A 115,343-nucleotide genomic window follows, 5' to 3' on the forward strand; every position below is an offset into this window, starting at 1 on the left:
CCCAGGGAACGGCCGGTGACCAGCCGGGGCGCGTGGATCACGATGTTGTAGTGATTGGGCAGATGACAGCCGTCGAAGCCGAGCACCGCGCCCACCGGCTCCCCGCCGATCAGCACGGTGTCCCCCCGGTCGACGACACCGCCCCGCTCCAGCTCCACGAAGCCGAGGAAACCGACCCGGTCCACCCGGGCCCCCGGCACATCGGACCACTCGTCGGTGGTGAGCAGTTCGTGCACCTCGCCCCCGCGCACACAGCGCGCCGCGAACGGCTCCAGGGTCATGCCCCGGTCGGTCCGCTCGTGCAGCAGCACCTTGACCAGGGTCCCGCGCACCGCGCGCTTGGCCCCGTTCTCGTGCCGTCCGGCGTCCAGGGACGGCGAGGCGGCGGGCAGGACGGGCGAGAGGGTCATCGTGACTCCGGAAGGGGGGTGGGGTGCGGCTCCCGGGGCTGGGGGAAGCCGGGTACGGGGCTCGGGTCCCGGGGCGCGGGGAAGCCGGGGGTGGTCTCGGTCGCGTAGACGGCGGCGACGAGTTCCAGGGCGGCCAGACCGCCGTCGACGGCGCGGGCCGGGTCGGGCAGGCCGCGCAGCGCGGCGAAGTCGCCCAGGATGCCCTCGTACTCGTGCCACAGCGACTCCTTGAAGCCGGGGCGGCCGTCCAGCATGTCGGCGGCGAGTTCGGTGCCGTCGTCGAGCCGGACCAGGACGTCCTTGACCTCGCCGGGATACGACCAGTCCAGCTCGACCCGCGCCCGGCCGCCCGGTCCCGCGAGGTCGATCACGGCCTGCCGGTCGATGCCCGCCGCGTCCCGGGTCACCCGGGCCGCCACGACCTCCGAGGGGGTCTCGCCGAGGAGCAGCCGGACCAGGTCGAAGGCGTTGGGCCCGTTGTCGGCGACGCAGCCGCCGCCGCAGCGGGCCGGGTCCAGGTACCAGGTGTCCGCGCCGATGTGCTCCTCGATCCGCTCCAGGTACCGCACCCGTACGGACTCCACCCGGACCGGCGAGTCCGGCGGGGGCAGCCGGTGGAGGAGGTCGAGGACCCGGTCGTTGGAGCGGCGGTGGAAGGCGGTGAACAGCGGGACGCCGTGCTCCCGGGAGAGCGCGGCGAGCCGTCGTCCGTCCGCCGGGTCCAGGGCGAGCGGCTTCTCCACGCAGACCGGGACGCCCGCGCGGAGCGCGTCCGCGCACACCTCGGCGTGGGCGTGGTTGGGCACGGCCACGACCAGGGCGTCCAGCGCCCCGGCGGCGAGCATCTCCCGGTGGTCGGTGTGGCAGCCGATCCCGCCCCGGTCCCGGTGCGGGGCGAGGGCCTCCTCCCGCAGGTCGCAGACGGCGGCGACCTCCCACGCGGGCAGGCGTTCGGCGGCGGCCAGATAGAAGCGGGAGATGACGCCGAGCCCGGCGATGCCCAGGCGGAGAGGGGCCTCGGTCATCGGGCCGCCTCCCCGACGGCTCCCGCGGCTCCCCCAGCCCCGGCGGCTCCGGTGGCTCCCGCGGCTTCGAGTGCGGGGAGCCTCAGGCCGAGGGCGGTCAGTTCGGCGTGGAGGGCGGTGGGGAGGGGGACGCCCGAAGTGCGGCGGGTCTCGGCGCGTTCAGCCTCCGGGTGGCCGGGGTAGCGGACCGGCTCCCCGCCCGGCTGCGGGGGGCAGTCCAGGATCGTGCCGAACATCTCCCGGGCGTCCTCGTCGAAGCCGTCGCGCAGGGTGTCGGGGGCGATGGCCAGGACGAGGAAGCCGATGTCGTCGTCGCGTCCGCCCGGCCTGCCGTCGCCTTCGAGCGCCGCGGGTACGGGGCCGGTGGCCGCGCCGGGCAGCACGGCGGCCAGCAGTTCCACCGCGAGGCCCAGGCCGAAGCCCTTGAAGGCGCCGGTCGCGGGGGTGCCGCCGAGCCAGCCGAGCCAGGCCTCTCCCCGGTCGTAGGCGGCGGCGTCCCGTACCGGGTGTCCGGCGTCGTCGGTGAGCCAGCCCTCGGGGGCCTCCCGGCCGTCGCGGGCGGCGGTGCGGATCCGGCCGGTGGGGACGACGGTGGTGCTCATGTCGAGGACGAACGGGCGGCCGGGGAGCGCGGGGGCGGCCACGCTCAGGGGGTTGGTGCCGAGCAGGGCGGCGGCGCCGAGCGGCGGGCGGGCGATGCGCTGGCCTCCGCAGTTGGAGGCCACCAGGCCGATCATGCCTCGCTCCGCCGCGCGCCGGGCGTGGACGCCCGCGCAGCCGAAGTGGGTGGCGCCGCGCACCGAGACGAGCCCGATGCCGCAGCGGGCCGCGCGGTCGGCCGCGAGGTCCATCGCCTCCGAGGCGGCCCACAGCCCGAGGGCCCGCCGGTGGTCGAGGGCCACGCAGGGTCCCAGGTCGCGCAGGACGAGCGGTTCGGCGGCGGGGTCGGCGCGGCCGGATTCCAGGAGGGGACGGTAGAGCCGGTCCAGGTTGAACACGCCGTGCGAGTCCATGCCGGTGAGATCGCCGTAGCAGAGGGCCTCGGCGGCGAGCCGCGCCCTGCTCTCGGGAAGACCGAGTTTGGCGAGGTAGGCGGCGGTCTCGTCGAGCAGCGTCCCGTAGCGGACGAGGACCGGCGACTCCTCACCGGAGGCCGGACCGGGGGCCGGGGGTGCGGCACCTTCGGGCAGCGTGGACGTCATGCGGGTCCTGCTTTCTTGGTGGGGGTGGAGGTGGGGGTGGGGCCGGCTGCGGCCGGAGGCCGGAGGGCCTCGGCAGCCAAGGACAGGGGGTCGGCCGCCGTCCCGTGGGTGGTATCGGCGGTCGGGGCCGGGTGTCGGGTGGCCTGAGCCGTCGGGGTCGGGCCGGGGGGTGTCGGGGGCTCCGTGTTCTCGGGAGTCGCAGGGGGGCGGGCGGCCTCCGTGCGTCGGGTGTTCTCCGTCGTCGGGGACGGCCGGTCCGTCGGCGCGCTCCCCGTCTCCTCCGCGAAGACGGTGAGCAGTGCGGCCGTGCGGGACGCGAAGGTCTCCAGGTCGGCCAGGTCCACGTACTCGCCCGGTGCGTGGGCGTGGTTGGTGTCCAGGGAGCCGGGGCCGAGGACGGTGGTGTAGGTGTCCGGGGTGTCCGCGAGCCAGATCGCGTCGCAGGTGAAGCCCGGTTCGGTGTCCGGCCGGCGTTCGATGCCGGCCCGTGCCAGCAGGGCCTCGCCCCAGGCGGGGCCGGGGCCGAGGACGGGCAGGCCGCGTTTCTCCCAGGTCAGGCGGGTGATCCGGGCCGCGTCGGCGGCGGTCCTCGCGAAGAGGGGGAGGCCGGAGAAGCGGGCGGTGAACTCGCGTACGCTCTCGTCCAGGGCCCGGGTGAGGGCCTCTTCGGCGGCGGCGCCCGCCTCGGCGGTGGCGTACGGCAGGTTGAGCAGCAGCGCGCCCGTGCCGTGGACCTTGTTGTGCAGGGTGCCGGTGTGCAGCCCGGCCACGCAGACGGTCGGTGCGGGGCCTTCGGCGGGGGCGGCGCCGAGTGTGGCGGCGAGGTGCTGGGCGAGGAAGCCGAGCAGGACGGTGGCGTTGTGTCCGGCGCCCGGCCGGTCGTCGACGGCGTCCTCGCCCTCGACGGTGATCCGGGCGGTGGCGGCGGCGGTCGCGCGGGGCAGATGGCGCAGTCCGGTCGGCTCGCAGAAGACGTTGAGCCGTCCCACGTGTCCCGCCGTGACGAGCGGCCGGGTGCCGAAGGTGCCGAGCGCCCCGCCCTCCTCGCCCGCCACCGCCTGGACGAGGACGGTGACGTCCCGGCCGATCGCCGGGCAGAACGCGGCGGCCGAGGCGATCCCCGCGAGCAGCGCCACCGCCGGGCCCTTCGCGTCCACCGCGCCCCGGCCGTACACGCGGGTCCCGTCGCAGGTGGGGGGTGCGCCGCCCGCGACGGTGTCCAGGTGCACGTTGAACATCACCGTGCGTTCCCTGGGGAGTTCGGGTCCGAGGCGGAGCAGCAGGCTGGGCTGGGAGGCCAGGAAGGCGGGGTCGGCGGCGACCGCGCGCCGGACGGGCCGCGGGGTGTCGTCGCGCAGTACCTCGGCGGGGTCGGGGGCGCGCAGGGAGACCGTCTCGAAGCCGATCCGGGCGGCGGCCGTCGCGTAGGAGCGGAGGGCGGCGGTGAGCAGGTGCGGCGCGCCGGGGCCGGTTTCGAGGGGGCCCGCGGTGGGGGTGTGGAGCAGGTGCAGCAGCAGCCCTACGTCCACGGGGACGGGGGCAGGGATGGGGGCGGGGGCCCGGTGGGCGGCGGGTGTCGGGGTGGGAGATGCGGGCTGGGAGGTGGGAGGCAAGGGGTGGGGGGCGGGTGGTACCGGGAGGGTGGCCAGGCGGCGGGCGGCTTGGGCGAAGGGGGTGGCGGGGGCGGTGTCCTCGTCTCGGCGGCCCTCGTGCGGGACGACCGCGAGGTGGGGTTCGAGGGAGTAGGCGCCCCGGTAGCCGTGGTCTTCGAGGAGGCGTACGCACTCGGCGACGCGGGCGGTTCCGTCGCCGGGCAGGGTGTAGACGGCTTCGCCGGGGCGTTCGCCGGGGAGGGCGTCCTTGACGTGGACGTGGGCGACGTACGGGAGGAGGCGTTCGAGGAGTGCGTGGCCGTCGTATCCGTACGGCACGCCGTTTCCGGTGTCGAACAGGACGCGCAGGGCGGGGCTTTCGACCTCGGCGAGCATCCGGAGGGTGCGGGTGGCGTCGCTGCCCGCCCAGCCGGTGCAGTTCTCGTGGAGGAGTTCGACGCCGAGGCGTTCCGCGCGGCGGGCGAGGCGGCGCATGCGGTCGATGGCAAGGGTGGCCCACTGGTCCTCGGGGAGTCCGCCGTCGGTCCAGGACATGACGCGCAGGCTGCGGCAGCCGAGGGTCCTGCCGTGTTCGGCGAGCCGTTCCAGTTCCTCCAGGTCGGCGGAGAAGGGGCCGGTGACGGGGCGGGCCCAGTTGCCGATGCGGGAGGCGAGGCAGACCACGCCGAGACCGGCGGCGTGCAGTCGGTCGGCGGCTTCCCGTACGGCCGGTCCGGTCAGGTCGGCCAGGGCGGTGCCGTCGATCGTACGCAACTCCAGCGCGTTCCAGCCGAGTTCGCGGGCGACGGCGATCTGTCCGGCGAGGCCGGGGGCGGCTTCGTCGCCGATGCCGGTGATCCGGCCGGTCAGGTCGACGGTGGGCGGCGCGGCGGATGTCACGCCGGCCGTCGCGGCGGATGTCGTATCGGGCCTCGCGGGGTGCGGCGCGGGGTGTTTCACAGCGTGCCTCCGGTCGCCGTTCGCCGGGTGTCGGTCCTCGGCGGTTCGTCCGTCGAACGTTCGGGCGCGCAGCGGCTTCTGGCCTCGTCGAGGAGGCGGACCACGTCGGCGTGGAGGGCGAAGTCGGCGGCCCAGGAGGGGTCTTCGGCGGGGACGGTCGCGAAGCGGGTGTAGGCGTGGTGGAGGAAGGCGCTCAGCGCGTCGTCGCGGAAGACCTCGCGCCGTCCTTCGATGTCGAGCTGGACGTGGTCGTCGGCGTCGCTGGGGGCGAAGTGCCCTACGGCGGTGCCGTGTTCGAAGACGAGGACGGCCTTGCGTTCGCGTACGGGGGCGGTGAGGTCGGAGTCGATGCGGGTCCGTACCCCGCCCGCGTGGAGCAGTTCCAGGTGCGCGGAGCCCAGACCGGGGCGGACGGTGCCGTCGATCCGCAGATCGGTGAGGCGGGCGGTGGTGGTCTCGGCGGGGCCCGCGAGGGAGAGGACGAGGCCGAGGGAGTGGGGCAGTTCGACGTCGAAGGCGGTGGGGTGGCCGTCGTCGGGGCGCAGGGAGCGGGTGAAGCGGGGTTTGTGCTGGATGACGTCGATGCGCCGCAGCCGCCCGAGGGCGCCGGAGTGGATCAGGGCGCGCAGGCGGGCGGCGAGCCGGGAGGCGGGCCAGTGGGCGACGACGGCCAGGCGGGGTGCGTGGCGGGCGTGGAGGGCGGTGACGGCTTCGCGTTCGGCGGGGTCGACGGCGAGGGGTTTCTCCACGACGAGGTCGCGGTAGCCCGCGTCGAGCAGTTCGGTGAGGACGGCGAGCCGGGTGGTGGGCGGGGTGCAGACGTGGACGGCCGCACGGTCGGGAGGCAGGAGTTCCCGGGCCTGTCCGAGGGTGGGGACCACGGTGACGCCGTCCGGTACGGGTGCCCGGTCGCCGGGGCGGGGGTCGACGGCGACGACGGGTCCGCGCCAGAGTCCGGGGGTCCGGGCGAGGGCGGTGCGCAGGGCCGGTAAGTGCAGTCCGGCCCCGGAGCGGCCCAGTCCGACGATCAGCGGCTGTTTCATACAGTTGTTCCATTTCAGTGATGCGGGCGGGACGCAGCGAAGAATCTCGCCGCCCCGCGCGATGCCGGTCAAGGAAAACAGAGGCACCATCACCGAAAAGTATGAATTTCCTTCGAAGGCTCGTTCCGTCTTTCTCCCGGCTGTTACGTTCGCCGGGCAGTTTCGCCGGGGCGGCACACCCGCCCCGCCCTGCATCCCTCTCCGGCCGTACACCCGGCCTCAGTTGACGTCGGCTCGCCGCCGGCCGAGAAGAATTGCATCCGTGAAACCAACCACTATTCCCTTTTTCTCCCAGGCGAAGACGTTCGAAAAGATCTGGCCGGATCTCCGGACCGGAGTGGACGAGATTTTCGCCGACGGAAAATTCTCGCATTCCCGACAGGTCGGCCGGCTGGAAAAGGCCCTCGCCCAGTACACCGGGGCCCGCCACGTGGTCGGGGTGAACAGCGGGACCGACGCCCTGGTCCTGCTCCTCAAGGCCTGCGGACTGCGCCCCGGCGACCGGGTCCTGGTCCCCGCCTACTCCTTCGTCGCCACCGCCAGCTCCGTCGTCCTGGCCGGCGGGCGGCCCGTCTTCACCGACGTCGACCCGGACACGTACGCCATGTGCCCCGAGGGCATAGGCGAGGGGGCGGCGGACGGCGCCCGGTTCATGCTGCCGGTGCACCTCTTCTCCCGGATGGCCGACATGGCCTCGCTCGCCGCCTTCGCCGCCGACCGGAGCATCACCCTCCTGGAGGACAGCGCCGAGGGCATCGGCATGCGGCAGGACGGCGTCCACGCCGGGCTCCACGGACGCGGCGGAGTGCTCTCCTTCTTCCCCAGCAAGACACTCGGCGCGATCGGCGACGCCGGGGCCGTCCTCACCGACGACCCGGACCTCGCCGACCACGTCGCCGCGCTGCGGCACCACGGACGGACCGGGCGCACCCTCGCCCACTTCCCCGGCATCTCCAACGAGACGGTGTACGTCGGCCACAACAGCAAGATGGACGACCTCCAAGCCGCCGTCCTGCTCGCCAAACTGGCCGTCCTCGACGAGGACATCCGCCACCGGGCCGTCCTCGCCCGCCGCTACGACGAAGGACTGCGGGACTCCCCCGGCATCACCCGGCTGCCCCGGATCACCGGCGCCCCCGACGAGGTCTTCTACGTCTATCTGATCGAGACCGAGCGCCGCGACGAACTCGCCGCCCACCTCCAGAAGGAAGGCATCGGAACCGAGACGTACTACCCCCGGCCCCTGCACCTCCAGCCCTGCTTCGGCGAACTCGGCCACCGGCCGGGCGACTTCCCCGTCGCCGAGGCCGCCTCCCGCCGCGCGCTCGCCCTGCCGCTCTACGCCGATCTCACCGAGGCCGAGGTGGACCGCGTCTGCGCGGCCATCCACGCCTTCCACACCGGGAGGGTGCCCGCATGACCACCACGAGCGACCGGGCCGCCGGGCCCGGCACCGGCCCCGGCGGCTCCGGCGAGCGCGTCCCCTTCTTCCCGCCCGACCTCTTCCACGAGGACCGCGAGACCCTGCTGCGGATCCTCTACGAGACCGGCACCGGAGCCGACCAGAAGTTCATCCTCGGCGACCACACCCGCCGCTTCGAGGACGCCCTGCGCGACCGGCTCGGCGCCACCGACGTCGTCACCTGCTCCAGCGGCACCTCCGCCCTCCACCTCGTCCTCACCGCCCTCGGCATCGGCCCCGGCGACGAGGTCGTGGTCCCCGCCTTCGGGTGCGCCCCGCTCGCCGCCGCCGTCCTGCACACCGGGGCCGTCCCGGTCTTCGGCGACATCGACCCCCGGACGCTCACCCTCGACCCGGCCGACGCACAGGCCCGGATCACCCCCAGGACCCGGGCCCTGCTGCCCGCCCACATGTTCTCCGTCATGGCGGACATGCCCCGCTTCACCACCCTCGCCGCCACCGAGGGGCTGCGGCTCGTCGAGGACTCCGCCGTCGCCCAGGGCGCCGTCCTCGACGGCACGCCCGCCGGGCTCTGGGGAGACGCCGGGCTCTACTCCTTCGTCCAGGTCAAGTCCTTCGGGATGCCCGGCGAGGGCGGCGCCGTCGTCACCCGGGACGCCGAGACCGGCCGACGCGTCCGGATGCTCCGCAACCACGGCCAGGACGGCGTCCGGCGCGGGCTGCACCACACCATCGGCGTCAACAGCCGCTTCGACGAGATCCAGGCCGCCTTCCAGCTGCACCGGCTCTCCGGACTCGCCGCCCGGCTCGACCGCAGGGCCCGGATCGCCGCCCACTACACCGAACGCCTCGCCGACCTGCCCGGCATCACCACCCCGCCCCCGGGCACCGACGGACGCTGCTACTACGTCTACACCCTGCTCGCCGACGACCGGGACGCCCTGCGCGACCAGCTGTCCGCCGAGGGCGTCGACACCCACGTCTACTACCCGAAGACCCTGCCCGACCAGGCCGCCTTCGCGCCCATCGCCGCCGGTTCCGGCCCCGACTGGCCGCACGCCAGGGAGGCCGCCCGCCGGCATCTGTCCCTGCCCGTCCACCACCGGCTCACCGACGCCCAGGTCGAGCACGTCGCCGACGCCGTCCGCAGCCACGCCCTGCGCGTCCGCCGATGAGCGTGTCCCTCCCCCGTGCGTCCACCGCCGAGCGTGGCCCCACCCCGTACGTACGCCGATGACCGCGGCCCGCCGTCACCCGACGAGCCGCGCGCATCCCCGCCCGCACAGACCCCCGCACGGACCCCCGCCGTCCCCGGACCCCCAAGCCGCCGTCGTCCCCGTCCCGCCCGGAGTGCCCTCGTATGACCCCTGATCTCGACATCGCCGTCGTCGGCTCCGGACTCGCCGGACTCGCCGCCGCCCACGAACTGCGCCGCAACGGCCACGAGGTACGCGTCTTCGAAACCGCCGACGCCCCCGGCGGCCGGATGCGCAGCCTGCGCCACGACGGCTACGTCGTCGACACCGGGGCCGAGCAGATCTCCGCCCAGGGCTACCGCGCCACCTGGCAGCTGATCCGCCGGGCCGGACTCGCCCCCGAGGACGTCCCCCGGATCGGCCGGCCCATGGCCGTCTGGCGCGACGGGCGGCCCCACAACGGCGTCGGCGAACCCCGCGCCGTCCTCACCGGCGCCGGACTCGTGCCCGCCGCCCGGCCCTCGCTCGCCCGGTTCCTCGGCTGGAGCGGACGCCACCGCGCCGCCCTCGACCACGACCACCCCGAGGACACCCCGCTCGGCGCCGACACCGTCGCCGACACCGCCCGCCGCTACCACCCCGGCCTCCACGACCAGCTGCTCCAGCCGCTGGCCTCCGCCTTCTTCGGCTGGGACGCCGAACGCAGCGCGGCCGCCCCCCTGGTCGGACTGCTCCTCGCCGTAGGACCCGTCTCCGCCTGGCGCACCTACCGGGGCGGCATGGACCTGCTCGCCCGCCGTCTCGCCACCGGACTCGACACCCGTTACGGCCACCACGTCGAGGAGGTCGCCGACCTCGGCGGGCACGCCCGGCTCACCGTCGACGGCGCCGCCCTCACCGCCCGCACGGTCGTCCTCGCCGTCCCCGCCCCCGTCGCGCTCCGGCTCACCGGCGGCGCCGACCCCGATGCCACCGGCTACCCCGCCGCCTCCACGTACCGGCCCATGTACAAGGTCAGCTGCGCCCTCGACCGGCCGCTCGCCCCGCGCGGCGGCGCCTACGCGCTCCTCACCCCCGCCGGCGAGGAAGCCCTGCTCTCCTGTGTCATCGCCGACCACCTCAAGTGCCCCGACCGGGCCCCCCGGGGACGCGGTCTGATCAGCCTGCTCGCCGCCCCGCACCGCATCCCCGAACTCGCCGAGGCGGGCGAGGACGAGGCCGCCCGGCTGCTCACCGCCGCCGCCGAACGGTACGTACCCGGGCTCGGCGCCGCCCTCACCGCCACCCATGTGCACCACTGGCCGCACGGCATGCCCGAGATCACCCCCCGCGCCCTCGCCCTGCGCGCCGCGTTCCTGCGCCGCCCGACCGGCTCCGTCGAGTACGCCGGGGACTGGGTCGCCGCCCGGCCCTCAAGCGAGGGCGCCGCCCGCTCCGGGGCGCTCGCCGCCTCCCGCGTCCTCACCCACCTCGCCACCCGGCCGCACCAGGGCCCCGCCCTCCCGTCCCTCCCGCAGGAGACCGCCGCATGATCCCCCACGACCTGGGCGTCCTCTTCGACGAACTCGCCGACGCCGGGACCGCCACCCGCTACCACCTGGACCGCCCCTTCGACCTGGCGCCGACGCCCGGCGGGCCCGGGGCGGGCGAGTGGACCGTACCGGAACTCGCCCGGCTCGTCCGGGAGACCGCCGGGGCGCTCGCCACCGCCGGAGCGGGACCCGGCCGCCGCGTCGCCATCGTCAAGGCCAACCACTGGGACTACGACCTCATCGCCTGCGCCGCCATCCGCACCGGCGCCGTCCCCGTGAAGCTCTCCGACCACCTCGCGCCCGGCGTCCTGCGCGTCCTCCTGGAACGCTGCGCCCCCCACGTCCTCGTCACCGACCTCGACGTGCTCGGCCGCGACCCGGCGGCCGGACTCGCCTCGGCCGCCCGCACCACCCTCGTCGTCGGACCCCCCGGCGACCTCCCGCCCGGCGTCACCCGCCTCGACGAACTGAGCGGACAGCCCGACCCCGGACCGCACCCCCGCGACACGGACGCCCCGCTGGTCGTCGTCCACACCAGCGGCACCACCGGCGTACCCAAGCTCGTCTCCCACACCACCCGCACCCTCGTCCACCACCTGGCCCGGTTCGAGACCCTGCCGATGCCCCGCATCGGTCTGCGCCGCGACGACAGCCTCTTCAACGCCAGCTCCTACGCCCACGGCCGCACCATCTGCTGGACCGCCGTCGCCCCCGTCCGCGCGCCCCGCCACATCACGCTCTCCTCCGGCGCCCGGCCCGAGACCGCCGACCTGCTGCTGCGCGCCCACCCGCCCACCGTCGTGGAGGCGCTGCCCTCCCACTACGTACGGCTGCGCCCGCTGACCCGGCGCCTGGACAACCCCTTCCGGGACGTACGGACCTACATCAGCACCTACGACGCCGTGCACCCCCCGGTCATCCGCTCCTACCTCCAGGCCAGCGCCCGGCGCCGCCCGATGTGGATGCAGGGCTGGGGGCAGAGCGAGACCGGGCCCCTGACCTTCGCCTTCCACACCCGGCGCTCCGTCGCCCGGCCCCCGGGCGGCGCCGCGACGACCGTCCGCGACCTGGGCCGGCCCATCCCCCTGAAGACCCGTCTGAAGGCCGTCGACCCCGAGACCTTCCGGCCGGTGCCCGCCGGGACCCCCGGTCTGATCCTCTGCCGCACCCGGGCGCTCGCCCCCGACTACGTGGGCGAGTCGGGGCGCTGGACGGCCAAGCGGCACGGCTCCTGGTGGAACACCGGGGACATCGCGGCCATCGGCCGCGACGGCAGCGTCCGCCTCCTGGACCGGGAGGTCGACCATCTGCCCGGGTTCAGCTGCCTGCGGGCCGAGGACATCCTGGAGGACCGGCTGCCCGAAGCCCTGGAGTGCGTCGTCCTCGCCCGCACCGGCGCCGACCCGCTGCCGGTGGTCGTCACCGAGGACGGCACCCTCGAACCGGCGAGCTGGAAACGGGCCGCGCGGGACGTCCCCGGACTGGCCGAACCCGTCGTGGTCGGCTGGGACGAGGTCCCCCGCACCGGCACGGGCAAGGTCCGGCGCGCCGCCCTCCTGGAGCGGCTGACGGGCAGCACGGAGACCTGCGGCACCGGCCGCTGGACATGAGGGCGGAGAGGACGCGGGGCCTGAGGCCGGACACGGCTCCGGGCAGGACATCGGATACGGCTCCGGGCACGGCGGCGGGCGCGACATCGGATACGGCTCCGGGCACGACATCGGACACGGCTCCGGGCACGACGTCGGCCATGGCCGGAAGCCAGCCCGCGCCGCACCCCGCCACTCCCACTCCCGCTCCCGCTCCCGCTCCCGCCCCGCGCGGCTACGCCTTCGACAACGACAGTCCGCACAGTGCCCGCCACCACGCCTCCCTCGAAGGGGCGCTCGACCCGCTGACCCTCGGGCACCTCCGGGCGGCGGGCACGGCCCCCGGAATGCGCTGTCTGGAGATCGGGGCCGGTGCGGGCAGCGTCTCGCGGGCCCTGCTCCGGCTGGTCTCCCCCGGCGGCACGGTCACCGCCACCGACCTCAAGCCGGGCCGGATCGCCCCGGAGCCGGGCCTGACCGTCCTCGCCCACGACGTCGTCGCCGACCCGCTGCCCGGAGGCCCGTACGACATCGTCGTGGCCCGGCTCGTCCTCCAGCACCTGCCCGAGCGGCAGGCGGTCCTGGCCCGGCTCGCCGAGGCGCTGGTGCCCGGCGGGCTCCTCCAGATCGACGAGTTCGACGCCGGACACGAACCCTGCCTCCTCGCGCCCTCCCCCGAGGACGCGCGGCTGTACGAGCGGTTCACCACGGCCAAGACGGCGCTCATGCGCGCGGGCGGCGGCGACCCCACCTGGGGCCGGAAGGTGCCGGAGGCGCTGCGCGCGGCGGGGCTCACCGGGCTGAGCGTCCGGCCCCACGTCCTGGTGCGCGCCGCCGGGACGCCCGCGCTCGGGCTGCAACTGCACCATCTGGCCCATCTCGCGCCCCGGCTCCTGGACTCCGGCTTCACCCCCGCCGAACTCGACCGGCTCGGCGCGGTGATGCGCGATCCGGAGTTCGCCGCCGCGACGGGCGTCCTCTACTCCGTGCAGGGCCGCCGCCCCCTCCGTACCCCCACCCCCGACAGCATCCCGAGTCCCGAGGCGACATGACCGACTCCACGCTCACGACGACCAGCGCCCCCGCCGAACGGCCCGCGCCCCCGCCGCCCGCCGAGGGCAGGCTCGCCACCTACGCGCGCCTGGGCAAGCTGGACGTCTACGACTACTACCTGGGCACCTTCATCGCCCTGTCCGCCGTCCTGCTGCCGCTCGGCACGCTCACCGGGCGGACCGCCGCGCTCTTCGGCGTCTTCCTCGTCGGGCAGGTCTTCCTGCTGATGGCGATGACCGCCTTCGACGACGTCACGGGCTTCCGCGACGGCAGCGACATCACCAACTACGGCCCCGACCACCCGCTGCGCAACGTACGGCGCAAGCCGCTGGTCGCGGGGGCGCTCACGGTGCCCGAGGCGCTGCGGTTCGCCTGGGGCAGCGCGGTCCTCGCGGTGCTGCTCTTCGGGGTGACCGCGGTCCTCGCCCCGCACCGCCCGGCGTGGACCGGGATCGGTCTCGTCGTGCTGTGGGTGGTGACGCTCCAGTACTCGTACGGCGTCAAGCTCAGCTACCACGGCTTCCAGGAGGTCTATCTGGTCGCCCTCGGCTTCGCCCTGGTGATCCTGCCGTACGGGATGACGACCGGGCGGGCCACCGGGTTCCTGCTGGTGCAGGCGGTGCTCTTCGGGTTCGGGCCGCTGATGTTCGGGGTGTACTCCAACACCAACGACGTGGAGGGCGACCGTTCGGTGGGCCGTCCGACCGTCGCCGCGCTGGTCTCGGAGCGCGGCAACGCCCGCTTCATCGGTGCTCTTTCGCTCGCCGAGTTCCTGACGATCGCGGGGGCGAGCGCGGTGGGCGTGGCCCCCTGGTGGTTCGTCCTGGTGATGCTGCCCGCGTCGCTGCTGCGGCTGCGGCAGTATCTGCTCGGCTTCCGCGCCGGGGACATCATGCGGGCGCGGCGCACCGGATTCGCGGTGCACCGGCTCGGGGTGGTGCTGATGATCGGGGCCAATCTGCTCGCGGCGGCGACCGGTTGAGCCCGGTCCCTCACGAGCGACGCCCGCCCCTGGGGATCTCCCGGGGCGGGCGTCTTTCACGTGAGCGGGATCAGATGCGGACCCAGAGGACGTAGACGTCCGGGCGGGAGGGGCTGAACGGCTCGCAGAAGAAGATCTGGCCCCAGAGCGGGGCACCCGCTACTCCTGCGGCCTGGCACTCGGCGTACGAGGAGTGGTGGCTGCGGGCGAAGAATCCGGGGCCCGCAGCCTCGGCGGTGGCGGTGGTGCCGAGAGCGACGGCTCCGGCGGCTGCCACGGTGGCGAGTGCGGCGACGGTGCGACGGTACATGGCATGTCCTCCTGAAAACGCCGGGGTGACCCGGCGGAGTTGCGCGACGATGCGATGTGGTGCGTTGCGGTGCGATGGTTTTCGGCTGCGCAGCCGAAAAGGAACGTACCGTCGCGGACAGGGACGCACAATAGGTCTAGGCCAATTCCGTCACCTGTGGATCATGCCGGGTCCGTATGCGGCCCACGCCGGGCCCGTGCACGGAAGCCGTCCGGCGGAGAACCGCCCCAAGGCGGCGTCAGGGGACGATCCCGTGCGGGTCGGGGACGACGGTGAGGAGCGCCGAGACGAGCACGATCGCGCCGAGGACGGCCACCTCCACCCGGGCGGGTGACCGGGCGTCGGCGCCGGACCGCATCCGGCCCCGGGCGGCGAGCGCGAGGAGGCTCGCCCCGCCGAACAGTGCGAGCTTCACGAGCAGGATCCGTCCGTAGGCGGTGTTCAGGACGGCGTCGAGGGGCAGTTTCCGCAGGGTCGAGACGGTGCCGGTGACGGCGAGGGCCGCGTAGACCCAGGCGGCCATCCGGGCGTACCGGACGAGGACGTCCCGGCCGCCGTCGCGCAGCCGCATGGTGCGCAGTACGTACAGCAGGGTGCCGGTCCACAGGCAGGCGGCGGTGAGGTGGACGAGGGTGAGGCAGGTCCCGAGGAGCGGGGCGGTCTCGGGGTGGGCGCGCATCGCCTCGGCGCCGACGGCGACGGCGAGCGGCAGGGCGGCGAGCCCGGGGCGGCGGGAGGCGGCGCAGAGGGCGGCGAGGACGCAGGCGTTGGCGGTGGCGAGCAGGAGGCGGCCCTCGCGCAGTCCGTAGACGACGACCGGGCTCAGTCCGCTGACGGCGGTGAAGAGCAGCAGGAGCGCGGCGGAGGCGGCCGCGGCGAGGAGGGCGGCGGGGGCGGCGAGGGCCCGGGGGCGGGGGCCTGCTCCGGCGAGGCGGCGGCCGGTGGTCTCGCCGATGGATACGGCCAGACCGGTGAGGACGAGGAGGCGGAGCAGGGTGGTGGTGCCGGACGCCGGTATCCGGAGTTCACCGGTGCCCGTCTGGGCGAGACCGGCGCCCAGCAGGGCGACGCCGAGGACGGCGACCGCGGCGATGACCGCCGCGGTCAGCCGGCTCGGGGTGCCGAAGGGTCCGGGAAGCGTCACCGGACGATCGTCACCGAGCCCCGGACGGGCGGCAACTCGCGTTGCGCCGCCCGTCGGGGCCGCCGGGTCAGGCCTTGCTCAGGTGGGACCAGAACTCGTCCCAGGAGAGCTTGCCGTCGCCGTTGTCGTCGCGCTGCTTGATGAGGGCCTCGGCGACGGACTCGGTGACGTGGAAGTCACCCAGCTGTGCCATGACGCTCTTGTATTCCGCAGCGGTGATGAAGCCGTCCCCGTCCACGTCGTACCGGTTGAATGCCGTGCGTGCCGACTCGATGTCCGCCACTGCTTCCGCCCCTTCTCGGTGCTTGTCTGACGGGGGTCAGATTAGCTGGCCCGGCAGGGCCGGATGAGGGGGGTGGGGCGGCGGCGGACGGGCCCGCGCGCGCGGTGGGAGGCGGTCAGCGGAAGACTCCGGTGTGGCCGAGCGAGTAGCGCCCCGGCTGGGGGTAGACGGCGAGGCCGTGGGGGCCGCTGCCGACCGGGATGCGGGCCAGTTGTCTGCCGGTCGTGGTGTCGATGGCGTACACCTCGGAGTCGTAGCGGCCGGAGAGCCAGAGGACCTTGCCGTCGGCGGAGACGCCGCCCATGTCGGGGGAGCCGCCGTCGGGCAGTCGCCATTTCCTGGTGAGCTTCCCGCGGGTGAAGTCGAAGACGGAGACGGTGCCCTCGCCCCGGTTGGAGACGTACATCTCGCGGGAGTCCCGGCCGACGTAGAGGCCGTGGCAGCCCTTGCCGGTGGGGAGCAGGGTGGGGGTGGCGAAGGTGTCGCCGTCGAGGATCCACATGCCGTTGGCCATCATGTCGGCGACGTAGAAGGTGCCGCCGTCCGGGGAGAGCTTGACGTCCTGGGGCATGGCGCCCTTGAAGGGGAGCTTCTGCTTGGCGACGACTTCCATGCGGGCGGTGTCGACCTTGAGCAGTTCGCCGGAGAACTCGCAGGAGACGATGAAGTAGCGCCCGTCGGCGGAGAAGTCGGCGTGGTTGACGCCGTAGCAGCTGACGGGGACGGTCTTCTTCCGTTCCATGGTGTGCGGATCGCGGAAGACGAGTTCGCGGTCCATGCTGGCCATCACGACGGCGTAGCGCCCGTCGGGGGTGAAGTAGAGGTTGTACGGGTCGTGGACCTCGACGGGTTTGCCCGCCTTGCCGGTGGCGGGGTCGATGGGGGTGAGGGTGTGGCCCCGGTCGTTGTTGACCCAGAGGGTCTTCAGGTCCCAGGAGGGCACGACGTGCTGGGGCTGCCGGCCGACGCGGATGGTCTCGACGACCTGGTAGGTGGCCGGGTCGATGACGGAGACGGTGTCGGAGTTGGTGTTGGGGACGTACACCCGGGAGGGGAAGTCCTTCACGACCGGGGAGAGCTTGTCGGGGCGGTCGGCGGCGTAGACGTCGCGCGGGTCGAGGAGGGGCGGCATGCCGGGAAGGCCCGCCGGGGTGACGGCCGGTCTGCGGGCGGCGGGGGCCTCGGCCTTCTTCACCGCGGCGCCGCCGGGATCCCCGGAGCCGCAGCCCGCGAGGGCGGCGAGGAGGGCGGCGGCGAGGAGGGTCCTGGTCCGCCGCGGGCGGCGGCTCTGCGCGGGTCGGGGCATCAGGTCAGCAGCTCCGTGGTGGTGACCGCGCGCAGTCCGCGGCGGTCGAGGGCGGCGAGGAGGAGGGGCAGCGCGGCGGCGGTGCCGGGGTAGCCGAGGTGCAGGCTGACGACGGAGCCGGGGCGGAGCGGTCCGGTGACGTTGCGGACGATGGCGTCGGCGCCGGGCGAGGTGTGGTCGAGGGAGTCGACGTCGTACGCGAGGACGTGCGGGTATCCGGCGCGGCGGGCGGCGCGCAGGACGGCGGGGGCGGCGTGCTGGGTGCGGGAGGGCCGGAACCAGGTGCCGATGGAGCCGGTGAGGCGGCGCAGGCGGGTGGCGCAGGCGTCGATCTCGGCGTATGCCTCGTCCTCGGTCAGGGCGTCGACGTCGATGTGGTGCTGGGTGTGGTTGCCGAGGTCGTGGCCGCCGTCGAGGACGCGGCGGGCCAGTTCGGGGTGGGCGTCGAGCCAGCTGCCGACGGCGAGGACGGTGACGCGGGCGCCCGCGTCCTCGGCGTGGGCGAGGACGGTGCGGGCGAGGGCGGGATCGCCTTGGCCGTGGAAGGTGAGGGCGACGCGGGGCCGGTCGCGGGGTCCGTGGTCGATCTCGGCGGGCTGTCCGGGGAAGCTGCGGGGCGCGGGGGCGGTGCCGGGGGCTTCGGGGGCGGGGCGCCGGGCGGGGGCGGCCGGGCGGGGGTCCGTGCCGCAGGCGGTGGCGAGGGCTCCCGCGAGGGCGGCGGCCGCGCCCGCCCGGAGGATTCCTCGGCGGTCGGTCGGCTTCACGCGACCATTTAAGTGTGGTAACGGACGTTTGGTGGAGATTAGGCCGTTTCAGGACGTTTGCCCGTCCGAAAAGGGCGTCCAGCATGCGGACAAGCCCGGGAATCAACCAGTCCACCGCATAGTCATTCATTGTTTGCAAGGCGGGTGCGGCAGGTCACCAACGATTCATTATGCAACTGTCACGGTATGACCCGATTTAGCCCGCTAAGGACTTTTGGCGGCAAGGCCACCTGTCTGCCATAGTCGGGGACACGACCCCCTTGACCCGGGCCAGGTCGACAGAGCGGCCGTGGATACACCCCCCTTTTCCACGGCGCACGCACGGAAGCCCCCACACCGCCCCACCACGGCGCACGGGGGCTTCCGTGCGTCCGGGGCGCTTCCCGGGGCCGGTTGGCGGTACGTGTCTCAGGGCGGTCGGCGGTACGGCGGGACCCGGCGGCGGTACGGCGGGACCCGTCGGCGGTACGTGTCTCAGGGCCGGTCCGCCACCCGCATCTCGAACCAGGTCGTCTTGCCGCGCGGCGCCAGGTCCACGCCCCAGCGGTCCGAGAGCTTGTCCACCAGGAAGAGCCCCCGACCGCTGGTGTCCAGCTCGTGCACCGGCATCAGACAGGGCAGCCCGCGCGAGGGGTCGCGCACCTCCACCCGGATCCAGCCGCGCCGGCGCTGGATCCGTAACGCGAAGGACCGGGCGCCCGTGTGCCGCACCGCGTTCCCCACCAGCTCCGAGACGAGCAGCACCGCGTACTCCGCGATCTGCGGGCCGAGACCCCACTCGCGGAGCAGGACGTGCTGGGTGAGCCTGCGGGCCACCCACGCGGACTCCGGCCGGGACGGCAGCCGCACGTCCCCCTCCGCCGGATTGCCGTGCGACTCCACTGCTTCGGCGGCCTGTTCCTCGTCGGCGGCCGGGGACCACCGCGCCGGGGCGGCGCCTGCGCGCTGCCATGGTTGTTCCCTACCCTCCAGGCCCGCCATGCCCCCATCATGGCCGCCCCGGCGCGTCCGCGGGGGCCGTTCCCGTGGAATCGGCCCCCGGAACGGGCCCGTCAGAGGAACTTGGCCTTGCCCGGCCCCTCTTCGACGAAGCTGCGCATCCCGCGCTCCCGGTCCTCCGTCGCGAACAGCGCCGCGAACCAGGTGCGCTCGATGGCCAGACCGGTGTCGACATCGGCTTCGAGGCCCTGGTCGACGGCCTCCTTCGCGGCCCTCAGCGCGACCGCCGGGCCCTGGGCGAGCCGGGCGGCCCAGGCGTGCGCCTGCTCGTACACCTCGGCCGCCGGGACGACCCGGTCGACCAGACCCAGCGTCAGCGCCTCGTCCGCCTTGACCATCCGGCCGGTGAAGATGAGGTCCTTCGCCCGGGAGGGGCCGATCAGCCGGGAGAGCCGCTGGGTGCCGCCCGCGCCCGGGATGAGGCCGAGCAGGATCTCCGGCTGGCCCAGCTTCGCGTTGTCGGCGGCGATCCGGTAGTCCGCGCAGAGCGCCAGCTCACAGCCGCCGCCCAGGGCGTAGCCGGTGACGGCGGCGACGACCGGCTTGGGGATGCGGGCCACGGCGGTGAACGCCTCCTGGAGACCCCGGGAGCGCTTGACCATGGCCACCTGGTCCATGTCCCGCATCTCCTTGATGTCCGCGCCCGCCGCGAACACCTTCTCCCCGCCGTACAGGACCACGGCCCGCACGTCGTCGCGGTCGGTCGCCTCCTGGGCGAGTACGCGCAGCCGGTCCTGGATCGCGATGTCCAGGGCGTTCATCGGGGGACGGTCGATGCGGATCGTGCCGACGCCTTCGGCGACTTCGAGGTTCACAGTCATGGAAGGAAGGTTAGTGGCCGTTAACGCCGGGGGGCCCGGTGCTGTTGCTCACAGCACCGGGCCCCGGGGTCCTCGGGAGATCTAGGCGATCCACTCCGACCACGGCATGTTCCAGCCGTTGAGGCCGTTGTCCGGCTTGATCACCTTGTCCTTGGAGTTCTTCACGACGACCACGTCACCGACGAGCGAGTGGTCGTAGAACCAGGCGGCGGGCTTGGAGCCGTCGCCCCCGCCCCGGGTGTCGTCGATGCCGACGCAGCCGTGGCTGACGTTGGTGTAGCCGAAGGTGCCCGGCTTGGCCCAGTAGTTGCCGTGGACGAAGGTGCCCGAGGTGGACAGGCGCATCGCGTGCGGCACGTCCTTGATGTCGTACTCGCCGCCGAAGCCGACCGTGGCCCCGTTCATCCGGGTCACGTCGTACTTCTCGCTGATGACCATCTGCCCGTTGTACGTGGTCGTCGACGGGGCGCCCGCGGTGATCGGGATCGTCTTGACGACCTTTCCGTCCCGCTCGACCTTCATCGTCTTGGTCTCGGCGTCGACCGTGGAGACCTGACGGCGCCCGATCGTGAACCGGATCGTCTTCTTCTGCTTGCCGTAGACGCCGGGGCGGCCCTCGACGCCGTCCAGGTTCAGCCGCACGGTCACCTTGGTGCCCGCCGCCCAGTACTTCTCGGGGCGGAAGTCCAGACGGTCGTTGCCGAACCAGTGGCCCTCGATCGGCACCGAGGGCTCGGCGGTCACCTCGATGGCCTTCTCGACCGCCTCCGGGTTGGTGATGCCCCGGCTGAAGTTGAGCGAGACCGGCATGCCGACGCCGACGGTCGAACCGTCCTCGGGCGTGTACTGGCCGATGAACGTGTTCTTCGGAACGAGGGTGGTGAAGGTGGTGTCCTTCGCCGACTCTCGGCCCTCGGCGTCCTTCGCGATGGCGTGGACCTTGTACAGGGTGGCGGCCGCCAGATGCGCGCTGGGCGACCAGCTGGTGCCGTCCGCCGCGATCCGGCCCTCGACCGCGGCGCCCTGGGAGTCGGCGACCGTGACCGTGGTCAGCTTGCCCTGCGCGGCGGTGACCTTGAGGATCCCGCTGGTGGCGACCGAGTCGGCGCCGTCCTTCGGGAGGACCGTCACGACCGCCTGGGAGGCGGTGTTCTCCTGCTTTCCGGCGCCGCCCTGGGCCCCCGGCGCCTGGTCCCCCGCGCCGCCGCCGCTCGTCTCTCCTCCGCCGCAGGCGGTGAGCACCAGGAGCAGCGCCCCCGCCGCCAGAGCCTGGAACCGGACGCCCCCGCGTCGGCCCCGCTTCGCCCCGGTCGCTGCCCCCGATATCGGCTGCCCGTTCACTGTGGTGTTCTCCCCTCGCATGACCCCGGCACGGCCGGAGCCCCTCCCCCGTGCACATCTACGCGCGCACACGGCGTTAGATAATCACACCGCAGGACACGAACGTTGCTCGCGATTGTCACCGTTCCGTCCCGATCGAACACCGCCGCGAACAGCCGCTCCTGAAGGGACGGAAGAGCCTGACGGGGGCGCGTTCAGGGGGAGTTCGACGCGATACGGAACCTGCCCTGCCAGGGGAGTCCGGTGCGATCCGGAACCCGTCCCTCCCAGGCGCGTTCACCGCAGCGCGGAGCCCGCCTTCCACGCGGCCCACGGCATGTTCCAGCCGCCCAGTCCGTTGTCGGGAGCGACCGTCCGGTCCCGCGAGTGGACCACCTCCACCACGTCGCCGACGAGCGTGCGGTCGAAGAACCAGCCCGCCGGGGCGTCCGCGCTGCCGCCCTTGTCGTCCCGGAGCCCCACACAGCCGTGACTGACGTTCTCCGCGCCGAACGTGTCCGGCGGGGCCCAGTAGTTGCCGTGCAGAAAGGTCCCCGAGTCGGTGAGCCGCATCGCGTGCGGCACGTCCTTGATGTCGTACTCGCCGCCGAAACCGACCGTGGCCCCGTTCATCCGGGTCACGTCGTACAACTCGGTGACCACCATCTTCCCGTTGTACGTGGTGGTGCCGGCCGCGCCCGCCGTGACCGGCAGGGTCGCCAGGACCTCCCCGTCACGCCGGATCTCCATGGTGTGCGCGGCGGCGTCGACCCGCGAGGTCTGGGAGCGGCCGACGGTGAACCCGACCTTCCTGCGCTGGACGCCGTAGACCCCGGGCGCTCCTTCGACGTCCCGCAGCGCCAGCTCGACGGTGACCTTGGTGCCGGGGCGCCAGTATCCGGCCGGGCGGAAGTCCAGCCGCTCCTTGCCGAACCAGTGGCCGACGATCTCCACCGGCGGGTCCGAGGTGATCCGTACGGCCCGCTCGACCCGCGCCCGGTTCTCGATCGGCGTGCTGAAGCCGAAGGAGACGATCATCCCGGTGCCGACCGTGGAGCGGTTCTCCGGGGCGAAGTAGCCGATGAACCGGTCCTCGGGCACCACCGTGGTGAAGGTGGTGTGCCGGGCGGAGCGGCGCCCGTGCGCGTCGAGCGCGACCGCGTCCACGCTGTACTTCGCCGCCGGGGCGAGCCGCACGCCGGTCCCGGGCCGCCAGCGCAGCCCGTCGGCGGAGACCTCCCCGGCGAGCGCGGTCCGCTGCCCGTCCTCGATCCGGGTCACCGTCACCCGTTCGAGCCGCCCGCTGTCCACCCGTACCTCCAGCGGCCCTTCCGGCGGTACGCCCCGGCCGCCGTCCGCCGGGCTCACCCGGATGACGTCACCGGGCGCCCCCGGCGGCCCGAAGCCGAAGCCGCCGTCCCGCGCCGTGCAGCCGCCGAGCCCGGCCGCCACCGCCATCACCGCCGCCACCGCGAGGAACCGCCCCGCCCGCTTCCCTGGAAGTGTCATGACCGGTCCATCGACGCGGCCCCCTCCGGGGGAAACGTCCGATCGGGTCATGTTGGGCGGGTGGCCGCGCGGGCAGAAAAAGGGGGAGGACCGCACGCGGGAACGGGGGCCGGGCGCCGCCGCTCCCCCGGAGAACGGGCCCGACGAGCCACGGGAGGCCGGGACGGTGACACACGCGGCGGAAGGGGACGCGCTCGGCGCCCACTGCCTGACCGGCCCCGGCGGGGTCCCCGGCACCCGGTTCGCGCTCTGGGCGGGCGGCGCGGAGGCGGTCGAGCTGTGTCTGTTCGAGGCGGACGGTTCGGAGCGGCGGCTGCCGCTGGCCGGGCCGGTCCACGGGGTCTGGCACGGCTTCGTGCCCGGCGTCGGCCCCGGGCAGCGGTACGGCTACCGGGTGCACGGCCGCTGGGACCCGTGGACGGGCGCCCGCTTCAACCCGGCGAAGCTGCTCCTCGACCCGTACGCGCGGGCCGTCGACGGCGAGTTCACCCTGCCGCCCGAGGTGTACGGACACGTCAGGGACTGGCCGCAGCAGCATGTCGCCGACACCGTCCGCGACGAGCGGGACTCGGCGCCGTACGTCCCCAAGGGCGTCGTGGTCCGGGACGAGCCGCCGGCGGACGTACGGCGGCCCGGGACGCCCTGGGCGGAGACCGTCCTCTACGAACTGCACGTCAAGGGCTTCACCCGGCTCCACCCGGGCGTTCCCGAGCCGTTGCGGGGCACCTACGCGGGGCTCGCCCACCCGGCGGCGGTCGCACATCTGCTGCGGCTCGGGGTGACAGCCGTGGAGCTGCTGCCCGTACAGCAGTTCGCGCACGAGGACCATCTGCTGCGGCGCGGGCTGCGCAACCACTGGGGATACAACCCGATCGGCTGGTTCGCCCCGCACGCGGGCTACTCCTCCTCCGGGACGGCGGGACAGCAGGTCGGCGAGTTCAAGGCGATGGTGCGGGCGCTGCACGAGGCCGGGATCGAGGTGGTCCTCGACGTCGTCTACAACCACACGGCGGAGGCGGGCGAGTTCGGCCCCACCCTCTCCCTCAAGGGCATCGACAACCGGGGCTACTACCGGCTCGGGGCCGACGCCCGCCGCTACACCGACCACACCGGCTGCGGCAACACCCCGCACCTGGTCCGCCCGCAGGCGCTCCGGCTCGTCGCCGACTCGCTGCGGTACTGGGTGACCGAGATGGGCGTGGACGGCTTCCGCTTCGATCTGGCGTCGGCCCTCGCCCGTACGGAGCACGGCGTCGACATGGACGCCCCCTTCCTCGCGGTCCTCGCCCAGGACCCGGTGCTCCGCCGGGTCAAACTGATCGCCGAGCCCTGGGACCTGGGCCCCGACGGGCACCGCACCGGGGCCTTCCCGCCGCCGTGGGCCGAGTGGAACGACCGCTACCGGGACGCCGTCCGGGACTTCTGGCGCGGCGCGCTGCCCGACGTGCGGGAGCTGGGCTACCGGCTCTCCGGCTCCAGCGACCTCTACGCCCCGGGCGGGCGCCGCCCGTACGCCTCCGTCAACTTCGTCACCGCGCACGACGGCTTCACCCTGCGGGACCTCGTCACGTACGAGCGCAAGCGCAACGAGGCCAACGGCGAGGGCAACCGCGACGGCACCCACGACAACCGCTCCTGGAACTGCGGGACCGAGGGCGAGACCGACGACCCCGGGATCAACGCGCTGCGCCTGCGCCAGCAGCGCAATCTGCTCGCCACCCTGCTGCTCTCCACCGGGGTCCCGATGCTCCTCGCCGGGGACGAGACGGGCCGCACCCAGGGCGGCAACAACAACGCCTACTGCCAGGACAACGAGACCGGCTGGCTCGACTGGACCCTCCCCGACGACCCCGGTCGGGCCGGGCTCCTCGCCCTCGTCCGGCGGCTCCTGGCGCTGCGCCGCCGCCATCCGGTGCTGCGCCGCTCCGTCTTCTTCTCCGGCCGCCCCCTGGAACCGGACGGGGTGCGGGACCTGACCTGGTTCACCGCCGGGGGCACCGAGATGACCGAGGCCGACTGGTACGCGCCCGCCGCCACCCTCGGCCTCCACCTCTCGGGCCGGGGCCTGCCGGAGCCGGACGAGCGGGGCCGGCCGGTCACCGACGACGGCTTCCTCGCCGTCCTCCACGCGGGCCCGCGCCCCCTGGACTTCCGGCTGCCGGGACCGCCGTGGGCGGCGGCGTACGAACTGCTCGTCGACACCGCGCGGGAGGACCAGACGCGGGCGCCGGGCACCCGTCACCGGGGCGGCGGCGGTCTCCTCGTGGGCGCGCGGTCGGTGGCGCTGCTGCGGGTGGTCGCCCCGCGTGATCCGGCGTGACCCGGCGCAGTCCGCCCTGATCCGGCGGGGTCCGACAGGGTCCGGCGGGGCGGGTGCTCCCCGTGTGGGCCGGGGCGCGGTCCACACGGACACCCCTGCCGCGGACCGCCTTGGACACCCCCGTGCGGCGGTTCCGCGTGCACACCAGTCTCGTGCGACACCGGGGCCTTGTCCTTGGCGTACGGCGCACGAGTCCTTGACTCTGCGCGCAAGGGTCCGGAGGCGCCGTACGCCCAGGCCGGGGTCCCGGTCAGGAGCGGCCCAGGATGCCCCGGTCGTATCCGGCGGCGACGGCGGCGGCCCGGTCCTTCACGCCCAGTTTGGCGTAGATATGGGTGAGATGGGTCTTGACGGTGGCCTCGCTGATGAACAGTTCGGCGGCGATGGCCCGGTTGGCGGTGCCCTTGGCGACGAGGGCGAGGATCTCGCCCTCGCGGGCGGAGAGCGGGGTGCGGCCGTCGACGGCCGCGGCGGGGGTGCGCACGGCGGTCACCAGGCGGGAGGCGACGGCCGGGGAGAGCACCGTCCGGCCCGCGGCGGCGGCTCGTACGGCCCCGAACAGTTCCTCGCGCGGGGCGTCCTTGAGGAGGTAGCCGGTGGCACCCGCCTCGATCGCGGGGAGGGTGTCGGTGTCCGTGTCGTACGTGGTGAGGACGAGGACCCGGGACCTGGCGCGGCGGCGGGTCAGCTCGGCGATGGCGTCGACGCCGTTGCCGCCCGGCATGCGCAGGTCCATGAGGACCACGTCCGGGTCGAGGGCCAGGGCGAGCGCGACGCCCTCGGTGCCGTCGGAGGCCTCGCCGAGGACCCGGAAGCCGGAGCCGGGCACGGCGAACATGCCGCGCAGTCCGTCCCGGACGACGGGGTGGTCGTCGACGATCAGCAGGGTGATGTCGGTCATGGTGTGGCCAACGGTACGCGGGCGGAGATCGCGGTCCCCTCGCCCGGGGCCGCCTCGACGGTGACGGAGCCGGTGAGCCGGGCGGCCCTGGCCCGCATGCCGTCGAGCCCGAACCCGCAGCCGACCCCGCCGCCGGTGCCGGTCCGCCCGGTGTGTGCCAGGGGGTCGAAACCGCGTCCGTCGTCCCGTACGTCCAGGGTGATCTCGTCGCCCATGTAGGAGAGGGTGACTCCGGCGCGGGCGGCGCCGGAGTGCCGGGCGGCGTTGGAGAGGGCCTCCTGCGCGATCCGCAGCAGGGTGGCGGCGACCTCCTCGCGCAGCGGGTGCTCGGTGCCGGTGACGGTGAACCGGGCGTCGACGCCGGTACGTTCGCCCCAGTCGGCGACGGTCTTGCGCAGGGCCTCGGGCAGGGCGTCGTGTTCCAGGGCGACCGGGCTCAGGTTCTGCACGGAGCGGCGGGCCTCGCCGAGGCTGTGCCGGGCGAGGTCGGCGGCGCGCCGCAGATGGACTTCGGAGCCCGCCGGGTCGGCGGTGGCCTGGGCCGCCTGGAGCTGGGTGACGACTCCGGTGAGGCCCTGGGCGATGGTGTCGTGGATCTCGGCGGCGAGCCTGCGCCGTTCGTCGGCGATCCCGGCTTCCCGGGCCTGGAGCAGAAGCTGGGCCTGGAGGGCGGCGTTCTCGGCGAGGGCCTGTTCGAGCCGCCCGTTGGCGAGGGCGAGTTCCTCGATGGCGGCGGCCCGCTCGGCGGCCTTCTCGTCCTCCTTCTCCCGGAGGTGGCCGAAGACCATGACGAGGCAGAGGTTGAGCGCGAACAGGCCCCCGAACCCCACCCACTGGGCCGGGGAACCGGGCGGAAGCCCGCCGGACTGGGAACCGGCCATGATCACGGCGGTCACGAGGAGCCCGGCCCTGGCCGCCCGGCGGGGCAGCAGGACGGCGGCGTCGAAGTAGCCGATGGAGGCGTAGACCGCGAAGAAGGGGTTGAACCAGGTGAGGACGAAGGCGAGGACGGTACGGAGGGCGTAGTAGACGGCGGAGCCGAGGGTGGGGGCGGGGACGGAGGCGGGGAGCGGGGTACGGGTGGGGGCGGGAGCGGGACCCGGGGTGCGGATGGGGCCCGGGGTACGGATGGGGGTGCCGAGGGCCGGGGGGTCGTCGGCCGCACCGTCCGTCGGCGGTGCCGTCCGGTGCGCGTGCAGGTCCCGGCTCCCCTGGAGCAGGAACGCCACGGCCACGAGGGGCCCGAGCACGGTGGGCCCCGGGCCGCCGGTCAGCGGGTCGGCCGCCAGGGCGATGCAGGTGGCGACGGTGAGCAGCCCGTACGGCCCCCAGCGGAAGAACACGCTCCAGGGCTCCACGGCAGTGGTCGGCATGGCGACTCCCCTCGTTACCGCTGTCATCGGCCGCCGTTCCCCGGGCTCCCCGGGCCCGGTCACTGCCAGCGGAACCAGCGCACGGCGGCGGCGGTCAGCAGCACCGTCCACGCCGACACCACGACGAGCACCAGGAGGCCGGGCCAGCGGCCCGAACCGGCCGCGTCCAGAGCCTCGGAGGCGGCGCCGTAAGGGCTGAACCGGACGATCTCCCGCAGCGTATCGGGCATGGCCTGGACCGGCACCCACACACCGGCCGTGAACATGGTGGGGAAGAAGACGACCGTGCCGACGGCGGTGGCCGACTTCTGCGTCCGGGAGACCGCGCACACGGCGGCGCCGAGCGCGAGCCCGACCGCCACGGCGAGGAGCAGCGCGAGGAGGTACCCGGCGGGGTTGCCGGGCAGGGCGACGCCGAAGGCGAGCCTGCCGACGCCGATCACCACGGCGGAGGAGACGAGGGCGGCGGCGCCGTGCAGCGCGAGCTGGGCGGTGAGAAGCGTCCCTGGGCGGACCGGGGTGGTGGACATCCGGCGCAGGATGCCGCGTTCCCGGTAGCCGGCGAGGACCGGGGGCATGGCCTGGATTCCGGCCATGACGAGGGCGAAGAGGACGGCGACGGGGACGTAGACGTCGATGGTCCTGCGTCCGTCGAGTGCGGGGACGGCCTCGCGGAAGGAGGGGATCAGGCCGAGGATCGTCAGGAGGATGGTCGGGGCGGCCATCACCCAGAACAGGGCGGCGGGTTCCCGGGCGAAGAGCCGGGTCTCGGTCCGCAGGACCGTGAGGGTGGCGGTACGGGAAGGGGTGCGGGTCCGGGTAGGCGCGGTGGCGGCGGTGCTCATCGGGGGTTCGTCTCCGTCAGGTCGAGGTAGGCGTCGTCGAGGCTGGCGTCGGCGACTCGGAGCTGCCCGGCGGTGACGCCCCGGCGGGCGAGGAGGGTCACGAAGGCGGAGACGGTCTCGTCGGTGCCGCTGAGGACGGTCCGGCCGTCGGCGGTCTCGACGGAGACGGCGCCGGGCAGGGCGCGCAGGGTCTCGGGGTCGAGCGGGGTGTCGGCGGCGAAGGAGATCGCCTTGGCGGCGGTGGCGCGTCCGATGAGTCCGCCGGGGGTGTCGAGGGCGGCGATCCGGCCCCCGTCGAGGAGGGCGATCCGGTCGCAGAGGCGCTGGGCCTCCTCCATGAAGTGGGTGACGAGGAGGACGGTGACGCCGTCGTCCCTGATCGACTCGACGAGTTCCCAGACCTCGCGGCGGGCGCGCGGGTCGAGCCCGGTGGTGAGTTCGTCGAGGACGACGACCCGGGGACCGCCGATGAGGGCGAGGGCGATGAAGAGCCGCTGCTTCTGGCCGCCGGAGAGCTGCTGGAACCGGGTGCCGAGGTGCGGGAGCAGCCCGAGGCGTTCGGCGAGGGAGTGCCGGTCGACGGGCACGGGATAGAAGGAGGCGTAGAGGTCGAGCGCCTCGCGGACGGTGAGCCGGGCCTGGAGTTCGCTCTCCTGGAGCTGGACGCCGAGGACCCGGGTGAGTTCGGCGCGCTGGACGGCGGGGTCGTATCCGCAGACCCGGACGAGCCCCGCGTCGGGGGTCCGCAGCCCTTCGACGCACTCCACGGTGGTGGTCTTGCCCGCCCCGTTGGGCCCGAGGATGCCGAAGACCTCCCCCTCCCCCACCTCGAACGACACCCCGTCGACGACCTTCCGGCCGCCGTACGCCTTGTGCAGTCCCCGTACCTCGATCACTGTCATGCCCCCAGGCTGCCGGGGGCACGTGATCGGGGGCATCGGCCATCGCGCTCGAATCGGGGTCAGCCGATTGGTTGATGGGGGTACGACTTTGGGGCGTGGGCAACGGAATCGGGCGGCCGGTTTGGGGCGGGGCCCGGACTCGGGCGGTCGGGGCCTCGGCGCGGTGTCGTCCGCGTCGAGGCCCCGGTTCGCTCTCGTCTCCCGGTGCGGATCAGGACTTGGCGGCGATTCTCACCCAGGCGGGATCCTGGCCGGGTTCGCCGGTGGTCCAGTAGGAGGCGCGCCAGTAGGAGCCGCTCCACCAGACGGTGGACGCGGTTGCCCCGTTCTCGTCGCCGTTCATGACGTGGACTCCCTGGCTGACATCGCCGACGGGGGTCTCGGCGACGACTCCGGTCATGGACTGTAGCCGGTAGGCCTTGCCGTGGGCCGGAGCCGCCGGTCCCGTACTGGCCCCGGTGGCCGGGTCGGTGGCCATGAGCTGCCAGGACTGGGCGTCGCTGGCGAAGTCGCAGGGTTTCAGCGTGGCTTCACCGGCGATGCCGCCGGAGGTCAGGCACTTGCCCTGGTTGGCGATGACGTATCCGCCCTTCGCCCCGACCTTGAGAACGCCCCATTTCTGGTTGTCGTTGTCCAGACCGGCCCACAGGCCGGGGGTGTCGGTGCCGGTGAAGTGGTCCAGGACGGTGGTCCCGGAGTTGTTCTGGACCTGGAAGAGGGAGTTGCCCTTGTCCCACAGGGTCCAGATGCGGCCGCCGTTGGGGCTGTAGGGGCGTGCCTTGTCGCCCTTGCGGCCGGAGTTCCACTGGGGTGCCTTGCAGGCCGTGCCGTTCCCGGCGGACGGTTCGACCGTGCTGGTGCCGCGGCGCTGGTCACCGGTGGTGCCGTACTCCTTCCCGTTGATCTTGATGATGGTGTTGGTGGGGCCGGTGATCGGAAGGTAGTACTTGACGGGGATGTCCAGACTCTTGCCGGGGGCGATGTCCTGGCAGTACTGGAGGGTGATCGTCAGCCGGTGGAAGTCCGCCTTCAGTCCGCCGGCGTTGGGGCCGAGGCGGCCGGGGGCGAGGCCGTCGAGCTTCTGCCAGGCAGCGTCCTTGACCAGCGGCGAGGTGGAGGTGGGCAGGTCGAAGGAGACTTGCGTGCCCTGCACGAGGGCGGTCTTGGTGTTGTTGGTGATCCTCAGCGTGGGCTGAATCGGCCACATGTTCGCGACGTCGGTGGGGAAGTCGACCAGTTCGGTCTTCACGTCGACCACCTGGTCCGGCAACCGTGTGACGCCGGTACGGTCGGCCTTCGCCCCGCCCGTGGAGCGCAGGGCGTTGTCGACACGGGTGGTGACGTCGTAGCCCATGCCGTACTGGCCGTCGACGCGCTTGGTGTAGTCGCCCGCCAGCTCCCACATCATGACACCGCCGATGCCGTTGTCCCTGACGTACTGGGTCTTGGCGTCGATGGAGGCGTCGTTCTCCGTCGAGAGGAACACCTTCTTCTCCGCGTTCCACAACCACGACGCCTTCAGTGTCGCGTCGTACTTCTCCACGTAGGTGCCCTTGAGCCGGCCGTCCGCCGTGGAGGGGTCCACGCCGTACGAGCCCAGATAGCCGGGGGTGATGTTGTTCTGGAGGTTCTTGGCGTGCCAGAGCGGGCTGGAGCCGGATGCGACTTCCTGGCCGGCACCGCCGAGGTCGTGCCAGATGTTGTCGATGCCGACCGCGCCGTTGCCGCACGCCTGCGCGTTGGCCGCGCCGGACTGGGGACCCGTACCCGGCTGGCACTGGTTCTGGTCCGCGAGGGCGGAGGTCCCCCACAGGCCGTCGGTGCCTCCGGTCACGTTCTGCCAGCCCCGGGTGTAGTAGGGGATGCCGAGGTTGATCCGGCTGGGCGGCAGGGCGGCTCGGTAGTAGTGGTACGCCCAGTCGACGTTGAAGTACCCGGTCTTGTCGAACTCGGGGTTCCTGGCCGTGTCGTAGATCCCCGCGGCCGAGAGTTCGTTGTCCTTCCCGTCGTCGTACAGGGGGGCTTGCGGGCCGACGAAGTTGTTCCACGATCCGTGCAGGTCGTACGACATCACGTTGACGAAGTCCTGGTACCGCAGGGCTTGTCCGGCGTCGTAGCCGCGCACCAGGTGTCCCGAGGCGGAGGCGGCGGAGGTGAGGAGGTAGTAGCGGCTCCGGTCGGTGCCGGCCTTGTCGAGTCTGGCGCGCAGCGTCTTCATCAGCGCGGTGTTCCCCGCCGCGAGCCCCTTGCGGCGTGCGTCGGAGACGTTCCAGTCCGAGGGGTTGCCCGTCTTCGGGAGGGCGGTGGGGTACTCGTAGTCGATGTCGATGCCGTCGAACGCGTCCTTGTAGCGGTCGAGGAAGCCGACCACCGAGTCCGCGAAGGTGTCGATGCCTGCCTGGTTGACCGAGCCGTCGGCGTTGGTGGCCATCGTGTAGAAGCCCTTGGTGTCGGCCCATCCGCCCACCGACATCAGTACCTTCACCTGCGGATGCCGCTTCTTGTACGTGGCCAGCTGGTTGAAGTGCCCCCGGTACGGCAGTGACGGATCCATTTCCGCACCCGTCACCCCGGTCCAGGTCATTCCGGTCGCCGGATTGCCGGAGTCCTCCGTGTTGCCTATGGAGATCTTGTTGTCGACGATTCCTGCGAACGCGTAGTTGACGTGGGTGACCTTCGACCAGGGAATGTTCTTCACCAGATAGCGGGGATCCCCCTTGGCGCCGGTGCGCCAGCCGGTGAAGTATCCGACCACGCGCTTGTCGTGTCCGGCGCCACCCAGCCACTCCCGGCCATCGGTGTCGTACACGTCGCAGTACCGCGCGTCCACTCCCGCCGTGACGGTCATGCCGTCGGGTCGGCACTGCGACTGCGCACCCTGCACCGCGGGCTTCGGCTTACGGTCGTCGACGGCGCTGTCGAACGGGTCCCCCGCGTCACCGGTGGTGTCGTCGTCCGGGTCGGCACAGACGGCAAGCCTCAGCTTCGCCCCGTTGCCCGAACCGGCCGGGTCCAGGCACAGCCCGTTGTACTTGCTGCTGAACTGGGCGTACTCGGAGATCCACCTCTGGTTGAGCCCGCCGTTGCAGTCCCACTGGGCGATCTCGCCCGTGGACCGGTTCAGGTCCACGCACTTGCCGCTGGCCTGGGAGACCAGCTCCATCGAGCCGTCGTCGACCGACTTCAACTGCCACAACTGGTTGGTGCCGCTGTGGCAGTCCCACTGGGTGATGCCGCCGGTGGACATGTTCAGATCCAGGCAGCCCCCGGTCGCCTGACTCTGGATCTGAGCCACCGGCCAGCCTGCGGACGGCATCGGCAGGGAGAGGTTGCGGATGCTCCACTGGGTCGTGCGGGGGTTCGAGGTTTTGGGACGCGCGAGAAGAGCCAGACGCAGTCCGATGCCGGTCCTGCTCCAGGGTCCCGTACGACCACCGATGGTTACGTCGTAGCCCTCGCCCCTACGGAACGCCTCCGACATATGACTCCAGGCACGAATAACCTTGGCCCACACCTGAGCCGACCATGACTGCCCGCTGGCCAGGGCGATCTCCATGGGCTGTTCGATGGCCCTGTTGCGGACTGCCTCCACGACGCCCACGATGATGGTCGCAAGGCTGCTGCCCAAGTAGTTGAGGACTTCACCTTCCCGGGCTTCGGCCAGGGTGGACACGGCCCCGGCCAGTCCGACTTCACTGACTGTTACATCCAGGGAGGTGAAACCCATACTGCGATATTGACTGCTGAAGGGGAGCCTCGTGATCGCCGGGCGAGTCTCGAAGAGCGAGAAATCGACCGGGGCGGAGTCATTGAAAGGAAAGTATCTATTCCGTTCGGGTTGATAGAATCCGAGCACATAGACATTCGACCTGTCGATGACCAACTCGACGTTCTCGTCACGGTACCCGAGCGTCCCGATGGGAACCCGTATCTGGCCGTCCGCGTACAGTTCTCTCGGCGCGTTGGAAGGACCCGCCTCGTTCTCGGAACCCTCGAAAGGGCCCGCGCTGAGGGCGTTGCGCATGTGCTGGACGACATGCTTGTACTTCGTCACGTAGTCGGAGTGCTCATTGGCCGCGTATGCCGGACGCTCCAGGGTCGCACCCAGGAGCAGCAGCGGCAGGGCGAGCGCGAGGACCCGGCACAGGGCGCGCCGGGCGGCGCGCGGCAGGGCTACCACGGCACCACGTACTCGATCGTCGCGGCAGGGCTGCCGGCACTTTCCTCCATGCCGTCGAGCCAGTAGGCGACGGTGTAGGTCTGGCCGGACCGCATGCCGTTGTCACCCGCGGGCACGGCGGCGGCACCGGCGGCGAGGCAGCGGGACTCCTCGTTCGGGCAGACCCAGTCCCAGTCGATCCGGTCGGACTTGTTCAGCTTCCCCTTCGGGTAGATCCCGATCCAGTCCTTCGTGCTGTAGGGGTTGCGCCCCTTGGGGGCGAGGTAGGTCACCACCAGCCCCGTGTCGACGGCTCCGACGACTCCCTTCTCGTGAATGTGCGCGGTGGTCCACTGGGCATCGAGGAGGTGGAAGTCGCCGGCGCCGGCGCCGAGCCCCGCGGGCTCGATGGCCCGAACGTCCGGGACCGGGTCGGGAGACGGCCCGCCGGCCGCCAGACTGGTCGCCAGCAGGGCGCAAACGGTCACTCCCAGGACCGTTCCCGCGATACGACCCAAAAGCCGCATCTTTTCAGATTTCATGGAACTCTCGCTTCAATAGGATATGACCTCAAAGTGCCGATCCGTGGCGGCGGAGCAGTGCACCGAGGGCGCCATTGTGTGCGAACCCGCCGGTGCGCGACGACAGACGAGAGTCGCGTTCCAGTTCGCAAACACGCAGGATCCCGAAAAGCGTCTACGGATTTCTCGTGATATCGAAGATATTCACGGAAAGGCGCCATTCGCGACGCCGATGACGACACCAGGGGCGCGGAGACAGAGAAAGGAGCCCCTTGTCGGGGATCCCGCCTCGATCGCACTCGAACCGTCCGGCGACCGGCGGCGAGCGGCGCTCGTCTCCACCGTGACGTCCGTGAGCGGCCTGGGGCTCGGGTCCGTACTGGCCCGGCTGCTCGCCGAGTACGCCCCGGCGCCCCGGGTCCTGCCCTTCGCGCTGGGGATCGCGCTGCTGGTACCGGCGGCGGCCCTCGCCCCGCCGGCCCTCGCGGGCACGGTCTCCTCGGGGGCGCTCCTGCTCGCCGCGACCGTCCTCGCAGGCGTAGGCCAGGGCCTGGTGTTCCTCGGCGGCCTCACGTCGGTCAAACAGGCGGCCCCGGCGGAGCGCCGCGCGGACGCCTTCTCCGGCTTCCATGTGATCGTCTGCCTGCGAGTCGGCCTCCCCCGTGATCGGCGTCGGCCTCCTCGCCGCGACGACCGGCCTGCTCACCGCCGTCCGCTCCTTCGCCTGCGCGGCCGCCTGCGCCTGCGCCTGCCTGCTCGTGCTGCTCGCCCGCGTACGGGAGACGTATCGGACCCGTACGGAAATGAGGTCAGCCCTCACGGGGCGCCGAGGGTTCCGCGCCAGTTCCCCCGGGAGAGGTGGACGACCCCGTCGGGGGTGACGAGGGCCCGCGCCCCGAGCAGTGGCAGCACGCCTTCCGCGTTGAGCCGGTGCCGGAGGCTTTCCAGCTTCGCCCAGAGACGCCGGGGGCCGCCCTGGTGGACCTCCGGCGGATCGGTCCACTCGGCAAAAGCGCGGGCCCACGACCCGTCGGGGTGTGCCAGCAAGGCGGTACGAGCACGCCCGTCGGCCTCGTAGGCGCACTCGACACCGGGCGAGACGACCTCCAGCAGGGAACGCAGCTCCCACGCCTCGGCCAGGTTCAGCACCGGGTAGCGGCCGGTGGTCCGCTCCTCCCCGTCCGCCGTGCGGGCATGGGCCAACAGCCTGGCGAGGGCGGGCGGGTAGTCGGCACCGGAGCGGGCGGGCATGAACCCGGCCATGTCCCGTTCGACGACACCCGACACCGCACCGTCCTTCAGCTTCCATCCGGTGACGATCAGGCAGGTCCGCCCGAGGGTGGTCGTCAGCCGCCCGCCGGGCTTCAGCGCGGCCACCACCGGGCGCAGCGCGGGACCGGCGGGGAGCCCGACCGTGGACACGATCCGGTCGTACGTTCCGGGGATGTGGCCGGTGGCGTCCGCCGTGACCATCCGAGGCGCGAGCCCCATCCGGGCGAGCCGCTCCCGCGCCGCCTCCACCAGATACGAGTCGACGTCCAGGCTCGTCACACAGCGCTCCCCGAGCCGTCGGCAGGCGTACGCGGTGAGCCCGCCCGCCCCGGTGCCCAGATCGAGCACGGAGAGGCCGTCGCCGAGCCGGGCGTGCCGCAGCATCCGTACGATCAGGCTCGGCATCGTCGCGGACGAGGTGGGCAGCCCCTCGGGCCGGTCGCCGGGCCTTGCGTGATCGGCGTGCAGGGGCCCGACGCGGGTGACCAACGACCGGTCGGAGTAGGCGGCTTCGGCCCAGCCGACCGGGTCGGCGGGCCCGTCCCGCAGCGCCCACCGCCCCTCGCCGTCGGCCTCCCACCAGCGGGGCACGAGCGCGTGCCGAGCGGTACGCGCCACCGGGGCGAACCACCGGGAGTCGGGGTCCGCGACCCGCTCCGCGTGCCGCTCGGCGTGCTCTTGCCAGGCGAATTCATTCATTCACAGCCTCCTTGGGCAGCCTGCCGCCTGGTGCGGTCAGCGCGGAATCGGAAAAGGGGATGCCCTGGTTCTCCATGAACACCAGGTCGCGGACGGTCTGGAACCGGCCGGGATCGGTGGGGGCGTTCAGATAGGCGGCGACGGAGGGCAGAACGGGGATCTCGCGCCGGTCGCACACCTCCCGCACGGTGCGCGGAAGATCGCATAGAGCGTCGGGGTCGTCGATTCCCAGGTGGCGGACGAGCCGGAGGGCGGCGGTCCGGGCCTTGGCGAGGTTGACGTACGGGGTCTCGTGAGTGGCCTTGGCCAGGTAGTAAGCGACGGGCTGGACGAGCCACGGCAGATGCGCGGCGGGGCGGGGCGCGGCAGGTCGCGGTGCGAGTCCGAGGCGCAGCGGGTCGACGAGGAAGGGGCGGCCCGCCATGCCGGTGACGTACCCGGCGCCGGGAGCGTTCCGGTACGCGGAGAGCAAGGTGATCGCGGCGGTGGCGTCGATCGCGAACCGCTCGGCGACGTCCCGGAGGACCGGGGCGATCCGTCGGCGAGCACCGGGAACGTCGGTGGCGCGGGCGACGACGGGGATGAGGTCGGAGACGATCGTTCCGTCCTCGTCGGTACGGAAGTCGCCACGCGCCAGGGAGCCGGACAGGGCGACGGACATGTCATCGGTCGCGGCGAACGCGACGCGCAGGTGAGCCAGGAGCGCGGGCAGGTCGGTGGCCTTCATACCGGTCCCGGGGCAGCTGCCGGTGACAGGGCTCTCGACGGGCACCGCGTCGTGCTCCCGGAGAAGGTGGTGCCACTCCTCGGCCCAGGTGGGGCTGACGGTCGACAGTTCGACGCACGCGGGGCGGTGGTCCGTGAGGACGGCGGCGACAGGGGGCCCCTCCCGGAAGGCCCGGCTGTGGACGTCGTCGGCGAAGCAGCCGACGATCACATCGGGCCGGGTCCGGTCGGCGTCGTCGGGACGGACGAGCGTGACCGAGGGGTGCGGGGAGACCGCGAGATGCCGGCTCGCGAGGGTGACGGCCGCGTCCGGCAGAGCGGCCAGGTGCGGCAGGATCCCGGAGGTCAGGGCGCCGTACCCGGCGACGAGGATCCTCGTCGCCGGAGATGCGCCCCGTAAGGGCGAAGGGGTCATGCGTCGCTTCCTTCGGTGAGGACGAGAGGGCGCCGGGCGTACCAGGCGAGGGAGTCGGAGATGCCCTGTTCGATGCCGAGGGCCGGTTCCCAGCCGAGGAGTTCCCTGGCGAGGGTGATGTCGGGGTAGGCGCCCGCGTTGTCGCCGGGGCGTCGTCCGGTGGTCTCGGTGGCGAGCGGCTTGCCGGTGACGTTCTCGAACGCCTTGATCAGTTCGAGCACGGTGGTTCCGGTGCCCGAGCCGAGGTTGACGGCGCGGTAGGGCGCGGGTCCTTCCGGGTCGTTCGAGGTGATGGTGTCGAAGCGGCGGACCGCCGCGATGTGGGCGCTGGCGAGGTCGTGGACGTGGACGTAGTCGCGGATGCCGGTGCCGTCCCTGGTCTCCCAGTCGGTGCCGGTGACCGGGAAGGGCCGCCCGGCGTGGAAGGCGTCGATCATGACGCCGAGGGCGTGGGTGGGGCGGGTGATCTGGAGTCCGGAGCGGAGCTTGGGATCACAGCCGATCGGATTGAAGTACCGGAGGGAGACCGCGCGCAGGGGGGTTCCTGTGGCGACGTCCTCCAGGGCGTTCTCGAAGTGCGCCTTCGTGCGGGCGTACGGACTCGTCGGGGCGAGCGGCGCCGACTCGGTGATGCCCTGTCCGGCCTGGTAGATCGCGGCGGAGGAGGAGAAGAGGAACCGCTCGCAGCCGTTGCGGATCAGGTGGCCGAGCAGTGCAAGGCCCTTGGAGACGTTCTCCGTGTAGTAGTACAGCGGTTGGGCGACGGACTCGGGGACGACGATCTTCGCGGCGCAGCCGATGGTGGCGTCGATGTCGGGGTGCTCGGTGAAGATCCGGTCGATCAGGTCGCCGTCGGCGATGTCGCCCCGGTACCAGGTGCGGCCCTCCACGAACTCGCTGCGGCCGGTCGCCAGATCGTCCAGGACGACGACGTCGATGCCGTCGTCGAGGCAGGCCGAGGCGATGGTCGAGCCGATGAATCCGGCGCCGCCGGTGATCAGAACCTTCATGGGGATGCTCCCGGAGTGGACGCGGACCCGGTACGCCGCTCGCGCGCCGGGGCTGTCAGGCGCCTGACGGTAGCAGCGGTTTGACATGGTTCGCGGGGGTTCATGGATGAGGTAACTCGCGCTGGGGAAAGGGTCGGTAGAGGATCCAGACCATGGACGGACGGAGCACTTCGCACACCGTCAGCGTCGGGTGACGCTCGACGACGTCCAGGGATCCGACACAGCTGTCCGCCATGCCGTCGACGACTCGCTGGACGGCGAGCGGCTTGGCGTCCACGTACTGGCGCTCCGCCTGAGGAGTGAACCGCTCGGTGAACACCTCCGTCGCCGGGTGGAGCGCGACCGACCGCGCGACCGACGGCGCGTTCGACGGCACGTCCGCCCGCGCGTCCGTGAGGCCGGAGAGGCTGGGGCCGGTGGCCACGCACATCGGCTTCGTCGGACTTTCCCACACGCCGACGATCCGCATGCGAGCGAGGTGCCGGAAGTGCAGGTTCACCCAGAGGTCGGTCACACGCTCACCGGACCGCTCGACGAAACCGGCCGCCACCAGCGCGTGGGTGCCGGTACGGAAGGCAGCCCGCATCGCGCTCTCGAAGGAGCCTTCAAGGAAAACCTCCGCGAAGTGACGCGCGGCCTCCGCCTGGGCGTCGGTGCCCGTCGGCCCCAGTGTCGTGACCTTGCCCCGAACGGGCTGCCCGTGAGAGCGGTTCACCGCTCCGGGGCCGTTCGCCCCGGCCGCAAGGTGGCCCGTACCGTCTTGCCGCCGCCTTCCAGGTCGGGGAACCAGGTGAGAGCGGCCCCGAGGCGCTTCACGTCCCACAGCCCGCCCCGCCCCTGACCGCGTTCGTCCGCCTCGCCGAAGCCGGGGAACTCCGGGTTCGGATCGGAGACTTCGATGAGCAGCCCCTCCGTTTCGGCGACCCGGAGGCGGACAGCGATCTCCTGGCCCTTCACTCCCGGCACGATCCCGTGTTCCAGGGCGTTGCGGACGAGGATGTGCGTCACGTCGGCGGTGGCGTCCAGGTCGCCGGGCCAGTCCCGCAGGGCGGGTCGCGTACGGTCCGCGAGGCGGCAGGGCTCCGGGGCGGCATCGCCGGACGGAAGCCGTAACGCCGCCTCGTGCCGGGCCTGCGGCGCGGTCGCCACAGGAGCGGGCTCCTCCTCCGAAGGAGCTTCGGCCAGGGAGAGATGGCACCAGGTCGTCGCGCGGACCCTTCCCCAGTCGTCGGCCAGGGCGTCGAGGAGGAACAGCCCTCGGCCGTCCTCCGCGTCGAGGGCCGCGCGCCGGGCAACGGGCGTCTTCTCGCCGGGGCAGCCGTCGTCCACTTCGATGCAGAGAAAACGGCCCTGACAGCGGACCCGTACGCCGATCCTCGGGGCGTTCGCATGCCGGAAGGCGTTGGTCAGCAGCTCGGTGGCGAGCAGTTCGGCGGTGTCCGCCAGATGAAGGCAGCCCCAGTACGTGAGGTGGGTGCGGAGGATCCGGCGGATCCGCGCCGGCCAGCGGGCGTCTTCCTTGGACATCCCTCCGGAGACGGGGCCCGGATGGTGGTCGATGAAAAGTTCGAGAGGCGTACGGCTGCCTGAGTCGGTCGAGCCCTGGGAAGGATCCGACCGACTCCACGACACGGGAGGACAGCACGTGGCGGCGCCCATCGGGCCGACAGTCCGAAGAATGCAACTCGGCAAGCAGCTCACCCAGGTACGCAAGGAGGTCCTCTTCGCCACCCACAAGCCCGTGGACGAGCTGACCACCGAGGACATCATGCAGGGCATCGAGCTGCGCATGGAGCGCCGCGAGATCCTGACCCGGGAGAGTCCGGTCGAGTTCCGTGTCGTGCTGGACGAGGCTGCTCTCCGTCGCGTCGTCGGCTCACGGGAGGTCATGCGCGAGCAGTACGAGGAGCTGATCAAGCTCCACTCCCTGGACCTCGCCCCCGCCGACGCCTGGTTCAAGTCCTCCTACAGCGGCGGCAACGGCAACAGCTGCGTCGAGGTCGCCCACCTCGCCCCGCACCACGCCGTCGCCACCCGTGACTCCAAGCAGGACAACGGCCCCGCCTTCCTCACCTCACACCACGCCTGGTCCGCCTTCGTCACCGGTGTGAGCACGGGCGCCTTCACCGTCTGACCGTACGGACGGCACCGTTCGCGCGGGCAGCCCGGCGGTCCAGCCCCCTTGCGTACGAGAAAGCGGGCCGGACCGCCGGGCGCCACCGTCCCCGGTCCGTCCCGCCCGGCCGGTAACATCCCGCCCGTGAGCGCTCTCGTGGCCCATCGGCCCCCGCCTCGTCCGCTGACCAAGCCCCCGGCGGGCCGCCCCACGACCGATCCGCCGACGCGGCCCGACAAGAACCCGCCGTTTCCGCCGAACGACCCGCGGAATCCCCGGAGCTGACCGGCCATGCGTGTCACCCCGCGCGCCTACGGGCAACTGCCCGACGCCGTACGGCGCGCCGTCGCCGAGCGGGTCGGGGAGGGCCGGTCCGTCGTCGACGTGACCCACGGGACCGGTTCGGGCTTCGCCGCCTTGCTGTCCGGGCCCGACGGCGGGAAGACCTTCGTCAAGGGGCTGCCCGAGGGCCACGAGCGGATGGCCGAACTGGACGTGGAGAGCGGGGTCGCGCCGTTCCTGCCCGGCTTCGCGCCCCGTCTGCTGTGGCGCACGGCGGTCGACGGCTGGACGGTCCTCGCCTTCGAGGGCATCGCCGTCACCTCGCCGTGGGCCGACTTCGACGCGGACGACAGCCCCCATCTGGAATCCGTCACCGACGTCCTACGGGAGCTGAGCACCACGCCCGCGCCACCCGGAGCCGGGCTGAAGGCGGCATGGGAACGGTGGCGGGACTACTGCGACCCCGCCGACGAACCGCTCCTCACCGGCGACCGGCTCGTGCACGGCGACCCCGCGGCCACCAACTTCCTGCCCGGCACCGGCAGGACCTGGCTCATCGACTGGGCCTGGGCGGCCCGGGGACCCGGCTGGGTGGACACCGTCCTGTGGGGCCAACGCCTCGTCCTGGACGGCGAGCAGACCCCCGAACAGGCCGCCCGCTGGTGCGCCCGCGTCCCCGCCTTCGCCCAGGCGCCCCGAGCGGCGGTGGCCGTCCTCGCCGAGGCCGACGCCCGCTCCTGGGAGGCCTGGCAGGCGTACGGCATGGACGGCCTGGACCGCACCGTGACGGCGGCCCGCGCCTGGGCCGACCACCTGCGGACGCCATAGGTCGGACGCCATCGGTCGGACACGTCATCGCCGGGTGGCGTGGCTGGACCTCGTGGCCGCACGTCGTGGCCGGGTGCCATGGCTGGACGTCATCGCCGGGTGCCGTAGCCGGGCGTCATCGCCGGACGCCAACTCCGGACGTCATCGCCGGACCTCGTGGCCGGGCGCCGTAGCCCGTGGCCTCCGGCGGTGGTGGTGGGGGGGGGCGAAACCCCCTCCCCCGCACGCGATGTGACCGAAATCCGGATGAGCCGTGTCAGGGGTGAACCGTAAGGTCGGGCCTGATGCCCGAGAAACCTGTCGCCCCAGAATCCACCGTCCCCGAGCCCCCTCCCGAGCCCCTTCCCGGCGCCTCCCCCGAGCCACGTCCGGCCCCCGGCGGGGAGCGGCGGTCGGCGGTCCGTGTGCTGCTGCGGCTCTGGCCGTACGTGCGGCCCGTACGGGCGCGTCTGTTCAGCGCCGCCGGGGTCGCGATCCTCGCCTCCTGTCTGTCCCTGGTCATCCCGCTCGTCCTGAAGTGGCTGGTCGACGGGCCCGTCGCCGACCGTGATCCGGGCGGGGTGTGGCTCGGCGCGCTGTATCTGCTGCTGCTCGGGACAGCCGAGGCGGTGCTCTTCGGCTTCCGGCGCTGGCTGGTGGCCCGCCCGCTCTCCGGCGTCGAGGCGCGCATGCGGGCCGACCTCTACGGCAGACTCCAGCGGATGCCCGTCGCCTTCCACGACCGGTGGGCCTCGGGTCAGCTCCTCTCGCGCGGCACCACCGATCTGATGCTGGTCCGGATGTTCCTGGCGTTCCCGCTGACCTTCCTCCTGGTCAACGGCGTGACGATCCTCGCGGGTTACGTCCTGCTGCTCGCCCAGGACTGGTCGCTCGGCCTGGTCCTGCTCACCCCCGTCATCCCGCTGGTGATCGCCTGCTCGCTCTTCGAGAGCCGATACGGCGTCGTCGCCCGGCGCGCCCAGGACCAGGTGGGCGATCTGACGACGGTCGTCGAGGAGAGCGTCCTCGGCATCCGGATCGTCAAGGGCTTCGGCCGCCACCGCAGCCAGGCGCGGGCCTTCCGCGACCTCGCGGAGCGGCTGCGCGGTACGGAACTGCTCAAGGCCCGGCTGCTCGCCCTGATCTGGGCGGTCATCGCCTTCCTGCCGGAGCTGGCGATCGGCGCGGCGCTCGTCCTCGGCACGGTGCGGGTCGCGGACGGCGAACTGTCGGCCGGCACCCTCGTCGCCTTCCTCTCCACCGCCCTCGCGCTGCGCTGGCCGGTGGAGTCGATCGGCTTCCTCCTCGCGATGAGCCAGGAGGCGGCGACCGCGACGGAACGCTACTTCGAGGTGATGGACGCCGAGCCGGAACCGGACACCATCGCGCCCGGCACTCCCTCCCCCTCCCCTTCCCCCTCTCCCGCCTCCGCCGAGGCGCCCGGCGGGGTCCGCTTCGAAGGCGTCTCCTTCCGCTACCCCGACGCCCCACCGGGCTCCCCGCCCGTCCTCGACGGCATCGACCTGCACATCCGCCCCGGCGAGACCCTGGCCCTCGTCGGCTCCACCGGCTCCGGCAAGACCACGCTCACCGCTCTCATACCCCGGCTCCACGAGGCCTCCGGCGGGCGCATCCTCCTCGACGGCGAGGACATCGCCCTGATGGCACGGGAACGGCTGCGGTCCCTGGTCTCGATGGCCTTCGAGGAACCCACCCTCTTCTCGGCCAGCGTCGGCGAGAACGTCCTGATGGGCGCCGCCGCCTCGGCGGGCGAGCCGGAGCTGCGCCGCGCCCTCGGCGTGGCCCAGGCCGACGGCTTCGTCGACCGGCTGCCCGAGGGCGCCGCCACCCAGGTCGGCGAACAGGGCCTGAGCCTCTCCGGCGGCCAGCGCCAGCGCCTCGCGCTTGCCCGCGCGGTCGTCGGGCGCCCCCGCTTCCTCGTCCTGGACGATCCCCTCTCCGCCCTCGACGTGCACACCGAGGCGCGGGTGGAGGCGGCCCTGCGGGAGGTCCTGCGGGAGACCACGGCGCTGGTCGTGGCCCACCGCCCCTCGACGGTGATGCTGGCCGACCGGGTGGCGCTCCTGTCCGGCGGCCGGATCACGGCCGTGGGCACCCATCAGGAACTGCTGCGGAGCAGCACGGAGTACGCCTGGCTGATGTCGGGCGAGAGCAAGACCGGTGGGATCGGGGCCGGTGCCGGTGCCGGTGGGAGTGGGGCCGGTGCCCATGCGAACGGTGACGGTGTGAACGGTGACGACGAGGCCCTGGAGGGCGAGGACCGATGACGGACACCGCACTCGGCGAGCCCCAGGACCCGGCGGCGGAGCCCGTAAAGCCCACCCCGGACACCTCCGCGACCACAGCCGCTCCCAGCACTCCCACCGCCCCCGGCACCCTCAACGCCCTCAACCCCCCGGCAACCTCAGCCGACCCCACGTACCCCACCGACCCCACCGACCCCACTGGCTCCACCACGCCCACCTCACCTACCTCGCCCACCACACCCACCACACCCCCCACCGACCCCTTCGATCAGGACGACCTTCCCGCCCCTCCTGGAGCGACCGGCGCGCTGCTGCGTTCGCTGCTCTCCGCGCACCGCGCCCGTGTCGTCGTCGCCGCGCTCGTCCTGCTCGTCAAGGAGGCGGCCGTACAGGCGGGGCCGCTGCTCGTCGCGTACGCCATCGACCGGGGTGTCCCGGCGTTCCGGGCGGGGGACCACGGGCCGGTGGTGGCGGTGGCGCTCGGCTATCTGCTGTGCGCGGCGCTCTCCGGAGTCCTTCAATACGTCTTCGTCCGCGCTGCCGCCCGGATCAACCAGGACGTGCTGCTCGATCTGCGCGGCCGGATCTTCCGGCACGCACAGGTGCTGAGCCTGGACTTCCACGAGCGGTACACCTCGGGCCGGTTGATCTCCCGTTCGACCACGGACGTCGAGTCGCTACGCGAGCTGCTCTCCGAGGGGCTCCAGGAACTGATCGGGGTGGTCCTGTCCTTCGTGTCGATCGCCCTGGTGCTGCTCTGGCTCGACCCGGGCATCGGGTCGGTGGCCGTCGGCTCGTTCCTGCCGCTCTTCCTCCTGGTGCGGCTCTACCGGCGCCGGGCCGGTGCGGTCTACGCCGAGCGTTCGACGGCGATCGCGGGGGTGATCGTGAAGTTCGCGGAGACGATGAACGGCATCCGTCCGGTACGGGCGTTCCGCCGGGAGCGGGCCAACGACGCCGAGTTCGCGGCGCTCAACCGGCGACACGAGCGGAGCAACGGCGACGCGCTCCTGGAGATGGCCCGCTATGTGGTCGGCTCCCGGCTGGTCGCGAACACGGCCGTCGCCGGGATGTGCCTGTGGGGCGCCTACCGGGTCGCGTCGGACTCCCTCGAACTGGGCGTGCTCGCGGCGGCGGTGCTGTACATGCGGCGCCTGTACGACCCGATCGACCGGCTCGGCATGTTCCTCAACTCGTACGAGTCGGCCGCCGCGTCCCTCGCGAAGATCGCGGGGCTGCTCGCGCAGGAGCCGGGCGTGCCGGAGGCGGCGGAGCCCCGGGAGCTGCCCGCCCGTACGGGCGCCCCGGGCCGCGCGGTGGTCTTCGGCGGCGTACGGTTCGCGTACCGCACGGGCGGCGAGGTGCTGCCCCGCTTCGACCTGACGGTTCCGGCGGGCCAGACGGTCGCCGTGGTGGGGGCGACGGGCGCGGGCAAGTCCACGCTCGCGAAGCTGCTCGCCCGGTTCTACGACCCGACGGAGGGGTCCGTCCGGCTCGACGGCGTGGACCTGCGCGACCTGGCGACGCCCGAGCTGCGGCGGGGCGTGGTGATGGTGACGCAGGAGGCGTTCCTCTTCTCCGGCACGGTCGCCGAGAACATCGCGATCGGGCGGCCGGACGCGACCCGGGCGCAGATCGAGGAGGCGGCGCGGGCGATCGGGGCGCACGCGTTCATCATGGGCCTGCCCGACGGCTACGACACGGACGTGCGCAAGCGGGGCGGGCGGATCTCGGCGGGCCAGCGCCAGTTGGTCGCCTTCGCTCGGGCGCTGCTCGCGGACCCGGCGGTGCTGATCCTGGACGAGGCGACGAGTTCCCTCGACGTGCCGGGCGAGCGGGCGGTGCAGCGGGCGATGGACACGGTCCTCGCGGGCCGTACGGCCGTGGTGATCGCCCATCGGCTCTCCACGGTCGAGGTGGCGGACCGGGTCCTCGTGATGGAGGCGGGCCGGATCGTCGAGGACGGTACCCCGTCGGATCTGGTGTCCGGCGAGGGCCGTTACGCGGGGCTGCACCGGGCGTGGCGGGAGAGCCTGGTGGGTTGAGCATGGCGGGAGAGCCTGGTGGGTTGAGTGTGACGGGAGAGCCTGGCCGGCTGGGCATGACAGGAGAGCCTGGTGGGCTGAGCGTGACGGGAGAGCTGGCCGGCCGGGCGTGACAGGAGAGCCTGGCCGGCTGGGCATCGCGCGAGATCCTGTTGGACTGGGCATCACGCGAGAGCCTGTTGGGCCGGGCATCGCGCAAAAGCCTGGCGGGCTGAGCGTGTCGGGCCGCGCGGCGGGCGCTGTGGCGAGGGGGTGGCGGGGAGGGATACTCCCCACCACCCCCTCCCCGGCACCCGCCCCCCTTCCGGTTCGGACCGGCGCGGGCGGAATCCGGGCATCTCCCGCACACTCCCGGGGAGAAACGTTTCAGCCAGGCGACGATGCGAACCCGTCACCCCGTCCCCACCCGAAACAGAGATCACCGAGGGCCGGAATGCCCCTCGGTCTCGCACTGTGGACAGGCTTCACGTCCTGGATCGGGCGAACGCCCGGCACCACCGCGCCCATGATCGATGAAACGTCCGGTTAACGAACGCAGCCGTACGGGCAGCGGACGATTTCTGGCCAACTTGTCGTCGCGGTCATGACAGGTCCCCGTCATCCCTGACACTCTCTCACCCTGCTCATCGCACCACCGTTCGCAGCTTCACCCGAACGGGTTCCGCGTCACAGGAACGTGCTCCACAGCTCTGCTTGCTCCGCCCGGACGGGCCGCCCCAGTCCGTCGGTACCCCCCTCGCAAGAAGGAGTCTGCGTGAGATCCACGCCCAGCCGTCGCGCCACCGCGACGGGCGCCCTGATCGCCGCCGCCGCCATGCTCTCCATGGGCATCCAGACGGGCGCCGCCACCGCGGCCGACGCCCCTCTCGGCATCGCCCCCAAGGCCCAGCAAGGCGGCCAGGCCAACCCCGGCAAGCTCCCCGCCGACCTCACCCCCGCCCAGCGCACCGCGCTGATCAAGGCGGCCGACGCCGACAAGGCGGCCACGGCCAAGAAGATCGGCCTCGGCGCCCAGGAGAAGCTGGTCGTCCGGGACGTCGTCCAGGACCAGGACGGCACCACCCACACGCGCTACGAGCGCACCTACGCGGGACTCCCCGTGCTCGGCGGTGACCTCATCGTCGCCGAGTCCAAGGCGGGCGCCACCACCGGTGTCGTCAAGTCCTCCCGCGCGGAACTGAAGAACATCGCCACCACGGCCACCGTGGCCCCCGCCGCCGCCGAGAAGCAGGCCTTCGGCCTCGCCAAGGCGGACGGCTCCGCCAAGATCGCGGCCGACCACGCCCCCCGCAAGGTCGTCTGGGCCGCCCAGGGCACCCCCGTCCTCGCCTACGAGACCGTCGTCGGCGGCCTCCAGGAGGACGGCACCCCGAACGAGCTGCACGTGGTGACCGACGCCAAGACGGGCGCCAAGCTCTTCGAGTGGCAGGGCGTCGAGACCGGCGTCGGCAACACGCAGTACAGCGGCACCGTCACCCTCGGCACGGCGCCCTCGTACACGCTGACCGACACCGGCCGCGGCAACCACAAGACGTACAACCTGAACAACGGTACGTCCGGCACCGGCACCCTCTTCAGCAACACCACGGACACCTGGGGCAACGGCCTCGCCTCCAACAAGGAGACGGCCGGCGCCGACGCGCACTACGGTGCCGCGCTCACCTGGGACTACTACAAGAACGTGCACGGCCGCACCGGCATCCGCGGTGACGGCGTCGGCGCGTACTCCCGGGTCCACTACAGCAACGCCTACGTCAACGCCTTCTGGCAGGACAGCTGCTTCTGCATGACGTACGGCGACGGCTCGGGCAACGCCAAGCCGCTCACGTCCATCGACGTGGCCGCGCACGAGATGACCCACGGCGTCACCGCCGCCACGGCCAACCTCACCTACAGCGGAGAGTCCGGCGGTCTCAACGAGGCCACCTCCGACATCTTCGCCGCCGCCGTCGAGTTCTACGCCAACAACGCCAGCGACAAGGGCGACTACCTCGTCGGCGAGAAGATCGACATCAACGGCAACGGCACCCCGCTGCGCTACATGGACAAGCCGAGCAAGGACGGCGCGTCCAAGGACGCGTGGTACTCCGGCATCGGTTCGGTCGACGTCCACTACTCCTCGGGCCCGGCCAACCACTTCTACTACCTGCTCTCCGAGGGCAGCGGCGCCAAGACCGTCAACGGGGTCAACTACGACTCGCCGACCTCCGACGGCCTGCCCGTCACCGGCATCGGCCGTGACAAGGCCTCGCTGATCTGGTTCAAGGCGCTCACCACCAAGTTCGGCTCCTCGACCAACTACGCCGGGGCCCGCACGGGCACCGTCGCGGCGGCCACCGAGCTGTACGGCGCGGGCAGCGCCGAGGTCACGGCCGTGGAGAACGCCTGGGCCGGCATCAACGTCGGCACCCGCCCCGGCGGCGGCACGCCGACCGGCAAGGTCTTCGAGAACAACGCCACCATCGCCATCCCGGACAACGGCGCCGCGGTGACCTCCTCGGTGACCGTCACCGGCATCACCGGCAACGCCCCGGCCAACCTCGCGGTCGGTGTGAACATCACCCACACCTGGATCGGCGACCTGATCGTCGACCTGATCGCGCCCGACGGCACGGTCTACAACCTGCACAACCGAGCGGGCGGCAGCGCGGACAACATCGTCCAGACCTTCACGGTCAACGCCTCCGCCAAGGTCGCCAACGGCGTCTGGCAGCTCCGCGCCCAGGACAAGGCCTCGGCCGACACCGGCTCCATCGCCGGATTCAAGCTGACCTTCCCGTAAGGGTCGGAACCGGCCTCAGGCCACGCACCGAGATCGTCCGACGGACGCCCCGGGGGAACCTTCCCCCGGGGCGTCCGCCCGTCTGCGTAGGGTTGCCCGCATGATCAAGGTGCTGCTTGCCGACGACGAGACGATGATCAGGGCCGGAGTGCGGGCCATCCTCGCCACCGACCCCGGGATCGAGGTGGTCGCCGAGGCCGGAGACGGCCACGAGGCCGTCGAACTGGCCCGGGAGCACCGGCCCGACGTCGCCCTCCTCGACATCCGGATGCCCCGGCTCGACGGACTCGACGCCGCCGAGGAAATGCGCCGGGTCGTGCCCGGCACCGCCGTCGTCATGCTCACCACCTTCTCCGAGGACGCCTACGTCGCCCGCGCCCTCGGCTGCGGCGTCAGCGGCTTCCTGCTCAAGTCCGGCGACCCGCGCGAACTGATCGCCGGGGTCCGCGCCGTCGCGGGCGGCGGCGCCGCCCTCTCCCCCAGCGTCGCCCGCCGGGTCATCGACACCCTCGGCGGCGAGCGGTTCACCCGCGCCGCCGAGGCCCGCGCCCGGCTCGCCCCGCTCACCGGCCGGGAACGCGAGGTCGTCGGACTGCTCGGCGCCGGGCTCTCCAACCAGGAGATCGCCGAACGCCTCCATGTCGTCGAAGGCACCGTCAAGGCCCATGTGTCCGCCGTCCTCGGCAGGCTCGGCCTGCGCAACCGGGTGCAGCTCGCGGTCCTCGCCTACGAGGCGGGCCTGGTGCCCGGTGCCTGAGGACCGGCGCGAACGGCTCCGCGAGCACCTCTTCGACCTGCTCCTGTGGCTGCTGCTCTGCGTCCCCGTCCTGCTCAGGTCCGACCCGGACGACGGCGGCAGCTGGATCCTCGTCGGCGTCGGCACGGCCGTCCTCGCCCTCTGCGTCGCGGTAAGCCGCCGATGGCCGCTGCTCGCCCTCGCCGTCACCGTGGCCCTGAGCCTCCCCGCCTCCCTCGAACTGTTCACCCCCTCCTACAGCCTCGCCCTGATCGCCTTCGGCTATCTCGCCGGACGGCGGCAGGAACACACCCGGGCCGCCCTGTGGCTGTTCGGCGCGGTCGCGGGCCTCGGACTCCTCCTCACCCGGCTCACCCACACCTCCCTCGGCCAGTGGTTCACCCTGCTGCTCGCCCTGGCGCTCGCCGTCGTGGCGCCCTGGCTGATCGGCCGGTACGTACGCCAGTACGACCACCTGGTGCGCAGCGGCTGGGAGCTGGCCGACCGGATGGAACGGGAACAGGCCGCCGTCGCCGACCGCGAGCGGCTGCGGGAGCGGTCCCGGATCGCCGGGGACATGCACGACTCCCTCGGCCACGACCTCGCCCTGATCGCCATCCGCGCGGGCGCGCTCGAAGTCTCCCCCGCGCTCGGGCCCGACGAGCAGCGGGCGGCGGGCGAGCTGCGCCGGGCGGCGGCCGACGCGACGGGCCGGCTGCGGGACATCATCGGCGTCCTGCGCGAGGAGGACCCCGAGGCCGCCGCCCCGACCACCCCGCCCGGCGAGACCGTCGAGGAGCTGACCGCCCGCGCCCGCGCCTCCGGACTCGACGTCACCCTCGACACCACCCCGGTGCCCACCCTGCCGGGCATGTCGGGCCTCGCCCTGCACCGGGTCGTACAGGAGGGGCTCACCAACGCGGCCAAGCACGCGCCGGGCGCGCCCGTCTCGGTCTCCGTCACCCAGGACCCGGCGAACGTCCGGGTCCGGGTGGTCAGCGGCCCCGGGCCCGCGCCGGAACCGGGCGCGGACGAGGAGAAGACCCCCAGCGGGCGGGGCGGGTCCGGCGGCACCGGGCTCGTCGGGCTCGACGAGCGGGTCAGGCTCGCGGGCGGCCGGATCGCGACCCGGGCCACCGAGGACGGCGGTTTCGCCCTGGAGGCCGTACTGCCCCGGCGGGCGCCCGCGCCGCTGCCCGCCGCGCCCACCTCGGCCCGGGAGCTGGACCGGGCCCGGCGCGAGGTCCGCAAGGGTCTGGTGCGGGCCGTCTGGATTCCGCTGGCGCTGCTCGCCGCCCTCGGGGTCCTGATGGCGGGGGTGGCGCTGTGGACGCAGGCGCAGTCGTATCTGGAGCCGGAGGACTTCGCGCGGATGCGGATCGGGATGACCCCGGCGGAGATCGCGAAGGTCTCCGACGACCTGCCCGAGCATCCGCTGGACGGGCCCCCGCAGGGGGCTCCGCCGGAGCCGCCCGGCATGCACGAGTGCCGGTACTACCGGTCCACGCTGCTCGCCGCGATCCCGGTGTACCGGCTGTGCTTCGTCGACGGGCATCTCGCCGACAAGGCCAAGGTGCCCTGATCCGGCCCGCTCCGAACGGCACGGCCTATCTCAGCAGCACCCCCGGCGCCTCGCCCGCCTTGGTCTCCGGCAGCGCCACCAGGCCCAGTTCCGCCGGGTGGGCGAGGAGCGGGTGGACCGGGCGGACCCGGACGGTGCAGCCGAAGGAGCCGGTGCGGTCGAGTTCCAGGGTGCCCGCGTACGGCTGCAAGCCCTCCAGGTCCGGGCCGCCCGCCGGTTTCAGCGGGACGGCGCGGGGGTCGGCGAGGGTGTCGGAGGCGTCGACCCGCCCGGTGACGGCCTGCACCTCGACGTCGGCCGGGTCGAGGGCGCCGAGGCGCACCCGGGCCCGGACGACGGGGGTCGCGCCCAGCTCGGCGTCCGCCGGGTCGTCGGCGAGCCCGTCGCCGACCTCGACATGGCCGACGCCGACCCCGGGCCAGGCGGCCCTGACCCGCGCCTTCCAGTCGGCGAGGGCCCGCGCCCGGTCCGGGGTGAGCGCCCGGTGGGCGGCGGCGGCGGGCGCGTAGAGCCGTTCGACGTACTCGCGGACCATCCGGTCGGCGAGCACCTTCGGGCCGAGGTCGGCGAGGGTGCGGCGGACCATGGCGGTCCAGCCCGCGGGGACGCCGTCGGGGCCCCGGTCGTAGAAGCGGGGTGCGACCCGCTGTTCGATCAGTTCGTAGAGGGCGGCGGCCTCCAGGTCGTCGCGGCGCTCCTCGTCGGCGGCTCCGTCGGCGGTGGGGATGGCCCAGCCGAAGTCCGGCTCGTACCACTCGTCCCACCAGCCGTCGAGTACGGAGAGGTTGAGGCAGCCGTTGAGCGCCGCCTTCATGCCGCTGGTGCCGCAGGCTTCGAGGGGGCGCAGGGGGTTGTTCAGCCAGACGTCGCAGCCCGGGTAGAGGCCGCGGGCCATCTCCATGCCGTAGTCGGGCAGGAAGACGATCCGGTGCCGCACCCTCGGGTCGTCGGCGAACCGGACCAGCTCCCGCACGAGCCGTTTCCCGCCGTCGTCGGCGGGGTGCGCCTTGCCCGCGACGACCAGCTGCACGGGCCGCTCGGGGTGGAGCAGCAGGGCGCGCAGCCGGTCGGGGTCCCGGAGCATCAGGGTGAGCCGCTTGTACGAGGGGACGCGGCGGGCGAAGCCGATGGTGAGGACGTCGGGGTCGAGGGCGGTGTCGGTCCAGCCGAGTTCGGCGGCGGCGGCCCCGCGCTGCCGCCAGGAGGCCCGCAGCCTTCTTCGTACGTCGGCGACGAGCCGTTCGCGCAGGGTGCGGCGGAGTTCCCACAGCTCGGTGTCGCTCGCGTCCGGGGCGAGCCGGCCGACCTCGGGGGCGACCCAGGTGGGGGCGTGGACTCCGTTGGTGACCGAGGTGATGGGCACCTCGTCGGTGTCGAAGCCGGGCCAGAGTCCGGCGAACATGGACCGGCTGACGGCCCCGTGGAGGGTGGAGACGCCGTTGGCGCGCTGGGCGAGGCGCAGTCCCATGGCGGCCATGTTGAAGACGCCGGTCTCGCCGCCCAGCGGGGTCTCGTCGCCGAGGGCGAGGACCCTTGCGGTGTCGACGCCGGGCAGGGCGCCGTCCTCGCCGAGGTGCCGGGCGATCAGGGCGCGGTCGAAGCGGTCGATGCCGGCGGGGACGGGGGTGTGGGTGGTGAAGACGGTTCCGGCGCGGACGGTCTCCAGGGCGCTGTCGAAGTCGAGTCCCTCTCCCTGGAGTTCGCGGATGCGTTCGAGCCCGAGGAAGCCGGCGTGGCCCTCGTTGGTGTGGAAGACCCCGGGGGCGGGGGTGCCGGTGAGCCGGCTGTAGGTACGGAGGGCGCGGACTCCGCCGATGCCGAGCAGCATCTCCTGGAGCAGCCGGTGCTCGCTGCCGCCGCCGTACAGGCGGTCGGTGACGCCCCGTTCGCCGGGGGCGTTCTCCTCGACGTCGGAGTCGAGCATGAGGAGGGGGACACGGCCGACCCGGGCGAGGTGCAGCCGCGCGTGGAGGCTGCGCCCGCCGGGCAGGGCGAGGGTGATCCGGGCGGGGGTGCCGTCGGGCTCGCGGAGCGGGGTGACGGGCAGCTCGTCGGGGTCGAGGACGGGGTAGTGCTCCTGCTGCCAGCCGTCGGCGCCGAGGGCCTGACGGAAGTAGCCGTGCCGGTAGAGCAGCCCGACACCGATCAGGGGGACGCCGAGGTCGCTGGCGGCCTTGAGGTGGTCGCCCGCGAGGATCCCGAGCCCGCCGGAGTACTGGGGCAGGGCGGCGGCCACGCCGAACTCGGGCGAGAAGTACGCGATGCGGGCGGGTCCCTCGCCGGTCCTGCGCTGGTACCAGCGGGGAGCCTCCAGATAGTCGGCGAGGTCGTCGGCGGCGGTCCGCAGCCGGGCCAGGAAGCCGGGATCGACGGCGAGCGCGGCGAGCCGGGACGCTTCGAGGGCCCCGAGGACCTGGACGGGGTCGGCGCCCGGGAGGCCGTCGGGGGCGAGGGAGTCGAAGAGGGAACGGGTGGGCTCGTGCCAGGACCAGCGCAGATTGTGCGCCAGCTCGGCGAGGGGCCGCAGGGGGTCGGGGAGGACGGGACGCACGGTGAACCGACGGATTGCCTTCACCCTCCCACCTTCGCAGGCGATCACGGAGCGGGACGGGTGCACCACGCTGGGTGTTCGGGGGGGGAGGGTGGGTGAGCGGGTCGGAGGGGTCGCACCCCGGGACGCCCACCCCGGGACGCCCTCCCGGCCGCGAGCCCCGACACCCCCGCGGCCCGGCACCCCGGCCCGGCCCGCTCGGGTGCCTGACGGAGCGGGCCGGGCGGGGCGGGGGCGAGCGTCGACCCGCCCGCGTGGGGGGCAGGCGCCCGGCCGGGACCGCCCACGCCCCGGGCTGAGCGTCACCCCGTCCGCATACGGGCATGCGCCCAGCCGAGACCTCCCGCACCCCGGGCCGAGCACCAACCCATCCGCACAGAGGCGCAGGCGCGCGACCTGGACCGCCCACGCCCCGGGCCCAAACGTCACCCCGTCCGCATACGGGCATGCGCCCAGTCGGGACCGCCGCGCCCCGGCCTCGGCGTCACCCCCCGCGTGCGCGCGCTCCCCCGGGCAGCCGTCCGCGCACGCGCCCGCGTGCCCGGGTGCGTACCCCGTCCGTGCTCCCGTATGCGCGCCCCGCGTGCGCCCAGTCCTCACAACCGGTCGAGGGTTTCGCGCCCTGATAGTTAACAAACCTCCTGGATTGCCCACCCGAGAAGGGTGGGAAGGCTCCCCTCCCGAGGCTCCCGAGCCTCCCGACCGCCGCCGCCTACCGCCCCCTGCCGCCCCCGCACGCCTCCCGGCCGACCCCCGCAACCCGTCTCCCCCGCGCCCCCGTTCATCCCTGTGAACCCGCCGTTCGAGTGAACGCGCCCGGTCGCGGCCATGCCCGCGACCCACCGGCCGTCGGCGCGGCTAGAAAGAGCGCACCACCACACTCACCCCCCGTAGACCCTCAGGTGATGCCGTGAAACCGCTCATCGGACGCATTCCCGTCCTGGACGTCCGCCCCCTCGTCGACTGCGGCAGGCGCCCCGCGAAGGCGGTGGTCGGCGAAGCCTTCGAGGTGACGGCGACCGTCTTCCGCGAGGGGCACGACGCCGTCGCCGCCAACGTCGTGCTCCGGGGGCCCTCGGGCCGGCCGGGTCCCTGGACGCCGATGCGCGAAGCGGCCGAGGGCACCGACCGGTGGGTGGCCGAGGTCGCCCCGGACGCCGAGGGCCTCTGGACGTACGCCGTCGAGGCGTGGAGCGATCCGCTGGCGACCTGGCGGCATGTGGCGGGGATCAAGATTCCGGCGGGGATCGATTCGGAACTGGTCCTCGCCGAGGGCGCGGAGCTGCACGAGCGGGCCGCGAAGGGCGTTCCGAAGAAGGGCGGCGGCCGGGAGTCGGTGCTCGCGGCGGCGGACGCGCTGCGGGACGGCTCGCGCCCGGCGGCGGCGCGGCTCGCGGCGGCGCTCGCCCCCCGGGTGACCGGTTTCCTGGACCGGTATCCGCTGCGCGAACTGCTCTCCTCCTCCCCGGCGTTGCCGCTGCGGGTCGAGCGCGAGCGGGCGCTCTACGGTTCCTGGTACGAGTTCTTCCCCCGCTCGGAGGGGGTGCGGAAGGTCCGGGGGCGTACGGTCCCCGGGAACTTCCGTACGGCCGCCGAGCGGCTTCCGGCGGTCGCGGCGATGGGCTTCGACGTGGTGTACCTGCCGCCGGTGCACCCGATCGGCGAGACCCACCGCAAGGGCCCGGACAACGCGCTTTCGGCGGCTCCGCACGATGTGGGCGTGCCGTGGGCGATCGGTTCCCCGGAGGGCGGGCACGACGCGCTCCACCCGGATCTGGGCACCTTCGAGGACTTCGACGCGTTCGTGGCGCGAGCCGGGGAACTGCGTCTTGAGGTCGCGCTCGACTTCGCGCTCCAGTGCTCGCCGGACCACCCGTGGGTGGAGAAGCACCCGGAGTGGTTCCACCGGCGTCCGGACGGTTCGATCGCGTACGCGGAGAACCCGCCGAAGAAGTACCAGGACATCTACCCGATCGCGTTCGACGGCCCCGGGGTGATGGACGAGATCGTCGCGGAGACCGTGCGGGTGCTGCGGTTCTGGATGGACCGGGGGGTGCGGATCTTCCGGGTGGACAATCCGCACACCAAGCCGGTGGTGTTCTGGGAGCGGGTGATCGGCGAGGTCAACGCGGCCGATCCGGACGTGGTGTTCCTGGCGGAGGCGTTCACCCGTCCGGCGATGCTGCGGACGCTCGGCGCGATCGGTTTCCAGCAGTCGTACACGTACTTCACCTGGCGCAACACCAAGGAGGAGCTGACCGCGTACCTGACGGAGCTGACCGGCGACTCGGCGGCGGTGGTGCGGCCGAACTTCTTCGTGAACACGCCGGACATCCTGCACGCGTACCTCCAGGAGGGCGGGCGGCCCGCGTTCGAGGCGCGGGCGGTGCTCGCGGCGACGCTTTCGCCCTCGTGGGGCATGTACGCCGGGTACGAGCTGTGCGAGAACACCCCGCTGAAGGACGGCAGCGAGGAGTACCTGCACTCGGAGAAGTACCAACTGCGTCCGCGTGACTGGGAGTCGGCGGAGCGGGCGGGGGCGACGATCACCCCGCTGATCACCGCCCTCAACCGGATCCGGCGCCGCCACCCGGCGCTGCGCCGCCTGCGGAACCTGACGTTCCACGACACGGACAACCCGCGGGTGATCGCGTACAGCAAGCACGCGGGCGCGGACACCGTCCTGGTGGTCGTCAACCTCGACCCGCACCACACCCAGGAGGCGACGCTCTCGTTGGACATGGCGGCGCTCGGCCTCGACCGGCACGAGACCGTGCCGGTGCGCGACGAGCTCACCGGCGAGACCTATCACTGGGGCAGGGCCAGCTATGTGCGCCTGGAACCGGGCGTCACGCCCGCGCACATCCTCGTCCTGCGACCGTCCCCGCAGACCGGAGGGTCACCCACCTCATGACTGTCAACGCTCCCGTCCCCGACACCTTCGAGGACACCCCCGCCAAGGACCGTGATCCGGACTGGTTCAAGCGGGCCGTCTTCTACGAGGTCCTCGTCCGTTCCTTCCAGGACAGCAACGGGGACGGCGTCGGCGACCTGAAGGGCATCACGTCCCGCCTCGACTACCTCCAGTGGCTGGGGGTCGACTGTCTCTGGCTGCCGCCCTTCTTCAAGTCACCGCTGAGGGACGGCGGTTACGACGTCGCCGACTACACCTCGGTGCTGCCCGACTTCGGCGACCTCGCCGACTTCGTGGAGTTCGTCGACGCGGCCCATCAGCGCGGGATGCGCGTGGTCATCGACTTCGTCATGAACCACACCAGCGACCAGCACGAGTGGTTCCAGGAGTCCCGGCGCGACCCGGAAGGGCCGTACGGCGACTACTACGTCTGGGCGGACGACGACAAGCAGTACCCGGACGCCCGGATCATCTTCGTCGACACCGAGTCCTCCAACTGGACCTTCGACCCGGTGCGCGGACAGTACTACTGGCACCGGTTCTTCTCCCACCAGCCCGACCTCAACTACGAGAACCCGGCGGTGCGCAAGGAGATCCTGTCCGCGCTGAAGTTCTGGCTGGACCTGGGCATCGACGGCTTCCGGCTCGACGCGGTGCCGTACCTGTACCAGCAGGAGGGCACCAACTGCGAGAACCTCCCCGCCACCCACGCCTTCCTCAAGGAGGTACGGGCGGAGATCGACGCCCACTACCCGGACACCGTGCTGCTCGCCGAGGCCAACCAGTGGCCGGAGGACGTCGTCGACTACTTCGGCGACTTCGCCTCGGGCGGCGACGAGTGCCACATGGCCTTCCACTTCCCGGTCATGCCGAGGATCTTCATGGCGGTGCGGCGCGAGTCCCGCCACCCGGTCTCCGAGATCCTGGCGAAGACCCCGGCCATCCCCTCCGGCTGCCAGTGGGGGATCTTCCTGCGCAACCACGACGAGCTGACCCTGGAGATGGTCACCGACGAGGAGCGCGACTACATGTACGCCGAGTACGCCAAGGACCCGCGCATGCGGGCCAACATCGGCATCCGGCGCCGTCTCGCCCCGCTCCTCGACAACGACCGCAAGCAGATGGAGCTGTTCACCGCGCTGCTCCTGTCGCTGCCCGGCTCGCCGGTGCTCTACTACGGCGACGAGATCGGCATGGGCGACAACATCTGGCTGGGCGACCGGGACGGGGTGCGGACGCCGATGCAGTGGACCCCCGACCGGAACGCGGGCTTCTCCTCCTGCGACCCGGGACGGCTCTACCTCCCGGCCATCATGGACCCCGTCCACGGCTATCAGGTGACCAACGTCGAGGCGGGCACGGCCTCCCCGTCCTCGCTGCTGCACTGGACGAAACGGATGATCGAGGTGCGCAAGCAGAACCGCGCCTTCGGCACCGGCACGTACACCGAACTCCCCGCCACCAACCCGGCGGTGCTCGCCTTCCTCCGCGAGGAGGGCGACGACCTCGTCCTCTGCGTGAACAACTTCTCGCGGTTCGCGCAGCCGACCGAGCTGGACCTGAGCCGCTACGACGGCGCCCAGCCGGTGGAACTGATCGGCGGGGTCACCTTCCCGGCCATCGGACGACTGCCCTACCTGCTGACCCTCGCGGGTCACGGCTTCTACTGGTTCCGCCTCAAGAAGAGCTGAGCCAGCGCCAGTTCCGCACCCGGCCGGCCCACGGCCGGTTCCGCCCGCACCGGGTGGGACGGTCACCCCGTCCCACCCGTGAGCGCCACGCACCCCGCCCCACCCGTGAGCGCCGCGCGTCGCCCGCCCCTCAGGTCCATCCGGGCCTTCTTGCCGGACCCATACGGATCTTCCCCCTCCGACACGTCCCGCACATCCGGACAGCCCCAGCCGCCATCCGGGACACTCTGCGCATTTGAACGCACACGACAGTCGACTGCGTGCCCCGGGGAAAGGACGCGATGCCATGACGGAGACCGCATCCACCACCCGGGCGCCGGACGCCCTCCTGCACTCCCTCGCCCCCCTGCTCCACGCCTGGCTGCCCAGGCAACGCTGGTTCGCGGGCAAGGGCCGCCGGGTCACCGGCTTCACCCTGGAAAGCGCCACCGAGCTGCTGCCCCTCGACGGCACGGGCCCCGGTCTGCTCCATCTCCTCCTCGGAGTCGACCAGCCGGGCCGCCCGGCGGGCTCGCCCCCCGACTGCTACCAACTCCTCCTGGGCGTCAGGAGCCAACTCCCGCCCCGGCTCGCCCCCGCCCTCATCGGACGGCTCCGGCAGGGCCCCCTCGCCGGCCGCGCCGTCTACGAGGGACTGCGCGATCCCCGGCTCGCCGGGCTCCTCTACGAGCGGCTGCGCGCCCCCGGCAGGACCGGCCCGCTGCGCTTCCACGCCACCACCGCCCTGCCCCCCGGACTCGCCCCCCGGATGCTCGACGCCGAACAGTCCAACTCCTCCCTGGTCTACGGGGACTCGTACATCCTGAAGATCTTCCGCCGGGTCAGCCCCGGGGCCAATCCCGACCTCGAACTCCCCCTCGCCCTCGCCCGCGCGGGCTGCGCCCGCGTCCCCGCCCCCGTCGCCTGGTTCGAGTCGGGGGCCGCGACCCTCGGCGTCCTCCAGCCCTATCTGCGCGGCTCCCGCGACGGCTGGCGGCTCGCCCTCGACGCCCTCGCCGACGGGCGCGAGTTCGGCGCCGAGGCACGCGCCCTCGGCCGGGCCACCGCCGAGGTCCACCTCGCCCTCGCGGACGCGCTGCCCGCCCGCCGCCTCCAGCGCGCCGAGACCCGGAGCCTGGCCGCCGCCATGGACCGCAGGCTCCACGCCGCCGCGCAGGCCGTCCCCGCGCTCCTGCCGTACGTGCCGGGGCTGCGGGCCGTCTTCGCGGCGGCGAGCGGCACCCACGGCGGCGGCACGCTCCAGCGCGTCCACGGCGATCTGCACCTGGGCCAGACCCTGCGGGGCTCCGACGGCGGCTGGGCCGTCATCGACTTCGAGGGCGAACCGGCGAAACCGATCGACGAGCGGCGCAGACCCCAGCCCACCGTCCGCGACGTCGCCGGGATGCTCCGCTCCTTCGACTACGCGGCCCGCACCCACCGCCCCTGGAACGCGGACTGGGCGACCCGCTGCCGGGCCGCCTACTGCACCGGATACGCCGAGGTCGCGGGCGCCGACCCGCGCACCGACCCGGCGCTGCTGCGCGCCTACGAGACGGACAAGGCCGTGTACGAGGTGGTGTACGAGGCCCGGCACCGCCCGGACTGGCTCCCGGTCCCGATGTCCGCGATCGAACGCCTCTCGGCCGCCCTGTGACCCCGCACCGGCCGGACCCGGCCGGCGGACCACCCCCGCACCCCGCATCCCGTACCCCTCCAGGAGGCACCCCGGTGACCGCCCGCCCCGCAGGCAAGTCGGCCCGCAACACCCCGTCCCCCGCCACGCCCCGGAAGGCGCCGCCGCTCGACCCGGGCGACCGGGCGCGGCTGCTCGCCGGGGAGCACCACGACCCGCACGGGGTCCTCGGCGCGCATCCGGTCAGGGGCGGGGTCGTCCTCCGGGCGCTGCGCCCGTGGGCGAAGGAGGTGACCGCCCTCGTCCGGGGCGGGCGCGTCCCGCTGCGCTCCGAGGGCGACGGGCTGTTCTCCGTGTTCCTGCCCCGGCTGCGGAAGGTGCCCGCGTACCGGCTCGCGGTCCGGTACGACGGGGCACCGGAGCTGGTCACGGAGGATCCGTACCGCTTCCTGCCCTCCCTCGGCGAGCTGGATCTGCATCTGATCGGCGAGGGGCGGCACGAGGAGCTGTGGACGGCGCTCGGCTCCCGGATCCTGACCCACGGCGGGGTCGCGGGGACGCGGTTCGCGGTGTGGGCGCCGAACGCCCGGGGGGTCCGCGTCACCGGCGACTTCACGCACTGGGACGGCACGGCCCTGCCGATGCGCTCGCTGGGCTCGACGGGCGTGTGGGAGCTGTTCGTGCCGGGCGTCGGGGAGGGCGCGCTCTACAAGTACGACATCGCCCGGCCGGACGGGACGCACACCGTCCGGGCCGATCCGATGGCCCGCCGCACCGAGTGCCCGCCGGACACGGCGTCGGTCGTCACCGCCTCCCACCACGCCTGGGAGGACGCGGAGTGGATGGCGAAGCGCGGCGCGCGCCCGCACCACGAGGCGCCGCTCTCGGTGTACGAGGTGCACCTGCCGTCCTGGCGGCCGGGGCTCGGCTACCGGGAGCTTGCGGAGCAACTCCCCGCGTACGTCAGGGATCTGGGCTTCACGCATGTGGAGCTGATGCCGGTGACCGAGCATCCGTTCGGCGGTTCCTGGGGCTATCAGGTGACCGGCTTCTACGCGCCGACGGCCCGGCTCGGCACCCCGGACGACTTCCGGTTCCTGGTGGACGCGCTGCACCGGGCGGGCATCGGGGTCCTGATGGACTGGGTCCCGGCGCACTTCCCCAAGGACGACTGGGCGCTCGCCGAGTTCGACGGGCGTCCGCTGTACGAGCACCCGGACCCGCGCCGCTCGCACCACCCGGACTGGGGGACCCTGGAGTTCGACTACGGGCGCACGGAGGTGCGGAACTTCCTGGTGGCCAACGCCGTGTACTGGTGCCAGGAGTTCCACATCGACGGCCTCCGGGTGGACGCGGTGGCGTCGATGCTCTACCTGGACTACTCGCGGGAGTACGGCGAGTGGACGCCGAACGAGCACGGCGGGCGGGAGAACCCGGACGCGGTGGCCTTCCTCCAGGAGATGAACGCGACCCTGTACCGGCGCTGCCCGGGAATCGTGACCTTCGCCGAGGAGTCCACCGCCTGGGACGGGGTGACCCGGGCGACCGACCAGGTGGGTCCTGGCGGCTTCGGCGGCCTCGGCTTCGGCATGAAGTGGAACATGGGGTGGATGCACGACTCCCTGGAGTACATGACGAAGGAGCCGGTGCACCGCAAGTACCACCACCACGAGATGACCTTCTCGATGGTGTACGCGTACAGCGAGAACTACATCCTGCCGATCTCCCACGACGAGGTGGTGCACGGCAAGCGGGCCCTGGTGTCGAAGATGCCGGGCGACTGGTGGCAGCGGCGGGCGAACCACCGCGCGTATCTCGGTTTCATGTGGGCCCACCCGGGCAAGCAGCTCCTCTACATGGGGCAGGAGTTCGCCCAGGGCTCGGAGTGGTCGGCGGACCACGGCCCCGACTGGTGGCTGCTCGACCCGGCGTACGGGGCGGAGGCCGACCACCGGGGGGTACGGGACCTGGTCCGCGACCTGAACACGGTGTACACGGCGGCGCCCGAGCTGTGGGAGCGCGACACCTCCCCGGAGGGCTTCCAGTGGGTGGCGGGTGACGCGGCGGAGGACAACGTCTTCGCGTTCCTGCGCTTCGACGCCGCCGGTGCGCCGCTGCTCGCCGTGTCGAACTTCTCGCCGGTGGTACGGCACGACTACCGGCTGGGGGTGCCGGAGGAGGTGGTGGCCTGGTCGGAGGTGCTGAACACGGACTCCGGCCGGTACGGCGGGAGCGACGTGGCGGGGCGGGACCCGGTGAAGGCGGAGTCCGTGCCGCACCACGGGCGGGCGGCCAGCATCCGGATGACGCTGCCGCCGCTCGCGACGGTGTGGCTGCGGCCCTGCTGAGCAGGACCTCCGCCGCCGGGCGGGGCCGCTCGCGCGGTCCCGCCCGGGGGTGGGCGGGGGTCAGTCGCGGGGCGCGCGGCGGATGATCCCGAGGCGCTGGGTGGCCCGGGTCAGCGCCACGTACAGGTCGTTGACGCCGTGCGCGGCGCCGTCGACGATGCCCTCCGGGTCGACCACCAGGACCGTGTCGAACTCCAGGCCCTTGGCCTGCCGGGGGTCGAGCAGCACCACCGGGCGGGTGAGGTCGGGGCCCGGTCCGTGCGCCGCGTCCGGCACGGCGGCGGCCAGGGCGGGGAGCAGCGCGGGCGGGGCGACGACGGCGGTCCGGCCCTCCTCGCGCCGTTCGGCCGCGACGGCGTCGGCGGTCTCCTTGACCGGGTCGTCGACAGTGCGGTCCCAGGGCTCGGTGCCGGTGGAGCGCACGGAGCGGGGCGGTTCGAAGCCGGGGTCCTGGGTCCGCCGGACCTCGGCGGCGACGGCCATGATCTCGGCGGGCGTGCGGTAGTTGACGCCGAGGCGGACCAGTTCCCAGCGGTCGTCGACGTAGGGGCCGAGGATGTCCTGCCAGGCGCCGACTCCGGCCGGGTCGCCGGTCTGGGCGGGGTCGCCGACCAGGGTCATCGAGCGGCTGGGGCTGCGGCGCATGAGGAGCCGCCAGGTCATCGCGGAGAGTTCCTGGGCCTCGTCGACGATGATGTGGCCGAAGGCCCAGGTGCGGTCGGCGGCGGCGCGCTCGGCGGCGGTGCGGTGGTCGGCCTCCTCGTGGCGCTCGGCGAAGCGTTCGGCGTCGATGATGTCGTGGGCGGAGAGGACCTCGGAGGCCTCCTCGTCCTGTTCCGTCTTGTCCTCGAACTCGTAGGTGCGCGAGGCGTAGGAGACGTCGAGGACGCCCTGCGCGTACTGGATCTGCTTCTGCCGCTCCGCCTCCTCGGCGGCGCGGGCGGCGGAGTCGTCCTCGCCGAGGAGTTCGGCGGCCTCGTCGAGCAGCGGTACGTCGGCGGGGGTCCAGGGTCCGCCGTCGCGCCGGATCACGGCCGCGTCCGCCTCGGGGAGGTGGGTGGGGTCGGTCAGGTAGTCGGCGAGGAACTCGCGCGGGGTGAGTTCGGGCCACAGGGTGTCGATGGCCGCGTGGACCTCGGGGTTGGCGGCGATGCCCTTGGCGAGCAGCGCGATGTCGTCGGGGCCGAGGAAGTTGGGGCCGCCGTAGGGGTCGGCGCCGATGCGGTCGGCGAGCTGCGCGGCGAGCGCGTCGAGGACGCGGAAGACGAAGTAGGGGCGGGCCAGGTTGTGCGGGAGGGCGGTCTCGCGGGCCTTGTGGCGGGCTTCGAGGGCCATGTCCCAGTCGATGAGGAGGTCGCCGTCCTCGTGCGGGACGACGAGCGGTGCGTCGCGCTCGGGTACCCGCTGGCGGTCCCGTACGGCGGCGGCGAGCGCTCCCGCCATGGCGAGGGAGCCCTTGACGGCGGCGGCGCGGGGGGTGTCGGTGCCGGTGGCGCGGACGCCGGGGAAGAGTTCGGCGGGGGTGGCGAGGAGGACGCCGGTCTCGCCGAGGGAGGGCAGCACGTTGCCGATGTAGCCGAGGAAGGCGGGGTTGGGGCCGACGATGAGGACGGCGCGGCGGGCCAGCTGCTCGCGGTGGGCGTAGAGGAGGTAGGCGGCCCGGTGCAGGGCGACGGCCGTCTTGCCGGTGCCGGGTCCGCCCTCGACGACGAGGACGCCCCGGTGCGGGGAGCGGATGATGGCGTCCTGCTCGGCCTGGATGGTCTGCACGATGTCGTGCATGCGTCCGGTGCGGGCCGCGTCGAGGGCGGCCAGCAGCACCTCGTCGGCGTCGCGGCTCTCGTGGCCGGTGCGGGTGGCGTCGGCGAGGTCGAGGACCTCGTCGTGGAGGGCGGTGACGGTACGGCCCCGGGTGGTGAGGTGCCGGCGGCGGGAGAGGCCCATCGGCTCGTGGCCGGTGGCGAGGTAGAAGGGGCGGGCGATCTCGGCGCGCCAGTCGACCACGAGCGGGGTGCGCTGCGGGTCGTCCTCGCGGATGCCGAGGCGGCCGATGTGGTGGTCTCGCCCGTCACGGAAGACGAGCCGTCCGAAGCAGAGTCCGCTCTCGCCCTCGTTGAGCGCGGTGAGCAGCCCGGACTGCTCGGCGACGAGCACGTCCCGTTCGAGCCTGCCCTGGGCGCTGCCGACCCCGGGGGTGCGCAGGGCACGCCCGACGGCGGCCTCGGCCTCGTCCCTCAGGTCGTCGAGCCGTGCGTAGAGATCGGTGATGAATTGCTGTTCTTTCCGAAATTCCTCGGTTGACAATTCGACTCCCGGCGCGATACAGTGTGTTTATTGAACTTCTCCGTGGCTGCGTCGTGTCCAGGCACGGAATCTCTCAATATACGCGAGGAAATACCCCGACTGTCAATTCTAGTCGGGGTATTTCCGTATGCCCTGGGGAAGTCGCCGTGCGGCTCGCCCGGCTAGTCGAGGGCGTCCGCCAGATCCTCCAGGAGGCGGCGCTTGGCTCGGCTGCCCACGAGGGACCGCACCGGCTCGCCCGCCCGGAACAGCAGCATCGTGGGCGCCGAGAGCACCCCGTAGCGCAGGGCCGTCTCCGGATTGTGGTCCAGGTCGATCTCCGCGACCCGCAGCCGGTCCGCCTCCTCCGCCGCGACCGCCCTGAGCACCGGCTTCATCTGCCGGCAGGGCCCGCACCAGTCGGCGGTGAACTCCACCAGGACCGGAAGCCCGGACTCCCGCACCACCGCGTCGAAGTCCGCGTCCGTGAGCTGGAGCACGCCTCCCGCGGCGGTCGCGGCCGTGTCCTCCGTCGTCCCTGTCGTCGTCCCTGTCGTCATCGCTGTCGTCATCGCTGTCGTCCTTCCGTCTCAGGGGCCCCTTCCGGGCCCGCCCCCACTCCGAGTTCGCACCGGGGCTCCGTACCGTGCGGCAGCTCCGCCTCGGCCCGCAGCAGCTGGGCGCCGACCTCCGCGCGTACGTCCCGGAGCCGGTCGATCAGACCGTCCAGCTCGGCGAGCTTGCGCCGGTAGACGGCGATCGACGCCGGGCAGGAGTCGCCCGCCGGGTGGCCCGCGCGCAGGCAGTCGACGAACGGCCGCGTCTCCTCCAGGTCGAACCCGAACGCCTGGAGGGTCCTGATCTCCTGGAGAAGCCGCAGGTCGGCGTCGTCGTAGGTGCGGTGCCCCCGCTCGGTACGGCGCGCGGTCAGCAGACCGCGGGACTCGTAGTACCGCAGAGTCCGGGTGGTGGTCCCGGCCCGCTCGGCCAGCTCTCCGATGCGCATGTCCCCGACCGTATGCCTTGACGTGGACGTCAAGGCAAGGGACGGATCGAGAGCCGGGGAGGCGGGCTGCGGGCTCGGGCTGCGGGGATACGGGCTGCGGGATACGGGCTCGGCCGGTGGGGATATGGATTCGGGCGGTGGGGTGTCAGCCTCGGGGCGGGGGCGGGAGGAGCGGTTTGCGGACCACCGGGGAGGACAGCACGATCGAGGTCGTCGTCCGGCCGAGGGCCGAGGTCCGCTCCAGCATCTCCTCCAGATGGCCGGTGTCGGTGACGGCGACCTTGAGGATCCAGCAGTCCTCCCCCACCACGTGGTGGACCTCCAGGACCTCGGGGCGCTCGGTCAGTTCGAGGGTGCGGGGGTGCTTCAGGGTGTAGCCGGCGTGCGGGTTCACCCGGATGAAGGCCTGGATGCCGTAGCCGAGCCGGGCGGGGGAGACATGGGCGCCGTAGCCGGTGACCGCGCCGCTCGCCTCCAGGCGCCGGACCCGCTCGGTGACGGCGGCGGGGCTGAGCCGGACGCGCCGCCCCAGCTCGCTCAGTCTGACCCGGCCGTCGCTCTGGAGGACGTCCAGGATCCGCCGGTCGACGGCGTCGAACGAGGCCGCCGTGTTTTCCTCGGCGGAAGGACGCGAAGGCCGTGGTTCTTTTGGCATGCCGTCCTGGACTCCCATGTTTCCCCCTTCAATCGGCGGTGATTCAACGTAACACTGGAATCAAGCCAAGGGAGTTGGGATTCATGGACATTCTGGTCATCGGCGGCAACCGCTATTTCGGCAAGCGGCTCATCGCCCTCTTGCGGAACTCCGGACACCGGGTCACGGTGCTCAACCGGGGCTCCTCGGGAATCCCCGGGGAAATCGAGCACGTCATCGCCGACCGCGATGACGAGAACGCCCTGGAATCCGCCCTCGCGGGCCGTTTCTTCGATGTCGTCGTGGACCAGGTCTGCTACACCCCGCACCAGGCGGAGATCGCCCGGCGCGTCTTCGCGGACCGTACCCGGCGCTATGTGATGACCTCCACGGTGATGGTGTACGAGCACCAGGACTCCCCGGATCCGGTCGCCGAGGACTCCCTGGACCTGTCGGCGGTCGCCGTCGACACCCGGCTCCCCTGGGGCGACCCCGGGTTCCGGGACGCCCACTACGGGGAGGGCAAGCGGCAGGCGGAGGCGGTCTTCGCGGCGGGCACGGACTTCGCGTGGACCTCGGTGCGGGTCGCCCATGTCCTCGGCGGGGACGACGACTTCACCGGCCGGCTCGACCATTATGTGCGGCGGGTCCGGGCGGGCGAGCCCATCGCCGTCCCCGCGGTCGACCACCCGGCGACCTACGTCCACGTGGAGGAGATCGCCGCTTTCCTCGCCTGGACCGCCGTCGCCGACTTCACCGGACCGGTCAACGCCCACTCCCACGGCCCCCTCACCGCCGCCGACCTCTGCGCCGAGATCGAACGGCAGGTCGGCGGCCGGACCGTCTTCCGCGCGGTGGAGTCCGGCGAGGTCTCGCCGTTCTCCTTCACCCGCTCGTACGGCATGGACAACTCCCGTGCCACCGCGCTGGGTTACTCCTTCAGTCACTCCTCCACCTGGCTGGCGCGGGCGGTCGCGGAGACGGTCGGGCAGGGGGCGGGACACCCGGGGTGAGGGGGTACGCGTACCGGCGTGCGGCCGGGTGCCGCGCGCCCCGGGCCGGTCAGACGCCCGCGCGGGCCCGTTCCTCGCCCTCGTCGGTCCGCCGGGCCGGGAGCCGGGCCGGGGCGTGGTCGTCGACGAGGGTCCGCTCGTCGAACGGGACCCGCCCGGCGAGGACGGCGGCGGCACGCGCCTTGTCGAACTCCTTCGTCCACGTGCCGACCAGCACCGTCGCCACCGCGTTGCCCGCGAAGTTGGTCAGGGCGCGCGCCTCGCTCATGAAACGGTCGACGCCCACGATGAGGCCCACCCCGTCGACCAGATCGGGCCGGTGCGACTGGAGACCGCCCGCGAGGGTCGCGAGACCGGCGCCGGTGACACCCGCCGCGCCCTTCGAGGCGATGACCATGAAGACCAGCAGGGAGATCTGCTCACGGACGGAGAGCGGGTCGCCCATCGCCTCGGCGACGAAGAGCGAGGACATCGTCAGATAGATCGCGGTCCCGTCGAGGTTGAAGGAGTAGCCCGTCGGCACGGTGATGCCGACGACCGGCCGGCTCACCCCCAGGTGCTCCATCTTCGCGATGAGCCGGGGCAGCGCCGACTCCGACGAGGAGGTGGAGAGGATCAGGAGGAACTCCCGGCCCAGGTACTTCAGGAGCGACCAGACGTTGACTCCGGCGATCAGCCGGAGCAGCGCGCCCAGCACCACGAAGACGAAGATCGCGCAGGTCAGATAGAAGCCGATCATGATGACGGCGAGGGACTTCAGGGCGTCGGCGCCGGTCGCACCGACCACCGCCGCGATCGCGCCGAACGCGCCGGCCGGGGCGGCCCACATGATCATGCCGAGGATACGGAAGACAAGCCGCTGGAGGTGCCCGATCCCGCGCAGCACCGGCTCGCCGGAGGCCCCCATCGCCTGGAGCGCGAAGCCCGTGAGCAGCGCGACCAGCAGGGTCTGGAGGACCTCGCCACCGGTGAAGGCGGAGACCATCGTCATGGGGATGATCCCGAGCAGGAAGTCGGCGGTGGACTCGCTCGCCCCCTCCGCCTGCCGGGCGCCCTCCTCGGCCAGCTCCTTGGTGAGGTGGAGACCGGAGCCGGGCTCCAGGAGGTTGCCGACGACCAGACCGATCGCGAGGGCGACCGTCGACATCACCAGGAAGTAGCCGAGCGCGAGCCCGCCGACGGCGCCGACCTTGGCGGCCTTGCGGACGGAACCGACGCCGAGCACGATCGTGCAGAAGATGATCGGCGAGATCAGCATCTTGATCAGATTGACGAAGCCGGTGCCCAGCGGCTTCAGCTCGACGGCGACGCCCGGCGCCAGGAACCCGACCGCGATACCGAGCAGGACGGCGCCGATGACGGCCGGATAGAGATAGCGGGTGCGGTCCCGGCGTGCTGCCACGGGGTCCTCCTCGTGCTGTGGGTGTCCACGCCCCGGTGGACTCCGCGACTATCCATCAGCCTGTGACCGGGGTCACGATTGCGTACGTTTCGTTCACGGCGGATCCGCCGGAGGGGGCGGGGGAGGCTCGTGCGGGGCGGGCCCGGACCCGTAGAGGGAGAAGCCCGGACCCGTACGGGCGGGACCGGACCCCGTACGGGGCGGGCCCAGGCCCCGTACGGCGGAGGCGCGCGGGGCGGAGCGGCGGGCGCGATTCGGGAACGCGACGCATCGGCGCAAATCCGGCCGTGCAGACTTACCGCATGCGTCTGCCCCTCCCCCGTCCCCGCAGTCTGGCCGGACAGCTCTTCGCGATGCAGGTCGTCCTCGTGGCCCTGGTCGTCGCGGGGTGCGCGGTCTTCGCGTACGTCACGGACCGGGCGCAGGCCGAGGAGACCGCGCGGCGGCAGGCTACGGCGACCGCGGCAGCCGTCGCCGACTCCCCGTCCGTGGTCGCGGCGGCCCGTTCCGCCGACCCCTCGGCGGTGCTCCAGCCGTACGCCGAGGCGCTCCGCCGGCACGCGGGGGTCGCCTTCGTGGTGATCATGGCGCCGGACGGCACCCGCTGGACCCACCCGGAGCCCGCGCAGATCGGCCACACCTATCTCGGGCACATCGCGGGGGCACGGGCCGGGCGGATCCACTCCGAGACCCATCGGGGGATACTCGGCCCCTCCGTGCGGACCGTGGCGCCCGTCCTGGACTGGGGCAGGGTCGTCGCCCTGGTCAGCGCGGGCATCACCATCGACAGGATCAGCGAGCAGGTACGGGGGCAGGTCACCGCGCTGCTGTGCATGGCGGGCGCGGCGCTCGCGCTCGGCGGCGCGGGCACGTATGTCGTCAACGCCCGGCTGCGCCGCCACACCCACGGCATGAACGCGACCGAGCTGAGCCGGATGCACGACTACCACGAGGCGGCGCTGCACGCGGTCCGCGAAGGGCTCGTGATGCTGGACGGGCGGCGGCGGATCGCGCTCGTCAACGACGGGGCGCGGGAACTGCTCGGCCTCGACGGGGCGTGCGTCGGGCGCCCGGCGGCCGGTCTGGGGCTGCCCGCGCCGCTGACGGGCGCGCTGCTCTCGGCCGAGCCGCGTGTCGACGAGACGCATCTGACGGCGGACCGGGTACTGCTCGTCAACACCCGCCCGGTGGTGGGCGGGGAGCGGCGCGGCACCGTCGTCACGCTCCGGGACCGCACCGAACTCCAGGCGCTCTCCGGGGAGCTGGACTCGGAGCGCGGCTTCACCGAGGCGCTGCGCTCCCAGGCCCACGAGGCGGCGAACCGGCTGCACACCGTCGTGTCGCTGATCGAACTGGGCCGGGTGGACGAGGCGGTGGAGTTCGCGACGGCGGAGCTGGAACTGGCACAGGCGCTGACCGACCGGGTCGTGGACGCGGTCGGCGAGCCGGTCCTCGCGGCGCTGCTGCTCGGCAAGGCGGCCCAGGCCAACGAGCGGGGCGTGGAGCTGACGCTCACCGAGGAGAGCCGTATCGACGACGGGCCGCTGCCCGCGTCCCTGCCCGCCCGTGACCTGGTGACGATCCTGGGAAATCTCGTCGACAACGCGGTGGAGGCGGCGGGCGGCACCCCGAGGGCGCGGGTGACGGTCACCGTCACGGCCCGCGCCGGGGACGGGGAACTGCTGCTGCGGGTCGGCGACAGCGGGCCGGGGGTGCGGCCCGCCGACCGGGACGCGGTCCTCGGCCGGGGCTGGACCACCCGGGGCCCCGGCCGGGGCCTCGGCCTCGCCCTGGTGGGCCAGGCGGTGACCAGGGCCCGGGGCACGCTGACGGTCGCGGACGCGGCGGAGGGCGGGGCGGAGTTCACCGTACGGCTGCCGCTGCGGGAGGAGGGAGACCGCCGCACGGTCACAGGACCGGCCGCGGAACCGGGGCCCGGCATCGCGTCCGGGCCGGTCCCCCTCGCGGCCCCGGGCCCCGGCTCCCGCGCGGGCTCCGCCCCGCACCCCGGTCGTCGCCCCGCTCCCCTCGCCGATGTCGACGGCGAGGTGCGGCGATGAGGGGCGGGGGAATCCGGGTGCTGGTCGTCGAGGACGATCCCGTCGCCGCCGACGCGCACGCGCTGTACGTGGGGCGGGTCGAGGGGTTCACCGTGGTCGGGATCGCCCACTCCCGTGCCGCCGCCGCGCGGGTGCTGGACCGGACCCCCGTCGATCTGATCCTGCTCGACCTCTATCTGCCGGACGGTCACGGTCTGCGGCTGCTGCGGGCGCTGCGCGCCGCCGGGCACTCGGCCGACGTCATCGCCGTGACCTCCGCCCGTGATCTGTCCGTCGTCCGGGAGGGCGTCTCCCTGGGCGTCGTCCAGTACGTCCTGAAGCCCTTCGCCTTCGCGACCCTCAGGGACCGGCTCGTCCGGTACGCGGCCTTCCGGGCGACGGCGGGCGAGGCCTCGGGGCAGGACGAGGTCGACCGGGCCCTGGCCACGCTCAGGACCCCGCACCCCGCCGCCCTCCCCAAGGGCCTGAGCGCGCCGACCCTGGAGGCCGTCACCCGGAGCCTGCGCGCCGCCCGTTCCGGCCTCACCGCCGCCGAGGCGGGGGCGGCGGTCGGGATCTCCCGGATCACCGCGCGCCGCTACCTGGAACATCTGGTCTCCGAGGGACGAGCGGGACGGGCCCCGAGGTACGGACAGATCGGGCGCCCCGAACTCCAGTACCGCTGGCTCGAAGACCCCACGCGGGGCCGGTGAGGAAGCGGCTGGAGGTGCTGGGGGAGCGGCCGGAGGTGCTGGGGGAGCGGCCGGAGGTGCTGAGGCTGCCGGAGCTGCTGAGGCCACTGGGGCTGTTGAGGCCACTGAGGCCGCTGAGACTGCCGGAGCCGCTGAGGCCACTGGGGGCCATCGGAACTGCTGCGGCCACTGAGGCTGCCGGGGCCACTGAGGCCACTGGGGGCCACCGGAACTGCTGCGGCCACTGAGGCTGCTGGGACTGTCGGGGCCGCTGGCGAAGCCGTCGGCGAGACCGTCGGCGAGACCCTGCACACCACCGCCGGTCCCAACCGCCCAACCGCTCACTCGCCTAACCGCTCACTCGCTCACCCACTCACCCACTCAGCTGGGCCCGTGCGGCAGGGGCGTGTCCGTTCTGGGCTTCCTGGGCGCGTTCCGCCAGCATCTTCGCCAGTGCTTCCAGGGTGGCCACCTGGAAATCGCTGTTGGAGCCTCGCTCCTCGACCGCGACGACCACCGTGCCGACTTGGACGTACGCCAGTCCCTTCCCGTCCGAGACCTGGAGGGCGGACGACTGATCGCCGAGGGCCGGTACCGACAGCGGCCTGCCCGTCGACGGCGCCCGGGTGAGCTTCTCGTAGAAGCGCTGGGCGGCACCGGGCGACTCGCAGGCCACCACCAGGAAGAAGGCCGACTGGTCGAAGGCGTTACGGAAGGACGACTGCGCCGTCGAGAGGATCCCTCCGCAGAGCGACACCTCCAACGCGGAACAGGCCTCCTCGCCCGAGGCGACGGCCGGCGCGGACTCGGCGGTCCACCCGGTCGGCATGCTGTGCAGATCGGGCGCGATCGCCTTCACCGTCGCGGCGTCCTTGAGCACGGCGACCCGGCGCCCGTCGGCCCCGCTCGACGCGTCGTCGCCGCCCAGGACGATCCTGGCCAGCCCGTACACGGCCAGGACCAGCACGAAGACCACCGCGACCACGGCCGCGAGCGCGGTGGGATCACCCTTGCGGATACGGGTGACCGTCTGGTCGCCGAGGACGAAGGTGCCCCGGGCCCGGCCGCCCCGGTCGATGACGACACTGCCCGTGTTGACGGGCGGCCCGGCCGGTCTCGGCGGGGCCAGGACGCTCGTCAGGTACGCGGCGAACGCCGGGTCCTGCGCCAGTACGGCCGCCAGCTTGCCCCGCAACAGGGCCCGCGCGTCGGGATCGTCCGGGGTCCGTTCGACCTCCGCCACGGCCTCCTCGCCCCGGTCCACACTCCGCAGCCTGCCGCGCACCAGGTCGACGACCCTGTCGCCGACCACTCCGCCCGCGGCGCCGACGGCGGCCCGCGCCACCGCCTCCACCACGGCCGTGGCCAGCTGCTCCCCGTTCATCCCGCTCCCCCGCTCATCCGGCTCCCCCGTGCATCGCGCTCATCGCGCTCTCTCGTCCGTCCCGCCGCCGTACATCCCGCTCATCCCGCTCCCTCGTCCATCCCGCCTCCGTCCTCCCGCGCCGTCGGCTCCGCGGGTCCCGCCCGGACCGACCGGGACCCGACCGGACCGACCGGGACCCGACCGGACCGACCGGGTCCCGTCCGGGCCTGTCCGCACCTGCTTCCTCCCACCGGACAGCGCCCGGCGGGAGGAAGCAGGTGTCCCCCCGTGGCGCCCAAGTGTCGGACCGGAACGGTTGTTGCGCAGGCCGTCGCGCGCGGTGAAACAATTCCGCTCTCCCCCACGGCGTGAATTCCCCTTGCGGACGGCGCGGTGGGGCGGTTGATTCGTAGGCCGCCGTGGGGAGGGCAGGACTGTCATGGGCCGAAACGAGAATCCGCTCGATCCCTCGGCGAGCCCGGTCGCCGAACTCGCCGACGCACTGCGCCGACTCCGCCGTGCCGCCGGCAGCCCCCCGTACCACCGGATGGCCCAGCGCTGCTCGTACTCGGTCGCCACCCTCTCCCGGGCCGCGGCCGGGAAGCAGCTGCCCACCCTCGCCGTGCTGCTCGCCTACGTCGAGGCGTGCGGCGGCGACCCCGGCGACTGGGAAGCGCGCTGGCACCGCACGGCGGAGGCCCTCGCCGTCCGGCACCCCGGCCTCGGGAGCCCCCCGTACAAGGGGCTGGCCCGGTTCGACCACACCGACCAGGCTCTCTACTTCGGCCGGGAGCGTCTCGTCGACGAGCTGTGGGCGCTGACCCGGGAGCGGCGGGTGTCCGCGCTGACCGGCCCGTCGGGGAGCGGGAAGTCCTCCCTGCTGCGGGCCGGGCTCGTGCCCCGGGCGCGCGGGTGGGAGGAGGGCCCTCGACGTCCTGCCGCGATCCGTCTCGTCACCCCGGGCGAGCACCCGTTCACCACCCACGGCCCGCTGCTGGCCCCGGCGGACGGGCGTCCTTCCGCCGTGCTCCTCGTCGTGGACCAGTTCGAGGAACTGTTCACGGTCTGTCATGACCCGGACGAACGTACGAAGTTCCTCAGGGCGCTTCTCGCGGACCGGGACCCGGCCGCCGGTCACCGCGTCGTGCTGGGCATCCGCTCGGACTTCGTCCCACGCTGTCTGGAACACCCCCGGCTCGCCCCGGTCCTCCGCGAGGCGAGCCTGCCCGTGACCCGGATGGACGCCGCCGAGGTACGCGAGGCGATCATCGGACCGGCACGGGCGCACGGGCTCGTCGTGGAACGCGCGCTGACGGTCCGGCTCACCGCCGACGCCGCCGAGGTCGGCTACGCCCTGCCCCTGCTGTCCCACGCCCTCCTCGAAACCTGGCGCCGCCGCCAGGGCCGTACGCTCACCCTGGAGGCGTACGAGCGGGCCGGTGGGCTGCGCGGGGCGATCGCCCAGAGCGCCGAGGGCGTCTACGCCCGCCTCGACGGCGAGCGGGCGCGCATCGCACGGCAGGTCCTGCTGCGGATGATCACCCCGGGGGCGGGCGGCGCCCCCGACACCCGCCGCTCCGTCACCCGGGCCGAACTCGAATCGCTCGGCGGAGGCCGGGAGACCCACGAGATCCTGGAAGCGCTGACCCGGGCCCGGCTGATCGTCTCGGACGGGACCCTCGTCACTCTGGCCCACGAGACCCTGATCGACGCCTGGCCGCGCCTCGGCGACTGGATCGGACAGGACCGCGAGGGGCTGCGCTTCCAGCGCTGGCTGACGGAAGCCGCCGACGCCTGGGACGCGGTCGGGCGGGAGCCCGGCGTACGGATCTCACCGGTCCGCCTCGCCCGGCTCGACGCGCACGTCCCCCACGCGGGCCGCACCGGACTCGCCTCCCTCAAGGGCCGCCGCCCCCTCGAAGGCCGCACCTCCCTCGAAGGCCTCACCCCTCTCGAAGCCGCCTTCCTCGCCGCCGGTCTGGCCACCCACCGCCGCACCCTCCGCGCCCGCCGCACGACCCGGACCCTGGCCTTCCTCCTCGCGGCCTCGACCACCGTCGCCGCCGCCGCCCTCCGAAGACAGCGGCGGCTGTTCCGGGAGCACGGGGGGCGGGCGTGACGTAGCGGGCCGCCGGGGATCGGCGCGAAAGCGGTGTCGAGGGAAGGCCGGGGCAGGCACACTGGGGCGACCGTTCCTGTCACGTCACGTCGGAGGCACGTCGTGACGCAGGACCGGGAAGCCGCACCCAACCAGGGGGAGACAGGCGTGCGTTCCGCTGCCGAGCTGTCCGGTACCGCCGTGACCGAGTCCATCGACCGTGCCGTCGGGTGCCTGCGCCAGACCTTCCGCACAGCCCCGGACGCGGCCGGCTGGTACCACTATCTCGACGATCCACACCCCGGCATCACCGCCTCCGCCGTCGGCCTCTTCACCTTCGGCCTTGCGGGGCTGCGCTTCGAGCGCTCCGCCGAGGTGGTCGCGTACCTCACCGCCGAGCAGCGCCTCTCGCCGGACGGCGGACAGGGCGGCTGGCCCGTGCGCACGACCAACGGCTTCCCGATAGGCGAGGCCACCGCCTGGGTGCTGCGAGCGCTCAGCCGGCCCGGCACGGCGCTGGGCTCCGGGGAGTCCTTACGACTGGGCGTCGAGTGGCTCCGGTCCCAGCAGAACGTCGACTCCGGCTGGGGCTCGTACCACGGTCAGCCCTCCCGGGTCTTCCTCACCGCCCTCAACATGCTCGCCCTGCACGAGGCCGGAGCGGAGGGCGAAGCCCTCACCAACGCCCAGCGCTGGCTGATCAGCGTGCAGAACCCGCAGACACCCGGCTGGGGGCCGATGCCCGGCACACAGCCGACCGTGGTGCACACCAGCATGGCCCTGATGGCGCTGTCCCGAATCCCCGGCGCCTTGAGCACCAACACCATGCGGCAGACGGCCGAGTGGCTCCTTGACCGGGTCGAGCCGGGGGTGCACGTCGAGCGCAGCACCACGGTCGAGGAGTACGACGTCCCCTACGACGACGCCGGGACGACCTCGGTCTTCCAGAACTCCCTGCCACACTTCGCCGGCCCGCTCGCGCTCTCCGCGATCTGCGCCACGGGCGTCGTCGACCCCCTCCAGCCCAAGGTGTTCAACCTGGTCACCGGCATCATCGAAACCCAGCAGGAGAATGGCTGCTGGGAGCTTCCCCGCAGCCCGATGCGGCCCTCGGTGTGGGCGATGTGGCCCTTCGTGTCGGCGCTGTCCGCAGTCCGGGGCGCCGTGCTCTCCACACCCCGCAGCCGGGCGGCACTGCTGTACCCGGGCTGCGCCATCATCCAGAGCGAGGACCAGCCCCAGGACCTGACCCGCAGGCTGCTGATCCGCAACGCTTTCGTCGACTGGCTGCGCGGCAAGTGGCTCACACTGGTGCTGTGGGCGGTCGCCCTGCTGACCACTGGCATCCCGGTCGCCCTCCTGGCGACAGGCCGCTTCTCCACGAAGGACTTCCTGACCGCGCTGATCCTGCCGGCCCTGCTGATGGTGTTCCAGTACGCGTGGGACCATCGCAGGCCGCCGACCCGGCCCCGGGGGAACCCGTGAGCGCTCCCGAGCGGACAACTCCGCCGCCCCTCAAGCCGCACCGGCGGTCGGCCGCCCCCGCACCCCCGGCCACCGTGTTCGTGGCACCGCCGGAGCAGTGCGAGATGTGCGAGGAGGTCCGGCTGGCCGGCGCCTTCGCCACCGGCGACCCGTACCCGCCCGGCGTTCCCGGCACCGGCTTCTCACGGCTGATCACCCGCACCGCCGCCATCGACGTGCTCTCCGGCCTGGGGTCCCTGCGCCCCGGCTACCTGCTGGTGGTGCCCCGTCGGCACACCGCCAGCTTGGGCGAGCTGCCACCGGCCGAGCTGGCAGAGGCCTTCGACCTGGCCTGGCGTTACGCCGACCGGGTGAGCCAGGAGCTGGGCAGCCCGACCGTCCTGGTCGAACACGGCTCATCCGGGGGCGCGGCGGCCGGTCACACCCCGGGCCAGCCCACGGAACACGCCCTGGCTCACTCCTCCGGGGGCTCCTGCATCATCCACTCCCACCTTCACGTCTTCCCGCTGTCGGACGAGTCCCGGGCCGAGTCGTTCGCCGCCCCCGGAAGTCGCCGGACCACAGGCCTTTCCGACCTGGTAGACACGGCGCACCGCAAGCGGAACTACTACTTCTGCACCTGGAAACGCGACGAGGGGTACCTGTTGTCCGATCCGAACCTCCCCTCCCAGTACGCACGCCGTGTCTGGGCGCGGACCCTCGACGAGCCCGACCTCTGGGACTGGGCCGCCTTCCCCTTTCTGACCCGCTGCCAGGAAACCGTCAACCGCCTCCGATGCACTGCCGACGACCAGGACGAGACCGAGCGCCGGCTACGCGAGACGCTGCTGGCGTACGGGGCCTCCGCCCGCAGCTACGCGGCCGGCACCCGGCGGTACGAGGCGGAGTCCGCCCTGCCCGGCGAAATCGCCGACCTGGCCGCCACCACGGACGGAACGGTCCTGGACGCCGGGGCCGGAGCCGGCCGGGACGCGCTCTGCTTCGCCCGCACCGGCCGCCGGGTGATCGCCCTGGACGCCTGCCTGCCGTTGCTGTCGATGATCCCGGAGGATCCCCGGGTCCACCGGGTCGCCGGGGACGTGCGCGCCGTGCCACTGGCGGCCGGGGCGGTGGGCGCGGTGTGGTGCTCGGCCGTGCTGCTCCACCTGCCGCCCGCCGAACTGCTCCGCGCTCTGGTCGAGTTCCACCGGGTGCTGGACAGCCAGGGCGCCCTGCACATCTCGGTGAAGGAAGGGGAAGGGTACGACTCGCTGCCGATGGGCGGCGAGAATCCTTTTCGCCGGCACTTCTTCTACTACCGGAACGAGGACCTGGTGCCGCTCGCCCACGAGGCCGGGTTCGAGGTGGAGCACAGTTGGACCACCGCGGAGCGGGACTCCTCCGGCGAACTCCAGCAGTGGAGAAAACTCCGACTCCGCCGCACGGCGTGAACGGCCCTCGGACTGCGGACAACCCCGCCGCGCGCGGCTGCGGCGCACCCGGGGACCCGGTCCGCCCCCATCTCCATCTCCACCTCGAACCCGAGGAGCGCAAGCGCCGGGAACTCGGCCTGGCACCACGCGATTTCAGCTCCAGGGATCGGTTCTTCGCGGCGCACCGCACCGACCGCGCGGACCGGCCCCGGACGAGCCCGGGAGACCTTGGGCGATACCTCGCCCAGGTACACGCCGAACAGCGCGCCCAGGGCGCGGACCTCGTGGAACTGCGGCTCTCGCCGCGTCGACTGCTGCTGGACGGGATGACCTGGGAAGATTTCACCAGCACCGCGCAGCGGGTGCTGGGTCCCCTGCGCGATCCGGTGGTCTCGGCGGTGTTGCTGGTGAACCGGAACAGCCCGGCCGACTTCGTCGGGGAGCTGACCGACCGGATCGGGGAGCTGCCACCGGTCTTCGTAGGCCTGGACGTCGCGGGGGACGAGCTGGCGCACCCGGATGTCCGGCCGTTCGTGCCGCTGGCCCGCGCGGCGGCCGACGCGGGGCTGGGGCGGACGGTGCACGCCGGGGAGTTCGGGCCCCCGGAGCACGTCTGGCGGGCCCTGGACCTGCTGGGCGCGGACCGGATCGGGCACGGCCTGTCCTGTGCCGCCAGTGCCGCGCTGCTGCGCAGGATGGCGACCGATGGGATCCTGGCCGAGGTGTCGCTGACCTCGAACCTGGCGTTGGGCGCGGTACCGGCGCCGGCATCCCATCCCCTGCCGGCGATCCTGGCGGCCGGTGTCCCGGTCTCCCTCAACACCGATGTGCCGCTGCACACGGGGCACACTCTGACGGATGAACTCGACCTGGCCACGCAGGTCCTGGACCTCTCACCCGGGGAGATCCGGGCACTCCAGACGCGCGCCGCCGCCGCCCGCTTCCCCCGCCGCCCGTCCGGCCCCGCCAACCCCTCGGCCGGCAGCACACCCCGGACGCCGACTTCGCCGCATACGAGCGGCTGGCTGGGGCCTGTCTGACGGTCGACCCTGCCGTTGGTGGTGGGCTCACGGTTGCGGAGCGGGAGCCGAACGACATGGGCTCGGAGGGTGCTGCGGCAGGCTGATCACCGAGGCCCGATTCGCCTGCGACCACCATGGTCTGCCCTTGGCCGTCCTCGTCCCGCCCGGCGGTGTCGACGATTCGGCCGCCGACACCGCCCTCGGCGCCTGTGAGGGCGCCCCGGACCGGCGTCGGCCGCCTGTCAGCACGCCCGACGCGGCCAGTTCGGACGCGGTCAGTGCGTCCCGGTCGATCCGCCGGGTTCACGCGGGCGCGGCATCCGAATAGTGCTCCTGGAGCGTGCTTGACCAGAAGGCCGCCCCCTTCCGACCGTGAGCCCGGCGAAGCCCGCGAGCCCCGCCTGGCCGGCGCCCGGCTCCCAGACCCCGAGGTCGGCTGCGCCGACACATCCACCCTCGGGACGGCGTGCGAGCGCCGCCGCCTCGCCGGCCGTCACCGCGCGAGATAACCGCCGTCGACCGGGAGGACCACGCCGGTGATGAAGGACGCCTCGTCGGAGGCGAGGAAGAGGACGGCGGCGGCCACCTCCGCCGGGGACCCGAGCCGTCGCATGGGGTGGAGCCGTTCGATGTCCGCGAGGTACTCGGGGCCGCCGGGCTCGTCGCGCAGACGGGCGACGCGTTCGGTGGTGATGGTGCCGGGGGCGACGGCGTTGACCCGGATGCCCCGGTCGGCCCACTCCACGGCGAGGTGCTTGGTGAGTCCGGAGGCGACGAACTTGGCGGGCCCGTAGACCGCCTGGCCCCGCTGTCCCGCGACGCCCGAGATGGACGAGACGCAGACGACGGAGCCGCCCCCGCCACCGCCGCCGTCCGCCACCGGGGCCATGACCTCGATCGCGTACTTGCAGGTGAGGAACATGCCCCGGCCGTCGACCGCCATCACCTGGTCCCAGTCGTCGGCTCCGGCCTCGGTGATCTCCGACAGCGGGATGACCCCCGCGTTGGCCACCAGGACGTCCAGCCGCCCGTGCCGCTCGACGGCGGCGGTGATCATCCGGCGGGCGTCCTCCTCCCGCGAGACGTCGCCGACCACCGTGGTGACGGCCCGGGGCAGCCGCTCGGCGAGGCGCCGCAGACCGTCCTCGTCGAGATCGGTGGCCACCACCATCGCGCCCTCGCGGGCGAAGAGTTCGGCGACGGCCCGGCCGATCCCGTTGGCCGCCCCGGTGACCACACAGACCTTCCCCGCGAGCCGCCCGCCGACCGCCCCCGCCCCGGGAGCACTCGTCGTGGACCCGTCGGCCGCGGCACTACTCGTCTCCGTCATGGCACCGGACTGTAAGGGGATCACGCCGGACGGTAAACAGCGCGGACCGCACCGACGACCGGGGGTCGTGACCGGCCTGATCCGAAAGGCACGGCCTACCGCCGTTCGAAGACGAAGAGCTGGCCCGAGGCGTCCGGAGCGCAGGGGGCCAGAGCGAGCCGGGCCCAGGCCGCCGTACGGTCGCCGGTCACGGTGACGCAGCCGACGGGGGTTCCCGGGCCGCCCGCCGGGACGATCCGGTGGCCTCGTAAGGACGTGCCGGACGGCTCCAGGGTGAAGGTCTCCACCCGGCCCGGGTCGCCGCACTCCGCGTCCCGGTACGCGGCCCCCGGCGTCCGGCCGCCGGACGGGAGCCCGGTGCAGCCCGCGCCCCGCTCCGGGTGGTCCGACACGATCCGCCACCGCCCCTCGCCCGCCTCCTCCAGGGAGTAGACCGGCACACCCGCCTCCTCGCACGGCAGCTGGTGGATCTGCCCGGTGCGGGTGCCGCGCCGCTCGCCGAGACAGAAACCGGTGCCGGACACACGGATGCGCACCTTCCCCACGGCGGGCCGGTCCCCCCGCCCCTCCGGGACCCGGGAGGAACGCCCGGCGAGTCCCACGCCGCCTTCCCGCAGGACGGTGACGACACTGACCCCGGCGAGCACGAGCCCGGCCACCGCGACCACCGCGACCACCGCCCGCCGTATCCGCCGCGCCCTGGGCGGCGGCGGGCCGTCCCACCGCCGGGTGTCGAGCTGATGACTGTCCAGGGGCCAGCGGGGCGAGTCTCCGGGTGAACCGGGGGAATCGTACGGAGCCGGGTCCGCGTACGGAGCCGGGTCGTCGTATGGAGCCGGGACCGCGTAGGGAACCGGGTCGTCGTACGGGGCCGGGTCCGCGTAGGGAGCCGGGACCGCGTACAGGGCCGGGGCGTCGTACGACTCGGGGTCGGCGTACGGCGCGGGGGCCGGGACCGCGTTGCCGTACGGCGCGGGGGCCGGGACCGCGTTGCCGTACGGCGCGGGGGCCGGGGCCCTGTCCTCGTACAGGGGTGTCCGTCCGGGTGTCTCCCTGGTCCCACACCCGTTCCCGGTCCCTGGCCCGTCGCCGGTCCCTGGTCCATCCCCGGTCCGACGCTCGTCCCTCGTCCCTGGTCCGTCCCCGGCCCCTGGCCCGTCCCCGGTCCGACGCTCGTCCCTCGTCCCTGGTCCGTCGCCGGTCCCACGCCCGTCCCCGGCCTCTGGACCGGAACCGGTCCGGGGTCCGGAACCGGCCCCCGCGCTCGTGTCCGCCTCCCCCGGCTCCGGGTCGGAGGCGTGCTCCCCCGGGCTCATCCGCGCCTCCCCTTTCCCCGGACGGATCCCGGTCCTCCCGGACGGATCCCGGGGACCAAGCCTTGTTGATCCCGCGTTCCCGCTCAAGAGGGGAATCCGGCATTTCCCCGGGGTGACCCTGGGCACACGCCCACGGTCCCGGCCGATCTCCGGGTCCGTCCGGAGCCCTCGGGCCGGGCCGGAGTCCCGGCGGAGAACCGGGACAGGTCGGGCCGGAGGTCCCTGCCCGGGGGCCGAATGGGCCGGTCGGCAAGGGCCCGGTCCGGCGGGGTACCCGGCCGTACGATCCCGGGCCTCACGGTCCCAAGCCGTACGGTCCCGGGCCGTGCAGTCCCCGTCCGTACGGTCCCAAGCCGCAAACTCCCAGCCCCAGCCCACAAAGCCCGGCCCACAAGCCCCCCGGCCCGCAAGTCCCCAGCCGCGACCCGGGCCCCAGCCGTGACCCGGGCCCTGGCCGCCCCCGGGACCAAGAAGACCCCGCCCCCTCCGCGTCGTGCGCGAAAGGGGGCGGGGTCTTTTCCCGTGCCGTCAGAAGACGGACTCCGCCTCCCGCATCCGGTCCTCCGGGACCGTCTTGAGGCGGGTCACGGCCTCGGCCAGCGGGACCATGTCGATGCTCGTGCCGCGCAGCGCCGTCATACGGCCGAAGTCGCCCCGGTGGGCCGCCTCCACCGCGTGCCAGCCGAAGCGGGTCGCGAGCACCCGGTCGTACGCGGTCGGGGTGCCGCCGCGCTGGACGTGGCCGAGGATGACCGGGCGGGCCTCCTTGCCGAGGCGCCGCTCCAGCTCGACGGCGAGCTGGTTGCCGATGCCCTGGAAACGCTCATGGCCGAACTGGTCGATCTCGCCCTTCTTGTACTCCATCGAACCCTCGGCCGGATGGGCGCCCTCGGCGACGCAGATGACGGCGAACTTCTTGCCCCGGGCGAAGCGCTCCTCGACCATCTTGACCAGGTCGTCGACCTCGAAGGGCCGCTCGGGCAGGCAGATGCCGTGCGCGCCGCCCGCCATGCCGGACTCCAGGGCGATCCAGCCGGCGTGGCGGCCCATCACCTCGACGACCATCACGCGCTGGTGGGATTCGGCCGTGGTCTTGAGCCGGTCCATGGCCTCGGTGGCGACGCCGACGGCGGTGTCGAAGCCGAAGGTGCGGTCCGTGGACGAGATGTCGTTGTCGATCGTCTTCGGTACGCCGACGACGGGCATGCCCGCGTCGGAGAGCATCCGGGCGGCGGTCAGGGTGCCTTCCCCGCCGATCGGGATGAGGACGTCGATGCCGTACTTGCGGGCCAGGTCGGGGGCGGACTCGGCGGCCTCGCGGAGCCGGTTCCGCTCCAGGCGTGCCGAGCCGAGAATGGTGCCGCCGCGGGCCAGGATGCCGCTGACCGCGTTGAGGTCGAGCGACCGGTAGTGGCCGTCGAGCAGCCCCTTGAACCCGTCCTCGAAGCCGATGACTTCGTCGTCGTGGCCGGTGAGCGCCCGGTGCACGACCGACCGGATCACTGCGTTCAGGCCAGGACAGTCGCCGCCTGCGGTGAGAACTCCGATACGCATCGTGCTGTGTCTCCTGCTCGGTCGCGTTCCGTTGTGAGCTACCACGATTCTCACACGACGCTCCGGAGGGCCGCGCTCGCCGTTGCTCCGCGCGGGCCGGGCACCCCCTTCGCGAGGGCCTTTCGGCCCGGTCTCCAGGGCCGTTCGTCCGGCGGGCGACTTGACCATTGGTGGGGGTACTGTCAAGGGGGTAATGCCGCCCTAACGGGGCTTTCTGAGCACAGTCGGTTGACGGCACGGCGGGACGGACGACGGACCCGCCGGGCCGAGGACCGGCGCACGGACCCCGAGCGTGCCCCGAGGCCCGCTCGCTCCGGGCTCCGGGCCCCGGTTCCCCGCAGGACTGGACAGGAGACCACGGCGTGACGCGCAGCGTGTACGTGACCGGGACCGACCGCGGTGACGGCCGCCAGGTCGTCGAGCTGGGAGTCATGGAACTCCTCACCCGTCAGGTGGACCGGGTGGGTGTGTTCCGGCCACTGGTGCACGACGGTCCCGACCGGCTCTTCGACCTGCTGCGCGCCCGCTACCGGCTCTCGCAGGACGCCTCCACCGTCTACGGCATGGACTACCACGAGGCCGCCGACCTCCAGGCCGAGCAGGGCACCGACGAACTGGTCTCCCGGCTCGTCGACCGCTTCCACGCGGTGGCCCGCGACTACGAGGTCGTCCTCGTCCTCGGCACCGACTTCGCCGCCACCCAGCTCCCCGACGAGCTGGCGCTCAACGCGCGGCTCGCCAACGAGTTCGGCGCCTCCGTCATCCCCGTCGTCGGCGGCAAGGGCCAGCCCGCCGAGTCCGTACGGGCCGAGGCGCGCAACGCCTTCCGGGCGTACGACGGACTCGGCTGCGACGTCCTCGCGCTGATCGTCAACCGGGTGGCCCCCGAGGACCGCGAGGTGATCCAGGAGCGGCTGGCCGCCCGGCTCCCGGTGCCCTGCTACGCCCTGCCGGACGATCCGACGCTCGCCGCGCCCACCGTCGCCCAGATCACCCACGCGCTCGGTGCCACCGTGGTCCTCGGCGACGAGGCGGGACTCGCCAGGGACGCCCTCGACTTCGTCTTCGGCGGCGCCATGCTGCCGAACTTCCTCCACGCGCTGACCCCGGGCTGTCTCGTCGTCACCCCCGGGGACCGGGCCGACCTGGTCGTCGGGGCGCTGGCCGCGCACTCGGCCGGCACCCCGCCGATCGCCGGGGTGCTGCTCACCCTGGACGAGCGGCCCGGCGAGGAGGTCCTGACCCTGGCGGCGCGGCTCGCGCCCGGCACGCCGGTGATCTCCGTCCCGGGCAACAGCTTCCCGACGGCGGGTGAACTCTTCGCCCTGGAGGGCCGGATGAACGCGGCCACCCCGCGCAAGGCGGAGACCGCGCTCGGCCTGTTCGAACGGCATGTGGACACGGCCGACCTGCTCAAGCGGGTCTCGGTGGCCCGCGGCAGCCGGGTCACCCCGATGATGTTCGAGCACGAGCTGATCGAGCAGGCGCGCGCCGACCGGCGCCGGGTGGTCCTGCCGGAGGGCACCGAGGAGCGGGTGCTGCGCGCGGCGGATGTGCTGATGCGCCGTGACGTCTGCGACCTGACGCTCCTCGGCGAGGTGGAGACCATCCGCAAGAAGGCCGCCGACCTCGGCGTATCGCTCGGGGACGCGGAGCTGATCGACCCGCAGACCTCGGAGCTGCGCGACCGGTTCGCGGAGAAGTACGCGGCGCTGCGGGCCCACAAGGGCGTGACGGTGGAGCTGGCGTACGACGTGGTGGCGGACGTCAACTACTTCGGCACCCTGATGGTGGAGGAGGGGCTCGCGGACGGCATGGTCTCCGGTTCGGTGCACTCCACGGCGGCGACGATCCGCCCCGCCTTCGAGATCATCAAGACCAAGCCCGGGGGGACCGCCCCGGGCGAAGCCTCCGGGGGAGCGTCCATCGTCTCCTCGGTCTTCTTCATGTGCCTCGCCGACAAGGTCCTGGTGTACGGCGACTGCGCGGTGAACCCGGACCCGGACGCCGAGCAGCTCGCGGACATCGCCGTCCAGTCGGCGGCCACCGCCGCCCGCTTCGGCGTCGATCCGAGGATCGCGATGCTCTCGTACTCCACCGGCACCTCGGGCTCCGGCGCCGACGTGGACAAGGTCAGGGAGGCGACCAAGCTGGTCCGGCAGAGCCGCCCGGAGCTGCGGATCGAGGGGCCCATCCAGTACGACGCGGCCGTCGAGCCCTCGGTGGCGGCGACGAAGCTGCCGGACTCGGAGGTGGCGGGCCAGGCGACCGTGCTGATCTTCCCCGACCTCAACACCGGCAACAACACCTACAAGGCCGTCCAGCGTTCGGCCGGCGCCGTGGCCGTCGGCCCGGTCCTCCAGGGGCTCCGCAAGCCCGTCAACGACCTCTCGCGCGGCGCGCTGGTCAGCGACATCGTCAACACGGTCGCCATCACGGCGATCCAGTCCCAGACCCCCGCGCAGGGTGAGGAGCCTTCCGCATGACGACCCCCACCCGCGTCCTGGTCCTGAACTCCGGCTCGTCGTCGGTGAAGTACCAGCTGCTCGACATGAACGACGGCCACCGGCTCGCCCAGGGCCTGGTGGAGCGCATCGGCGAGGAGACCTCGCGGCTCGTGCACACCCCGCTCCAGGGCGGCGGGAAGCGCGAGCGGACCGGGCCGATCGCCGACCACGCCGCCGCCCTGAAGGCGGTCGCGGAGGAGCTGGCGGCGGACGGGCTCGGCATGGACTCCCCGGAACTGGCCGCGATCGGGCACCGGGTGGTGCACGGCGGGCTGCGGTTCACGGAGCCTACGGTGATCGACGACGCCGTCCTGGCGGAGATCGAGCGGCTCGTCCCGGTGGCGCCGCTGCACAACCCGGCGAACCTCACCGGCATCCGTACGGCGATGGCGCTCCGTCCCGACCTGCCGCAGATCGCGGTCTTCGACACCGCGTTCCACTCGACGATGCCGGAGGCGGCGGCGCGGTACGCGATCGACGTGGAGACCGCCGACGCGCACCGCATCCGCCGGTACGGCTTCCACGGCACCTCGCACGCCTATGTGTCGCGCGAGGCGGCGCGGCTGCTGGGCAAGGAGCCGTCCGAGGTGAACATGATCGTGCTGCACCTGGGCAACGGCGCCTCCGCGTCGGCGGTGCGCGGCGGCCGGTGCGTGGACACCTCGATGGGTCTGACGCCGCTCGAAGGTCTGGTCATGGGCACCCGCTCGGGTGACATCGACCCGGCGGTCACCTTCCATCTGAAGCGGGTGGCGGGCATGTCGGCGGACGAGATCGACGTCCTGCTCAACAAGAAGTCCGGGCTCGTGGGGCTCTGCGGCGACAACGACATGCGGGAGATCCACCGCAGGATCGAGGAGGGCGACGAGCGGGCGGCGCTGGCCTTCGACATCTACGTGCACCGGCTGAAAAAGTACATCGGCGCCTACTACGCGGTGCTCGGCCGGGTGGACGCGGTGGTGTTCACGGCGGGGGTCGGCGAGAACGCGGCGCCGGTCCGGGCGGCGGCCCTCGCGGGTCTGGAGGGGCTGGGGATCGAGGTGGACGCGGACCTCAACGCGGTGCGTTCCGGGGAGGCGCGGCTGATATCGCCCGAGAAGGCGCGGGTGGCGGTCGCGGTGGTGCCGACGGACGAGGAACTGGAGATCGCCCGTCAGACTTTCGCGCTCGTCCGAAAGACAGTGTGATCGAACGAGTGATCGCTTGAGCGGGCCCACGCCCATTTGTACTTTCCGCCAGCCGGAATATTCCGCAGTGAAACAAACCGATAGGATCCGCCTTATGCGCCGTTCCAAAATCGTCTGCACGCTGGGCCCCGCCGTCGACTCGTATGAGCAGCTGAAGGCTCTCATCGAGGCCGGCATGAACGTGGCCCGATTCAACTTCAGCCACGGCTCCCAGGCGGAACACCAGGAGCGGTACGACCGCGTCCGGCAGGTCTCCGCGGACACCGGCCGCGCGGTCGGCGTCCTCGCCGACCTCCAGGGCCCCAAGATCCGCCTGGAGACCTTCGCCGAGGGCCCCGTCGAGCTGGTGCGCGGTGACGAGTTCACCATCACCACCGAGGACGTCCCCGGCGACAAGTCCATCTGCGGCACCACGTACAAGGGCCTGCCCGGCGACGTCTCCAAGGGCGACCAGGTCCTCATCAACGACGGCAACGTCGAGCTGCGTGTCGTCGAGGTCACCGGCCCCCGGGTCCGGACCATCGTCGTCGAGGGCGGTGTCATCTCCGACCACAAGGGCATCAACCTGCCCGGCGCGGCGGTGAACGTCCCGGCCCTCTCCGAGAAGGACGTCGAGGACCTCCGCTTCGCCCTCCGGATGGGCTGCGACATGGTCGCGCTCTCCTTCGTCCGCGACGCGAACGACGTCAAGGACGTGCACAAGGTGATGGACGAGGAGGGCCGCCGGGTCCCCGTCATCGCCAAGGTCGAGAAGCCGCAGGCCGTCGAGAACATGGAGGCCGTCGTCGCGGCCTTCGACGCGGTCATGGTGGCGCGCGGCGACCTCGCCGTCGAGTACCCGCTGGAGCGGGTGCCCATGGTGCAGAAGCGCCTCGTCGAGCTGTGCCGCCGCAACGCCAAGCCGGTCATCGTCGCCACCCAGATGATGGAGTCGATGATCACCAACTCGCGGCCGACCCGCGCCGAGGCCAGCGACGTCGCCAACGCGATCCTGGACGGTGCCGACGCGGTCATGCTGTCGGCCGAGTCCTCGGTCGGCGCGTACCCGGTCGAGACGGTGAAGACGATGTCGAAGATCGTCACCGCCGCCGAGGACGAGCTGCTCTCCAAGGGCCTCCAGCCCCTGGTGCCGGGCAAGAAGCCGCGCACCCAGGGCGGTTCCGTCGCCCGTGCCGCCTGCGAGATCGCCGACTTCCTCGACGGCAAGGCGCTGATCGCCTTCACCAAGTCCGGCGACACCGCCCGCCGCCTCTCGCGCTACCGCGCGAAGCAGCCGATCCTCGCCTTCACCACGGACGAGAACACCCGCAACCAGCTCACCCTGAGCTGGGGCGTCGAGTCCTTCGTCGTCCCGCACGTGGACAACACGGACGCGATGGTCGACCTCGTCGACGCCGAGCTGCTCAAGCTCCAGCGCTACAACGAGGGCGACACCATGATCATCACGGCCGGTTCGCCCCCCGGCGTCCCCGGCACCACCAACATGGTCCGCGTCCACCACCTGGGCGGCGAGCGCGGCTGACCCGCCGCTCCCCCGCCCCGGGACGCACGACGGAGCCCCCGCCCTCTCCGGGCGGGGGCTCCGTCGTACGCGCCCGGCACGGCGGTACGGGGATACGGGGATACGGGGATACGCGGCCGTACGGGGAACGCGGCCGTACGGGCGTCGGGTCACGCGGTGGTACGGGGGCACTCGGTCGTACGGGGGTCACGCGGTCGTACGGGGGTCAGCTCGGCTCGATCGTGTTGCGCAGGCCCGGGACCCGGAGGGTGCCGCCGAACTGGCCCGCCTGCTTCAGCTTCACGTCGGTGAAGAAGACCTCGGGGAGGTTCAGCGGCGGCGGGGACTCGGGGCCGAAGGTGACCGGGATGAGCCCGATCAGATTGCCCTTCAGCTCCTCGGTGTACATGGTCACCGTGGAGCCGGTGATGGTCGACTCCTTGCCCTTGTCCGAACGGACGTGGGTGGTCAGGCCCTTGGAGTGCTCCGTCAGCTGGTGCAGGTCCTTGATCCGCACCGCGCTCGCGGTGAACTTCAGGACCTTCTTGATCCTGCCGCCGCCGGTCTTCACCTCGACGATGCCGTGGTACTTGAGCCCGCTCAGGGTGAGCCGCGTGCTCTCAAGGCGCCACGGCTCGTCGGGCAGCAGCGGGATGCCCGGCTCGACCTCGGCCGCCGCGAGGGCGGCGGCGTCCCGCTCGGGGCACGGGAAGCGCGGCTTGGCGCCGTCGGGTATGGACTCGTCCTTCCTGGCGTCCAGCCCCTTGGCGTCCTCCGGCAGCTCCTGGACCTCCACCCCGGCTTCCTCGGCCGCCTTCTCGATCGCCGCCTTCGTCTTCCCGGCCTCGGGGTCGGGATCGGCGGTCGCCTCCGGAGCCCCGGACGTGGTGGTCGCGGGCGGTGCGGTGGCCGACGGCGGCGCCTCGTCGGGGGTGGCGGGCCGGGCGGCGGGGGCCGTCGCGGACGCCGTGGGCGTGGGTGCGGACGCCGTGGGTGCGGCCGCGGTCGTGGCCGTCGGCTTGGGGGCGAGGCCGTCGAAGAAGTCCTTCAGGGCCTCGCCGAGACCCAGCGGGTCGAGCGGGTTTCCCGAGGCCGTCGGGGTGGGCGTGACCGTCGGCGCCGAGGGCACGGTCGGTGCGACCGTCGTCCCGGCGGTGGCCTTCGCCCCCTCCCCCGTCTGCCGTACGGGTGCCTGGCCGGTCTCCGTCGCGGTCGGCGCCGGGGTCCCGGTGGAGGCCGGGGCGAGGGTGGTGGGGGCGGCGGTGGGCGTGGCCGTCGCGGGCGTCGAGGGCTTGCCGGTGGGCGCGGGGGTCTCCTCCTCGGTCACCGGCTCGTCGGAGCGGGTGACACAGGGGCCGGGCGCGTAGGGGAAGTCCTTGTCGTCGGCGAGGGCGAGCCGGGGCGTGAGGCCCATGCCCACGAAGACGGCGGTCGGCATGGCGGCGAGTGCCATCGCCTTGCCCGCCGGGCCCTGGATCCTGTTCAGCAGCGACTTGCGGGGGGCCGCGTGGCGCGGTCCGTCCTTCGCGAGCCCCGGCTGGGTCTCGTCATGCCGCACTGTTCCTCCCGCCGTCGGCGTCGATCGTCGTCTCGGTCGCGTGGTACTCCGTCCCGTACTGCTCGGGGACGGTCCCGGCGGATTCCTCCGGGTCCTCGTCGTACGGGGGGCCGAGGGCGTCCTCGACCGGTGGCGCGGGCGCCCAGGCGATGGACATGCCACCGCCGACGAGGGCGAACAGGAACCCGACGACGAGCCCGCCGAAGTTGGACACCGGGATGGAGACGAGTCCCAGGATGATCGTCGCGACGCCCGCGAAGACGCGGACGATGGGCTGGAACCACATCGTCAGGCCGAGCGTGACGAGCAGGACGCCGATGATCAGGGCGCCCGCTCCCGCGGTGGTCTTCATGGCGAGGGTGATGTTGCCGAGTCGCATGTCCCCGTACGGGAGATAGGCGATCGGCAGGCCGCCGATCACGGTGAACAGTCCCGCCCAGAAGGGCCGGGTCTGCCGCCAGACAGTGAACCGGTTCTGCCTGGGGACTTCGCGGGAGGCGGGGGTCTCGGCGCTCATGGAAAAGCTCCCTGGAAGCTGTGGTGCGGGGAGAGGGGGGTTCGGCCGGTGTCCGGTGGGGGTGCGGACCGCGTGGGCGGTCCGCACCCCCACCGCACGGGGTCAGTCCTTGAAGCACTCCGCCGAAGTGCCCCGGTGCAGGGACAGGTTGAGGTCGGGGAGCTTGAAGGTGCCGGCGGTGGTCGCCCACGCCTTCTGGCGGACGTTCGTCAGGGTGGCCGTCTCGGCGCGCTGCGAGAAGCCGAAGGGGTTGGCCTTCGTGTTGGGCTGGATGCCCGGCTTGCCGTCGACCTTCTTGCCGTTGAACGTGTCGAGCTGACCGGCGGCGACGCCGATGTCGATCTTCTTGAACTCGGCGTCGGCCTTCAGCGAGGAGACATCGAGGTAGATGCCCTCCGCGTAGACCTTGTCCTCGTCCTTGCCGGTCTTGACCGCGTCGGTACCGGCCTCCAGGCGGAGGGTGATGTCCATGTTGATGATCGGAATCTTCGGCGTCACGACCGACTGGCACATCTTGGTGATCTTGGCGGTGGAAAAGCCGGAGACCGCCACCGGGACATCGAGCGGATTGCCCGCGAGGTCACTGCCCGAGTCCACACTGCCGTACTGGACGAAGTCCGTACCTTCGAGACTGTCAGCCGTGACCTTGAACTCCTGGCCGGAGATGGCGAACGACGCGGCGAGCGCGCCCTGCGCCAGACCGACGCCGATCGCGGCCGTCGCGGCCACGCTCGGCACCATGACGACGGCGAAACGCTTCCATCTGGTCCCGCCACGAACCTGGGACTGCATGAGAATTCCTCCTTCTCGGACGTACATCTCCGGAAGGGCCGGGGGCCCGTCCCGGGATGGGAGAAGAGCTACGTCCTCGGGAAGAAGAGCACCGGGGCGTCGGTCGGCGCGTACGCGTCCCGACCACCGGCGATCACCCCCGAGCGACAACCACGGGCCGCGCGTCGGAGCACGGCCTGACCGGACAGGCCCCGTTCACACGAACGGGAACCCCCCTGTCCGCGACCGGCGCCGGAGCGCCGGTCCGCCCGGTGGGGAAACCTCCCCACGTCCCGGTTGGTTGCCGGGGGGATGCGGTTCGGACCGAGCGTCGCCGATCGTGGTCCATTCCGCGGTCCCGCACAAGGGGGGTCGTTACTGGCTAGTAACGGGTGGATAACCACGCCATGGCGGGAGGGGATCGATCGGGCACACAGGGTGGGCCCGCGCACCCGGGAATATCAGCAGAACGCCGAATGAACCAGGACAGAACGCCGGGTTCGATTTACTGCAAGTAACAGCGGCCGCGATTACCAAGTTTTGGTAAAGCGCGGCCGCCTTTTGTCACCCTCCTGCCAAATCGTCAGACGATCCGACTCACGGAAGGAATCAGAACAGCACCCTGGCGAGGGCCTGACGGGCCGCCGTGACCCGGGGGTCGTCGGCGCCGATCACCTCGAAGAGCTTCAGCAGGCGCAGCCGGACCGCGTCCCGGTCCTCGCCCGCCGTCCGGCGCACGGTCTCCACCAGGCGCCCGAACGCGTCCTGCACATGACCGCCCGCCAGATCGAGGTCGGCGGCGGCGAGCTGCGCGTCCACATCGGCGGGCGCGTCCGCCGCCGCCTTGCGGACGGCGGCCGGGTCCATGCCGCTCACCCGGGTGAGCAGTTCGGCCTGCGCGAGACCGAGCGCCGCCTCCGGGTGGGCCGGGTCGTCGGCGAGCACATTGCGGTACGCCTGCACGGCACCGGCCAGATCGCCCGCGTCGAGCGCGGACATGGCCGCCTCCAGGAGGGCGTCGTACGGACCGGCATGGTGCGCCGGGGCGGCCCCGCCTGCCTCGGCGTCCGGGTCCACGACGATGCCGGTGAGGCCGAAGCGCTCCTCGCCGATCTGGATCAACTGGTCGAGGGTCTCGCGGATCTGGGCCTCGGGCACCGCACCCTGGAAGAGCGGCAGTGCCTGACCGGCGACCACCGCGAAAACGGCCGGAATTCCCTGGATGCCGAACTGCTGCATCAGCATCTGGTTGGCGTCGACATCGATCTTCGCGAGCAGGAAGCGGCCGTTGTACTCGGCGGCGAGCCGCTCCAGGAGGGGGCCGAGCTGCTTGCAGGGCTCGCACCACTCGGCCCAGAAGTCGAGGACGACCGGGACCTCGGCGGAGCGCTGGAGCACCTCGCTCTCGAAGCCCGCCTCGTCGACGTCGATCACCAGGGCGGACGGGGACACGGCGGCGGGACCACCCTGCCGGGCGGCTTCGGCCCGCGCCTGCTCCGCCTTCGCCTTGGCCTCTCCGGCCGCCTTCACCGCGGCGAGGTCGACGACGCCGCTCATGGACATGTTTCGGGGCTGCATGGGTACATCCTCCCCCTTCCGCGTGCGTTACCGGTAAGCCATGGCCGAACCGTGCCGCCCCCACGCCTCCCGCCGGTGTGCGAGACGCGGGGACGACACGGTTCCTCGTCTTCGGTTTCGCACCGGGTCCCCACCCGGTGCCATGGTTGTCGCTGGGGCCGCTCAAGCCTTTCGCTACGGGTCGTAGCGTAACTGCCGGGGCCGAGCGGGCGGGAGGGCGCGTCCTCGATCCGCCCGGTGAACTGCCTCACACGCCGGGCCTCTGGCGCCGAACCTACCGGCGGGTATGGTCGGTCTCCATGTCGTCCCTGCCACCCCCTCCGCCCGGCTCCCCCGAGGGGTTCCCCGCCGGGCCCAAGAGCCTGCGCCCCGGCCGTCCGCGCTCCGCCGAGGCCGATACGGCCATCCTGGAGGCGACCCGCGCGGTCCTGGTCGAACTGGGCTGGTCCAAGCTGACGATGGGTGATGTCGCCGGGCGCGCGGGCGTCGCCAAGACCACGCTCTACCGCCGCTGGGCGAACAAGAACGAGCTGGTGGTGGACGCCGTCGCGGTCCTCTTCGACGAGCTGGAGCTGCCCGATCTGGGCTCCCTCCAGGCCGACATCGAGCATGTGGTGCTCCAGTTCGCGACCCTTCTCGAACGCCCCGAGACCAAGACGGCCCTGATGGCGGTGGTGGCCGAGTCGACCCGTGACGAGCCGCTGCGCGAGCGCATCCGGGACTCCATCGTCGACCGGCAGAAACGGCTGGTGCTCGCGGGGCGGGCGCGGGCGCAGCGGCGCGGCGAGCTTCCCGGGGAGCATCTGCTGGGCACGGTCGCCGCGCTCGACGATCTGATCTTCGACGTGGTGGCCGGGGCGGTGGTGCACCGGGCGCTGGTGAGCGCGGAGCCGGTGGACCGGCCCTGGGCCACCCGGCTCACCGCCCTGCTGCTCGGCGGGCTCGGTGCGGCGGCGGCGCACGGCTGACCCGGGACCGCCGGGCGGCGGCGGAGGCGCCCGGCCCACGGCGGGGCGCCTGGCCGACGGCGGAATGCGTCACGTCGTACGGACGAAGGGCCGGAACCGGTCGTACGAAAGGTCGGCGGCGGACGTACGAAGGGGCGGTACGGGAGCGTTCCCGTACCGCCCCTTCGTCCATGGGGGGAGAAGCCCGGGGTCCAGTGGGGTGGAAGCCGTCGGGCCGGGGTCTTCCGGGCGGGCCCGGCCCGACGGGAGGGGTCGGGCGGGCCCTGGGCGGGTCAGAAGCCCGGCGGCTCCGTGTAGGTGCCCCACTCGTCGCGCAGCGCGTCGCAGATCTCGCCGAGGGTGGCTTCGGCGCGGACGGCGTCGAGCATCGGGGCGATCATGTTCGAGCCGTCCCGGGCGGCGGTCAGCATGGCGTCGAGCGAGGCGCGGACCTTGGCGTCGTCACGGCGTCCCTTGCGCTCGCCGAGGACGCGGACCTGCTCCCACTCCACCTCGTGGCTGACCCGCAGGATCTCCAGGTCGCCGGTGACGGAGCCGTGGTGGACGTTGACGCCGACGACCCGCTTCTCGTCCTTCTCCAGGGCCTGCTGGTAGCGGAAGGCGGATTCGGCGATCTCGCCGGTGAACCAGCCGTCCTCGATGCCGCGCAGGATGCCGGAGGTGATCGGGCCGATCGGGTGCCTGCCGTCCGGGTGGGCCCGGCGACCGCGCTCCTTGATCTGGTCGAAGATCTTCTCGGCGTCGGCCTCGATGCGGTCGGTGAGCTGCTCGACGTACCAGGAGCCGCCCAGCGGGTCGGCGACGTTGGCGACGCCGGTCTCCTCCATCAGGACCTGCTGGGTGCGCAGCGCGATCTCGGCGGCCTGCTCGCTGGGGAGCGCGAGGGTCTCGTCGAGGGCGTTGGTGTGGAGGGAGTTGGTGCCGCCGAGGACGGCGGAGAGGGCTTCGACGGCGGTGCGGACGACGTTGTTGTACGGCTGCTGGGCGGTGAGGGAGACACCGGCGGTCTGGGTGTGGAAGCGCAGCCACTGGGCCTTGTCGGTCTTCGCCCCGTAGACCTCCTTCATCCAGCGGGCCCAGATGCGGCGGGCGGCACGGAACTTGGCGATCTCCTCGAAGAAGTCGAGGTGGGCGTCGAAGAAGAAGGAGAGGCCGGGGGCGAAGACGTCCACGTCCAGGCCTCGGCTGAGGCCCAGCTCGACGTAGCCGAAGCCGTCGGCGAGGGTGTACGCCAGCTCCTGCGCGGCCGTGGCCCCGGCCTCGCGGATGTGGTAGCCGGAGACGGAGAGCGGCTTGTACGCGGGGATGTTCTTCGCGCAGTGCTCCATGAGGTCGCCGATGAGACGCAGATGGGGCTCGGGCTCGAAGAGCCATTCCTTCTGCGCGATGTACTCCTTGAAGATGTCGGTCTGGAGCGTGCCGTTGAGGACGGCGGGGTCGACGCCCTGGCGTTCGGCGGCGACCAGGTACATGCAGAAGGCGGGGACGGCGGGGCCGGAGATCGTCATCGAGGTGGTGACGTCGCCGAGCGGGATGTCCTTGAAGAGGGCCTCCATGTCGGCGGCGGAGTCGATGGCGACACCGCAGTGGCCGACCTCGCCGAGGGAGCGGGGGTCGTCGGAGTCGCGGCCCATGAGGGTGGGCATGTCGAAGGCGACGGAGAGGCCGCCGCCGCCCGCGGCCAGGATCATCTTGTAGCGCTCGTTGGTCTGCTCGGCGTTGCCGAAGCCGGCGAACTGGCGGATGGTCCAGGTCCGGCCCCGGTAGCCGGTCGGGTGGAGTCCCCGGGTGAAGGGGTACTCGCCCGGCCAGCCGATGCGTTCGAACCCCTCGTAGGCGTCGCCGGGCCGGGGCCCGTAGACGGGCTCGACGGCGTCGCCGGAGAGCGTGGTGAAGTCGGCGTCCCGCTTGCGGGCCTTGTCGTAACGGGCCTGCCAGCGACGGCGGCCTTCCTCGATGGCGTCAGCGTCCATGCTTCGAATTTACTAGGACGTCCTAGTAAATGTCGATGACAAACCTCCGCACAGATGTACGGAGGTGTCGCGCGGGGGCGGTGTCAGGCCTTGACCGGCTCCGGGCTCGCGCCCTGGACCAGCGGAAGCGTCTCGCGGACGATCTTGCGCTCGACGAAGAAGGCGGCGAAGGGAATGGTCCCGGAGAGCAGCACCCAGAGCAGCTTCCCGAACGGCCACTTGGCCTTGGAGCCCAGGTCGAAGGCGAAGATCAGATAGATGATGTAGAGGACGCCGTGGAGCTGGGAGACCGCGAGGGTCAGGTCCTCGCCGGTGTCGAAGCCGTACTTGGCGACCATGCAGCCGCAGAGCACGAGCAGCATGACGGCAGTCACGTACGCCATGACGCGGTAGCGGGTCAGCACGCTGGATTTCATGCCGTCGAGCGTAACCGCACGTTCCGGGCGATCTTCCGCCGGGGCGGGCCGTCACGGCGTGGCGGGGCGCGGCGGGGCCGGACCCGTCACGGCGGGGCGGGGGCGGGCCGGGGAGCGGCGTCACCCTCCGTCGGGACGCGACGCCGGCGCGTGGCGGTACGGCTCGTCCTCCGCTCCGCCGAGGCGGCGCCCTACCGCTCCTCGAAGTCCTCCGCCGCGACCCGCAGGGGCCGGAGCATCGCGAAGATCTCGGCGCACTCCTCGGCGTCGTAGGCGCCGAGTCCGAACTCCATGCCCATCAGGTCCCGGGTGGCCGACTCGACCACCTCGCGGCCCTTCTCCGTGATGGTCGCCAGGGTGCCCCGGCCGTCGTTCGGGTTGGGGCGCTTGGCGACCAGACCGGACCTCACGAGGCGGTCCACCGTGTTGGTCACCGAGGTGGGGTGGACCATCAGCCGCTCGCCGATCTTGGACATCGGCAGCTCGCCCTGCTTGGAGAAGGTGAGCAGCACCAGCGCCTCGTACCGCGCGAAGGTCAGTTCGTACGGCTTGACGACGGCGTCGACCTCGGCGAGGAGGATCTGATGGGCCCGCATGATCGAGGTGATCGCGGCCATCGAGGGGACCGGACCCCAGCGCTTCTGCCAGAGCTCGTCGGCGCGGGCGATGGGATCGAAGGGGAGACTGAGCGGCTTCGGCACGCGTCGACCTTACCCACTGGTCATATGCCGGTCAGCTCCGTCTCGTCTTTCGGTCGCCCACAGCTCGAAGGCGGCACCGAGGAGACACAGCGTGCCGAGGACTCCGGTGCCCGCGACCACCGTGTGCACGGGCGCGAACTCGGCCGCGAGGCCCGCTCCCGCCATGCCCAGACCCTGGACGGTCATCATGCCCGCCGTCATCAGGGTCATGGCCCTCCCCCGCCACTCCTCGGGGACGGCGGCGACGAACCAGGCGTCGAGACCGAGGGTGTACGCGCCGGTGGCGCCCGCCAGGAACAGGGCGAGGGCGGCGAGCGCGACGCCGGGCCGCACCGCGTACAGGAGATAGGGCAGGACCCCGACGACGGCGAGCGGCAGCACGACGCGGGAGCGGGCCGCCGCGCTCAGGAAGGACCCGGCGAACAGTTCGCCCGCGATGGTGCCGACCGGCAGCGCGCACATCAGGAGGCCGAGGGCGGCGGTGGAGACGCCGATCTCGTCCGCGTACGGGGCGGCGAGCGCCTCCGGTACGACGGCGAAGAGCGGCGGCACCCAGAACATCAGCATCAGGGCGCGCGTCCTGCGGTCGCCCAGGACCGCCCGGGTCCCGGCGAGCCCGCCGAGGGCCGGTTTCCCGGCGGCGCGGGCGGGGCGGCGGGCGGTGCCGAGGCGCAGCAGCAGGGCGGAGAGGAGGAAGGTGGCGGCAGTGACGACGAGGGCGCCGCGCGGCGGGACGACGGTGAGGAGCACGCCACCGGCGGCGAAGCCGGTGAGGAGGGCGCTCTGCGACACGATCCGCAGCAGGGAACGGCCGAGGACGAAGAGGTCGCCCTCGCCGAGGATGTCGGCGAGGGTCGCCATCCGGGTGCCGTTGAAGACGGGCGAGACGAGGGCGATGGCGCAGCGCAGGGCGAGCAGGACGGCGACGGGGGTGGCGGGCACGGTCATCACGGCCACGCAGCCGGCGCAGACGAGGTCGCAGACGACGAGGATCCGGCGGGGCGGCAGCCGGTCGGTGAGCCCGGCGAGCAGGGTGCCGCCGACGAGGTAGGGCAGGAACCCGAGGGCGAAGGTGAGGGAGGAGAGCAGCGGGGAGCGGGTGAGGTCGTAGACGAGCACGGTGAGCGCCAGCTCGCTGACGACGACCCCGAGCAGCGAGCAGAGATGCGCCACGAAGACGAACCGGAACTCCCGCACCCGGAAGACGGCCCGGTAGCCGGGACTCGCGGAGCCCTCGCCGGACACGGGGGGCACGGGGGCGACGCCGGATACCGGGACCGCGCCGGACGCGGAGCCCTCGCCGGACGCGGGGGAAGCGGGCGGCGGGGTGGCGGGTCCGGGCCGCGCGGGGCCCGAGGGCACGGGCACGGGCACGGGCTGCCGACGCTCGGCGGCGTCGGTGGCGGCGGGCGCGAGGGGTGCGGGACTCGCAGGCCCCGGACCTGCGGGTTCCGGGTGCGCAGGCCCCGGGTGCGCAGGCCCGGCAGGCGTGTTCCGGTGGTGGTGTCCGGCAGGTGGGTTCCGGGGTGTGGTGTTCGGCATGCGGGCAGCCTGGAGGGTGGCGGGCGGTGGGCCTAGACTTTCGGGTCCAGGCGAATCTTGGGGAGCCATGCCGTACCACCTGCGTTTCGGTGAGACCGACCCGTTGCGCATCCGGTTCGCGCTCTCGCCGCTCTGGGAGACGCACTCCGCCGTGCGGGTGCTGGCCCGGCCCCGGCAGCAGGGCTATCACCTGCCGTGGCTGCGGCGGATCGCGGCGGCGGCGCGGGGGCTCGATCTGGCGCCGCTGCATCTGCTGATGCCTTCGCAGGGGCACAGCCCGGACTTCCTCTATCCGCCGCCGATCGGGCCCACCGCCGTCTTCGAGGACGAGATCGCCGCCGTACGGGCGACCGATCCGGCCCTGGTCGGGGACGACTTCGCGCGGGCGCTCGCCGGGACGCCGGGGGCGGCGGAGAGCGCGGAGGGGCGGCGGCTGCTGGCCGATCCCGCGGGGGCGGTGGACCGGCTCGCGGATCTACTGACGGCGGCGTGGGAGGCGCTGGTGGCGCCGGAGTGGCCCCGGCTGCGGGCGCTGCTGGAAGCGGACGTGGCGTACCACTCGCGGCGGCTCGCGGAGGGCGGTCTCGAACGGCTGCTGGACGAGCTGCATCCGTCGTTCGACTGGCTGGCGGAGACGGCCACGCTGCGGATCGCGTACCGGGGCGAGCACGTACGGCCGCTGGAGGGGCAGGGTCTCGTCCTGATGCCGTCCGTGTTCACCTGGCCGGACGTGGTGAGCGGTTTCGATCCGCCGTGGCAGCCGACGGTGGCGTATCCGGCGCGCGGGATCGGCGGGCTGTGGACGGAGCCCCGGGACCGCACGCCGGAGGCGCTGGGGCGGCTGCTCGGTCCGGTGCGGGCGGATGTGCTGTGCGCGCTGACGGAGCCGATGGGGACGACGGCGCTCGCGCATCTGCTCGACCGGGCGCCCTCCACGGTCTCCGCGCATCTGGCGGTCCTGCGGGACGCGGGCCTGCTGACCTCCCGGCGCTACGGCCACCAGGTGCTGTACGAGCGGACCCCGTTGGGCATCGCGGTGTCGCAGCCCGGCACCGACTGACCGATATGTCACGATAGCCCGGCTCGTCCCGTCGTCGTACGCGGCGCCGGGCCCGCCGAACCCGACCCTGGGGGCCGGATGTCCCGCCGTACCGTCACCGCCGTCGCCCTGGCCCTCGGCTCCGTGCTGTTCCTGACCGGCTGTGGTTCCGACGGGCCGCCGAAGGGCCCGGCGGGTCCGCCGTCCGCGTACGGCGAGGCGGCGGCTCCCGCGAGCGGCTCGCCGTTCTGGGTGGACCCGGAGAGCGACGCGGCCCGGCAGGTGCGCCGGTACGAGGAGCAGGGCAGGGCCGAGGACGCCCGGATCCTGCGGCGGATCGCGGACCGGCCGGTCGCCGAGTGGCCCGCCGCCGAGAATCCGGTGCCGGAGATCACCCGGGCGGTGCGGGGCGCGGCGGGGCAGGGCCGTACCGCCGTCTTCGTGGCGTACGACATCCCGCACCGGGACTGCGGGAAGTACTCGGCGGGCGGGGCGCACGACGCGCGGGCGTACCAGGGGTGGATCGACTCCTTCGCGACGGCGCTCGGGGAGTCCCCGGCGATCGTGGTCCTGGAGCCGGACGCGGTGCCGCACATGGTGGACGGCTGCACTCCGGCGGAGTACCACGACGAGCGGTACGCGATGCTCGCCGGGGCGATCGAGCGGCTGAAGCGGCAGCCGCGCACCCGGGTCTATCTGGACGCGGGCAACCCGGCGTGGATCGACGACCCGGGGAAGCTGGTGGAGCCGCTGCGGCGGGCGGGGGTGGCCCGTGCGGACGGCTTCGCCCTGAACGTCTCCAACTTCCAGACGAACGACGTGGTGCGCGGTTTCGGGGCGACGCTCTCGGGGCTGCTCGGCGGCACCCACTTCACGGTGGACACCAGCAGGAACGGCGACGGCCCCCTCCCGGGCGACCGGGAGGAGGCCTGGTGCAATCCGCCGGGCCGGGCCCTGGGCGTACCGCCGACGGACCGGACCGGGCACGCACTGATCGACGCGTATCTGTGGGTCAAGCGCCCCGGCGACTCGGACGGGCAGTGCCGGGGCGGCCCTTCGGCGGGGACCTGGTGGCCTGAGTACGCCTTGGGGCTCGCGCGCCGGGCGAAGTCCTAGGCCGTGCCTTTCGGATCAGGCCGGGTCAGCGCACCTGGACCCATGTCGCCTCGGAGGAGACGCCGTCGGCGTCGGTGACGAAGAGCATGTACCAGCCGGGCGGTACGAGGGTGCGGTCGTCGGGGACGTCGACGGTGACCGTGAGGCCGTCCCGGCTCTTCAGGAGGCCCAGTTCGATGGAGCGCTGTTCGACGTCGGTGGTGTGGGTGACGGCGCTGGGGCGCATCAGACGGGCCTTGGCGATGCGACCGGCGTCCTTGGTCTTGAAGGTGGCGCGGCCGTTCCGGTCGAGTTCCCCGGGGCCTTCGCCGAGGGCGGGCCGGTCGGTGCCGGCCCGGTGCAGGGACGGCGGGGTGAAGACCTCGACGCGCTGTTCGAAGGTGCCGAGCCTGGTGTTGTCCTTGTCGGCGTAGAGGGGGTCGGAGCCGAAGGTGGCGACCCGTCCGTCGGGCAGCAGCAGCGCCTCGGAGTGGTAGTTCCGGCCGACGGTGGGTTCGGCCGCCTCGGTGAAGGCGTTGGTCCTGGGGTCGTAGAACTGGGCCTTGAGGATGTCGCTGCCGCCGCGCCCCCGGTAGTCCTCGGATCCGCCGCTGGTGAAGACGGTGTCGTCGGGCATGAGGACGCTGCTGAGGTAGCGGGTGCCCTGCGGGAGGGAGGGGCCGTCGGTGAAGACGGGGCTGTCCTTGGAGACGTCGACGATGGAGGTACGGGCGGTGGACTTGTCCGATTCGCCGACTCCGCCGCCGCCGAGGACCATCACCTTCTGGTTCTGGGCGGGCGGGAGCAGCAGGGAGGCGGAGGTCTCCAGCTGGTCGGGGTCGGAGAGTCCGCCGAGTTTGGTGAAGGTGTTCTTCTCCAGGTCCCACAGGCCCGGTTCCCGGCCCTTCTCGGCGGGGCCGTATCCGGCGTTGGAGCCGGTGTAGAGGAGTTTGCCGCCCTTGGTGAGGAAGAGGGAGGGGTAGGTGGGGAAGTAGCGGAAGGGGCCCTTGGACCACTTCTTCGTCCCGGGGTCGTAGATCTCGTTGTCCCCGGGGACGACGTCGCCGACGTCGTTGAGCCCGGAGACGGCGAGGACCCGGCCGTCGTCGAGTCCGACGAGGGTGGGGTACCAGCGGGCGTCCTTCATGGGGGCGACGGGGACGTACTTCTCGGCCTTGGGGTCGAACTCGTAGGCCGCCTTGATGCCCTGGAAGTCCTGTTTCTCCGTGGTGAGCTTCTGGGCGATGCCGTAGACGTTGTCGGCGTCCTCGCCCTTGAGGCCGACGACCTCGTACTGGGCCGCCTCGGTGGTGAGGGCCCCCGGGCCCGCCGCGCGGGCTTCGACGAAGACCCGTGCCTCGGCCGCGGTGACCTTGGTCTTCCAGGGTTTCATCTGGCCGCTCTCGAAGTACGAGATCTCGAACTCGCGTTTGGCCTTGGGGACGGTGACGTCGGTCGTGGAGACGTACTCGACGCCGGACGGGGAACGGAAGACGGTGCCCTTCCTGAGGGTGACGGGCGCGTCGGGGTTCTCGTTCTTGACCCGCATGCCGCCGCCGGCCTTCTTGACCTCGCCGTCGAGGACCTCGTAGCGGGCGGTGCCTCCGGCGACGAGGAGCCGTCCGTCGGGGAGCTGGGCGTGGCCGGAACAGAAGAAGTCCACGGGGGTGGGGATCTTCTTGAACGTGTTCTTCACCGGGTCCCACAGGAGGGTCTCGAAGGTTCCGGCGTCGAAGTTCTTCTGGTTGTTGCCGGAGCCCGCGATGAGCAGGACCTTGCCGGTGTGGAGCAGGGCCGCGTGGATGGCGTTGACCCGGAGCCCGGCGGGGACGCGGACCTCGGCCCAGGAGCCGTAGCGGCGCTGGTAGTCGGGCTGGGCGATCTTGTAGGCGTGGTACTTCTCCTCGGCGAAGGAGACGGCGGCGGGTGCGTTGAGCGCCGCGAGGACGAGCACCGCGCAGGTGCCGAGCAGGGTCTTCCTGAACTGCCTGGACGGCCGGTAGGCCATGGCTCAGTTCCCTCCGGTCGTCGTGGGGGCGGGGGTGCTGGGGGCGGGGGCGGTGGCCGTGCGGACCTCGATCCCCTCGCGGGTGTCGACGGCCCCCCGGGTGCGCGCCCGGACCCGGACGGGGATACGGACCCGGGCCGGGACCCGGAGCCGTACGCCGGGCCCGAAGCGGGGGACGCGCCGGTCCCCGCGCACGGCGAGGGCCCACAGGGTGACGGGGGCGAGCGAGACCGCGAGGGCGAGGACCGCCCAGGTGCGCATGGCCGCGTGGGTGTGCCCGAGCACGAAGGACGCGACGAGCGAGGCGAGCAGGACGGCGGCCCAGAAGAGGTGGATGCGGAAGGTGAGGAGCCGGTCGGGGCTGGCCTCGCCGCCCTTGGGGGTGACGACGAAGCGGCCCCGGGTGCGGAGCACCGCCGAGCCGAGGGAGCGGAGGTAGACGGGGGCGCAGAGCGCGGACATCGCCATGCCGGCGAGTCCGCCGGATCCCTCGGGCTCGTGGGGCGAGACGTTGTGCCGCCGGTTCCAGAGGTAGAGGCCGATCTGGAGGGCGACGGCGTCGCTGTAGATCATCAGCCAGACGGAGGTGGAGACCTGGGTGCCGGAGGCGCCGAACCAGAGGTGGAGGACGCAGCTGAGGACGCCGAGGAGCCAGTTGACGGCCGTCATCGGGTAGTAGACGAGCATCAGGGTGTAGTTGAGGAGGCGGCCCGGCGGGGTCCTGAAGGGGGCCTTCCAGTACTGCTTGAAGAGCGTCTCGTAGGTGCCCCGGGACCAGCGGAGCTGCTGGGTGAAGAAGTCGGTCCAGGAGGCGGGTCCCTCGCCGACGGCGAGGACGTCGGGGGTGTAGACGGAGCGCCAGAAGTGCCCGGTGCGCGGGTTCTTCGTGCGGTGCAGTTCGAAGCCGGTGGCCATGTCCTCGGTGATGGAGTCGTAGAGACCGCCGATGCCCTTGAGGGCGCGGACGCGGACGACGTTGTTGGTGCCGACGAACATGGGCGCGTGGTAGCGGTTGCCCGCCCGCTGGATGAGGGCGTGGAAGAGGAACTGCTGGGACTCGGCCGCCTTGGTGACGAGTCCGGTGTAGTTGCCGTAGACCTGCGGTCCGACGACGAACGCGATGTCGGGGTCGCGGAAGTAGCCGAGCGTGCGCACCAGGAAGTCGGGGTGCGGGACGTGGTCGGTGTCGACGGAGGCGAAGTAGTCGTAGGAGTCGCCGTGCAGGGCGAGCCAGGCGTTGTAGTTGCCGTGCTTGGTGCGCGCCTTGTGGGGGCCCTTGGCCCTGTTCCACTCGGGGACCCCGGCGCGGGTGAAGTGGCGGACGCCCAGCTCGGCGCAGAGCGCCTTGGCCTCGGCGCTGTCGCCCTCGTCGAGGAGCCAGACGTCGAGGTGTCCTTCGTGGCGGAGCCGGGTGGCGCCCTCCAGGGTGCCCCGGACCATGGTGAGGGGTTCCTTGCCCGGCACGTAGGTGGTGAGGAAGGCGACCCGGCTGCCGGGCTCGGGGTGGACGGGGACCGGGTCGGTGGCGACGAGGGTGGCGTGGGCGATCGAGGTGACGTTCACCAGCATGAAGAGGCAGATGAGTCCGATCGACACGAGCATCACGGTGTCGAGGTGCACGAGCCAGGGTTCGCCGCCCTCGCGGACGGTCCAGTGGCTGGGCCAGACGAGGTAGGCCAGGAGCAGCGCCGAGAGGACCGGTGCGAGGCCCATGAGGAGGACGGCCCTTATTCGGCGCGGTTCCCTCGCGAGCAGACTTCGGTACCGCACGCGGTAGGCCGTCGGGTGCGGGTCCGTGAGGGGACCGGCGATCCGGCTGTGGGTGTCGTAGTCGTAGGCTCCGGGCCGCACGGTGCCTCCAGCGCTTGTCGAACGGGCCGATAACCCAACAAAAAGGGCAAATCATCGGCGTGTCGACTGGAGTCGTCCGAGTGGGCGGTACTCACACCCGCGAGCGCTCCGGCGCGGGCGGCCGGGGGCTCACCCGCCCGGCGGACACGACGAAGCCCCCGACCTGGAAGGGGTGTTCCGGGCGGGGGCTTCGGGAGGACCGAGGGGCCGTCAGGCGCTGTCAGGCACCGAGGTGCCGTTCGACCGTCTCGACCTTGGCGGTGAGGCCGTCGGTCACGCCCGGCCGGATGTCCGCCTTGATGATCACGGAGACGCGCGGGGCGCGTGCCTCGACGGCGGCGACGGCGCGCTTCACGACGTCCATCACCTCGTCCCACTCGCCCTCGATCGAGGTGAACATGGCGTCGGTGCGGTTCGGCAGCCCCGACTCGCGGACCACCCGTACGGCGTCGGCGACGTACTCGCCGACCTCCTCCCCCACGCCCAGCGGGGTCACCGAGAACGCGACGATCATGCCTTCACCTCGCCCTGGGCGGACTGGGCGGCCTGGGCCCGCGCGCGGGAGGCGACGACGGCGTCCTGGGCCTCGCGCTTCAGCCTGCGCTCGGCGTAGAAGCCGCCCAGCGGCAGCACCGAGAGGACGAAGTACAGCGCGCCGGTGCCGAAGCTCCACTTGGCGCGGTTCCAGGCGTCCAGCCAGAAGAGCACGTACAGGACGAAGAGGATGCCGTGGATCGCGCCCATGACCGGCACCGCGTTGAAGTCCGTCGTCCGCTTGAGCACCGAGCAGAGCAGCAGGAGCAGAAACGAGACGGCCTCGGGGGCGGAGACGAGCCGGAGCCGGTGGAGAGAGGAAGCGGTCTTGATGTCCACGGAGGGTGTCACCTTCGTTCGATCTTCTGAACGCGATCTTGTGAACGGATGCACAAGGGCCCGTCCATTGTGCACGGCGACTTTGCTGTTCCTTTAGCCGGGTCCCCAGTACCTTCTGCGCGTGGCGACCTTCCGACTCCAGGGCAGCAGGATCCTCGCGGTCTCGATGACCGGCGACTCCGTCAAGGCCAAAAACGGCTCCATGGTCGCGTACGACGGCCGGATGACGTTCAAGAAGACGACCGGCGGCGGCGAGGGGCTGCGGGGCATGGTGACCCGCAGACTCACCGGCGAGCAGATGGAGGTGATGGAGGTGCGCGGCGAGGGGACCTGCTGGTTCGCCGACCGGGCCGCCGAGATCAGCCTGGTCTCGCTGCACGGCGAGAAACTCTGGGTGGAGGCGAGCAATCTGCTCTGTACGGACGCGGGGCTGCGCACCGGCACCACCTTCACCGGGCTGCGCGGCGGGGCCGGCGGGAACGGCCTGTTCACCACGACCGTGGAGGGCACGGGGCAGGCGGCACTCCTGTCCGACGGCCCGGCGGTCGTGCTGCGGGTGACCCCGCAGTATCCGCTCCAGGTGGACCCGGGGGCGTATCTCGCGCACCAGGGCGATCTTCAGCGCCACCTCCAGGCCGGGGTGACGTTCCGCACCCTGATCGGCGAGGGCGGCGGCGAGGCCTTCCAGATCCGCTTCGAGGGGACCGGCCTCGTGTACGTACAGCCGAGCGAGCGGAACACGATCGGGGGCGAACTCTGATGCCGTTCCGCGAGGTCAACTCCAAGATGATCGAGGCGACGGTACGACCGGGCCAACGGCTGTTCAGCCAGCGTGGCGCGATGCTCGCGTACCGCGGGGACGTCGCTTTCACGCCGAACCTGACCGGCGGCCAGGGCGGGGTGATGTCGATGATCGGCCGCCGGGTGGCCGGTGAGTCCACCCCGCTGATGAGCGTCGAGGGCGACGGCACGGTGATGTTCGGACACGGCGGCCACCACGTCCAGGTGATCGAACTGTCCGGCGACACCCTCCACGTGGAGGCCGACCGGCTGCTGGCCTTCGACGGCACCCTGGAGCAGGGCACGATGTTCATGGGCTCGCAGGGCGGGGTCATGGGCCTGGTCCGGGGCCAGGTCACCGGCCAGGGCCTCTTCACCACCACCCTGAAGGGGCACGGCTCGGTGGCGGTGATGGCGCACGGCGGGGTGATCGAACTGCCGATCGCGCCGGGCCGCCCGGTCCATGTCGACCCCCAGGCGTACGTGGCCCACCACGGGGACGTACGGAACAAGCTGTCCACCGCGCTGGGCTGGCGCGACATGGTGGGGCGCGGCTCCGGCGAGGCCTTCCAGCTGGAGCTGAGCGGCAGCGGCGCGGTCTACGTACAGGCGTCGGAGGAGAAGCTGTGAACGGCCCGGTGATCTTCGATCCGACGACCCTGCCGACGGACGACAACGTGAACGCGTACACCTTCTGCGTGGAGCTGAAGGGCGCGCCCTGGTTCCTCCAGAGGGGCAAGATGATCGCCTACTACGGGCGGATCGAGTTCCAGGGCATTGGGCACGGGCGGCTCGACCGGCTGGTGCGGACGGCGTTCCACTCGCCGCTGCACGCGAGCGACTGGGTGGTGGCCGAGGGCAGCGGGAAGATGCTGCTCGCGGACCGGGCGTTCGACGTGAACTCGTACGACCTGGACGAGGGCAATCTGACGATCCGGTCGGGCAATCTGCTCGCGTACCAGCCGACGCTGGCGCTGAAGCAGTCGATCGTGCCGGGGTTCGTGACGCTCCTCGGCACGGGGAAGTTCGTGGCGGCGTCGAACGGGCCGGTGGTCTTCATGGAGCCGCCGCTGCGGGTGGACCCCCAGGCGCTCGTGGGGTGGGCGGACTGTCCTTCGCCCTGCCACCATTACGACCACGGCTATCTGACGGGCGTCCTCGGCGGCGTCCGGGCGATGACCGGCATCGGCGGAAGCTCGGGAGAGGAGCACCAGTTCGAGTTCATGGGGGCGGGCACGGTGCTGCTCCAGTCGACGGAGCTGCTGATGGCGGAGCGTTCGATCGGCGCACCGCCGGACCAACCGGGCGTTCCGGGAGGCCAGGGGTCGCATTCCGGCCAGAGCGCGCCCGGTTCCACACCGCGCCTTCCCGGCCAGCTGGGAGACCTCCAACGTCGCTTCGGGCTGTGAGCGGTACTCTGCGGAGTGTGACGCCCGCACACGGACGCTCCTCAGTTTCGTCAAGAATTCAACTTCTTAGGTAGAATCCACACATGGAGACCGAGACCGCCACCCCGTGGCTCACCGACGCCGAGCAGTGTGCGTGGCGCACCTTCCTGGATGTCCAGAGGATGCTGACGTACCAGCTGGAGCGGGACCTCCAGCCCTTCGGCCTGACGATGAACGACTACGAGATCCTCGTGAACCTCTCGGAGTCCGAGGAGCGGCGCCTGCGCATGAGCGATCTGGCCGCCGCCACCCTCCAGTCGAAGAGCCGGCTCTCGCACCAGATCACGCGGATGGAGAACGCCGGACTCGTCCGGCGCGAGAACTGCGAGTCCGACCGGCGCGGGCTCTACGCCGTCCTCACCGACGCGGGCATGGAGACCATGCACAAGGTCGCCCCGCACCACGTCGAGTCGGTGCGCAAGCACTTCATCGACCAGATCGGCACCGAGGCGCTGAGCGAGCTGCACACCTCGCTCAAGCCCGTGGCGGAGCAGCTGCGCGGCCGACGCGGCAAGCCGTAGCCCGCGCCTTTACGACGTGAAGGGCCTCCCCGGACGACCGGGGAGGCCCTTCACGCGCTCCGGGCGGCCCGGGGCTAGGCGCTCGTCAGACTCGCGACCAGTTCGTCCGAGGCCGCGTACGGGTCGAGTTCGCCCGCCACGATCCGCTCGGCCAGCGCGTCGAGGCGCCGGTCGCCGCTCAGATCGCCGATCCGCTCGCGCAGGGCCGTGACCGCGATGGTCTCCAGCTCGTGCGCCGCACGGGCCCGGCGGCGCTCCGCGAGCACCCCGTGCTCCTCCATCCACGCGCGGTGCTTCTCCAGCGCCTCCACGACCTCGTCGACGCCTTCGCCGCGCGCCGCCACCGTCTTGACGATCGGCGGCCGCCAGTCGCCGGGCGCCCGCGCCTCGCCGAGCCCCAGCATGTGGTTCAGCTCGCGCGCGGTGGCGTCCGCGCCGTCCCGGTCGGCCTTGTTCACCACGTACACGTCGCCGATCTCCAGGATGCCCGCCTTCGCGGCCTGGATGCCGTCGCCCATGCCCGGCGCGAGGAGGACGACGGAGGTGTCGGCCTGGGAGGCGATCTCCACCTCCGACTGCCCGACCCCGACCGTCTCCACCAGGATCACCTCGCAGCCGGCCGCGTCCAGGACGCGGATGGCCTGCGGAGCCGCCCAGGCGAGCCCGCCCAGATGCCCCCGGGTCGCCATCGACCGGATGTAGACGCCCGGGTCGGAGGCGTGCTCCGACATCCGGACCCGGTCGCCGAGCAGGGCTCCCCCGCTGAACGGCGACGACGGGTCGACGGCGAGCACGCCGACCCGCTTCCCCGCCCGGCGGTACGCGGAGACCAGCGCCGACGTCGACGTCGACTTGCCGACCCCGGGCGAGCCCGTCAGACCCACCACGTACGCGCCGCCGGTCAGCGGGGCCAGCGCCGCCATCACCTCGCGCAGCTGCGGGGACGCCCCCTCCACCAGGGAGATGAGCCGGGCCACGGCCCGCGGCCTGCCCTCGCGTGCCCGCGCGACGAGTTCGGGGACATCCACCATCTGCGCTGCTCCTCGGTTCGCTGGTTACTTGCCGGCCACGCGGATGATCAGCGCGTCGCCCTGACCGCCGCCGCCGCACAGGGCCGCCGCGCCGACACCGCCGCCGCGACGCTTCAGCTCCAGGGCCAGATGCAGCACCAGACGGGCGCCGGACATGCCGATGGGGTGGCCGAGGGCGATGGCGCCACCGTTGACGTTCACCTTGTCGGGGGTAACGCCGAGGTCCTTCATTGACTGGAAGGAGACGGCGGCGAAGGCCTCGTTGATCTCGATCAGATCGAGGTCCCCGACGGTCAGGCCCTCCTTCGACAGGGCGTGCTCGATCGCACGGGACGGCTGCGACTGGAGCGAGTTGTCCGGCCCCGCCACATTGCCGTGGGCGCCGATCTCGGCGATCCACTCAAGGCCCAGCTCCTCCGCCTTGGCCTTGCTCATCACGACCACGGCGGCGGCGCCGTCGGAGATCGGCGAGGAGGTGCCCGCGGTGATGGTGCCGTCCTTGGCGAAGGCCGGACGGAGCTTGCCGAGGGACTCGGCGGTGGTCTCCGCGCGGATGCCCTCGTCCTGGGCGAGGAGGACCGGGTCGCCCTTGCGCTGCGGGATCTCCACCGGGGTGATCTCCGCCTCGAAGACGCCGTTCTTCTGGGCGGCGGCGGCCCGCTGGTGCGACAGCGCGCCGATCTCGTCCTGCTCCCGGCGCCCGATGCCGAGCCGGGTGTTGTGCTTCTCGGTGGACTCGCCCATGGCGATGCCCTCGAAGGAGTCGGTGAGGCCGTCGTACGCCATGGAGTCGAGCATCTCGATCGCGCCGTACTTGAAGCCCGCGCGGGACTTCGGCAGCAGGTGCGGGGCGTTCGTCATGGACTCCTGGCCACCGGCCACCACGATGTCGAACTCACCCGCGCGGATCAGCTGATCGGCCAGGGCGATGGCGTCGAGACCCGAGAGACACACCTTGTTGACCGTGAGGGCGGGGACGCTCATCGGGATGCCCGCCTTGACGGCCGCCTGCCGGGCGGGAATCTGCCCGGCGCCCGCCTGGAGCACCTGCCCCATGATCACGTACTGCACCTGGTCGCCGCCGATGCCGGCCCGGTCGAGGGCGGCCTTGATCGCGAAGCCGCCGAGGTCCGCGCCCGAGAAGGAGGCGAGCGAGCCGAGGAGACGCCCCATGGGCGTACGGGCGCCCGCGACGATCACTGAGGTGGTACCGGTCGTTCCAGACATATGGCACGGCCCCTAGGGGTGAGAAGTGAACGAGGGTTTACCTCAATGTACTGAGGGCCGCCGCACCCGGTCACCGGGCAGCCGGTGTGACGGCGCGCACGTTGCGTAACCACTCCCGCGGCGCTGCACTGGAACCATGCTGACGCGTATCGACCACATCGGGATCGCCTGTTTCGACCTGGACAAGACCGTCGAGTTCTACCGTGCCACCTACGGTTTCGAGGTCCACCACTCCGAGGTCAACGAGGAGCAGGGCGTCCGCGAGGCCATGCTGAGGATCAACGGGACCTCCGACGGCGGCGCCTCCTACCTCCAGCTCCTGGAACCGACCCGGGAGGACTCCGCCGTGGGCAAGTGGCTCGCGAAGAACGGCGAGGGCGTGCATCACATCGCCTTCGGCACCGAGGACGTCGACGGCGAGGCCGAGGCCCTGCGCGGCAAGGGCGTCCGGGTCCTCTACGACGAGCCCCGGCGGGGTTCCATGGGGTCCAGGATCACCTTCCTCCACCCCAAGGACTGCCACGGAGTCCTCACCGAACTCGTCACCTCGGCCGAGCCGTCCGCTGACCACTCCTCAGCCGAGCACTGACCACCGGATTCCTGGCCCGGTAGAGTGGGCGGCTCCGGGCCGGGGCCGGTCGGGGCCGCTCGCACGGCATCGAAGTCGGGATGTCGGGGACGTCCGATCTGTCACGATTCCCCGGGGGTGCGTCCTCGGCCGAGAGGACCGCGCTCACAGGAGTTGCGAACAGGGTTGGGGTCTCCCCTGCTCGAAGAGCTTCGGGGAAGGATGGGACCGCGCAGTGCGGGGCTACGAACGCCAGGAGAGCCACCGAGCTGAAGACGACCATCTCGCCAGGTTCGAAGCCGAGATGGACCGGCTGAAGACCGAGCGGGAGAAGGCCGTCCAGCACGCCGAGGACCTCGGCTACCAGGTCGAGGTCTTGCGCGCCAAACTCCACGAGGCGCGCCGCACCATCGCGTCCAGGCCCGCGTACGACAGCGCCGACATCGGCTACCAGACCGAGCAGATGCTGCGGAACGCCCAGGCGCAGGCCGAACAGCTGCGCCAGGACGCCGAGCGCGAGCTGCGCGAGGCCCGTGCCCAGACCCAGCGCATCCTCCAGGAGCACGCCGAACACCAGGCCAGGCTCCAGGCCGAGCTGCACACCGAGGCCGTCCAGCGCCGCCAGCAGCTCGACCAGGAACTCAACGAGCGCCGCCAGACCGTCGAGGCGCACGTCAACGAGAACGTCGCCTGGGCCGAGCAGCTCCGCGCCCGCACCGAGACCCAGGCCCGCCGCCTCATGGACGAGGCCCGCGCCGAGGCCGAGCAGTCCCTGGCCGGAGCCCGCACCGAGGCCACCCGGCTCGCCGAGGAGGCCGGCCGCCGGGCGGGCGCCGAGGCCGAGGCGGCCCGCGCCGAGGCGGAAGCGATTCTGCTGCGCGCCCGCAAGGACGCCGAGCGGCTCATGACCGCCGCCTCGAACCAGGCCCAGGAGGCCACCAGCCACGCCGAGCAGCTCCGCTCGACCACCGCCGCCGAGAGCGACCAGGCCCGCCGCCAGGCCACCGAACTCTCCCGCGCCGCCGAACAGCGCATCCAGGAGGCCGACGAGAAGCTGCGGACCGCCCGCGCCGAGGCCGAGAAGTCCCTCGCCGAGGCCAAGGAAGCCGCTGCCAGGCAGCTCGCCGCCGCCGACTCCGTCAACGAACAGCGCACCCGGACCGCCAAGGCCGAGATCGCCCGGCTCGTCGGCGAGGCCACCAAGGACACCGAAGCCCTCAAGACCGAGGCCGAGGAGAAGCTGCGCGAGGCGACCGCCGAGGCGGAGAAGCTCCTCACGGAGACCGCCGAGAAGGCCCGCACCGCCGCCGCCGAGGACTCCGCCGCCGCCCTCGCCAAGGCCGCCCGCAGCGCCGAGGAGATCCTCACCAAGGCCTCCGACGACGCCCGCGAGACCACCCGCAAGGCCGCCGAGGAAGCCGACCGCCTCCGCCGCGAGTCCGAGGCCGAGAGCGACCGGCTGCGCGCCCGCGCCGAGGAGCAGGCCGACGAACTGCTCGGCTCCGCCAAGGACGACACCAAGGAGTACCGGGCCAAGACGGTCGAGCTCCAGGAGGAGGCCCGCAGGCTCCGCGGCGAGGCCGAACAGCTGCGCGCCGAGGCCATCGCCGAGGGCGAGCGCATCCGGGGCGAGGCCCGCCGCGAGGCCGTCCAGCAGATCGAGGAGGCCGCCGGCACCGCCGAGGAACTCCTCACCACCGCCCGTACCGACGCCGACGAGCTGCGGACCAAGGCGGGCGCCGAGAGCGACCGGGTCAAGTCCGAGGCCGTCGAGCGGGCCCGGACCCTGCGCACCCAGGCCGAGGAGACCCTGGAGCGCACCCGCGCCGAGGCCGAGCGGCTGCGCTCGGAGGCCGAGGAGCAGGCCGGGACGGTCAAGGAGGAGGCCGACAAGGCCGCCGCCGGTCTTCGCGCCGACGCCGAGAGGGCCGCCGAGACCCGCCGCGCCGAGGCCGCCGAGGAGCTGGCCCGGCTGCACGCCGACGCCGAGGCGAAGGTCGCCTCCGCCGCCGACGAGCTGGCCGACGCCCGCACCGAGGGCGAGCTGATGCGGCGCGAGGCCGCCGAGGAGACCGAGCGGCTGCGCACCGAGGCCGCCGAGCGCGTCCGCACCCTCCAGGAGCAGGCCGGACAGGAGGCCGAGCGGCTGCGCACCGAGGCCGCCGAGGACGCCTCGACCACCCGTACGGAAGCCGAGACCGCGTCCGTACGGCTGCGTGCCGAGGCCGCCGAGGAGGCCGAGCGGCTGCGCACGGAGGCGCAGGAGACCGCGGACCGGGTCAGGTCCGAGGCCGCCGCCGCCGCCGAGCGGGTCGAGGCCGAGGCCGCCGAGGCGCTCGCCGCCGCCCAGGAGGAGGCCGCCAGGCGCCGCCGGGCGGCCGAGGAGACCCTGACCTCGGCCCGCGCCGAGGCCGACCGGGAGCGCGAGCACGCCCGCGAACAGTCCGAGGAACTGCTCGCCGCCGCCCGCAAGCGGGTCGAGGACGCCCAGACCGAGGCCCAGCGCCTGGTCGAGGAGGCCGACGCGCGGGCGACCGAGATGGTCGCCGCCGCCGAGACCACCGCCCAGGAGGTACGGGACTCGGTGGCCGGACTGCGCGAGCAGGCCGAGGAGGAGATCGCCGGGCTGCGCAGCGCGGCCGAGCACGCGGCCGAGCGGACGCGGACCGAGGCGCAGGAGGAGGCGGACCGGGTCCGCGCCGACGCGCACGAGGAGCGGGAGCGGGCCGCCGAGGACGCCTCCCGGACCCGGGACCGCGCCCAGGAGGAGTCGGAGGCCGCGAAGGCGCTGGCCGAGCGGACCGTCACGGACGCCATCGCCGAGGCGGAGAAGCTGCGCTCGGACACCGCCGAGTACGCGCAGCGGGTACGGACCGAGGTGACGGACTCGCTCGCCTCGGCGGAGCAGGACGCGGCGCGGACGCGGGCGGACGCCCGGCAGGACGCCAACCGCATCCGCTCCGAGGCCGCCGCGCGCGCCGAGAACGTCGTGGGCGAGGCCCGCGCGGAGGCGGAGCGGATCGGCGCCGAGGCGGAGCAGGTCCTCGACGAGGCCCGCAAGGCGGCCGACAAGCGGCGCGCCGACGCGGCCGAGCAGGCGGACGCGCTGGTCGCCGAGGCCACCGCCGAGGCCGAGCGGCTCACGACCGAGGCCGTCGAGCTGATGGAGAGCACCGAGCAGGACGCCCGGCGCCTGCGCTCCGAAGCCGAACAGGTCAAGGCCGACGGCGAGGCGCACGCGGAGGCCCTGCGGGCGGCCGCGGTCGCCGACGGCGAGCAGGTCCTCGACGAGGCCCGCAAGGCCGCCGACAAGCGGCGCGCCGACGCGGCCGAGCAGGCGGACGCGCTGGTCGCGGAGGCGAACTCCGAGGCGGAGCGGATCACCACCGAGGCCGCCGCCGCGGCCGAGCGGCTCACGACCGAGGCGAACTCCGCGGCCGAGCGGCTCACGGCCGAGGCCGTCGAGCTGATGGAGAGCACCGAGCAGGACGCCCGGCGCCTGCGCTCCGAAGCCGAACAGGTCAAGATCGACGGCGAGGCGCACGCGCAGGCCCTGCGGACCGCCGCCCTCGCCGACGGCGAACAGGTCCTCGACGAGGCCCGCAAGGCCGCCGACAAGCGGCGCGCCGACGCGGCCGAGCAGGCGGACGCGCTGGTCGCCGAGGCGAACTCCGAGTCCGAGCGGATCACCCGGGAGGCGGGCGAACTCGCCGACTCGGTCACGGCGGACGCCCGTGCGGAGGCGGAGTCCACCGTGGGTTCCGCCCGGCAGGAGGCCGATCGGCTGCGGACCGAGGCGGAGTCGCTGCGGGCGGACGCCGAGGAGGCGTCCGAGCGGATGCGTTCCGAGGCCCGCGAGGAGGCGGACCGGACGCTCGACGAGGCGCGGGAGGCCGCTGCCCGGAAGCGTTCGGACGCGGCCGAGCAGGCGGATCAGCTGGTGGCCAAGGCACAGGAGGAGGCGCTGCGCGCCACCGCCGAGGCCGAGACGCAGGCGGACACGATGGTCGGGGTCGCCCGCAAGGAGGCCGAGCGGATCGTGGCCTCGGCGACCGTCGAGGGCAACTCCCTGGTGGAGAAGGCCCGTACGGACGCCGACGAGCTGCTGGTGGGGGCGCGTGGAGACGCGACCGCCATAAGGGACCGGGCCGAGGAGCTGCGCACCCGGATCGAGGGCGAGATCGAGGAGCTGCACGAGCGGGCCCGCCGGGAGAACGCCGAGCAGATGAAGACGGCGGGCGAGCGGGTCGACAAGCTGGTGAAGGCGGCGACCGAGCAGCGCGCCGAGGCGGAGGAGAAGGCCAAGGAGATGGCCTCCACGGCGAGTTCGGAGGCGAGCAAGGTCCGGATCGCGGCCGTGCGGAAGGCCGACGGGCTCCTCAAGGAGGCCGAGCAGAAGAAGGCGTCACTCGTCGCCGAGGGCGAGGCGTTCAAGGCGGAGGCCGAGCGGATCCTGGCCGAGGCCCGCTCCGAGGCGGAGTCGACCGTCTCGGAGGGACAGCGTGAACTGGAGGTACTGGTGCGGCGACGCAAGGACATCAACGCCGAGATCTCCCGTGTGCAGGACGTCCTGGAGGCCCTTGAGTCCTTCGAGACGCCACCCGCGGCGGCCAAGTCCGGCGGTCCGGCGGGCGCCAAGGCCGGCGCGTCGGCGGGCTCCACCCGATCGGGTGGCAAGCACCCCGACGGATAGACGGCCGGACGGCTTGCCCGCTGATCGACTTGGCGGGCGGACGACTTGACGACCAGTCGGATCGACGGCCGGACACCCAAAAGGCTGGACATTCTCCAGATCAAACAGACATACGCTCGTTGACACGCCGCTTAGGCCCCTAGGATTCCCTCTAACACCTCACCGGTCTCATTCGACAGGAAACCCATGAGCGACACATCCTCCCCCTTCGGCTTCGAGCTCGTGCGGCGCGGTTACGACCGCGGTCAGGTGGACGACCGCATTACCAAGCTCGTTTCCGACCGCGACAGCGCCCTGTCCCGTATCACCTCCCTGGAGAAGCGGATCGAGGAACTGCACCTCGAAACGCAGAACGCGCAGGCCCAGGTCACCGACGCCGAGCCGTCGTACGCGGGGCTCGGCGCCCGGGTCGAGAAGATCCTCCGGCTGGCCGAGGAGGAGGCGAAGGACCTGCGTGAGGAGGCCCGTCGCGCCGCCGAGCAGCACCGCGAGCTGGCCGACTCGGCCGCCCAGCAGGTGCGCGGCGACGCGGAGTCGTTCGCGGCGGACCGCAAGGCGAAGGCCGAGGACGAGGGCGTCCGGATCGTCGAGAAGGCGCAGGGCGAGGCGAACACGCTGCGCGCCGAGGCGCAGAAGGACGCGCAGTCGAAGCGCGAGGAGGCGGACGCCCTCTTCGAGGAGACCCGCGCCAAGGCCGCCCAGGCCGCCGCGGACTTCGAGACCAACCTGGCGAAGCGCCGCGAGCAGTCGGAGCGGGACCTGGCGACGCGTCAGGCGAAGGCGGAGAAGCGGCTCGCGGAGATCGAGCACCGTGCCGAGCAGCTGCGCCTTGAGGCCGAGAAGCTGCGTACGGACGCGGAGCGCCGGGCCCGTCAGACGGTGGAGACGGCCCAGCGTCAGGCCGAGGACATCGTGGCGGACGCGAACGCGAAGGCCGACCGCATCCGCAGCGAGTCGGAGCGTGAGCTGGCGGCGCTGACCAACCGCCGTGACTCG

The 115,343-nt window shown here is 72.7% G+C and carries 87 protein-coding genes (2 of these 87 running past the window's edge); 38 read left to right on the forward strand and 49 right to left on the reverse strand.

Features of this window, described 5'->3' with window-relative positions; translation table 11 throughout:
• The 5 genes in view from BU197_RS20160 to BU197_RS20185 are tightly spaced (at most 56 nt apart) and all read right to left on the reverse strand, a layout consistent with a single transcriptional unit that may run on beyond the window.
• Positions 1 to 410, reverse strand: partial view of a DUF6917 domain-containing protein gene (locus BU197_RS20160; RefSeq protein WP_188269672.1) — the 5' portion only. Its footprint begins 52 nt before the window's first position; the window shows 410 of its 462 coding nt (coding positions 1-410); the start codon lies at positions 408 to 410; its stop codon lies off the left edge, out of view.
• Positions 407 to 1,435, reverse strand: a complete 1,029-nt coding sequence (locus BU197_RS20165) for a Gfo/Idh/MocA family protein (protein WP_188269673.1) — start codon at positions 1,433 to 1,435, stop codon at positions 407 to 409. The genes BU197_RS20160 and BU197_RS20165 overlap by 4 nt, the downstream gene beginning before the upstream one ends.
• Positions 1,432 to 2,637, reverse strand: a complete 1,206-nt coding sequence (locus BU197_RS20170) for an Ldh family oxidoreductase (protein WP_188269674.1) — start codon at positions 2,635 to 2,637, stop codon at positions 1,432 to 1,434. Before BU197_RS20170 ends, BU197_RS20165 begins: the two co-directional genes overlap by 4 nt.
• Positions 2,634 to 5,129, reverse strand: a complete 2,496-nt coding sequence (locus tag BU197_RS31360) for a M20/M25/M40 family metallo-hydrolase (protein WP_317452187.1) — start codon at positions 5,127 to 5,129, stop codon at positions 2,634 to 2,636. The genes BU197_RS20170 and BU197_RS31360 overlap by 4 nt, the downstream gene beginning before the upstream one ends.
• A gap of 56 nt (positions 5,130 to 5,185) precedes the next feature.
• Positions 5,186 to 6,232 carry a Gfo/Idh/MocA family protein gene (locus tag BU197_RS20185; RefSeq protein ID WP_188269675.1) on the reverse strand — a complete coding sequence of 349 codons (1,047 nt, stop codon included), beginning with the start codon at positions 6,230 to 6,232 and terminating at the stop codon, positions 5,186 to 5,188.
• A gap of 337 nt (positions 6,233 to 6,569) precedes the next feature.
• Here BU197_RS20185 and BU197_RS20190 point away from each other — a divergent pair, with 337 nt between their 5' ends.
• From BU197_RS20190 to BU197_RS20215, 6 genes are all read left to right on the forward strand, one after another.
• Positions 6,570 to 7,652, forward strand: a complete 1,083-nt coding sequence (locus tag BU197_RS20190; protein ID WP_317452188.1) for a DegT/DnrJ/EryC1/StrS family aminotransferase — start codon at positions 6,570 to 6,572, stop codon at positions 7,650 to 7,652.
• A complete protein-coding gene (locus BU197_RS20195) occupies positions 7,649 to 8,830 on the forward strand; it encodes a DegT/DnrJ/EryC1/StrS family aminotransferase (protein WP_188269677.1) in 1,182 nt (393 codons plus the stop codon). Before BU197_RS20190 ends, BU197_RS20195 begins: the two co-directional genes overlap by 4 nt.
• Positions 8,831 to 9,015: 185 nt before the next feature.
• Entirely contained in the window at positions 9,016 to 10,383 is a 1,368-nt protein-coding gene (locus BU197_RS20200) for a protoporphyrinogen/coproporphyrinogen oxidase (protein WP_188269678.1), read from the forward strand.
• Positions 10,380 to 11,993 (forward strand): class I adenylate-forming enzyme family protein, encoded by a 1,614-nt coding sequence (locus BU197_RS20205; RefSeq protein WP_188269679.1) that lies wholly within the window; start codon positions 10,380 to 10,382, stop codon positions 11,991 to 11,993. Before BU197_RS20200 ends, BU197_RS20205 begins: the two co-directional genes overlap by 4 nt.
• 140 nt (positions 11,994 to 12,133) lie before the next feature.
• Complete coding sequence (locus BU197_RS20210) at positions 12,134 to 13,024, forward strand: methyltransferase (protein ID WP_188269680.1); 891 nt, start codon at positions 12,134 to 12,136, stop codon at positions 13,022 to 13,024.
• Positions 13,021 to 14,007: a UbiA family prenyltransferase gene (locus BU197_RS20215; RefSeq protein WP_188269681.1), complete on the forward strand. Its 987-nt coding sequence runs from the start codon at positions 13,021 to 13,023 to the stop codon at positions 14,005 to 14,007. Before BU197_RS20210 ends, BU197_RS20215 begins: the two co-directional genes overlap by 4 nt.
• A 70-nt stretch (positions 14,008 to 14,077) precedes the next feature.
• On the opposite strand, the gene BU197_RS20220 is transcribed toward BU197_RS20215, so the two are convergent.
• From BU197_RS20220 to BU197_RS20260, 9 genes are all read right to left on the reverse strand, one after another.
• On the reverse strand, positions 14,078 to 14,317 hold the full coding sequence (locus BU197_RS20220) for a hypothetical protein (RefSeq protein WP_188269682.1): 240 nt from the start codon (positions 14,315 to 14,317) through the stop codon (positions 14,078 to 14,080).
• A 238-nt stretch (positions 14,318 to 14,555) separates the two neighbouring features.
• Positions 14,556 to 15,461, reverse strand: coding sequence for a CopD family protein (locus BU197_RS20225; protein ID WP_188269683.1), 906 nt, complete (start codon positions 15,459 to 15,461; stop codon positions 14,556 to 14,558).
• 67 nt (positions 15,462 to 15,528) lie between these two features.
• Positions 15,529 to 15,744, reverse strand: a complete 216-nt coding sequence (locus tag BU197_RS20230) for an EF-hand domain-containing protein (RefSeq protein ID WP_188269684.1) — start codon at positions 15,742 to 15,744, stop codon at positions 15,529 to 15,531.
• Between the two features lie 115 nt (positions 15,745 to 15,859).
• Positions 15,860 to 17,050: a YncE family protein gene (locus BU197_RS20235; RefSeq protein WP_188269685.1), complete on the reverse strand. Its 1,191-nt coding sequence runs from the start codon at positions 17,048 to 17,050 to the stop codon at positions 15,860 to 15,862.
• A complete protein-coding gene (locus BU197_RS20240) occupies positions 17,050 to 17,814 on the reverse strand; it encodes a polysaccharide deacetylase family protein (RefSeq protein WP_188269686.1) in 765 nt (254 codons plus the stop codon). Before BU197_RS20240 ends, BU197_RS20235 begins: the two co-directional genes overlap by 1 nt.
• A gap of 474 nt (positions 17,815 to 18,288) precedes the next feature.
• Entirely contained in the window at positions 18,289 to 18,795 is a 507-nt protein-coding gene (locus BU197_RS20245) for an ATP-binding protein (protein ID WP_188269687.1), read from the reverse strand.
• A gap of 71 nt (positions 18,796 to 18,866) precedes the next feature.
• Positions 18,867 to 19,634, reverse strand: coding sequence for an enoyl-CoA hydratase/isomerase family protein (locus BU197_RS20250; RefSeq protein WP_188269688.1), 768 nt, complete (start codon positions 19,632 to 19,634; stop codon positions 18,867 to 18,869).
• Between the two features lie 81 nt (positions 19,635 to 19,715).
• On the reverse strand, positions 19,716 to 20,975 hold the full coding sequence (locus BU197_RS20255) for an Ig-like domain-containing protein (RefSeq protein WP_188269689.1): 1,260 nt from the start codon (positions 20,973 to 20,975) through the stop codon (positions 19,716 to 19,718).
• 276 nt (positions 20,976 to 21,251) lie between these two features.
• On the reverse strand, positions 21,252 to 22,463 hold the full coding sequence (locus BU197_RS20260; RefSeq protein WP_188269690.1) for an Ig-like domain-containing protein: 1,212 nt from the start codon (positions 22,461 to 22,463) through the stop codon (positions 21,252 to 21,254).
• Positions 22,464 to 22,512: 49 nt separating this feature from the next.
• Here BU197_RS20260 and glgX point away from each other — a divergent pair, with 49 nt between their 5' ends.
• On the forward strand, positions 22,513 to 24,783 hold the full coding sequence (glgX, locus tag BU197_RS20265; RefSeq protein ID WP_188269691.1) for a glycogen debranching protein GlgX: 2,271 nt from the start codon (positions 22,513 to 22,515) through the stop codon (positions 24,781 to 24,783).
• Between the two features lie 250 nt (positions 24,784 to 25,033).
• Here glgX and BU197_RS20270 read toward each other — a convergent pair whose 3' ends face one another.
• The 11 genes from BU197_RS20270 to BU197_RS20320 form a co-directional block, all read right to left on the reverse strand.
• The gene (locus BU197_RS20270) at positions 25,034 to 25,684 is read right to left on the reverse strand and encodes a response regulator (RefSeq protein ID WP_188269692.1); all 651 of its coding nucleotides are present in this window, start codon (positions 25,682 to 25,684) and stop codon (positions 25,034 to 25,036) included.
• Complete coding sequence (locus BU197_RS20275) at positions 25,681 to 27,057, reverse strand: ATP-binding protein (protein WP_188269693.1); 1,377 nt, start codon at positions 27,055 to 27,057, stop codon at positions 25,681 to 25,683. The genes BU197_RS20270 and BU197_RS20275 overlap by 4 nt, the downstream gene beginning before the upstream one ends.
• Before the next feature lie 59 nt (positions 27,058 to 27,116).
• The gene (locus BU197_RS20280; protein ID WP_188269694.1) at positions 27,117 to 27,902 is read right to left on the reverse strand and encodes an ABC transporter permease; all 786 of its coding nucleotides are present in this window, start codon (positions 27,900 to 27,902) and stop codon (positions 27,117 to 27,119) included.
• The gene (locus BU197_RS20285) at positions 27,899 to 28,804 is read right to left on the reverse strand and encodes an ABC transporter ATP-binding protein (protein ID WP_188269695.1); all 906 of its coding nucleotides are present in this window, start codon (positions 28,802 to 28,804) and stop codon (positions 27,899 to 27,901) included. Before BU197_RS20285 ends, BU197_RS20280 begins: the two co-directional genes overlap by 4 nt.
• Before the next feature lie 211 nt (positions 28,805 to 29,015).
• Positions 29,016 to 32,984: a glycosyl hydrolase family 18 protein gene (locus tag BU197_RS20290; protein ID WP_188269696.1), complete on the reverse strand. Its 3,969-nt coding sequence runs from the start codon at positions 32,982 to 32,984 to the stop codon at positions 29,016 to 29,018.
• A complete protein-coding gene (locus BU197_RS20295; protein WP_188269697.1) occupies positions 32,978 to 33,451 on the reverse strand; it encodes a hypothetical protein in 474 nt (157 codons plus the stop codon). The genes BU197_RS20290 and BU197_RS20295 overlap by 7 nt, the downstream gene beginning before the upstream one ends.
• An 849-nt stretch (positions 33,452 to 34,300) precedes the next feature.
• On the reverse strand, positions 34,301 to 35,455 hold the full coding sequence (locus BU197_RS20300; RefSeq protein ID WP_188269698.1) for a methyltransferase domain-containing protein: 1,155 nt from the start codon (positions 35,453 to 35,455) through the stop codon (positions 34,301 to 34,303).
• The gene (locus tag BU197_RS20305; protein ID WP_188269699.1) at positions 35,448 to 36,596 is read right to left on the reverse strand and encodes a hypothetical protein; all 1,149 of its coding nucleotides are present in this window, start codon (positions 36,594 to 36,596) and stop codon (positions 35,448 to 35,450) included. Before BU197_RS20305 ends, BU197_RS20300 begins: the two co-directional genes overlap by 8 nt.
• Positions 36,593 to 37,606, reverse strand: coding sequence for a UDP-glucose 4-epimerase GalE (gene galE, locus BU197_RS20310; RefSeq protein WP_188269700.1), 1,014 nt, complete (start codon positions 37,604 to 37,606; stop codon positions 36,593 to 36,595). The genes BU197_RS20305 and galE overlap by 4 nt, the downstream gene beginning before the upstream one ends.
• Positions 37,607 to 37,706: 100 nt before the next feature.
• Positions 37,707 to 38,321, reverse strand: a complete 615-nt coding sequence (locus tag BU197_RS20315) for a hypothetical protein (protein WP_188269701.1) — start codon at positions 38,319 to 38,321, stop codon at positions 37,707 to 37,709.
• Positions 38,318 to 39,133, reverse strand: coding sequence for an ATP-binding protein (locus BU197_RS20320; protein WP_223183243.1), 816 nt, complete (start codon positions 39,131 to 39,133; stop codon positions 38,318 to 38,320). The genes BU197_RS20315 and BU197_RS20320 overlap by 4 nt, the downstream gene beginning before the upstream one ends.
• A gap of 151 nt (positions 39,134 to 39,284) precedes the next feature.
• On the opposite strand from BU197_RS20320, the gene BU197_RS30615 reads away from it, so the two are divergent.
• The 7 genes from BU197_RS30615 to BU197_RS20355 all read left to right on the forward strand — a co-directional run bounded on the left by BU197_RS30615 (position 39,285) and on the right by BU197_RS20355 (position 50,223).
• Positions 39,285 to 39,740 carry a DUF397 domain-containing protein gene (locus BU197_RS30615; protein WP_223183244.1) on the forward strand — a complete coding sequence of 152 codons (456 nt, stop codon included), beginning with the start codon at positions 39,285 to 39,287 and terminating at the stop codon, positions 39,738 to 39,740.
• Between the two features lie 273 nt (positions 39,741 to 40,013).
• Entirely contained in the window at positions 40,014 to 40,832 is an 819-nt protein-coding gene (locus BU197_RS20330) for an aminoglycoside phosphotransferase (protein WP_188269703.1), read from the forward strand.
• A 284-nt stretch (positions 40,833 to 41,116) separates the two neighbouring features.
• Positions 41,117 to 43,099, forward strand: coding sequence for an ABC transporter ATP-binding protein (locus BU197_RS20335; protein ID WP_188269704.1), 1,983 nt, complete (start codon positions 41,117 to 41,119; stop codon positions 43,097 to 43,099).
• Positions 43,096 to 45,123 carry an ABC transporter ATP-binding protein gene (locus BU197_RS20340; protein WP_223183245.1) on the forward strand — a complete coding sequence of 676 codons (2,028 nt, stop codon included), beginning with the start codon at positions 43,096 to 43,098 and terminating at the stop codon, positions 45,121 to 45,123. The genes BU197_RS20335 and BU197_RS20340 overlap by 4 nt, the downstream gene beginning before the upstream one ends.
• Positions 45,124 to 45,877: 754 nt before the next feature.
• A complete protein-coding gene (locus tag BU197_RS20345) occupies positions 45,878 to 47,905 on the forward strand; it encodes a M4 family metallopeptidase (RefSeq protein ID WP_188269705.1) in 2,028 nt (675 codons plus the stop codon).
• A gap of 100 nt (positions 47,906 to 48,005) precedes the next feature.
• Complete coding sequence (locus tag BU197_RS20350) at positions 48,006 to 48,662, forward strand: response regulator (RefSeq protein ID WP_188269706.1); 657 nt, start codon at positions 48,006 to 48,008, stop codon at positions 48,660 to 48,662.
• Positions 48,655 to 50,223 carry a sensor histidine kinase gene (locus BU197_RS20355; protein ID WP_188269707.1) on the forward strand — a complete coding sequence of 523 codons (1,569 nt, stop codon included), beginning with the start codon at positions 48,655 to 48,657 and terminating at the stop codon, positions 50,221 to 50,223. Before BU197_RS20350 ends, BU197_RS20355 begins: the two co-directional genes overlap by 8 nt.
• 25 nt (positions 50,224 to 50,248) lie before the next feature.
• Here BU197_RS20355 and glgP read toward each other — a convergent pair whose 3' ends face one another.
• The gene (glgP, locus tag BU197_RS20360) at positions 50,249 to 52,798 is read right to left on the reverse strand and encodes an alpha-glucan family phosphorylase (RefSeq protein WP_188269708.1); all 2,550 of its coding nucleotides are present in this window, start codon (positions 52,796 to 52,798) and stop codon (positions 50,249 to 50,251) included.
• An 886-nt stretch (positions 52,799 to 53,684) separates the two neighbouring features.
• Between glgP and BU197_RS20365 the strand changes: the two genes are divergently transcribed.
• The 4 genes from BU197_RS20365 to glgB all read left to right on the forward strand — a co-directional run bounded on the left by BU197_RS20365 (position 53,685) and on the right by glgB (position 61,342).
• Positions 53,685 to 55,688 (forward strand): alpha-1,4-glucan--maltose-1-phosphate maltosyltransferase, encoded by a 2,004-nt coding sequence (locus BU197_RS20365; RefSeq protein WP_188269709.1) that lies wholly within the window; start codon positions 53,685 to 53,687, stop codon positions 55,686 to 55,688.
• Positions 55,685 to 57,379, forward strand: a complete 1,695-nt coding sequence (gene treS / locus BU197_RS20370; RefSeq protein WP_188269710.1) for a maltose alpha-D-glucosyltransferase — start codon at positions 55,685 to 55,687, stop codon at positions 57,377 to 57,379. Before BU197_RS20365 ends, treS begins: the two co-directional genes overlap by 4 nt.
• A 286-nt stretch (positions 57,380 to 57,665) precedes the next feature.
• Entirely contained in the window at positions 57,666 to 59,015 is a 1,350-nt protein-coding gene (locus BU197_RS20375) for a maltokinase N-terminal cap-like domain-containing protein (RefSeq protein ID WP_188269711.1), read from the forward strand.
• A gap of 74 nt (positions 59,016 to 59,089) precedes the next feature.
• Entirely contained in the window at positions 59,090 to 61,342 is a 2,253-nt protein-coding gene (glgB, locus tag BU197_RS20380; protein ID WP_188269712.1) for a 1,4-alpha-glucan branching enzyme, read from the forward strand.
• Between the two features lie 60 nt (positions 61,343 to 61,402).
• Here the strand turns inward: glgB and BU197_RS20385 are convergent, their stop codons facing one another.
• From BU197_RS20385 to BU197_RS20400, 4 genes are all read right to left on the reverse strand, one after another.
• Positions 61,403 to 63,646, reverse strand: coding sequence for a HelD family protein (locus tag BU197_RS20385; protein WP_188269713.1), 2,244 nt, complete (start codon positions 63,644 to 63,646; stop codon positions 61,403 to 61,405).
• Positions 63,647 to 63,807: 161 nt separating this feature from the next.
• Positions 63,808 to 64,185, reverse strand: coding sequence for a thioredoxin family protein (locus tag BU197_RS20390; protein WP_223183269.1), 378 nt, complete (start codon positions 64,183 to 64,185; stop codon positions 63,808 to 63,810).
• Positions 64,186 to 64,193: 8 nt separating this feature from the next.
• Complete coding sequence (locus tag BU197_RS20395; protein WP_188269714.1) at positions 64,194 to 64,631, reverse strand: MerR family transcriptional regulator; 438 nt, start codon at positions 64,629 to 64,631, stop codon at positions 64,194 to 64,196.
• Positions 64,632 to 64,776: 145 nt separating this feature from the next.
• Positions 64,777 to 65,304, reverse strand: a complete 528-nt coding sequence (locus BU197_RS20400) for an Lrp/AsnC family transcriptional regulator (protein WP_188269715.1) — start codon at positions 65,302 to 65,304, stop codon at positions 64,777 to 64,779.
• 65 nt (positions 65,305 to 65,369) lie between these two features.
• On the opposite strand from BU197_RS20400, the gene BU197_RS20405 reads away from it, so the two are divergent.
• Positions 65,370 to 66,278 (forward strand): NAD-dependent epimerase/dehydratase family protein, encoded by a 909-nt coding sequence (locus tag BU197_RS20405; protein ID WP_188269716.1) that lies wholly within the window; start codon positions 65,370 to 65,372, stop codon positions 66,276 to 66,278.
• 49 nt (positions 66,279 to 66,327) lie between these two features.
• On the opposite strand, the gene BU197_RS20410 is transcribed toward BU197_RS20405, so the two are convergent.
• A complete protein-coding gene (locus BU197_RS20410) occupies positions 66,328 to 67,680 on the reverse strand; it encodes a cation:dicarboxylate symporter family transporter (protein ID WP_188269717.1) in 1,353 nt (450 codons plus the stop codon).
• A 302-nt stretch (positions 67,681 to 67,982) separates the two neighbouring features.
• Here BU197_RS20410 and BU197_RS20415 point away from each other — a divergent pair, with 302 nt between their 5' ends.
• Both BU197_RS20415 and BU197_RS20420 read left to right on the forward strand, forming a co-directional pair.
• On the forward strand, positions 67,983 to 69,740 hold the full coding sequence (locus BU197_RS20415; RefSeq protein WP_188269718.1) for an ATP-binding protein: 1,758 nt from the start codon (positions 67,983 to 67,985) through the stop codon (positions 69,738 to 69,740).
• On the forward strand, positions 69,737 to 70,432 hold the full coding sequence (locus BU197_RS20420) for a response regulator (RefSeq protein ID WP_188269719.1): 696 nt from the start codon (positions 69,737 to 69,739) through the stop codon (positions 70,430 to 70,432). The genes BU197_RS20415 and BU197_RS20420 overlap by 4 nt, the downstream gene beginning before the upstream one ends.
• A gap of 352 nt (positions 70,433 to 70,784) precedes the next feature.
• Here the strand turns inward: BU197_RS20420 and BU197_RS20425 are convergent, their stop codons facing one another.
• The gene (locus tag BU197_RS20425) at positions 70,785 to 71,795 is read right to left on the reverse strand and encodes a hypothetical protein (protein WP_188269720.1); all 1,011 of its coding nucleotides are present in this window, start codon (positions 71,793 to 71,795) and stop codon (positions 70,785 to 70,787) included.
• A gap of 421 nt (positions 71,796 to 72,216) precedes the next feature.
• Here BU197_RS20425 and BU197_RS20430 point away from each other — a divergent pair, with 421 nt between their 5' ends.
• From BU197_RS20430 to BU197_RS20445, 4 genes are all read left to right on the forward strand, one after another.
• On the forward strand, positions 72,217 to 73,896 hold the full coding sequence (locus BU197_RS20430; protein WP_188269721.1) for an ABC transporter ATP-binding protein: 1,680 nt from the start codon (positions 72,217 to 72,219) through the stop codon (positions 73,894 to 73,896).
• 147 nt (positions 73,897 to 74,043) lie between these two features.
• Positions 74,044 to 75,360, forward strand: coding sequence for a prenyltransferase/squalene oxidase repeat-containing protein (locus BU197_RS20435; RefSeq protein ID WP_188269722.1), 1,317 nt, complete (start codon positions 74,044 to 74,046; stop codon positions 75,358 to 75,360).
• On the forward strand, positions 75,357 to 76,790 hold the full coding sequence (locus BU197_RS20440) for a methyltransferase domain-containing protein (RefSeq protein ID WP_188269723.1): 1,434 nt from the start codon (positions 75,357 to 75,359) through the stop codon (positions 76,788 to 76,790). Before BU197_RS20435 ends, BU197_RS20440 begins: the two co-directional genes overlap by 4 nt.
• Positions 76,787 to 77,812, forward strand: a complete 1,026-nt coding sequence (locus BU197_RS20445; protein WP_188269724.1) for a hypothetical protein — start codon at positions 76,787 to 76,789, stop codon at positions 77,810 to 77,812. The genes BU197_RS20440 and BU197_RS20445 overlap by 4 nt, the downstream gene beginning before the upstream one ends.
• Positions 77,813 to 78,287: 475 nt before the next feature.
• Here the strand turns inward: BU197_RS20445 and BU197_RS20450 are convergent, their stop codons facing one another.
• The 3 genes from BU197_RS20450 to BU197_RS20460 all read right to left on the reverse strand — a co-directional run bounded on the left by BU197_RS20450 (position 78,288) and on the right by BU197_RS20460 (position 81,994).
• Positions 78,288 to 79,124 carry an SDR family NAD(P)-dependent oxidoreductase gene (locus BU197_RS20450; protein ID WP_188269725.1) on the reverse strand — a complete coding sequence of 279 codons (837 nt, stop codon included), beginning with the start codon at positions 79,122 to 79,124 and terminating at the stop codon, positions 78,288 to 78,290.
• A gap of 95 nt (positions 79,125 to 79,219) precedes the next feature.
• A complete protein-coding gene (locus tag BU197_RS20455) occupies positions 79,220 to 79,801 on the reverse strand; it encodes an RICIN domain-containing protein (protein ID WP_188269726.1) in 582 nt (193 codons plus the stop codon).
• A 1,167-nt stretch (positions 79,802 to 80,968) separates the two neighbouring features.
• Positions 80,969 to 81,994: an ATP-dependent 6-phosphofructokinase gene (locus tag BU197_RS20460; protein WP_188269727.1), complete on the reverse strand. Its 1,026-nt coding sequence runs from the start codon at positions 81,992 to 81,994 to the stop codon at positions 80,969 to 80,971.
• 362 nt (positions 81,995 to 82,356) lie between these two features.
• Here BU197_RS20460 and pta point away from each other — a divergent pair, with 362 nt between their 5' ends.
• The 3 genes from pta to pyk all read left to right on the forward strand — a co-directional run bounded on the left by pta (position 82,357) and on the right by pyk (position 87,210).
• Positions 82,357 to 84,480 carry a phosphate acetyltransferase gene (pta, locus tag BU197_RS20465; RefSeq protein WP_188269728.1) on the forward strand — a complete coding sequence of 708 codons (2,124 nt, stop codon included), beginning with the start codon at positions 82,357 to 82,359 and terminating at the stop codon, positions 84,478 to 84,480.
• Complete coding sequence (locus tag BU197_RS20470; protein WP_188269729.1) at positions 84,477 to 85,688, forward strand: acetate kinase; 1,212 nt, start codon at positions 84,477 to 84,479, stop codon at positions 85,686 to 85,688. Before pta ends, BU197_RS20470 begins: the two co-directional genes overlap by 4 nt.
• 94 nt (positions 85,689 to 85,782) lie before the next feature.
• On the forward strand, positions 85,783 to 87,210 hold the full coding sequence (gene pyk / locus BU197_RS20475; RefSeq protein WP_188269730.1) for a pyruvate kinase: 1,428 nt from the start codon (positions 85,783 to 85,785) through the stop codon (positions 87,208 to 87,210).
• Between the two features lie 205 nt (positions 87,211 to 87,415).
• Here the strand turns inward: pyk and BU197_RS20480 are convergent, their stop codons facing one another.
• The 4 genes from BU197_RS20480 to BU197_RS20495 form a co-directional block, all read right to left on the reverse strand.
• Complete coding sequence (locus BU197_RS20480) at positions 87,416 to 88,747, reverse strand: hypothetical protein (RefSeq protein ID WP_188269731.1); 1,332 nt, start codon at positions 88,745 to 88,747, stop codon at positions 87,416 to 87,418.
• Entirely contained in the window at positions 88,737 to 89,264 is a 528-nt protein-coding gene (locus tag BU197_RS20485) for a DUF6114 domain-containing protein (RefSeq protein WP_188269732.1), read from the reverse strand. Before BU197_RS20485 ends, BU197_RS20480 begins: the two co-directional genes overlap by 11 nt.
• Before the next feature lie 102 nt (positions 89,265 to 89,366).
• The gene (locus BU197_RS20490; protein WP_188269733.1) at positions 89,367 to 90,056 is read right to left on the reverse strand and encodes a DUF6230 family protein; all 690 of its coding nucleotides are present in this window, start codon (positions 90,054 to 90,056) and stop codon (positions 89,367 to 89,369) included.
• A gap of 588 nt (positions 90,057 to 90,644) precedes the next feature.
• A complete protein-coding gene (locus BU197_RS20495) occupies positions 90,645 to 91,613 on the reverse strand; it encodes a tetratricopeptide repeat protein (protein WP_188269734.1) in 969 nt (322 codons plus the stop codon).
• A 299-nt stretch (positions 91,614 to 91,912) separates the two neighbouring features.
• Here BU197_RS20495 and BU197_RS20500 point away from each other — a divergent pair, with 299 nt between their 5' ends.
• Complete coding sequence (locus BU197_RS20500) at positions 91,913 to 92,581, forward strand: TetR/AcrR family transcriptional regulator (protein ID WP_188269735.1); 669 nt, start codon at positions 91,913 to 91,915, stop codon at positions 92,579 to 92,581.
• A gap of 272 nt (positions 92,582 to 92,853) precedes the next feature.
• On the opposite strand, the gene BU197_RS20505 is transcribed toward BU197_RS20500, so the two are convergent.
• From BU197_RS20505 to BU197_RS20520, 4 genes are all read right to left on the reverse strand, one after another.
• On the reverse strand, positions 92,854 to 94,554 hold the full coding sequence (locus BU197_RS20505; protein ID WP_188269736.1) for a methylmalonyl-CoA mutase: 1,701 nt from the start codon (positions 94,552 to 94,554) through the stop codon (positions 92,854 to 92,856).
• 83 nt (positions 94,555 to 94,637) lie between these two features.
• Positions 94,638 to 94,970, reverse strand: a complete 333-nt coding sequence (locus BU197_RS20510; protein ID WP_188269737.1) for a DUF3817 domain-containing protein — start codon at positions 94,968 to 94,970, stop codon at positions 94,638 to 94,640.
• Positions 94,971 to 95,161: 191 nt separating this feature from the next.
• Positions 95,162 to 95,671, reverse strand: coding sequence for a MarR family winged helix-turn-helix transcriptional regulator (locus BU197_RS20515; protein ID WP_188269738.1), 510 nt, complete (start codon positions 95,669 to 95,671; stop codon positions 95,162 to 95,164).
• Positions 95,672 to 95,680: 9 nt separating this feature from the next.
• A complete protein-coding gene (locus BU197_RS20520; RefSeq protein WP_411158508.1) occupies positions 95,681 to 97,213 on the reverse strand; it encodes an MFS transporter in 1,533 nt (510 codons plus the stop codon).
• A gap of 67 nt (positions 97,214 to 97,280) precedes the next feature.
• Here BU197_RS20520 and BU197_RS20525 point away from each other — a divergent pair, with 67 nt between their 5' ends.
• Together BU197_RS20525 and BU197_RS20530 are read left to right on the forward strand one after the other, a co-directional pair.
• Entirely contained in the window at positions 97,281 to 98,273 is a 993-nt protein-coding gene (locus BU197_RS20525) for an ArsR/SmtB family transcription factor (RefSeq protein ID WP_188269739.1), read from the forward strand.
• Positions 98,274 to 98,351: 78 nt separating this feature from the next.
• Positions 98,352 to 99,368 carry a glycoside hydrolase family 6 protein gene (locus BU197_RS20530; RefSeq protein WP_188269740.1) on the forward strand — a complete coding sequence of 339 codons (1,017 nt, stop codon included), beginning with the start codon at positions 98,352 to 98,354 and terminating at the stop codon, positions 99,366 to 99,368.
• 25 nt (positions 99,369 to 99,393) lie between these two features.
• Here the strand turns inward: BU197_RS20530 and BU197_RS20535 are convergent, their stop codons facing one another.
• The 4 genes from BU197_RS20535 to BU197_RS20550 all read right to left on the reverse strand — a co-directional run bounded on the left by BU197_RS20535 (position 99,394) and on the right by BU197_RS20550 (position 104,079).
• Positions 99,394 to 101,355: a kelch motif-containing protein gene (locus tag BU197_RS20535; protein ID WP_188269741.1), complete on the reverse strand. Its 1,962-nt coding sequence runs from the start codon at positions 101,353 to 101,355 to the stop codon at positions 99,394 to 99,396.
• Positions 101,356 to 101,358: 3 nt separating this feature from the next.
• Complete coding sequence (locus BU197_RS20540) at positions 101,359 to 103,206, reverse strand: glycosyltransferase family 2 protein (RefSeq protein ID WP_188269742.1); 1,848 nt, start codon at positions 103,204 to 103,206, stop codon at positions 101,359 to 101,361.
• Positions 103,207 to 103,426: 220 nt separating this feature from the next.
• Positions 103,427 to 103,720, reverse strand: a complete 294-nt coding sequence (locus BU197_RS20545) for an MTH1187 family thiamine-binding protein (protein ID WP_188269743.1) — start codon at positions 103,718 to 103,720, stop codon at positions 103,427 to 103,429.
• Positions 103,717 to 104,079: a DUF3817 domain-containing protein gene (locus tag BU197_RS20550; RefSeq protein ID WP_188269744.1), complete on the reverse strand. Its 363-nt coding sequence runs from the start codon at positions 104,077 to 104,079 to the stop codon at positions 103,717 to 103,719. Before BU197_RS20550 ends, BU197_RS20545 begins: the two co-directional genes overlap by 4 nt.
• A 121-nt stretch (positions 104,080 to 104,200) precedes the next feature.
• On the opposite strand from BU197_RS20550, the gene BU197_RS20555 reads away from it, so the two are divergent.
• The 4 genes from BU197_RS20555 to BU197_RS20570 all read left to right on the forward strand — a co-directional run bounded on the left by BU197_RS20555 (position 104,201) and on the right by BU197_RS20570 (position 106,828).
• Positions 104,201 to 104,839 (forward strand): AIM24 family protein, encoded by a 639-nt coding sequence (locus BU197_RS20555; protein WP_188269745.1) that lies wholly within the window; start codon positions 104,201 to 104,203, stop codon positions 104,837 to 104,839.
• Positions 104,839 to 105,489: an AIM24 family protein gene (locus BU197_RS20560; protein ID WP_188269746.1), complete on the forward strand. Its 651-nt coding sequence runs from the start codon at positions 104,839 to 104,841 to the stop codon at positions 105,487 to 105,489. Before BU197_RS20555 ends, BU197_RS20560 begins: the two co-directional genes overlap by 1 nt.
• Positions 105,486 to 106,268, forward strand: coding sequence for an AIM24 family protein (locus BU197_RS20565; RefSeq protein ID WP_188269747.1), 783 nt, complete (start codon positions 105,486 to 105,488; stop codon positions 106,266 to 106,268). The genes BU197_RS20560 and BU197_RS20565 overlap by 4 nt, the downstream gene beginning before the upstream one ends.
• An 83-nt stretch (positions 106,269 to 106,351) precedes the next feature.
• Positions 106,352 to 106,828, forward strand: coding sequence for a MarR family winged helix-turn-helix transcriptional regulator (locus BU197_RS20570; protein ID WP_188269748.1), 477 nt, complete (start codon positions 106,352 to 106,354; stop codon positions 106,826 to 106,828).
• A 74-nt stretch (positions 106,829 to 106,902) separates the two neighbouring features.
• On the opposite strand, the gene meaB is transcribed toward BU197_RS20570, so the two are convergent.
• A complete protein-coding gene (gene meaB, locus BU197_RS20575; protein ID WP_188269749.1) occupies positions 106,903 to 107,859 on the reverse strand; it encodes a methylmalonyl Co-A mutase-associated GTPase MeaB in 957 nt (318 codons plus the stop codon).
• Between the two features lie 24 nt (positions 107,860 to 107,883).
• Complete coding sequence (locus BU197_RS20580; protein WP_188269750.1) at positions 107,884 to 109,086, reverse strand: acetyl-CoA C-acetyltransferase; 1,203 nt, start codon at positions 109,084 to 109,086, stop codon at positions 107,884 to 107,886.
• Positions 109,087 to 109,222: 136 nt separating this feature from the next.
• Between BU197_RS20580 and mce the strand changes: the two genes are divergently transcribed.
• From mce to BU197_RS20595, 3 genes are all read left to right on the forward strand, one after another.
• Positions 109,223 to 109,675: a methylmalonyl-CoA epimerase gene (gene mce, locus BU197_RS20585; RefSeq protein ID WP_188269751.1), complete on the forward strand. Its 453-nt coding sequence runs from the start codon at positions 109,223 to 109,225 to the stop codon at positions 109,673 to 109,675.
• 214 nt (positions 109,676 to 109,889) lie between these two features.
• Positions 109,890 to 114,347: a polarized growth protein Scy gene (gene scy, locus BU197_RS20590; protein WP_188269752.1), complete on the forward strand. Its 4,458-nt coding sequence runs from the start codon at positions 109,890 to 109,892 to the stop codon at positions 114,345 to 114,347.
• 186 nt (positions 114,348 to 114,533) lie between these two features.
• Positions 114,534 to 115,343, forward strand: partial view of a cellulose-binding protein gene (locus BU197_RS20595; RefSeq protein WP_188269753.1) — the 5' portion only. The gene runs 126 nt beyond the window's last position; the window shows 810 of its 936 coding nt (coding positions 1-810); the start codon lies at positions 114,534 to 114,536; its stop codon lies off the right edge, out of view.

The sequence above is a fragment of the Streptomyces sp. CBMA291 genome, assembly GCF_014596525.1.
GTDB lineage: Bacteria > Actinomycetota > Actinomycetes > Streptomycetales > Streptomycetaceae > Streptomyces.

Bases quoted from the DNA above. Each gene is read 5' to 3' on its own strand.
- BU197_RS20170 (WP_188269674.1), bottom strand. From the start codon at position 2,637: ATGACGTCCACGCTGCCCGAAGGTGCCGCACCCCCGGCCCCCGGTCCG.
- BU197_RS20330 (WP_188269703.1), top strand. From the start codon at position 40,014: ATGCGTGTCACCCCGCGCGCCTACGGGCAACTGCCCGACGCCGTACGG.
- BU197_RS20415 (WP_188269718.1), top strand. From the start codon at position 67,983: ATGCGTCTGCCCCTCCCCCGTCCCCGCAGTCTGGCCGGACAGCTCTTC.
- BU197_RS20510 (WP_188269737.1), bottom strand. From the start codon at position 94,970: ATGAAATCCAGCGTGCTGACCCGCTACCGCGTCATGGCGTACGTGACT.
- BU197_RS20165 (WP_188269673.1), bottom strand. From the start codon at position 1,435: ATGACCGAGGCCCCTCTCCGCCTGGGCATCGCCGGGCTCGGCGTCATC.
- BU197_RS20300 (WP_188269698.1), bottom strand. From the start codon at position 35,455: ATGAATGAATTCGCCTGGCAAGAGCACGCCGAGCGGCACGCGGAGCGG.
- BU197_RS20235 (WP_188269685.1), bottom strand. From the start codon at position 17,050: ATGCCCCGACCCGCGCAGAGCCGCCGCCCGCGGCGGACCAGGACCCTC.
- BU197_RS20320 (WP_223183243.1), bottom strand. From the start codon at position 39,133: ATGTCCAAGGAAGACGCCCGCTGGCCGGCGCGGATCCGCCGGATCCTC.
- BU197_RS20420 (WP_188269719.1), top strand. From the start codon at position 69,737: ATGAGGGGCGGGGGAATCCGGGTGCTGGTCGTCGAGGACGATCCCGTC.
- pyk (WP_188269730.1), top strand. From the start codon at position 85,783: ATGCGCCGTTCCAAAATCGTCTGCACGCTGGGCCCCGCCGTCGACTCG.
- BU197_RS20405 (WP_188269716.1), top strand. From the start codon at position 65,370: ATGGACATTCTGGTCATCGGCGGCAACCGCTATTTCGGCAAGCGGCTC.
- BU197_RS20505 (WP_188269736.1), bottom strand. From the start codon at position 94,554: ATGGACGCTGACGCCATCGAGGAAGGCCGCCGTCGCTGGCAGGCCCGT.
- BU197_RS20280 (WP_188269694.1), bottom strand. From the start codon at position 27,902: ATGAGCACCGCCGCCACCGCGCCTACCCGGACCCGCACCCCTTCCCGT.
- BU197_RS20520 (WP_411158508.1), bottom strand. From the start codon at position 97,213: ATGCCGAACACCACACCCCGGAACCCACCTGCCGGACACCACCACCGG.
- BU197_RS20425 (WP_188269720.1), bottom strand. From the start codon at position 71,795: ATGAACGGGGAGCAGCTGGCCACGGCCGTGGTGGAGGCGGTGGCGCGG.
- BU197_RS20530 (WP_188269740.1), top strand. From the start codon at position 98,352: ATGTCCCGCCGTACCGTCACCGCCGTCGCCCTGGCCCTCGGCTCCGTG.
- BU197_RS20220 (WP_188269682.1), bottom strand. From the start codon at position 14,317: ATGTACCGTCGCACCGTCGCCGCACTCGCCACCGTGGCAGCCGCCGGA.
- BU197_RS20450 (WP_188269725.1), bottom strand. From the start codon at position 79,124: ATGACGGAGACGAGTAGTGCCGCGGCCGACGGGTCCACGACGAGTGCT.
- BU197_RS20500 (WP_188269735.1), top strand. From the start codon at position 91,913: ATGTCGTCCCTGCCACCCCCTCCGCCCGGCTCCCCCGAGGGGTTCCCC.
- treS (WP_188269710.1), top strand. From the start codon at position 55,685: ATGACTGTCAACGCTCCCGTCCCCGACACCTTCGAGGACACCCCCGCC.
- BU197_RS20185 (WP_188269675.1), bottom strand. From the start codon at position 6,232: ATGAAACAGCCGCTGATCGTCGGACTGGGCCGCTCCGGGGCCGGACTG.
- BU197_RS20215 (WP_188269681.1), top strand. From the start codon at position 13,021: ATGACCGACTCCACGCTCACGACGACCAGCGCCCCCGCCGAACGGCCC.
- BU197_RS20470 (WP_188269729.1), top strand. From the start codon at position 84,477: ATGACGACCCCCACCCGCGTCCTGGTCCTGAACTCCGGCTCGTCGTCG.
- BU197_RS20200 (WP_188269678.1), top strand. From the start codon at position 9,016: ATGACCCCTGATCTCGACATCGCCGTCGTCGGCTCCGGACTCGCCGGA.
- meaB (WP_188269749.1), bottom strand. From the start codon at position 107,859: ATGGTGGATGTCCCCGAACTCGTCGCGCGGGCACGCGAGGGCAGGCCG.
- BU197_RS20340 (WP_223183245.1), top strand. From the start codon at position 43,096: ATGACGGACACCGCACTCGGCGAGCCCCAGGACCCGGCGGCGGAGCCC.
- BU197_RS20535 (WP_188269741.1), bottom strand. From the start codon at position 101,355: ATGGCCTACCGGCCGTCCAGGCAGTTCAGGAAGACCCTGCTCGGCACC.
- BU197_RS20335 (WP_188269704.1), top strand. From the start codon at position 41,117: ATGCCCGAGAAACCTGTCGCCCCAGAATCCACCGTCCCCGAGCCCCCT.
- BU197_RS20375 (WP_188269711.1), top strand. From the start codon at position 57,666: ATGACGGAGACCGCATCCACCACCCGGGCGCCGGACGCCCTCCTGCAC.
- BU197_RS20390 (WP_223183269.1), bottom strand. From the start codon at position 64,185: ATGACGACAGGGACGACGACAGGGACGACGGAGGACACGGCCGCGACC.
- glgX (WP_188269691.1), top strand. From the start codon at position 22,513: ATGTTGGGCGGGTGGCCGCGCGGGCAGAAAAAGGGGGAGGACCGCACG.
- BU197_RS20205 (WP_188269679.1), top strand. From the start codon at position 10,380: ATGATCCCCCACGACCTGGGCGTCCTCTTCGACGAACTCGCCGACGCC.
- BU197_RS20305 (WP_188269699.1), bottom strand. From the start codon at position 36,596: ATGACCCCTTCGCCCTTACGGGGCGCATCTCCGGCGACGAGGATCCTC.
- BU197_RS20460 (WP_188269727.1), bottom strand. From the start codon at position 81,994: ATGCGTATCGGAGTTCTCACCGCAGGCGGCGACTGTCCTGGCCTGAAC.
- BU197_RS20485 (WP_188269732.1), bottom strand. From the start codon at position 89,264: ATGAGCGCCGAGACCCCCGCCTCCCGCGAAGTCCCCAGGCAGAACCGG.
- BU197_RS20430 (WP_188269721.1), top strand. From the start codon at position 72,217: ATGGGCCGAAACGAGAATCCGCTCGATCCCTCGGCGAGCCCGGTCGCC.
- mce (WP_188269751.1), top strand. From the start codon at position 109,223: ATGCTGACGCGTATCGACCACATCGGGATCGCCTGTTTCGACCTGGAC.
- BU197_RS20260 (WP_188269690.1), bottom strand. From the start codon at position 22,463: ATGACACTTCCAGGGAAGCGGGCGGGGCGGTTCCTCGCGGTGGCGGCG.
- BU197_RS20525 (WP_188269739.1), top strand. From the start codon at position 97,281: ATGCCGTACCACCTGCGTTTCGGTGAGACCGACCCGTTGCGCATCCGG.
- galE (WP_188269700.1), bottom strand. From the start codon at position 37,606: ATGAAGGTTCTGATCACCGGCGGCGCCGGATTCATCGGCTCGACCATC.
- BU197_RS20195 (WP_188269677.1), top strand. From the start codon at position 7,649: ATGACCACCACGAGCGACCGGGCCGCCGGGCCCGGCACCGGCCCCGGC.
- BU197_RS20210 (WP_188269680.1), top strand. From the start codon at position 12,134: ATGGCCGGAAGCCAGCCCGCGCCGCACCCCGCCACTCCCACTCCCGCT.
- BU197_RS20570 (WP_188269748.1), top strand. From the start codon at position 106,352: ATGGAGACCGAGACCGCCACCCCGTGGCTCACCGACGCCGAGCAGTGT.
- BU197_RS20250 (WP_188269688.1), bottom strand. From the start codon at position 19,634: ATGACTGTGAACCTCGAAGTCGCCGAAGGCGTCGGCACGATCCGCATC.
- BU197_RS20350 (WP_188269706.1), top strand. From the start codon at position 48,006: ATGATCAAGGTGCTGCTTGCCGACGACGAGACGATGATCAGGGCCGGA.
- BU197_RS20285 (WP_188269695.1), bottom strand. From the start codon at position 28,804: ATGACAGTGATCGAGGTACGGGGACTGCACAAGGCGTACGGCGGCCGG.
- BU197_RS20495 (WP_188269734.1), bottom strand. From the start codon at position 91,613: ATGCAGCCCCGAAACATGTCCATGAGCGGCGTCGTCGACCTCGCCGCG.
- BU197_RS20490 (WP_188269733.1), bottom strand. From the start codon at position 90,056: ATGCAGTCCCAGGTTCGTGGCGGGACCAGATGGAAGCGTTTCGCCGTC.
- BU197_RS30615 (WP_223183244.1), top strand. From the start codon at position 39,285: ATGCAACTCGGCAAGCAGCTCACCCAGGTACGCAAGGAGGTCCTCTTC.
- BU197_RS20545 (WP_188269743.1), bottom strand. From the start codon at position 103,720: ATGATCGTCGCGTTCTCGGTGACCCCGCTGGGCGTGGGGGAGGAGGTC.
- BU197_RS20245 (WP_188269687.1), bottom strand. From the start codon at position 18,795: ATGGCGGGCCTGGAGGGTAGGGAACAACCATGGCAGCGCGCAGGCGCC.
- BU197_RS20275 (WP_188269693.1), bottom strand. From the start codon at position 27,057: ATGCCGACCACTGCCGTGGAGCCCTGGAGCGTGTTCTTCCGCTGGGGG.
- BU197_RS20580 (WP_188269750.1), bottom strand. From the start codon at position 109,086: ATGTCTGGAACGACCGGTACCACCTCAGTGATCGTCGCGGGCGCCCGT.
- BU197_RS20270 (WP_188269692.1), bottom strand. From the start codon at position 25,684: ATGACCGACATCACCCTGCTGATCGTCGACGACCACCCCGTCGTCCGG.
- BU197_RS20560 (WP_188269746.1), top strand. From the start codon at position 104,839: ATGCCGTTCCGCGAGGTCAACTCCAAGATGATCGAGGCGACGGTACGA.
- BU197_RS20395 (WP_188269714.1), bottom strand. From the start codon at position 64,631: ATGCGCATCGGAGAGCTGGCCGAGCGGGCCGGGACCACCACCCGGACT.
- BU197_RS20400 (WP_188269715.1), bottom strand. From the start codon at position 65,304: ATGGGAGTCCAGGACGGCATGCCAAAAGAACCACGGCCTTCGCGTCCT.